The organism is Myxococcales bacterium (genome assembly GCA_016716835.1).
GTDB lineage: Bacteria > Myxococcota_A > Polyangia > Haliangiales > Haliangiaceae > JADJUW01.
Genome location: JADJUW010000001.1, coordinates 2,298,089 through 2,413,431, shown reverse-complemented (window position 1 = coordinate 2,413,431; position 115,343 = coordinate 2,298,089). Strand labels below are relative to the sequence as shown.

The following is a 115,343-nucleotide window of genomic DNA, read 5'->3' as shown; positions in this document are numbered from 1 at the left end:
ACGGCCGCAGCGCGCCACTGCCCGCCGAATTCGCCGGTGGTAATTGGCTCGGACCAACGATTATAGACGGCGTCACGCCGGCCTCGCGCGCGGCGACCGAAGAGTTGTTTGGCCCGGTGCTCAGCATCGTGCGCGTGCCCACGCTCGAGGCGGCGCTCGCGCTCGAAGGCCAAAACGCCTACGGCAACGCCACCAGCGTGTTTACCCAGTCCGGCGCGGTGGCGCAAAAAGTCGCCGAGGCCAGCACTAGCGGCATGATCGGCGTCAACATCGGCGTGCCGGTGCCGCGCGAGCCGTTTTCGTTTGGCGGTACCAAGCAAAGCCGCTTTGGCCACGGTGATATCACCGGCCAGGCCGGCATCGAGTTTTGGACAACGGTTAAAAAAATAACCACTAAATGGACCCTGCAACCTGATTCCTCGTGGATGTCATGACTAAAAAACCTCTCAAAAGCATCAAGCTCACCTCGCACCCCGGCGGCCACGGCCCCGTGCCGGTGCCCATCGTGTGGGGCGCCCCGACCGCCAAGGAGCGCGGCCCGGTCATAGCGTCGGTGACCGCGCCTGAGCATCGCAACGTGATTGGTACGCACTCGGGCTCATACGCCATCTATCGCGCGCTCGCGGTGGCGGCAGGATCGCTCGATCCGTTGTACAAGCCCGATCTCACCAATACGGCGCCTACCGATTCGATCGGCCCGTTTCCGCAATGGCAAAACCCCGACACCATTGTGTCGATCGATCCGTGGGGTGCGGTGGTCGCCAAAGAATTCACCGAATTCTATGATCAGGGCTACGACATTCGGCCGACCATTGCGGTGACCAAGGCGCACATCGACATGCCGGAGATTCGCGACGCCATGGCGAAGGGCCGCCTGAAGATCGACGGCAAGATCTTGCGCGCCGAGGGCGACGTTACGGTGACTAAGGCCGCGTTTGAGCCGGTGTGGCACTTGCCCGGCATTGCGAAGCGCTTTGGCTGTACCGAGGCTGAGCTGCGGCGCACGCTATTTGAACAAACCGGCGGCATGTTTCCCGAGCTGGTGACGCGCGGCGACCTAGATGTGTTCTTGCCGCCCATCGGCGGGCAAACGCTGTATGTCTTTGGCGATATCAGCAAGCTTTCGGATCCAAACGTGCCGCTCACCGCACGCGTGCACGATGAATGCAATGGCTCGGACGTCTTCGGCAGCGACATCTGCACCTGTCGTCCCTACTTGGTGCACGCAATTGAGGAGTGCATCACGGCGGCCCAAACTGGCGGCGTCGGACTCATTATCTATTTTCGCAAGGAAGGCCGCGCGCTAGGCGAGGTCACCAAGTTTTTGGTCTACAACGCGCGCAAGCGGCAAGAGGGCGGCGACCGCGCCGACCAATACTTTGCCCGCACCGAGTGCGTCGCCGGCGTGCAAGACATGCGCTTCCAAGAGCTCATGCCCGACGTGCTACATTGGCTTGGCGTCAAGAAGATCCACCGCCTGGTGTCGATGAGCAACATGAAGCACGATGCCTTGGTGCGCAATGGCATCGAGGTCGGCGAGCGCGTCGCGATTCCCGACGACATGATTCCAGCCGATGCGCGGGTCGAGATGGACGCCAAGATGGCCGCCGGCTATTTCACCGAGAGCAACCTGCCAACCAGCGAAGAACTCGCTAAGGCCAAGGGCCGCGGCCTCGATAAATAATATGAGCGATCTAGACATACTTTCATCGCCGGCGACGATTCGCGAGCGCTGCGGCAACGTGTTCGCCGCGATCGAACGCGGGCAGTCGGCGTGGTTTGCCTATGACGCCGGCGCGATGGCGGCGGCCGCCGATATGGTGGTAGCTGTCGCGCGCGAGCGCTTTGGCGACGGGCCGATTGCGCCGCATAGCCGATGGCAGCATTTTGAAGTTGGCGGCAAGCCGCGCCTTGCTTCGTTGTGGCCGCAAGGGCTGACGGCGGGCCGCGCCGACGACCTCGCGGCCTTGGCGCGCGCGCGCGGTTTGGTCGATCTGGTTATTACCAGCGTGCTGCTCGATGCCGGTGCAGGCCCAGCCTGGTGCTATGTCGAACCCGATGGGCTGCGCTCGGCGCGTTCCGAGGGCTTGGCGGTGGCGAGCCTGCACTGGTTTGCCGCGGGCGGCTTTTCGTCTGTCGCGAGCGAGCGGCTGCGCGCCGACGCCACCGGGCTGGACGCGCTCGACGTGCATGCGTTTCGCGCCGCGTTTCAGGTAAGCGATCAAAATCCCATCGTCGGCGAAGATCGCTTCGGGCTGCTCGTCCGCCTCGGGCAACAAATGATCCACGCGCCGAAATGGTTTGGCGGCGAAGCGGGCGCGGCTGGTGAATCCATTCGCATTGGCGGTCTCATCGATTGGGCGTTGGCGCATGCAGCGCGCGGTGACGACGGCAAGCCAACTCTTGCCGCGGCCGACGTGCTTGGCTGGGTACTCGGCGCGCTTGGACCCATTTGGCCGAGCCGCACGGTGTTGCAAGGCGAATCGCTCGGCGATGTGTGGCCGCATGCGCGCGCCGGCGGCCAAGGCGTCACCGCTGGGCTCGTGCCGTTTCACAAGCTGTCGCAGTGGCTCAGCTATTCGCTGCTGGCGCCGCTGGCCGTGGCCGGCATCACCGTTACCGGCATAGACCAACTTACGGGTCTGCCCGAATATCGAAACGGAGGCTTTCTCGTCGATATCGGCGTCTTGCGGCCCACCGCGCGCATCGCCGCCGAGCAGCCCTTTGCGCCGTCGCACGAATGCATCGTCGAATGGCGCGCCGCCACGGTGACGCTGCTCGATCGCTTGCTGCCGCTGGTGCGCGAGCGTCTCGGCAAGACCGCCGCGCAGTTCACGCTGCCAATGATGCTCGAGGCCGGCACCTGGGAATGTGGCCGTCGCCTCGCGGGCAAGCTGCGCGCCGGCCTGCCGCCGATCGAACTCATCAGCGACGGCACAGTCTTCTAGAAGACCCAACGCCAGAATGCGATGAGGGTCCACGTTACGGCCGCGGCGGCGGCGACAAACAACAGCGCGGCGCCCACCACCCATAGCCAGTCGGAGGGCGAGGCCTTGCCGCCGCGACCGACGCTGCGTTCGAGCAAGGCCAGGTTGCGCTTATGCGAACGAAACGCAAGGTCGGCCACGTCGCCAAAGAACGGCACCAGCCCGATGACGGTATCGAGCGCGAGATTGAGCAGCATGCGCGCGATGACGGCCGGCGACGTTTTCATCACCACCGCCGTGCGCACAAGGTAGAGTCCGACGACGCTACCAATAATGTCGCCCGCGCCCGGAATCACCAGCCCAATCACCGCGTCGAGATGTGCCGTGTCGAGCCATCCCACCAACCTCTTCGCGGTGGCGAGCTGCGGGTGCTGGACGTAACTAGGCGTATGTGGTTTGGCGCGAGGCATGGCGGCAAACCAGCCTACCTCGTCCCACCCATAAAAGGGGGGGCGTCGCGAGGTGAGCGCTAGCGCGCATCGCCAAGAAGCCGGCGCCGGCGTGCCCAGTAAGCGGCCAGCAGCACGACGGTCCATGCTGGCGCCGGCGACCCTTTGCTCGCCTGGCACCCACCGGTACTTGCATCACTATTTTCTGCGGCTGGTTCACACCAGGTACACGGCACCTCCGTTGGCTCGCCGTCGCCAGGCTCCTCGGCTTTGCAATCGGCATCGCTTGCGCCACAGGCCTCGTTACAGATCGAATTGGTAGCGCACGCGACCTCGTCACCAAGCGTTTCAATAAACTCTTGATAGTAGGCATTGGACGCGCGTTGCGCCAGCCCGTATTGAGGATTCGCGCCGCCGCCAATGGTCGTATAGGTATGCGTGCCAACGACGGTCAAGACGCCGTCCTTTTCGACGAAGACGGCGCTGCCGCTGTCGCCGCTGGCTGCGCCGGTGCGGTCGGCACGGTCGATGCAAAGAAACACCTCGTCAGACTGCGTGGTGCGCTCACATGAGATGCTGTGATCAAACAGCTGATGCAAAATACCCGAGTCGCCCAACGAATTGTACATGCCATAGCCTGCCAACACGTAGTCGCCGCCGATGGGGGCGTCGGCGGCTGCAAAGGAAATCGGCGAAGCCGTGCGATCAGGCACGGGCGTCGCCAGCGTAACGATGGCCAGATCGGCGTGTCCAATCTGGTTGCTAGCGGGCAAAGCAAATTCGTCGTGCATCGTTACATCGCCGGCGGCAACCTCGACGTCTGGGGCTTCGCGGTTGTTTTCCGTATCAAAGAAAACGCGGGTGCGCGCGATCACCTTGGCGTGGCTGTCGGCGTTGTTAACCGGCAAAAAGCAATGCGCATTGGTTAGGACATGGCGCTGCGAGATGAGCACGCCGGTGCAATAGGCCGCGGTCGCAAATTCGTCATCGGGGATGTCGCTTACCTTGATCGCAACGACCGTGGGCATCAGCGATGAGTCGATCGCGACCCCTCCAATTACCTTGCCGATGTCGGACCCGGCGTCGTCAGGATTGCGGTCTGCAAGACACGAAACGAGCGTGCTGCCGATGAGGGAGGCGCCGAGTGCGATGGCAAGCCGGCTAGTCAGGGGAGTGGTCATTCCCCTGTAGAGAGCAATAAACGTTCCAAGGCGCGAGGCGCGAACCAAGGCGTGCGGGCAGCGCGGTGACGGGCGGCGCTGCGCGAGGTCGCGCTTCATGAGGTTTGCTGACCCCAACGAATCCCATCCGCGACGCCCATGCGCCACGGTGAACAATGCGCTAAGAAGGCCCTCATGGACAATGTAACCCATGCGCTCATCGGTGCCGGCCTCGGCCAGGCAGGGCTCAAGCGCGTAAGCGGCCTCGGCATGGCGGCGCTAATCATTGGCGCCAATATTCCAGACCTCGACGCGGGCTGTTCAATGTATGGCCTTGAGAGCCTCGCCATGCGCCGGGGCTTGTCGCACGGCCCCATCGCGCTGCTGCTTTTGCCGGCGGTATTAACCGCCGGGCTGGTTGCCTTTGACCGCTGGCAGCAGCGGCGCGGCACGCGTCCGGCAGATCGCGCGACGGTGCGGCCCCGGTGGCTATTTTTGCTCGCGCTCATCGGCACGCTGAGCCACCCGCTGTTTGATTGGATGAATACGTACGGCATTCGGCTGCTCGAGCCTTTCTCGAGCAGGTGGTTTTATGGCGATAGCCTGTTTATTGTCGATCCGTGGATCTGGCTGATGCTGGGGCTGGGCATCTGGCGATCTCGCAAGCGCGAGCGCGCGGCGCACGCGAGGTGGCGAACGCCTGCGTTACTCGGTTGTGCGGCGGTGGCGCTCTACACCGTGGTGAACATGGGTATTACCGCGCGCGCCGAGCGAGCGGCCGCCGACTTGTTAGCGGTCGATGCGGTGCGCGATGCCGGGCCTTTGCTCGTGGTCGCAAGCCCAGTGCCATTTAAATTCTGGGAGCGACGCATTGCCTGGCGCGGCGCGGTGCGCTTTGGATTTGGCCACAGCTCGCTTTTTGGCGCAACGCAGCTCGATGCAGGCAGCGCGCCGCTTGGCCTTGATCACCCTGGGCTTGCCGAGCTTCGGCAACGCAGTGCGGACGCGCGCGCGTTTATGTTTTGGGCGCGTATGCCCGTGGTCACCGAGCGAGACGGCGCCGCGTACCTCGGTGATTAGCGCTTTCTCGACGGCTTTTCGCGCGAGCGCTTTTCGCTGCCGATTGGGCGGTAGCAGCGATTAGGTTGCGGCAGCGTCGACGTGACGACGAAGGGCCGCTGGGTTGACGTTGGTAGATGACCTGCGTCGGTTTGTAAAATATGCGACAATGTTTGCCCGCGCCTGACATTCGTGCCAGCGATCGCGCTGTCGGCGTCAGAAATCTGATGGTGCTCACGGTGTTGCGGCGTGAATTTGTTGCTGCGATGGCGATCTTGAAGGGGGCAGGCAATGGCCCAATACTTGCTTCATGACGCCGCATGAGAACCCTAACACTGCTTGTTGCTGCTCTATGCCTGACCTCAGCCTGCGAAGATAGTGAGGTTGAACCGCCGCCGTCCTGTGACGGCACCCGTTGCTGCGCCGCCCAGGACGACGGCCAGGACGATGCCCTGAACTGCTTGCCTGACCCGATGACCGGTATTGAGTATTTTGTGATCGGCGATTTTTACGGTGAATGCGTCGACGGGGCGAGCTGTATTGATAATTTCAAGATAAGCATCGACGGCGTTTGGGAGGATACGCTGGACAATTATCCCAACAGCACCGATACGCTGGTCGGCTCATTCGATGTCGAGGTGCCCGACTCCAGCGGCCACACCTACTTGGCGTATACACTCACGAGCCTTAGCCAAGAGTTTGAGTCAGGGTCTGTTATCGGCCAGCCCGACGCTGGCGATTGGGGCGGCTACTATCTCGAAATCAAATTTGACGATGGCCCGTCATGGCACGTGCTAGTCGACAAGAACCGCGACAACGTCCCCGCGGCGCTTTATGACCGGCTGGACAATCTTGATCTGGCGATTACGGAACTAGACCAAGCTGATTACTAGCGACTGAGGCGTCGCTTGGGGGAGCTTCGTAGAATTCAGTCGCATTGAGTTCGGCGTCGATATTGACGCCAGGCACGGCGACGCGCACCACGACTTCGCCGCGCTCGAGCGAGGCGATCGGCTCGCCGTTGCGATACAAGACGGCGTTGCCGAGTACGGCGGGCACCTTGGGGCCGGGCGACAAGATGCCGACGAGGTTGAGCGGATCGGTGGCGGCGACTTTTACAAATTCGGCGCGGCGTGGGGCCTCGCGCAGGCCGCGCAGTTCTTCTACGGCCTCGGGGAGCGCAAACTGTTCGCCGACAAAGCCGGAAACAAAGCGGCCGCCCATGATTTCGCCGCGCGCTTCGAGGCGGCGCAGCTCAACCACTAAGTCGCGCCATGGCGGCAGGCCACTCTCGCGAACGAGCAAGTCGCGAAACACCACGCCGTAGCGCGCGAGTAGCACGCGTGCCCACGTGGCAACGCTATCGTGCGCGAGCACCGCGGGTGGCAGCAGCGACCAACGGCCACCGGCGGCGGGCAGGGCGGTGCGCGCGGTGGTTGGCCTGGCGGCATCGCGGGTGCGGGCGCGTTTGACGGCGGTAAGCCATTTTGAGCTGGCAGCGACGGCGGCTGGACTTGGGACCGGCGCATCCAGATGCGAGCGAATTTCACCGCGGCGGCGATGTATTAGCATGCGCAGGCCAGCAAAGCCATCGGCGGTGGCGAGGCCCTGCGAGACCAATTCCCACAGGGCCTGGTCGGCTTGCTGCGGTGAAAGCAGCGTCGCGTCGCAGAGCTCGACCAAAAAGGCAGCGCCGCGTTGGGTGAGCGCGGCATGCATGGCAAGCGCCGCGTCGGACAGCCCGCGCTCGGCGAGTGGCGCCTCAGCAAACTGCGTCGCCATGGGCCCGCGCAAGAGCTCGGCGTCGCGCCGCAGCAGCAGCGCCAGCGGTGCCGAGCGCGTCGGCGCGAATTTACCACCCGCGCTGGCCATCTTGGCGGCGGGCGTATGCGCGGCGTAGCGGCGGAAAAACTCGGCGGTGTGAGGCGCGTCGAGCACCCGTGCGTCGGCCGCCAGCAAGTCTGTTATCGACTCAACCGGAGCCGGTTCGTCTAGCTCCTCTTCATCATCTGCCGCAAGACGCATCTTGGCATTGAGCCGGCACCACACCAGCTCGCCGCCAAAGCACATGCGATCAAGCCACGCCGGATCGTAGCCAAAGAGCCGCGCCGGCAGCACGTCGCGCTCCCACGCGCCGGCCGCGGTTTCAAAACCTTGTAGCTGCGAAATAATTTCGACTAGGCCCGTATGGCCATGCAGCTGGCGCCCTGGCGCCACGCGATGCCACTGGGTTAGAAAACGCATGAGCACGGCGGCGCTTACCGGTTCGATGCGTTGGCGCAGCGTCGCGATGGTTTGCTGATGCAGGCGCGCCAAAATGCGACGCTGACACCATTGCACACGCGCCAGCTCGTCGTCATCGCCGTGTTTGGCGAGCGCGTCACGCGCGGTGGTCGGCGTCGGCGCCTCGCCCGCAAAATGCCCACGCAAGATCGCGCCGTCTGACTCGAGCGCGAGCAGCGCACCCATGACATCGGCATACCCCAGCCCGCTAGCGGCGGCGAAGTCGGCGCAGGTAAGCGGCAACGAAATGTCCAGGCATGCGCCCACAATGTGCCGCACGGCCGTTTCGCGATCGATCGGCGTAAGCCAGCTAGGCAGCGTTATCGCCGCTTCGGGCCAAAGCGCCGCCGCCGCGTGCACGCGCTCGGTGGCAAACCAGCCGTCGCGGACCAGGCGTGCGCGGCCTTGCGACTCTAACTCGGCGAGCCACGGCTGCCACAAGGCCATGACGCCGGCGACTGGCAGCATCCACGCGCCCAAAAGCAAATCGTGAAGCTCGTCCGAATTTCGGACAGATGGCACCAGGCTCGCGCCAACCGCTTCCAACGCCTCGGGCGACAGCGCGCCGAGGTTGTTGGCAAGGTCCGCCGGCAAGCCGCGGCGCAAGCTGACCGCGCGGGTGCGGCGCTCTTCAAGCGGCGCATCGTCTAAGAACGCATAGGGATTGGCATTAAGCAGCTCGTGGCATAGCGGCGAGGGCTCGAGCGTATCGCGCCCCATTACCGCGATTTCGCCGCGCTCCATGCGCGCTAACATGTCGGTGAGCCCCGCGATATCCATGGCCTCGACCAAGCAATCGCGCACGGTTTCGAAGACCAACGGGTGATTTGGCAGCTCGCGATCACCGGAAATATTTTCTTGGCACGCCTGTGCCTGCGGAAACACCACGCTGAGCATGTCGGCCGCGCGCATGCGCACCAAATGCGGCGGCACTTTTTTACCGCCATTGCGACGCGCCACCATCAGCGAGCGCGTGCTGTTCCACCGCCAGCGAATCTCGAACATCGGCGCGTCGAGCAGCGCCTGCACCAGCACGCCCTCGGCTTGCTGCGAGGGCAGAAAGCCGAACACCGAGTCGAGCGGGAAGCTGTGCGGCTGCCCCAGCGAAATGACAATGCCGTCGTCGGTGGCGGCGGCCTGCAATTCAAAGTCAAAGCTGCGGCAGAAGCGTTTGCGCAAGGCCAGGCCCCACGCGCGGTTGATGCGGCCGCCGAGCGGCGAGTGGATCACCAGCTGCATGCCGCCCGCCTCGTCGAAAAATCGCTCGGCTATAATGAGGGTGTCGCTCGGCATGGCGCCCAGCGCCTCGCGGCCGGCGGCGAGGTAGGCAACGGTCTGCGCCGCGAACGTGCGAGACATGCTGGCCTGGTCCATCAACCACGCGGCGATTTGTTCGTGCGGGGTGCCGGCTTGCAGCGCCACATCGAGCTCGCGCCGCAACGCCGAGACCTCTTGCGACAGCTCGCGCGTGCGCGCCGGGGCCTCGCCAAACCAAAACGGAATGCTCGGCGGCGCGCCCTGAGCGTCTTCCACCAGCACGCGGCCATTTTCGATGCGTTGGATCCGCCAGGAGGTGCCTCCCAATTGAAAGACATCGCCCGCGCTGCTGTCGATGGCGAAATCTTCGTCGACTTCGCCGACGCGCGCCTCGGATGGCCACGTCACCACCGCGTAGTTGGCGTTGTCGGGAATCGCGCCACCATTTTGGATGGCGATCAGCCGCGCGCCCTTGCGCCCGCGCAAGCGGCCGTTGACGCGATCGCGAAAGATCGTTGCGCCGCCGCGGCCGCGGCGCTCGGAGACGCCCTCGGCCAACATGTGCAACACGGCGTCAAATTGCTCGCGCGGCAAGGCGGCAAACTGCGCCGCTTGGCACACCATCGTAAACAGCTCGTCCTCGCCAAGCTCTTCGTTGGCGCACATCGCGGTAATTTGCTGGCACAGCACATCGAGCGGCCAATGCCGCATGTGCAGCTCGTCGAGGTTGCCGCGCCGCACGCCGCGCACCAACGCCGCGCACTCGATGAGCTGATCGCGGGTAAGCGCGAACATGCGGCCTTTAGGCAAGCCGTGTCGCGTATGGCCCGAGCGGCCGACGCGCTGCAAGAAGGTGGCAATCGCACGCGGCGAGCCGAGCTGCACCACCAAGTCCACCGCGCCAACGTCGATGCCGAGCTCCAGCGAAGCCGTGGCCACCGCGCAGCGCACCGCACCGGTCTTGAGGCGTTGTTCTGCCGCCAAGCGCAATTCGCGCGACATCGAGCCGTGATGCGCAACGACTTGATCTTCGCCAAGCCGCTCCTCAAGCGCCCGCGCCACGCGCTCGACCATGCGGCGCGTGTTGACGAAAACCAGCGTCGTCGTGTGGGCCTGCACCAATTGCGCGATGCGGTCGTAGACGCGGCCGAGCTGCTCGCCCGAGGCCACCGCCGCGAGCTCGTCGTTGGTCTCGTCGATCGCGATGTCCATGGCGCGCGCATGACCGGAGTCGATGATGGCGGGCAGGGCGCGGCCGTGCCCGACTAAAAAACGGCCGACGCGTTCGAGCGGCCGCTGGGTAGCGGAGAGGCCGATGCGCTGTGGCCGCGCGCTGCCGTGCTGCGCCACCAGGCGATCGAGCCGCTCCAGCGACAGCGCCAGATGTGCGCCGCGCTTGTCGGCGAGCATCACATGAATTTCATCGACAATGACGGTCCGCACGTGCGCGAGCGCGGCGCGGCCCTTCTCGGACGTCAGCAAGATATAGAGCGACTCGGGCGTGGTCACCCAAATGTGCGGCGGCGTCTTGGCCATGCGCGCGCGCTCGGCGGCGGGCGTATCGCCGGTGCGCAGCCCGAGCTTTATGTCCGGAAACCGGACATTCTGCGCGATCGCCAAGCTCGCCAATTCGGCGAGGGGCCGCTGCAGATTTTTCTCGACGTCGTTCGACAGCGCCTTGAGCGGCGACACGTAGAGCACGTGGGTCGTGGTCGGCAGTAACGGCGCCGCGACCAGGGCATCGAGCGCGCACATGCACGCGGCCAAGGTCTTGCCGGAGCCGGTTGGCGCCGCGATGAGCGTGTCGCGGCCGTCTAAAATTTGTGGCCACGCCGCCGCCTGCGCCTCGGTTGGCGTGCCGAAGTGCTGCGCGAACCACGACTGCACCAAGGGCGAGAAGCCGGCGAGCATCCGTTCAGTGTACCAACGACTAGGGTAGTTGCCATGGCCTGCGTGCGCTGGTTGCCGCGCAAGCCAGTTAGCGCGCCAAAAGATCGTGTGATCTCAGGTAACTAGTTAGATTCCTGCGCGAGATCTCGACCGGCTGGCTTGGCCTCTTGCTTGCAACCATGGTCTCCATGCGCTCGCTCCGTCTTGCCACCGAACCAGGCTTTGCCCCTCCAACACCAGCCGCCATCGAGACGGTTCGCGTGCGCCAGCCGGCCATCGTGCCAGCCCGACCGTGGCCCAACCAGCAACAGCTGAAATATTTGCGGGCGCTTTCGCGACACCGCCCAACCGGCATCAAGAGTTGGTGGGCGCTGCTAGGCGGCAATGGCCAGTCGTTAGCGCTGTAGCGGCATCGCCAGCTACATTCGAAACAGCGACCAGCGGCTGCGACGTCGCGAAGGTCCATCCGCTTCGGCATGGGTTGAGCCTGCTTGATCCGCGCCCGCAACGCCGACGCACCAATGCGAGGTAAATGGGTTGTGCTGCGTCGCGACGACTTCGATCAGCCGCCACACGCTCGGGCGCACGGCGCCGCCGAGTTGGACGCCATAGGTGGCTTCCATGAGCGCAGCCGGCATGTAGATTGGCATGTTGATCGCGATGCTGGGCACGCGCGCGCGCGTTAGCACGCCGGTGGCCGCGACCATATCCGAGGTCATCACAGAAGAGAGAGGCGAGCCCATGCGCATGTCCATTTACCGCGACTTCACACCATAGGTACGACACGGAGCGCAAGCCAGCGGCCGAATCATTGCGTATAGTGATCGCGGCTCACATGACCTTAAATCATAAGTCCCCGGAATACTTGAATGACGCACTGCGCAGTGGAGGCCTTATTTTTGTGGCGGGCGCCACGGGTTTCGTGGGGCGCGCGCTCGTTGCGGAGCTCGCGGCACGAGGCCGTTACGTCATCGCGCACATTCGTCCGGATTCCGGACATTTGGATGTGTGGCAGACGCGCTTGGCTTCGCTTGGTGAGCGCGTCGCCATCGACACCACGCCGTGGGAGCTTGCGGCGATGGCGGCTGCGATGCGCCGTTATCGCCCGCGCGCGGTATGCTTCACCATCGGCACCACGCGCAAGGCGGCGGGGCGAGCCGGCATCGGCGGGAATATCTACCAGGCTGTGGATGTGGCGCTGTGTCGGCTCTTGGCCAAGGCGACGGCGACCGCGCAGGCAGCGTCGCGCTTTGTGTTGTTGTCGTCCGTCGGCGCGGGCGAGAGCCGCAACGCGTATCTCCAGGCGCGCGCCGACATGGAACGCGCGGTGCGCGAGGCGGGCCTGCCTTGCACGGTGTTTCGGCCATCCGTGATTACGGGCGATCGCGATGAATTTCGCTTTGGCGAGGCCGCCGCGGCGCGCGTTGGCGATGCGCTGCTTGGTGCCGTCGGCGTATTCGCGCCCGGCGTGCGCGCCCGTTATCGCTCAATCTCGCCGGCCGTGCTCGCGCGCCAACTCGCGGATGCCACCGATGACACCGCGCCGTGGCGCGTTGTCGAGGCGCAAGCACTCGCGCGCGGGTAGCGGCGTCAAGCGCTTTCGTGCCGAGGCCAAGAGCGGGGTCGATTGGCTCCATGGCGGAGCGCGCAAGCCTCATGCGGCGCGGGCGCGCAGCGTTAAAGCCTTTGAAATGTTTGTCTAAATTGGCGGTCGCTGCACGACCGGAGTGGCACATATCCTGCAATCACCTTCTCCATGCGCAGCGGTATCCTTGTCCTCGCCCTTAGCTCCTTGGCTCCGACCACCTTCTCCAACGCCGGCGGATGTGGTGGTGGAGGTGGCAACGATGATCCGCCGACGACCACACCGGAATACGCCGACCAAAACACGGCAGGCACGCGCTTTTCAGATATCGCCAACATCGCGAGCGGCACGCAGCCTTGCCCCACCAACTACGCGCAGGTCGAAGGTTGCTACAACCTCGTCAACCCGCCAACGCCGAGCGTGCGGCGCTCGTTTATTCCTGCCAGCGCGACCACGCCCGGCGCGGTGCCCTTTGGACGCTCGGATGCCGTCGCGATGCCGGGGCAAACCCAATTGCTGCCCAATCATCGCTCGACCGTCGATGGCCGCTTGGTGACGCTCGATTCGCGCACCATGGCCGCGTTTCGCCCCGAGGCGCTGGGCTACGGCATGCAGGGCACGACGACGAAATCCCTGCGCGGCGCGCAGGGTGGCTTTTACTATTCGACGATGATCGATCCGCGCCCTGGCAAGAGCCGCTTGCCAGCTACCTCGCTAAGCAAGCTCACCGGCCCGCCAAATGGCTGGGACATTTGCAATTCTGATGGCGCCGGGAGCACCGGTGCGCGCGCATGCACCGCTACCCTCGTCAACGCCGCGGGGCAAGACGTCGACGCGAGCGGCGAGTGCTACGATATCACGCCGGTGTGGGCGTGGGAGTCGGACAATTATTGGGACCTGCGCTCGGCCGCCCTCACCGCGTTCGTGCCCGCCGCCAAGGAGCTCGCGGCCAGCGAGACCGGCGAGGTATTATTTTTTCCTCGCACCGCGGCCAGCTACGTCGGCAAGCAGCGCGACTACTCGGCCTTTTTTTACAGCGCCTGCGACACCAAGTACGGCCCGCTGTATGGCAATTGCGACTGGGGCATTAATCGCTTTTTTGCCGAGGTCACCGCGGATTGCACCGCGGGCAATAACCAACCGTGGTGCCAGCTGCTGAACTCGCAAAAGTCGGCGGTGGGTAACTACACCTTCTTCACCGCGCCTGGGCAATCGCATAGCTGGGCCGGGCGCAACCAGTCGACCCCTGACTCGCATCACGCGTTCCTTGAGCCCGCGACGACGGCCGACGGCCGCCTGCTCATCATTCACGACTATCGCCAGGGCATTATGTATTCCTATGCAGATACGCCGTGCGACGCCAGCAAGTGGACGACGTTCAAGCCCATCTCGATGGCGTTTACCGACCCCGCGGTGAACACGCGCTACGGCTTTGCCAAGTTTCCGATGCGGCGCTTCGACGGCAGCATGGTCCCGGCAGGCGAAACGATTCCCGGCGGCTATCCGTGGATTGATCGCCGCGGCGACAATCTAATGTTTCCGATGTTCCCCACCCAGAAGCGGGCGTGGAACGGCACCGCCGAGGCCACCGGCGCGACGTGGAACCACGACACCTTTGGCGCCACCAACAGCCCTGGCGTGGTCGCGGTGGGCGCATGGACCAAGGGCAAGCTGATCTTGCTCGACAATGCGGTCAGCGCGACGGACTGGGGCACCCCGGCGTGGGAGCAGCGCAACGACATCTTCGGCCTGCGGCTCTACCGCGAGGGCACCGTCAGGTTTCGTCCGCAAGGCATTTCGCTGCTATCCTCGCTCGAAAACCAATTCAATCACATCGAGGCGCTCAACCCTAGTACGCCGCGCGATGTGGTGTGGCTCATGTCCTCGGCGGCGCAGCGCACGGCCGAGGTGGCGTTTGACGATTATCTGCAGAGCCGGGTGCTGATCGCGGCGCCGATGAATGTCGAGATGACGCATGAGTCTTATACCGAGCTGGTGGCGGGAAACTACACCAATACGCTTTATACCCCGCACAACGGCTTTACGCGCATCACCACCAATGGCACCTCAAAATGGAACTGGCCGTGGCAATTCACGGCGGCGCCGATCATGCTGCAAAACGCCTCCACCACGGTGAATCCGGCGAGCCTGCGGTTGCGTGGCGGCGCCTGGATCAATCCGATCGCCGAAGGTGGCGTGCAAGGGCGTGGCATTTATCTCGACGGCTATAACGATCACATTGCGGCGAGCGAGGTGCCGGTGGTGGACAACTTCTACCTTGGGCTTTGGGTCGACGTGCGCACCGCGGGGTGGACCGCCTCCAAGCCGTCGCGCAAGCTCTATGAATTCCCCGATGGCTCGGCGATCGAGCTTTCCACCGAACGCGTTACCTTCCGCACTGGCACCAGCGCCAAGACCGTCGACGTCAACGTGCCGCAGGGCAGCTACACCCACGTCGGCATTGCGCTTGCCGGCGACACGCAGCGCATAGCGACCGTGTTTATCAACGGCACCAAGGTCGGCGAGGTCGCGCTCGATGGCATCTCATCGCTGTTTCGCCTCGGCAGCGGCGCCGCCGGCTCGCTCGTGATCGGCTCGTCGGGCAGCGGCGCCTTGCCGCTGGGAGCGTGGATCGATGAGTTTCGCCTGCTCAGCCTCGAGGGCGCCGGCCCGACGCCGACCTTTTTTGAGGAGGCGTGCAACCAAGCGCTCGGCAGCCTGCGCCGCGCTGGCGCCTCCTTCACCTGCGAGCAAATCAACTTTCGCCAAAACGACGTGCTCGACGCCGCGGGTGCCGACAAGGGCCTCGAGTTTCCGCTCGCCGCCTACACGACGCGCAATTGCGGCAGCACCGTGCACGGCAACGCACCGGCGGCTTGCGCGCGCGGCGAGGCGCTCGGCCTAGATCAAAAGCAGCTCGTCGCCAACTCGCAGCGGCCGGATTTCTCGGGCGTGGCGTTTTGCGTGACGTGCCACAACAGCGCGGTGAGTCCGGTCAAGGGGCTCCTGCCCGCGGCCTTGCTGGCGGGCACGCAACCGGCCAAGCTCGACCTGCGGCGTCAACCAATGCAATGGCCGCGCGCGATGAGTGGCTATGCGCCGAGCAAACATGGCAGCGCCGTGGCGCCCTACACCGCGAGCGGCAACGGCGCGATGACGCGGATGCTCGATGAGTATTTCTTGGGCGCAAACGCCAGCACGCCGCCGACCAAGGTTGCGCCGCCGTCAGTTCAATGACGTCTTGGTCGCGCCGTCGACCCAGCTTTGCGGGTGCGCGGCCGCCGCGTGGGTGAGAAACGCCAGCGCGCCACGCCTCATAATGAGCACGCTGAGGACGCAACACGCCCAGGTCATCAGCACGCTGCTGGGCGACAGCATGGTGAAAAATGAAAATGCGGTGAGCACGTAGAACGTGCCCGCATGCAGCAAGGACCACGCGCCAAGCAGGGCCCACGCCCATCCTGCGCGCGATCGCGCGGCGGGGCGATCGCGATAGTGGCCGCGCACGAACAATGCACCGAGCATGAACAGCAGCAGGGCCGCCGTGCTCGCGAGGGCGTGCAGAAATGGCATCAGCAAGAGCGCGGCGCCGAGCCCAAGCGGCGTCGTTGCCGTCGCGTAGAGGGCGCCCGTGATGCCGCCGAGCGCGACCGCGAGCAACCAAAGTCGCGCCAAGGCCATTTCTGGCGCGCGCGGTTTTTGCGTTGGCTCGGTGGCGATTGTGCTAGCCATGCCGAGGTAAGTAGCACTAATCGCATGCGCTGCCCAGCCGCAGGATTTGCGCGATTTGTCGTTGCCATGCCGGCGACGCACGGGTGAGGCGCGAGCTAGATATTTGGCGGTGACGCCGCGTCAACGACTGTGGTACGAGGGCCCCCATGGTGGGCAAGCAAAACATTCCCTTGGTAGACCTAAGCGATTGGCTCGCCGGTGGCGAGGCGCGAGGGCGCTTTATCCGCACCGTTGGCGAATCGCTCGCCGATATCGGGTTTTTTGCGGTCAAGAACCACGGCATCTCCGAGGACCTCACGCGCGCGGCGTATGAGAATGCCAAGGCGTTTTTCTCGCTGCCGTTGCCGGCAAAACAAAAGTACGTGTGCGGCGCCGCCGGCCAGCGCGGCTATACGTCGTTTGGCACCGAGCACGCCAAAGACTCCAAGGCACCTGATCTGAAAGAGTTTTGGCAAATTGGCCGGCCCGACGTGCCCGATGACCATCCGGTGCACCGGGACTTTGGCGCCAATGTGTGGCCCGACGCGGACGTCCCGAAATTTCGTCAGGTGATGACGGCGCTTTACGAGGGCCTTGATGGCCTGGGCGCCATCATGCTGCAGGCCGCGGCGGCGCATCTTGGCGAGGCGCCTGGCTACTTTAGTGAGATGGCCACACAAAGCGATACCATCGTGCGCGTGCTCTACTATCCGCCGGTTGGCAACGCCGCCCCCGCGGGCGCCGTGCGTTCGGCGGCGCACGAGGACATTAATCTGATCACATTGCTATCGGGCGCCACCTCGGAAGGCCTTGAGTTGCTGCAGCGCGACGGCACCTGGATGCCAGTCCACACCGGCTTTGACACCATCGTCGTCGACTCCGGCGATATGCTGCAAAACCTCACCAATGGCTATTATCGCTCGACCACCCATCGCGTCGTCAACCCTAAGGATCCGAACGCCGAGCGCTTCTCCATGCCCTGCTTTATCCACCCGCGGCGGGAGCTCAGCCTGGCGCCGATTGCCAGTGCGATCGAGCGCACGGGCGGTGCGGCGAAGTATCCCACCATCACTTCTGGGGAGTATCTGGAGCAGCGGTTGCGCGAGATTGGCCTTACGAAGTAGGGTGGCGCTATGAAATCCGCAATGCGTGCGACTAGCTCAATTCTCGCTTGTGGTCTCGCATGCGGGCTGGTTGGCGGCGCGGTGCCCGAGTTGGCAGCCAATGGGAGGCCGCCGGCGTCGATTAGTCTTCACCGGGAGACTGCCCAGCCCGACACGCTCGCGTTTGGCGTCACCTTTGGCCTGCTGCTTTCATTCGACGGCGGCGACACGTGGCGTTGGGCGTGCGAACAGGCCATTGGCTTTGGTGGCATCTTCGATCCCGATTACGAGGTGGGGTCCGACGGCAGCTTGTTTGCGGCAACGCTGACCGGCCTGCGCCGCACCACCGACGGGTGCACCTGGAGCACCGTGCCACTCGGCGCGGCATTTGCGTCGACGATCGCCGTGACAGGCAGCACGATTTTAGCCGCTGCCGCCGAATTCACCGACAGCCGCATCTATCGCAGCACAAATAATGGCACCTCGTTTTCGTTATTGTCGACGGCGTGCTCAACCGCCGTGGCGCCCGAGAGTTGCGGCACCGGCGAATGGTGGAAGAGCATCGAGATTTCCAAGGCCGACGCCGACCGCGTCTATCTTTCGGGCTTTGTCTTTATTCCCAATCCCGCGTGCCAGAGTGGCTGCGACTGCGCCAATGGCGAGTGCCCGACCACGGTGAAGCGCAGCATCTTGTTTCGCAGCAATGATGGCGGCAGCTCATGGACCGAGCTGTCGACCGCAAGCTTTACGCTCTCGGCGCAGTCAGACGTCATCATTGCCGCGGCGTCGCCGACCAACGTCGGTGAACTGTACGTCCGCGTGACGCAGACGGTGATCAACGAACCGAGCGACATCATTTATAAGTCCACCAACGGTGGCGACAGCTTCACGGTGTTTCTCGACTTGTCAGGCCCCTCCTTGCGGCGCGAGGCCCCCGCGGTGCTCGTGCGCGCCGATGGCGACGTGTGGGTTGGCGGCGCCGATGGCCTATACATCGGGCAAAATGGCAATCCGCCCGGCGCGGCGACGTCGAGCTATCACGTGGTGTGCCTCGCCGAGAACGGCGATGGCAAGGTGCTGGGGTGCAGCGACAATTTTGGCGACGAGATGGCGGCGCTGGCGTCCACCACCGACGGCGTCACCTGGACCAAGGTCATGCGCTTCAACGAGATTTCGGGCCCGTTTGAGTGCGAACCCGGCAGCGAGCAGCGCGACATCTGCGCTGACTTGCAATGGTGCGGCCTTGCAGCGCAATTTGGCATCGCGACGCCAGGCTGCGCCGCCGACGCCGGCACCGATGGCCCGCTGGTCGAACCCGAGCCAAAAAAATGCGGTTGTGCCGCACAAGATGCGGCCTCGGCCACCATGCTTGGCGCGCTCGTCCTGCTCGTCGGCGGCGTGCTGGCGCGGCGGCGACGCGCGAGTTGACCGGCAGGTGGGCGCACGTATCTTCCTGCTCGCGGATAGCGCCCCGCCCGGGTGGTGCGAGACGCCTGTGGTATCCACATCCCTCGGTGCCACGACCACTGCCCTGCAATCTACGCTCGCGGAAGAAACGATGCGCCACCTGCCGGTACGGTGTTGCGCCGCGGACCGTTGGTTTTGCCCTATCGGCTAGGGGGGGCTAATTAGGGACATCTCGTGGTCGGCTCACGCCAGCGGATAATAAAGCCAAGACCTAACTCGCAAACAGCTTCGCTAGGCATAGCGGCGAGCTATTCATTGCTATGCTACGGTCGTTGAATGGACAGCGCGCAAGTTCAGTGTCCGTATTGCCTGGAAACCGTAGAGTTGCTGATCGATCCAGAGACCAAGGGCAGCTACGTCGAGGACTGCGAAGTCTGTTGCCGCCCGTGGCAGGTCACCGTATCTCGCCGCCCACAAGGCGTCCGAGTTCGCGTGGATCGCGCGCAGTAGCCTTGTCGTCCGCCCACGCCGTTCAGCGAATTTCCCAAGCATCGGGCAGGTGAGACGACAGCCATACGTCTACATACTTGAGCCGCGGCTCGGTTACCTCGCCGGCGCCCGTCACCGTGCTGTAGCTGTGCTGGACGAGACGTAGATTGACATCGGGGCGCAGGCTCCGCACGTGGCTATAGAGCGTTTGCACATCACCGAGGGTTGTCGATTTGGGGCAAATGCATACCAGCGTGCCCTGGTAACTCAGCGCGGCCAAGAAAAGGGTGGTGAACGCCGCAAAGCTGGGCTCGACATCGCCGTAGCGGTGCAAACGGTGGCCATCGCAATCGGTCGACAGGGGAGGCCCGAAAAATACCACATCAAAATCGAGGAAGCCACGCAGCACTTTCTCGTCGAGCACATTGCCTTGCACGCAATCGATGCCCTTGGCCCGGTTTTGCTGGACAATTTCGGCCGTTACGTCGAGTCCTCGAAAACGTTTCACCCCCAATGCGTCCGCATAGGCAGTTGCCTGCCCCGAGCAATCGCCACAACAAAATTCAGCGATCGACGTCGTCGCCGGCAGCAACTCGCGCAGGATGGCAACCCGCTGGGCGATCGTTTGCGAATTGGTGCGCGCGAACCCGCGTTTAGCCAAATCTGGCCTGTTGGCGCCCTTGCTCAAAAGCCACCCATGAACGCAATCGGAGTTAGCCGCGCCGAAATGTCAATATGCGGCGCGAGGTTCACCAGTACATCGGCGGACCGGCGGTAGTGAATCGGCGACTCCAGCCGCCAACTGTGGTCAGGCAGCGCGTCGGGAATCAAGATCCGACGTCGAAGCGAGCTTTGATCTACGTCGATTTCCTTCGCTTCTGCGCGCGAGCGGTTGCGACCGGTCCCATGTGACATAGATGCGCCAAGCGTCTGGGTCGACAAAGCTCCGCGGCCAACAATAATCTCATCGTCAAATGACGAGGCAATCAGCAGTGGATCTCCAGGACGACAAGCAGTTGCTCCCTTGCGAAGGAGCATATCGGCGCCGGCATGCTCGACTGTATCGTGGGGCAGGTGAAGCGGCACACCTACGCGGTGGAAGACATCGGCGACCACCGACCAGATTTCGCGATGGTTGGCCGCTGCGCGCGCAACGTAGCGTTCGTAGTCCCGTTCGAAGCTAAATGTTTCGCGTTCAGAGAATTCCATGCGGGATCCCACGTGCACTAAGATGTGAAATCGACCGGCTTGGTCCGCGCAGCAATCAATAAAATGGTTGCCAGATCCGAGCACCGTCTTGCCAAGCGAAAGCAACCGTAGGTACAGCAGGTTCCACAGCGCTGGCAATGACTCTAGATCCGCGGTGACTTCGGCAAGCGACATGGCGCAGCCGATGTCAGCGATTGCCTCCTTGAACGGAAACGCCCGCAGCCAGTCAGGCTTCACCACTGCCGCCGTACCGTTGGGCAGGACACCGGCCGGACAAACGTCGGGCAAAACGTTTGCCGAAACCACGAAATCGGCAAGAAACCGCCGATCGAACCACTGGACAACTTGCCAATCAGGCTCAAGCGAATGGTTCGTGATCTTCGCGCTAAGGTGCTGGAGATCGCGCATGGAAGCCGTGAATACAGCCGGTCTTGCCGCCGAGCGCAAGAGGCTCGCAAGCAGAGATTTTAATTTCTAGGCCGGAAGGGCAGTGGGCAAGACCTGTATTTCATCTCTTGCCAGCAACAATGCCATAGAGTTTATTTATAGAAGGTCTTGCCAGCCCTGCGTTTTGTTTTTCCCACTGGGGATTAACTCTATCAAAATATTTGTGGTCCATTTCTTCAATTTCAACATCTTTGAAGCTAATGGAAACTTTTGGCATTACACCAGATTGAAAGAAGGATAGGCGATAGTGCTTGCCATTTTTATCGATCGTCGATTGATCGATAATCCAATGATAATGTTTGTCGGGATCGTCTTCTAAGGAATTTTTTTCATGATGTGAAAACTCAAAGTGCACGTCGGTTATGCCGCTAAACTTCAGATTGATTATGGGAACAAAAAATCCATCTTTGGTGTAGTGGGATTTGTAGTGGTCTGATTTTACGATAAACGAAATATGTTTATCCCAGCTGGAAAAATCAATATCGATCAGTTCCGCGTCGCTAAATACCAATTCCAATATTTCAATTTTACGCTTTGTCAATTTACGGGCCCAGCTGGTGATTTTCGCGTAAGCTCATAGGCTTCGATGGCGTCTAATCTGTCGTCGTAACTTGCGATATCGCCGATGGTCGTGCGATGGCATTCGGGGCATGCCCAGGCCTCGGCGGGGGGGGCTGGTCCCGACCCAGCGGGTTTGGCTAGTGGCACCCGGCATTCAGAACAATGCAAGACGCCGAGCCGTCGCCCCGAGGCTCCACCGAGGAGGCCAAAAAATAACGCGCCGAACAAATAAACCTCCACGCGCTGCATCGCGAAGTAGACGCGATTCGTAGCGGGTGTGTCTATTGCGCCGATGAACCATAGCGCCAGGGCCATTGCTGTGATGAAGGCCAATGAGCCGAAAAAGGCATGCGAACCTGTTGAATATATGTTGACCCGGAAAATTGGATCGCTCTCACTACCGTTTGGATGGGCTTCATCTTCGAGATGGAGCTCCGATCTGATGTGGTCGCTTGTATCATCGTCGCGGCCGCTCTCTTCAAGCGACGAGGCGTTGACAAAAACGAAGTCAGCTGCGCCTGACGTGCCGCGCGCGATCTCCAGCGCCAATGCTGGCGGAATCTCGCGAGGGATTGCATGCTGATCTGTGGCAATCGCAAGCATCCCGCGCGCGGGTGTCTTCTTGAGTACCTTGCGTGCCGCGTCGAAATACGCCAGTTGGTTGGCGGCGAGATGCTTGCGAATGCTTTTGGTAACAGCTGGGTCTGCGATAGCTTCGGCTTGGGCCGCCAGCATAAAAGCCAACGCGTTTGGTGGCAGATAGCCAAGCTCATTCTTTGACATCTGCGCAACGATGTTGCTGCCATGGTATTCCGTCCACGTGTGAACAACGTGGGCGCTGTTGGCCGTAAGCACGCCAAATCCAAGAAACACGGTCGTTAGATCCGTAAGTTGCTCTTCCCGCTGCCTCAGCGAGTCTTGATCGTCGCCATCATCGCTCGCGGCAAGGGAGGTGTTCGTCAAGAGCTCCTTGCCCGAAGGCAGGTCGCTGGTGCTTGGCGGGGCCCCATGGTGAGATGTCAAAAGTTCCAAGCCATGGAAACGGCGATACGCATGCGCCACTTCATGCGCCATCGCGCCGACGACCTCGACAGGCGACGACAGCTTCGCTTCGCAGATGCCAAATAGGCAGACGTTGTCGAAGATGCCCCAGAAACACGCGGCGACAGCCAACCCGTGCTCGTCGGTTGCGCCTGCCTCGTCACTGTCAAATAAGTAGCATTGGGCTTTAAGCGTGGTTAGCCCCGCGAAGCACAACAACCTATCGGCTAGCAGATTGACGCTAGCTAGGTCTCGCTGCCAGGCGTCTGGGAAATGGGTCGCAGTTGGTAGTATTGGATGGGTTAGGATGGAGGTCGCGCCGCGGTCGGTGACAAGTTGTGCAAGCTCATCTAGCAGCCATTCTTGTTCCTCAAGGGTTGGCACCAGCACGATGCGCATATACCGCGGCAGTTACATGCAAGACAACCCAAAGTTCGACCCGCCGTTTGATTGCTCGTTTTTCTGTGGGCGCTATGTAGCGCCGTACCCAAGTCATCGTTCCAGCGAGCGCAGCTCAAAGTAGCGGCGCCCCGCATCCATCAGGGTGCGGAAGCCGTCGCGATCGCCGGTGCGCACGGTGTCGTGGACGCGCGTCACGGCGGCCTGCAGCGCGGCCAGCGCCTCGCCTCCGTAGTCGTTGAGGGTTTGGATGTCGAAATAGAGGTCGGGGTTTTCGACCGCGACGCGATGCGCGACGTGCATCTGATGATCGAAGGTGGTCGATGAAAGATTCGCGAGCTGCGGCGCGGTTTCGCCGCTTTCGCCCAGCGCGGTGAAAAACGCGATGTTGAGCGCATGCGAGAGCCCAAGGACAAATGCCATGTAACGGTCGTGGCGCTCGAGGTCGACCGTGACGATGGTAGCCATGGTCGCCGCGAATAATTCCTTGGCATGTTGCGAGGCGGCCGGATGGCCGACGTCGACGATCATCACGTGGCGCCCGGATAGGAGCTGCGTGTCGGGGCCAAACATCGGGTGCACCGAGGTGACGTGGCCGCCCGCCTGCGCGAGCGCGGCGAGGCCGGTGCGCAGCGGGCTCTTGAGCGAGCCAATGTCAAACACCAGGCCGCGCGGTGGGGCGGCGGCGAGTTGATGCAAGATGGTATTGGTTAGGCCCATCGGCGTCGCGATCACGATCACGTCGTGGTCAAGCGAGAGCGTGGCCCAATCACTTACGTGCTCGAACTCCACGCCCGCGGGCGGCGAGGCAGGATCGGCGGTGGTGACGCTGTAGTTAGACGCCGCGAGAAAACGCGCGAACCATTGCCCCATCTGGCCGGCACCGCCGATAATAAGCGCGCGCTTGCCGCCGCCGGCGCCTTGGCGGGCGACGCGGTGTTGCTCTTGCGTCGCCAGCGAGTGGCGGATGAGCAGCAGCGATAGCTCTTCGCCTAGCGCTGGTGGCAGCTCGGCGGCCGCCGCGGCCTGGCGCGCGCGCTGCACGACCTCGCGCTCTTGGCGAAAGTCGCGCGTGCCCATGCCGGCATTTTGCTTGGCGATGCCGATCGCCCGCGCCATCGCCTGCCGCTTGGCGATAAGCCCGAGGATCTCGCGGTCGACCTCGCCTAGCTCTTGGCGGAGGCGCGTTAGTTCTTCGGGCGCGATGGTCATGCCTGCCACCAGACCGCGGCTACCAACAGGATAAGGCCGACGGCGAGCGCGATGAGCCACGCGTGCCGACGGCGTGGGTTGGCCGTCGCCGTCGCGGCCGGCTCGGGCATGGGCGCCGACGAACGTACGTTGCTCAGCGATGGCACCGACGACAGCGCGAGCAAGGAGGGCATGGCGCCGGCGCGATTCGACGTGCGCTCCGGCGCTGCGGCGAGCCCAGCCGCGTGTGGCACGCGCGGGCGCAATAGCCCACTCGGCGCGCTGACGAATTGCAGCAGCGTGTCATCGTCGCTGGTGTCCACGGCCACTCGGCGCGCCGCGAGAAACGAAAAATAAGATTCTGGAATGTCGTCGAAATCCATCGTGGCGTCGCACGTGCGGCAACGACAGGCCGGCGCCGCGGCGGCCTCGAGGTTCGCCGCCAGATCGCGCAGCTCCACCGTCACGACTTGTTCTTCGTCGCAGGTGCCGCAAAAATAGGGCAGCTGCACGCTGCGCACGCGATTTGCCTGCGCGGTCGAGCCCGAGAAGTTGGCGACCAGGTTGAGCTGCGCTACGATCGGTGGGGCGCAGTCGACCAAGACGAGGCGCCCTCCGCTCGCGGTCAGCGCATCGACCCAGCGGATCCAATCGCGAACGCCGCACGAATTGATGCGTTCGATGTCGCCGCAGTCGATATAGATGGGGCCGGGCTTCGCAGGCACGGCAATGGCCGCGAGCGCGTTGTTTTCATCGATCACGCCGGCGAGCTTGACGTAGCACGCGCGTTCGTTGGTGCGAACCGAGGATTGCAGGCGAGCGCTCATTCGGCGCCTTTAATAATAGCCGCGCTGGTTACGCGGAGATAGCCGCCTTGGGCAATTAACCGGTGGACGTCGCGTGGTGCGCATGTAGGCAAACTGCGTCGCATACAAAAATTAAAGGCTTGCGAGGCGTTGCCAAATTCGTGCCAACGAGCGCGCGACGATCGCGTCGTTGCTGGCGTGGCCTTGCGCGGCGGTGGCGAGCGCGGAGGCGCCGGGCAAATTGTTGGCGTGAGCCGCGAGCCAGGCGAGCAAGAGGTCGCGCCGCGCCATCCACGCGGGCGGATGCGTCGCGAGGTCTGGTGTTGCGGTGAGCGATTCAACGATTTCGCTTGGCAGCGTCCATGGCGAGGGGGCGCGCTGCGCGACCTCGAGCAAGATCTCGAGCGCCGCACCGCAATGTAGGTCCGTCGCCAGCGCGCGCCCGGCCCAGTAGACCGCGCGATCAAGCTCCTCGTCGTGCAGCGCGAGGCGCGCACACTTGCAGGCGAAGTTTGCCTTCTCGGCGCGCGTCGCGTGGCGAACCATGGCGTGGTCGATGCGGTCGAGGACGCCGCGCGCCGCCTCCCACTGCGCGCGTTGCAGATGGATATCGAGCATGGCGAGGCTGGCCGCGATGCAATCGGCATCGATCTCCAGCGCGGTGGTAAACGCAGCCATGGCGCCTGGCTCATCGCCAACGTCATCGCGAAGCACCGCGCCGATTTGTGCATAGACGCTGGCACGATCGGCATCTTCTGACCACTGGTCCACTTCTTGGCGCAGCGAGGCAATGACCGCCGGCCAATCGCGCTTGGCGCGGAGCACCTCGCGCAGCGAATGCACCGCGGGCACGCACGCGGGCGACGCCGCTACGGCCTTGCGATAAAACGCCTCCGCCGCGCCTGCATCGCCAAAAATCGCCTCCGAGACCGAGCCGCAGCGAAACCACAGCTGCGCGCGATCGGCAGCGCTTCCCGCAAACGCCACCTGCTCGGTGGTCGTGTCGATCAGCGCACGCCACGCCCCCGTGGTCTCGTAGATGCGCGCCAACGCCTCAAGCGTGGCCGCGCGCACGGCGGGCTCGGTGGCGCGCCGCAGCACGCCGCGATAGCGCGCCGCCGCGCCGGCCGCATCGCCCAGCCGTTCCTCGCACACACGCGCCGCTTGCTGCAGCAAGGCGACGCCCGCGTGTTCATCGACCTTGCCGCCTTGATCATCGAGCAGCTCGACGAGGTCGGTCCACAGCGCGGCGTGCTCGAGGGCGCGCGCGAGGTTGCGCACGTAGCGCGGGTGGCCAGGATGCATCGCGAGCAGCTGGCGGTAGTGGGCCGCGGCCTGCAGCGGCTGGTGCGCCGCCATCGCCTGGTCGCCTTGTTGTTCGAGCTGACCCTCTTCATCGCCGGTGGCCGCGCGCGCGCCATGAAGTTGGCGCAACAGCTTTTCGCCAAACGCCGCGATGGGGCTTGGAGCGGCGTCTTGCGCCGCGGCCCAACAGAAGAGCGCCGACGAATCGTCGTGCCGTCGCATCGCGGCCACCGCCGCGCCCACCCACGCCGCGTGGGCCTCAGTCGCGTCGCTGGCAAGCTCGGCCCAGGTTAAATAGTGTTGATACATCGCGGCCCAGTTGCCCGCGCGATACGCAAGCCGAAGCTCCGCGATCAGGCCTGAAGACGCCGGCAAGCCTTGTTGGCGCGCCAGATGCCAAAGCGCCTGGGCCAGCTCGCGATCTTGATGCCCGAGCTCGGCGCAGAGGGCGAGCCGGCGCAGCGACGATGGCTCCACGAAGCGCGACGCCTCGCCGCGCAAGCGCGCATGATCGCCCGCGAGCTCGCGCTCAGCGATGATAACGGCGTGGTCGCGCCACGGCAGCAACGCGCCCTCAGCGAGCGTCGTCGGGCGAAGGCTCGCATCGGCGCCATACGAGATATCCGCGCGGCGCGCGCGTTGCAAGAATTGCAGCATCGCCTGCGCCGCGTCGGGGGCGACGCGTTCGAGTTGTTCGGCGACCTTGAGGCGAAACGTCCATAGGTCGGTAAACTCGAGCGCGCGCGTCGCGGCCGCCGCGTCGATCGCGATATCGAGCGTGCGGCACCACATGCCAAGCGTCCCCAGCAGGGCGGTCTGAAGCTGGCCACGCCACTGCTGCGCCATCGCGGTGACGCGCGTGACCACAAGGGTGGCGGCCGCCACCAAGCGGGCCGGCTCGGCATGATCAAAAATGCAGCTCGCCCATAGCGCGGCGCGAAATGGTTCGTTGGGCGTCAGGCGCCGGCCCATGGCCTCGGCGATGCGACCAAGGTCTTGCCGGCTCTGCGCGCACCACAGCGCCAGCGCCAGCATATTGTCGGTGAGGTGAGTCGCGCGGCAAATCGCGCGTAGCAGATCGACCGCGGCCACCGACTCGGGCACGCCAAGGATCCTCAGCTCGAGCAGTGTTTCGTCGGTCAGGCCAGGTGGCCTGATTTCACTCGCTGAAAGCTGTGAGATCGCACCGCGCGCCAAATACAAATCAATGAGCACGTGTTGGGTGAGCGCACAAGGATGGGCGGCGATTGCGTAGAGTTCGGCGTCGTGGGCGTTGCCGGCGCCATCGCGCAGCAAGATCGCCATGACCAAGGCACGCCGCAGCGACTCGTGGCCGGGCTGGCTTTGGTCCTCGACGGAATATGCGTAGTCGATGATCGGGTCGATGCGCACCGGCCTAACCTACGCGTGGAATAGTGACGACGCTACCTTTGTGGCCGTCTGGGAGCATGCTTATATGAGGCCTCTTCGCATGGGAAAAGGGTTGGTGTGCTTGTCTGATGATGCGGCGATCCACGTCGCCTTGCGTCAGGCACAGGCAACGTTAGCGCCGCGCGATCAACAGGCGCTGGCCTCGCACGAGGTTAGTGTCATCGACGCGCGGCTGGGCGAGGCGGCATTCGAGGACGCCGTGGCGGGCGGGTCAACCCTGGCCGTGATCGGCGGCGGCGATGACGCACAGGCGTTTTTGCAGCACCCGAAAGTCGCGCATGTCTTGCCCGCACGCGGCGCCTTGCTGCCGCGCGCGTTGGCGCTCTTGGCGCGGGTTGAGGCCGCGGAGGTCTTTGATGGCGACGCGCTTGCCGCCTGCCTAACCGCGGGCACGACGCTCGCCCGGATGTCGGTTTGGCCGCGCGACAAGCTTGCCTGTATCGACGCGTGCGTGCGCGACTTGCAGATCCTCGGCACCAAGCGCCGACCGCTGGGTGACGCTCAAAGCGCGCTCGATGAATTGCTCATGAACGCGCTCATCGATGCACCCGCCGTCGCCGGACCCTTGGCGCCGGGGCGCGCCGCGACGGCCGCATGGGGCTACGACGCCGAGTATATCGGCATCGCCGTGCGCGATGACTACGGTCTGCTTAGCAAGGCCCAATTCGTGGGCAGCATCGTCGCGGCGAGATCGCGCGGAGGGGCGCCAATTGAGCGCGCCAACGCGACGCAAGGTGCTGGCATTGGCCTTTATCTTGTCGCCAGCCGCGTCAGCCACTTCGTGGTGCTGATCGCGCCCGGCCATTTCACCGAGGTGGTGTGCTTGTTTCACCGTCACGCCCAAGAGGTGGACAGATCGCTTCACGTCGCGCCGCAAGTCGCGGCCGAAATGCGCTAGATTGGGTTTCATATGAGTAAATCGACATGGCGCGATCGGTTTGAATTTGCGCTGCAAACCGCCATTGAGCGCAGCTCCGGCGTTCGCGAGCTGGCGTCGCGTGGGATCGAGGAGGGCGCGAAACAGCTCGGTGCGTGGCAAGAGCGGCAACGGCAGGGCGAACTCATGCTGGAACTCGGGCGAGCTACGTGGCGGCTGGCGCAGGCGGGGCGTTTGCACCAAATCGACACCGACCCAACGGTGGCTGAGGTGTTGGCCCGGCTGGCGCAGGACAACAACGACGTCGCCCAGGATGACGGCGGCTACGCCGATGCCGTGAACGAACGATCTTCGTACGGATTTGCGGCCGATCGGCGCCCGGATTTTGACGACGACGGCACCGTCTCATCAATGGCGGGCCGCATCCCCCGCGCCGCGCCGCGCACGCCGTGGACGGCAACTGAGGACCTCGATGCCGCGGACCTCGCTGACTTTATGCACCCCGACGATTTGGAGTCGAGGTAGGGGGCAGGGCGCTTGACAGCGCCGGGGCGACAACGGTAAGAACCCGCCCTGACCTGGGGATATAGCTCAGTTGGTAGAGCGCATGAATGGCATTCATGAGGTCAGGGGTTCGAGACCCCTTATCTCCACCAGGTAATCAAGTTGTTCCGTGTGCTGTGGTTCATGCTAGGCCGTAGCCTATGAGCACCGGCACCTTCGATATTGAAATGTTTTACGACGGCGCGTGCCCTGTGTGCATGCGCGAAACGCGCGTGCTGCAGAAGCGCGACGTGCACGGCCGTATTCGCTTCACTGACATCGCGGCGGCCGATTTTGAGCCCGCGGCGTACGGGCGATCCATTGGCGATTTTATGGACCGCATCCAGGGTCGCCTCCCCAATGGCGAATGGATCGAGGGCGTCGAGGTATTTCGCCGCTTGTATGCGCTTGTCGGGTTTCCTCGCCTGGTGTGGGCATCGCGCTTGCCTGGGATTTCACAAGCGTTAGGCGTCGCCTACGATCTATTTGCAAAAAACCGGATGCGCCTAACCGGTCGCTGCGCGCCTGATGCGGCTGGCGTCTGCGACGTGCCCACCAAATAACGCGGCGCGCGGCGCTCGTCCTCGCCGCCACGACATGTGCCCCTTGTGACCCATGCGGTTTCGCGCGACGATTCGCCCATGCACCCGCGCGCCTTGTTGCCAACCCACGTGCGCATCGGGCTGGCTATGGCCGTCGTGTGGTTGGGTGCGTGCCGCGTCGCGCCGCAGCTAGAGACGTGCGACGACTTGCTGTGTCCCGAAGATCGCAGCTGCGAGCAGCTCAGCGAGGCCGCGATTTGTGTCGAACCCGCGCAGTTGACCGCATGCGCTGCCAACGTCGATGGCGATGAATGCCGCGTCGGCGGCATCGGGGGCACCTGTGATGCCGGCGTGTGCGTGCTCGCGTCGTGCGGCAATGGCGAGATCGAAACTGGCGAGACCTGCGATGGCACTAATTTTGGCGCCAATACCTGCCTCGCCGCGGGCTTCACCGGCGGTGAGCTGGCGTGCAACGATTTTTGCCAAACCGTGGTTACGGCCTGTACCGGGCGCTGCGGCGATGATCTGCGCGCCGGCGACGAGCTCTGCGATGGTGCGGATCTTGGGGGCTTTGATTGCGAGACGCTGGGGTTTTATGGTGGCGCGCTGGCGTGTAACACCGCGTGTGGCTTTGATACGGCGGCGTGCGGTGGGCGTTGCGGCGACGGCACCGTGCAAGCGGCGGCCGGCGAAGTCTGCGACGACAACAACATCGCGCCCGGCGATGGTTGTTCGTTCGATTGCAAGTCCAATGAGACGTGTGGCAATGGCCTGCCTGACTATTTGGCAGGTGAGCTGTGCGACGACGGCAATTTTCGTCTGCACGATGGCTGCACGCATGACTGCGGCCTAGAGATCGCCTCGTGGACCGCGGCGACACCGATGCCGCCACCGGCGCGCAAGGACCACGTGATGGTGTTTGACCCCCTGCGCGGCAAGGTGGTGCTCTTTGGCGGCGCGACGCTGCGCAATGATACCTGGGAGTTTAACGGCCTTAGCTGGGTGAAGCGCGAAGTCGCGGTTGCGCCGCCGGCTCGCAGTGGCCATGCGGCAGCGTACGACGCGGGGCGCGGTCGCGTCGTTGTCTTTGGCGGCGTCGGGACCAGCGTGCTGGGCGACACGTGGACGTGGGATGGCTCGACATGGACCAACGCCGGGTCGGGTTTGGCCACCGCTCCTTCGGCGCGCTCGGGACATGCCATGGCCTACGACGCCGCGCGCGGGCGCGTGGTGCTCTTTGGCGGCATTGACGCCTTTGGCGTCCGGCTCGACGATACGTGGGAGTGGAATGGCGTCGCATGGACGGTGGGTGCAGCGGTCGCTAAGCCGCCAGTGCGAAGTCGGCATGCCATGGCCTACGATGCCGCGCGCAGCCGCATCATTATTTTTGGCGGCACCGGCGCCGCCAGCACGTTGCTTAGCGACACGTGGACGTATAACGGCGCGACGTGGGCAAACAATACCAACGGCCCGCTGCCGAGCGCACGCAGTGGCCATGGCCTAGCCTACGATGCGAAGCGACGGCTCGTGGTCCTTTTCGGCGGGCTCGCGGGCACCAACCAAAATGACATGTGGGAGCACAACGGCACGGCGTGGGCCTTGCGCAGCAATATCGCGGCACCGCTGCCGAGCGCGCGCGTGAGCCATGCCATTGCCTACGACGCGCAGCGCGAGACGCTCGTCTTGTTTGGGGGCGATGTCGCGGGTGGGTTTGCAAATGACACGTGGCAATTTACGACGGGCACGGCCTGGGCTGAAGTCACGCCGCAATCGCCGCCCGTTGGGCGCTCGGGCGACGTGGCGGCCTACGATACCGCGCGGCAACAGGTGATCTTGTTTGGCGGCAGCGAGACCGGACGCGCCGACGCGACGTGGGTTTGGCATGCGGGCGCGTGGGCAAAGATCACGGGTACCATGCCGCTGGCTCGCAAGAATCACGCCATGGCCTACGATGCCGAGCATGGGGAGGTCGTGCTATTTGGCGGTACCAGCGTTGGCGGCGGCGCGGCGCTCAACGATACGTGGGTGTGGAATGGGCTTGGGTGGAGCGAAAAGAATATCCCGGCCGGCCAGCGACCTGGTGCACGCCGCTTGCATGCCATGGCCTACGATACCGCGCGAAAACGCATCGTCATGTTCGGCGGCAACAGCGTAGGCTCCACGCGGCTGAGCGACACCTGGGAATGGAATGGCTCGGCATGGGCGCAAATTGGCGTCTCGGGGCCAATCGGTCGCGAAGGCGCGACGTTGGCCTATGACGCGATCGCGGCGCGCATGGTGCTTTTTGCGGGCTTTGGTCCTTCAGGCACAGGCACCTACCGCAACGATACGTGGACGTATGATGCCGCGGGATGGTCCCCGGTGACCTTGCCGCTTGGCGTGGCGCAACCGGACGCGCGCTTTAAGCACGTCAGCGCCTACGATGCGGCGCGAGGGCGCGTGATCGTGTTTGGTGGCAAAGATGCCTCCGGCAGCCTCGACGATTTGTGGGAGTTCGATGGCGTGGCGTGGTCTGAGGTAAACGACCTTGCGCCGCCGACGCGTCGCGATGAGGCGGCCATGGCGTATGACGCGGCCACGCAACGCGTGGTGTTGTTTGGCGGCTTAAATTCAGGCGAAGATTTCAACGACACATGGTTATATGGGTGGGATTCGCCTGCGCTTGGCGACGAACTCTGCGATGGCGACTCCGACGTCGATGGCGATGGCCTAAGCGGCTGCGACGATCCGGATTGCTGGGGATTTTGTGCCCCCATCTGTCCGCCGGAATCGTCATGTCCAATCGACGCACCGCGGTGTGGCGATGCCAGCTGTGACTCGCTGCTTGAAAATGCAGCGCGCTGCGCGGTGGATTGTTCCGGGGCCACGACGTGTGGTGATGCCTACTGCGGGCCTAGCGAAAACCTCGCGGTGTGCGCGGCGGATTGCTCGGTTTGTGGCGATATCGTTTGCTCGGCCCCTCAAGAGACCACGGTCAACTGCGCGGTTGATTGCCTGTAGCTACCATGTAGGTCAAGGTCTCGCTCCACACCACATGGTGGTGGTCTGGCCTCGCTGTGCGGAAATTCACGGCTTGCGGCCCATTCGAGGCGTCGCGTAACATCAGTCGGTGATGCCAAAATTTGGGGCAGTGTGGGGCGTCGTCGTAGGTGGGCTGCTCGCACTTCTCGTCGGTGCTTGCGAGACGACGTCGGATGAACGTGCGCCAAATGAAGAGGCATCGGTCGCGGATAATGAGCCGCCCCAAGGTCCGGTATGGGTCATGTTTGTGGCACCGTTGGCGCCGTCGATCGATGTCCCAGGCAACAACGTCTACCTCAATAACTTGCGCCCGACGTTTACGGGTTACTGCGAATCCACCGCGCCGGCTCCAACTATCACGATTCGCACCGGCGCAACGATTCGTTGCACGACGACGTGCACCGGCGGAGATAGCTATACCTGCACGCCCGCGAGCGATCTGCCGCTGGGCACGAATAGCTACCACGCCATCGCAACCAACAACCTCGCCGAAAATAGTCCTTCGTCAAACGTGCGGACGATTACGATCGATGTAACGCCGCCAAGCCCGCCGAGTTCGCCGGTGCCATCGGCGGGGGCGTATGTAAACACGCTGACGCCGACGTTTTCAGGGACGTGCGAGAGCGGCGCAACGGTAACGGTGAAAGAAGGCGCGACGACGCGTTGTACGGCGCCGTGCACGAGCAGTGCGTATAGCTGCGTGTCGAACCAAATGACCGCGGGCAGCAAGACGATCACGCGGACGCAGACCGATCTGGCCGGGAACACCAGCGGAGGTTCGACGAGCGGCTTCACGATCGATGTGACGGCGCCGGGCGCGCCGACGGCGGTGCTGCCAGGGTCGACGTTCGTGGCCGATCTGACGCCGACGTTTACGGGTGCGTGCGAGAGCGGGGCGCAGGTGACGATCCAGTCTAACGGGTCGACGGTGTGCACGACAACGTGCGCAAGCAGCGCGTATAGCTGCACGCCGGGCGGGAGCTTGGGCGAGGGCAGCAAGACGATCGTACGCTATCAGACGGATCTGGCTGGTAATCAAAGCAGCTCGACCACCGGCGGGATTGTGATCGACGTGACGGAGCCGAGCGTGAGCGTGGGTAGCCCGGCGCAAGGCTCGACGGTGACGACGGCGACGCCGCCGGTGAGCGGCAGTTGCAGCGAGAACGGGCGGGCCGTGCAGGTGCGCGTGGATTCGATCAACCACTGCAGCGCGACGTGCACCAGCCTGGCATATTCATGCACCGGGCCGGCGCTCAGCGCTGGTGCCCACACGGTCGACGCGGTGCAGACCGACGCGGCGGGCAACACCGGCTATAGCTTGGCCAACGACTTCACGGTGAGCCTGCCGCTGCCGAGCGCGCCGGTGATCACGTCGCCGGCGGCCGGCGCGTATGTGGCAGACACGACGCCGCTGGTGAGCGGGACGTGCACGAGCAGCAATACGACGAACGTGTATATCGAAGAGAGCATGACGACGCGGTGTACGGCGGCGTGTACGAGCAATACGTTTAGCTGCACGAGCGGCGTGCTCGGCTCGGGCACGCGGATCTTGACGCCGCGCGCGGTGAACGCCAATGGCGACACGGTGGGCGCGACGCGGACGATTATCATCGACGTGACGGCGCCGAGCGCGCCGACGGCGGTGCTGCCAGGAACGACGTTTGTCACGGATTTGACGCCGACGTTTACGGGTGCGTGCGAGAGCGGGGCGCAGGTGACGATCCAGTCTAACGGGTCGACGGTGTGCACGACAACGTGCGCAAGCAGCGCGTATAGCTGCACGCCGGGCGGGAGCTTGGGCGAGGGCAGCAAGACGATCGTACGCTATCAGACGGATCTGGCTGGTAATCAAAGCAGCTCGACGACGGGCGGGATTATCATCGACGTGACAGCGCCTGGCGCACCCGGTTCGCCTGTGCCCGCGTCAGGAGCGTATGTAAACACGCTGACGCCGACGTTTTCAGGAACGTGCGAGACGGGCGCGACCGTGACCGTTCGCGAGGGCGGTACGACGAGGTGCACAGATGTTTGCAGCAGCAGCGCGTATAGCTGCGTTTCCAATACGATGACGGCAGGTAGCAAGACCATCACGCGGACCCAAACGGATCCGGCGGGGAACACTAGCGGCGGGTCGTCGAACAGCTTCACGATCGACGTGACGGCGCCGAGCGCGCCGACGGCGGTGCTGCCAAATACGACGTTGGTGGCCGACCTAACGCCGACGTTCACGGGGGCGTGCGAGAGCGGGGCGCAGGTGACGATTCAGTCCAATGGCTCGACGGTGTGCACGACGACGTGCGCGAGCAGCGCGTATAGCTGCACGCCGATGGGCACCTTGGGCGAGGGCAGCAAGACGATCGCGCGGTATCAGACCGACCTAGCTGGCAATCAGAGCAGCTCGACGACGGGCGGGATTGTCATCGACGTGACGGAACCGAACGTGAGCGTTGGCAGCCCGGCGCAAGGCTCGACGGTGACGACGGCGACGCCGCCGGTGAGCGGTAGCTGCAGCGAGAACGGCCGTACCGTCCAAGTGCGGGTGGATTCAATCAACCACTGCAGCGCGACGTGCAGCAGCTTGGCGTATTCCTGCACCGGGCCGGCGCTCAGCGATGATGTGCACACGGTCGACGCGGTGCAGACCGACGCGGCGGGCAACACCGGCTATAGCTTGGCCAACGACTTCACGGTGAGCCTGCCGCTGCCGAGCGCGCCGGTGATCACGTCGCCGGCGGCCGGCGCGTATGTGGCAGACACGACGCCGCTGGTGAGCGGGACGTGCACGAGCAGCAATACGACGAACGTGTATATCGAAGAGAGCATGACGACGCGGTGTACGGCGGCGTGCACGAGCAATACGTTTAGCTGCACCAGCGGCGTGCTTGGCTCGGGCACGCGGATCTTGACGCCGCGCGCGGTGAACGCCAATGGCGACACGGTGGGCGCGACGCGGACGATTATCATCGACGTGACGGCGCCGAGCGCGCCGACGATTACGACGCCCGTGGCGTTTAGTTATACCAATGACAATACGGTCTCGGTGACCGGCACGTGCGAGACCTCGACGCAAATGTACGTGCGCGACAACGCGGATACCTTGCTGTGCACCGCGGTGTGCAGCGGCGGGACGTATGGATGCGTAACCAGCGCGTTGGCGGACGGCGGCCGAACGATTCACGCGGAGTCGGTGGACCTCGCGAACAATATTTCCTCCAGCGCCGATCGGAACTTCTTTGTCGACACGGTGGCGCCGAGCCTAAGCGTGGGCAACCCGGCGCAAGGGTCGACGGTGACAACGGCGACGCCGCCGGTATCGGGTAGCTGCAGCGAGAACGGCCGTACCGTCCAAGTGCGGGTGGATTCAATTAACCACTGCAGCGCGACGTGCACGAGCTTGGCCTATTCCTGCACCGGGCCGGCGCTCAGCGGTGGCGCGCACACGGTCGACGCGGTGCAGACGGATCTGGCCGGCAACACCTCCTACACCCTGGCGAATGACTTCACGGTGAGCCTGCCGTTGCCGAGCTCGCCGGTGATCACGTCGCCGCTAGCCGGCGCGTATGTGGCGGACACGACGCCACTGGTGAGCGGGACGTGCACGAGCAGCAACACGACGAACGTGTATATCGAAGAGAGCATGACGACGCGGTGTACGGCGGCGTGCACGAGCAATACGTTTAGCTGCACGAGCGGCGTGCTTGGCTCGGGTACGCGGATCTTGACGCCGCGCGCGGTGAACGCCAATGGCGACACGGTGGGCGCGACGCGGACGATTATCATCGACGTGACGGCGCCGAGCGCACCTGGCGCGACGTTGCCGGCGGCGGGCGCCTTTGTGAATACGTTGACGCCGACGTTTACGGGAACGTGCGAGACGGGTGCGACGGTGACGATTGCCGAGGGCGCGACGACGCGATGTACGGCGCCGTGCACGAGCAGTGCGTATAGCTGCGTGTCAAACCAAATGACCGCGGGCAGCAAGACGATCACGCGGACGCAAACCGATCTGGCTGGCAACACCAGCGGCGGTACGACGAGCGGCTTCACGATCGACGTGACGGCGCCGAGCGCGCCGACGGCGGTGCTGCCAAATACGACGTTCGTAGCCGATCTGACGCCGACCTTCACGGGTGCATGCGAGAGCGGGGCGCAGGTGACGATCCAGTCCAATGGCTCGACGGTGTGCACGACCACGTGCGCAAGCAGCGCGTATAGCTGCACGCCGATGGGGACCTTAGGCGAGGGCAGCAAGACGATCGCGCGCTATCAGACCGACCTGGCTGGCAATCAAAGTAGCTCGACGATGGGCGGGATTGTGATCGACGTGACGGCGCCGACGCCGACGATCTCAGTACCGACGCAAGGGTCGACGGTGACGACGTCGACGCCTACGATTAGTGGGACGTGTGAAAATAGTATTGGCGGCGTGGCAATTTATGACACGGCGGACGGGATTATTTGCTCGGCAACGTGTACGGCGAGCGCCTATTCGTGCGTGAGCAGTCCGCTGGCGCTGCAAGGGGCGCATACGATCACGGCGACGCAGACCGATAGCGCCGGCAACGTTGGGACAACGGCGAATCGCAACTTTACGGTGAGCCTGCCGTTGCCGAGCTCGCCGGTGATCACGTCGCCGCTAGCCGGCGCGTATGTGGCGGACACGACGCCACTGGTGAGCGGGACGTGCACGAGCAGCAATACGACGAATGTGTATATCGAAGAGAGCATGACGACGCGGTGTACGGCGGCGTGCACGAGCAATACGTTTAGCTGCACGAGCGGCGTGCTTGGCTCGGGTACGCGGATCTTGACGCCGCGCGCGGTGAACGCCAATGGCGACACGGTGGGCGCGACGCGGACGATTATCATCGACGTGACGGCGCCGAGCGCACCTGGCGCGACGTTGCCGGCGGCGGGCGCCTTTGTGAATACGTTGACGCCGACGTTTACGGGAACGTGCGAGACGGGTGCGACGGTGACGATTGCCGAGGGCGCGACGACGCGATGTACGGCGCCGTGCACGAGCAGTGCGTATAGCTGCGTGTCAAACCAAATGACCGCGGGCAGCAAGACGATCACGCGGACGCAGACCGATCTGGCCGGCAACACCAGCGGAGGTACGACGAGCGGCTTCACGATCGACGTGACGGCGCCGAGCGCGCCGACGATTACGACGCCCGTGGCGTTTAGTTATACTAATGACAATACGGTCTCGGTGACCGGCACGTGCGAGACCTCGACGCAAATGTACGTGCGCGACAACGCGGATACCTTGCTGTGCACCGCGGTGTGCAGCGGCGGGACGTATGGATGCGTAACCAGCGCGTTGGCGGACGGCGGCCGAACGATTCACGCGGAGTCGGTGGACCTCGCGAACAATATTTCCTCCAGCGCCGATCGGAACTTCTTTGTCGACACGGTGGCGCCGAGCGCGCCTGGGGCGACGTTGCCGGCGTCGGGGGCGCTTGTAAACACGTTGACGCCGACGTTTACGGGGACCTGCGAAAGCAGCGCGATCGTGACAATGAAAGAAGGCGCGACGACGCGGTGTACGTCGACGTGCACGAGCGGGACCTATAGCTGCGTGTCCAATACGATGACGTCGGGCAGCAAGACGATCACGCGGACCCAGACCGACTTGGCCGGAAATATCAGCGGTGGCACGACGAGCGGCTTTACGATCGACGTAACCGCGCCGGCGCCAACGGTGAGCGTGCCGGCCAATGGGGCGACGGTGACAACCGCGACGCCGACGGTGAGTGGGACGTGCGAGACCGGCCTGACGGTGCGAGTGTATGACAGCAGCGACTCACAGACCTGTACGTCAGCTTGTACGGCAAGCGCGTATTCTTGTGTGACGGCTGCACTGGCGAATGGGCCGCAGACGGTGCGCGCGGAGCAAACTGACGCCGCGAATAACATCGGCAGCAGCGCCGATCGCAGCTTCACGATCAGCTTGCCGCCGCCTGCGGCGCCAAGCCTTACGGTGCCCGCGGCAGGAGCCTACGTCGCGGACACGACGCCGACGGTTAGCGGCACGTGTGAGAACGGCTCGACCATCTCGGTGCGAGAAGGCGCGTCGACGCTATGTAGCATCGCGTGCAGCGGCGGCGCGTTTAGCTGTACGAGTAGCGCGCTGAGCCAAGGCAGCCATACGATCTATGGTCGCGCCAGCAATGCCAATGGCATCACCGACGGCGCAAATCGGGTCTTTACCATCGATACGGTCGCGCCTGCGACCCCGGCAATTGCGTCGCCAACGCAGAATAGCTTCACCAATGACACTACGCCGACGCTTAGTGGCTCGTGCGAAACGGGTACGCAGGTCTCAATCGAAGACAACGATGGCACCTGGTGCAGCGCGTCGTGTGTCGCGGGCGCCTTTAGCTGCGTCGCCTCGGTGCAGGCCGTCGGTGCAAAAGTTGTTTGGGCCTTGTCGACCGATCTCGCCGGCAACAGCGTCGCGAGCCTTGACCGAAATTTCGTGATCGACAACGCCGCGCCGGCATCCCCAAGCATCACCTACCCAACGTCCGGCCTAGCCACGAATGACAATACGGTCACGGTCACGGGTGCCTGTGAGACAAATGCGGCCGTAAGCGTCCGCGTCGATGGCAGCGCGTATTGCAGCGCGACCTGTGCCGCCAGCGCCTTTGCCTGCACTGGCGCCACCCTGAGCAATGCGGTCCATGCGGTCGCCGCGCTGCAAACCGATCAAGCCGGCAATGCCAGCGCGCTCTCCACGTCGATAAACTTTACGGTTGATACCGTCGCCCCAGGCGCGCCAAGTCTAAGCTCGCCAACCGGGACGATCGCCGACGCTACGCCGACCTTGGTCGGCTCGTGCGAAACGGCGGCCTCGGTGCAGGTCCAGGTCGACGGCACCAACTACTGCGCGACGACCTGCGTCGCCGGCGCGTTTACCTGCACCAGCGGCACGTCGCTGAGCAATGGTGCTCGCCTCGCCACCGCGCGTCAAACCGATGCCGCGGGCAACCTCAGCGCGGTCTCGGCGACGCTAGCCTTTACCATCGATACCGTCCCACCGACGACGCCATTTATCACCGCGCCCGCGACGGGCAGCCACACCGCCGATACGACGCCGCTGGTGAGCGGCACCTGCGAAACCGCAGCGACGGTAACAATTACCCAAGGCGCGACGGTGCGCTGCTCGGCGGTGTGTGCCGCTTCGCAGTTCTCGTGCACATCGACGACGCTGGCGCAGGGCAGCGTCACATTGACCGCGACGCAAGAAGATGCCGCCGGCAATGCGAGCCCGAGCAGCTCGGTGACGTTCACGGTCGATACGACCGCCCCGGCAGCACCGATTATCGTGGCCCCGGAGGCGGCGAGCTTCACCAATGACCTGACGCCAACGATCAGCGGCATCTGCGAGACGGGCGCCCAAGTTGAAACGTTGGTCGATGGCGCGGCCTACTGCGCGACGACGTGTGCGAGCGGTACGTTTGCGTGCGCGAGCGCGACGCCGCTCGCCAATGGGCAACGCAGCGCCACCGCCCGCCAAACCGACTTGGCAGGCAATACAGGCGCGTTGACCAGCCCCCGCCTCTTTACCATAGACAACACCGCGCCGGCGGCACCAGGCATCAGCACGCCTGCCAGCAACGCCACGGTAAATACCACGACGCCGAACATAGGCGGCACCTGTGAAACGGCCGCATCGGTCCAAGTTTACGTCGGCGGTTCGCCTTATTGCGCCGCCACCTGCGCCGCGGCGGCTTATAGCTGTAGCGGCGCGGCGCTGAGCAATGCGGTGCACACGGCCACGGCTCGGCAAACCGATGCCGCCGGCAATGTCGGCGCGCTTTCGGCAGGGCGAACCTTCACCGTGGACACCATCGCACCTCCGACGCCGGTCGTGACGTCGCCCGCGAACCCAACCACGACCAATAACACCAACGTGTCGTTTGTCGGCACCTGTGAAGTGGCCGCGACGGTCGAGGTGCGCACGTCAGGCAGCCTGCTGTGTTCAACTACCTGTACCGCGGGCGGGGCATTTAGTTGCGCGGCCGTGCTCACCCCGGGTGCCTACGCGTACTTTGCGCGCCAGCGCGATGGTGGCAACAATGTCTCTGGCGATTCGGCCGCGCGCACCCTCACCGTTGATACGACCGCGCCCAATGCGCCGGTGATCACCGCGCCGTCCTCAAACACCGGCACCACCGACACGACGCCCACGTTTATCGGCACCTGCGAAACGGCGGCGACGGTCGCGGTGCTCGAAGGTGGATCAACCCTGTGCACCGCGGTGTGCGCGGCTGGTTCGTTTATCTGTTCGCCAGCGGTCGCGCTGACGCCGGGCGCCCATAGCGTAAGCGCGCGGCAGACCGACGTCGCCGGCAATCTCAGCGCCAGCTCGACGACGATCCCATTTGAAGTTTGGGTCTGTAGCGATGGTTCGATTGATGGCGCCGAGGTCTGTGACGACGGCGACGCCCAAGGCGGAGACGGTTGTTCTGCGAGCTGCACGATCGAGCCCGGTTGGATCTGCGGCGGTGAGCCGACGGTGTGCGTGCCCGACGTCGATCTCGATGGCATCCAAGATGCGCTCGACAACTGCCCAACGGTGGCCAACCCCGATCAGCTAAATAGCGATGGCGACGGCCTAGGCAACATCTGCGACCCCGACGACGACAACGACGGCGCCGCCGATGCGCTCGACAATTGCCCGCTGGCCGCCAACAGCAACCAGCTTGATACCGACGGCGACGGCGCAGGCAACGTCTGTGACGCCGACGATGACGGCGACGGCCTGCTCGATGCCGCCGACAACTGCGCCATCAACTTCAACCCCGCGCAAAGTGACGCCGATGCCGACGGCCAAGGCGATGCCTGCGATCTTGGCGATGCGGATGGCGATGGCCTGTCCGACGCGGCCGAAACCCTTATCGGCACTAAGCCCAACGACGCCGATAGCGACGATGATGGCGTCGTCGACGGCAGCGAGCCCGGCTACAACCAAGACACCGACGGCGACGGCGCGATCAACGCCCTTGACCCTGATAGCGACAACGATCGCCTCTTTGACGGCACGGAGCTCGGCCGCACCGCGCCACATGCCGGTACCGACATGAGCCGAGGCACGTTTATTGCCGATGCGGATCCAAGCACCACGACCAACCCTCGCAACGCCGACAGCGACAATGGCGGCACTCCGGACGGCGCCGAGGACAGCAACTACAACGGCTCCTATGACGCCGGCGAGACCGATCCCAATAATGGCGCCGACGACACCGGCATCGTCGATGCCGACAGCGATGGCCTCTCGGACACGGAAGAGATCTTTATCGGCACGGATCCGTTTGATGGCGATAGCGACGATGATGGCATCATCGATGGCCTCGAGCCTAACGCCAACGTAGATAGCGACGGCGATGGCTTGATCAACGCGCTCGATCCAGACAGCGATGACGACGGGCTGTTTGATGGTCTCGAGTTTGGCCTGATCGCGGCGAGCACCGATACGGATGTGGCGGCAGGCTACTATGTGGCCGACGCCGATCCGAGCACGCGCTCAGGCGTGCTGACGGCCGACAGCGATAACGGCGGCATTGGCGATGGGCAGGAAGACGCCAATCACAATGGTCGCGTGGATGTCGGCGAGACCAACCCTGTTGCGGGCCTCGACGACTTTGAAATTCCCGACCGCGATGACGATGGCCTACCCGACGTGCAAGAACTTGCCTGCGCCACGGCGACCGACGATGCCGACAGCGACGACGATGGCGTCCTCGATGGTGATGAAGCATCGCCTTGCGACGACTTCGACGGCGATGACCTCGTGAACGCGCTCGATGCCGACAGCGACAACGACGGCCTGGCTGATGGGACCGAGGTTGGAATCACCACGGCCCATGCCGATACCAATGCTACGGCAGGAAATTTTGTCGCTGATGCGGATCCGTCGACCCAGACGTCGCCGATTGAGGCGGATAGCGATGGCGGCGGCGTCGACGACGGCGATGAAGACGCCAATCAGAACGGCCGCGTCGACGACGGCGAGACGGATCCGAACAACGGCGACGATGATCTTGGCGTCGACGAACCAGAGCCGCCGGGTCCAGGGCCGGAGCCAAAGGGCGGCGGCGGCTGCGCGGCCTCAGCTAGCGGCGGCGGCGCGCTCTTCCCAATCGTGGCGTTGATGGCCATGTGGTTGGCCTCAGGCAAGGCGTGGCGACGACGGCGGTCAGGCGTCGAGTCGCGCGCCGCCGGCAATTAGGCTAGGGCTGGCGCTGCGACAGCGCGCCGAGGTAGTCTTTTTTGCCAAGCGGCACGCCGTTGTGGCGCAAGATGGCATACGTGTGCGAGGCGTGGAAGAAAAAATTCGGCAGCACGTACTCAACCATGTAGTCGGCACCCGTCATCACTTTGCCTTCCCAGCGCGGCTGGGTGATCACGGCGGTGGCGGCATTGGCGAAATCAGCGGGCTTGAAGTCGTTGAGATAGCCGATGACGGATTTGACGCGCGCCCCCAGCTCGGCGATGGTCGTCTCGGTGTCGGGGTGTTCCGGCGCCGGCTTGCCAGTTAGGCGCGAAACGCCGAGCTTAGCGGTGTCGCACGCGATTTGGACTTGCTTGGCAAACGGCAGCTGATCAGGCGCCAAGCGCATGGTCACAAACACGTTTGGATCGAACTTCTTGCCCTCGGCGTATTCGGTCGCGCGCGCGAGCCAGATATCCATTTGGCCTAGGGTCTTTTTGAATTGATTATTGAGGTGGGCGTACATGCGGCGACTATTGCCGATTACGCGCGACGATCGCCAGGATTTCGCGGCCAAACCGGGCAATTTTTGCGGGCCCCAGGCCTGCAATGCGCGCCAGCGCCTCTAGCGACGTTGGCTTCGCTTCATCAATCGCCGCGATAACGCCCTGCTGCAAAACCATGTACGGCTTCCACCGCAGCTGGCGCGCGGTTCGTTTGCGAAACGTGTCGAGGTCGAATTTGACGCCGGAAATGCGCTGGGTGCCGCGCGCCAGCCGTGTGCGGGCGGCTGGCTTAGTCTTGGTCGCTGCGCGCGCGCGGGGTGCCTTGGCCGGTGCGCGCCGTGGGGCGCCTGGCGTGTCCTGCGCGTCGGTGGCTACGTCAATGGTGCCCGTGCAGACATCGCAAAGGCCGCATGCGGGCCCAATCGCTTCCGCGGTAAAATGCTCGCAAATGGCATGTTGGCGACATCCCTCGCCATTGGCGTAGCCTCAATGGCCGCCAGCGCCAGCTGCTGCCGATGCGCGGTGCCGGCGCTGCCGCCGCTGTGCTGCTGCATGCGCCGATGCGTGACCAGATCGCCTGGGCCAAATAGCATGAGGCATGCCGCCGGCTCGCCATCACGACCGGCTCGACCAGCTTCTTGATAATACGCCTCGAGACTTGCGGGGGCCTGAAAATGCGCGACCAGCCGCACGTCAGGATAGTCGACGCCCATGCCAAAGGCGTTGGTGGCCACGAGGACGCGCGTCTTGCGCACGGCAAAGCCGCGCTCCGCGCGCTCGCGGGCCAAGGCAGTTCGCCCGGCGTGATAATACCCGACCGCAAAGCCATTTTGCTTCAGCACCTCGGCCACCGTCTCGACCTTGGCACGCGTGCTGCAATAAATGATGGCGCGGCCAGCGCCGAGCTTTTCGCGCAACCCAAGGGTGGTCAGGGCCTGCATGACAATTTGTTGCCGCGTCGCGTCCGCTGAGGCGTGCACCACCGAAAACGCCAGGTTGGGTCGCCTGAAATCGCCAGCAACGATGAGTGGATCGGTCAAGTCGAGGCCCTTAACGATTTCGCGCATGACCTGCGGCGTGGCCGTGGCCGTGACGGCTAGCACGGGGGCCTTGACCACTCGGCGCAGCGCATGCAGTTGCATATACTCAGGGCGAAAGTCGTGGCCCCATTGCGACACGCAGTGGGCCTCATCGATCGCGATGGTTGCGATGGCAAGGCTGCCGACCAGCGCTTGGAAACTCGCCAGGGCCGCGCGCTCAGGCGACACATATATAAGCGCGAGTGCGCCGCGCCGCAGATCGGCGATCACCTCGCGTTGCGCCGCGTCATCTAGGTGGCTGTGTAGCGCGGCTGCCGCCACGCCTCGCCCGCGCAGCGCCGCGACCTGATCGTTCATCAGCGCAATCAGCGGCGAAATAACGATCGTGGTGCCAAGCCCCGCGCGGAACCGAAGCAAGGCCGGCACCTGATAGCACAGCGATTTCCCGCCACCGGTGGGCAGCAAGACCACGGCATCGCGCCCCGCGAGATTGGCCTCAATCGCTTCGGCTTGGCCGGCGCGAAAGGCCTCATAGCCAAAGGTTTCGCGCAGCACATCCTCAGCGGACAAAACGGCGCTACGCGGCACTCCGAGCACCAGCCTGTTTACCATTCATCCCTGACAGGGTGGAAACAGGCGTGCCTTATATAAACCCCGGGCTTACGAGGGTGAATTTGGCCATCGCCTCACATTGTGATGAAATCTTTTTATGAAGACCTCGGCGTTTCGTTTGTGGCTGGCTGCCACCCTCGCGTTTGCATCATTTATAGCGTTGCCCACCGACGCGCACGCGGTGTCACAAATCTATTACGGCAGCACGCCCCCGGCGACGACGAATCTACGCCTCATCGGCTACACCGATGGCACCACCTACACGGTCACCGAGCTGCCATCGCAGACGCTGATCACGAGCGGCACGATTAATCGCCTGCAGCGCGTGACCGTCGCCATGGGCGCCACGGCGCGGCGCTTTCGCGTCGACGTCTCCGAGCCCATGCTGATTCAAATGGAGCGCGACTGCTGTACCGCGTCGGGCACCTACTTCTTTCCGGCACTCGACGGTAAAAAATTCTATTCGAATTCTTTTATCATCTCGCCGATCGCGGTCGGTGGGCATCCGTCGATCGTCGTCTATGCGCGCGACGCCGCCACCGTCGAGGTACGCGATTCAAGCGGCACCTTGGTGACGTCACAAGTTATGACCGCGGAGACCAGCTGGACCGTGCCGAGTCTCGCGGCAGGCGCCGTGTACACCGTTACCGCCACCGGCGTCATTTCGATTCAGAGCACCACGGTCAATGGCAATACGCAGGTGCCACCGGTGCCGGACGCAGGCGGCGCGCAGGGCGAAGACTGCGATAACGACGACGGCAAGACCTTCTTCTTTGCAACCAATGGGTGGCAGCGCGGCGCGTTCGCGGTGTTTAACCCCGACACCACTGCGGCCGTGTTTACGCTGTACGACCTAAGCACGGGGCTCGCCGTGCCGGCGCTAACCGATATCAGCGTCGCGGCGGGCACCGTCTATTACAACGGCAACCGCGGCACGGGCCGGTGGAAGTTGGTGGTCTCAACCGGCAGCGTCTCGGTGTGGGCGGGCGATACGCAGGGTGGCGATGCGGTGCAACACATGGGCGACGACCTCACCAGCGCGATCGGGCGCGCGGCGCGTGCCTTTCTCATTCACTCACAAACCCAAGGCGCCATCATCTTTGCGGTGGAAGACGCGACGGAAGTGACCTACAGCAACGGTGGCGCGCCGACCGTCACGACGATCGACGAAGATGGCTTCATCGTGCTGGCCTCGGGCGGCCTGTGGAACATCACGGCCGACAAGCCAATTAATATCCAGGTCACCGGCGGCAATACGCTCGACGACTGGGCGATGGTGCTGCGGCCGATGCCGCGCTTTGACCGCGATGGCGATGGCCTGCCCGATATTCAAGAAGGCGCGTGTGACCTCACCGCGCCCGATACCGACGGCGATGGCTTGGCGGATTACCTCGATGCCGACGACAACGACGGGCCGCTCGGCGATCTCGACGACGACGGCGTCAACAACGTGACCGACATCAATGACGCCAACCCCAACGTGTGCCGCGACGTCGACACCGATGGCTGCGATGACTGCACCAACACCGGCGTGGGTGGCTCGGGCGGCGCGGTGGGCAACGACGGCGACGATTTCGATGGCGATGGCCAGTGCGACGCCGGCGACGGCGACGATGATGATGACGGCGCGCTCGACGGCGACGACAGCGACGACGCCAACCCGCTCGTGTGCTCCGATAGCGACAGCGATGGCTGCGAGGACTGCAGCAATGGGACCTTTAGCCTGGCACTCGACGGCACCGACTTTGACGGCGATGGGCAGTGCGATGACGGCGATGGCGACGATGACGATGACGGCGCGCCCGACGGCGACGACAGCGACGACGGCAACCCGCTCGTGTGCTCCGACAGCGACGGCGATGGCTGCGAAGATTGCAGCAGCGGCACGTTTAACCTCGGCGACGACGGCAGCGACTTTGACGGCGATGGCGCCTGCGATGCCGGCGACGCCGACGACGATGATGACGGCGCGCTCGACGGCGACGACAGCGACGACGCCAATCCGTTCGTGTGCTCGGACAATGACACCGATAGCTGTGAAGACTGCAGCGGTGGGTCGTTCAACCTCGCGCTCGACGGCGCCGACTTCGACACCGACGGTCAGTGCGACGACGGCGATGACGACGACGACGCCGATGGTGCGCTTGATGTCGACGACAGCGACGACGCCGATCCGTTCGTGTGTTCAGACAGCGACAGCGATAGCTGCGAAGACTGCAGCGGTGGCACGTTCAACACCAGCGCCGACGGCGCCGATCTGGACGTCGACGGGGCGTGCGACGCCGGCGATGCCGACGACGACGGCGATGGCGTCGATGACGTCGACGACAACTGCCCGCTGGTCGCCAATCCCGGCCAAGATGACGTCGACAACAACGGCGAGGGCGATGCCTGCGCCAATGATGCCGATGGCGACGGCGTGCTTAACGACGACGACAACTGCCCGTTGCTCGCCAATGCCGGCCAAGAAGATGCCGACGAGGATGGCGTGGGCGATGCCTGCAGCGACGACGATGATGGCGATGGCGTGGATGACGTCGACGACAACTGCCCGCTGGATGCCAACACTGACCAGGCCGACGTTGATGACGACGGCATCGGCAACGCCTGCGACGATGACTTCATCGACGGCGACGACGACGGCATCGAAGACGCGCTGGATAATTGCCCAAGCGACGCCAATGTCGACCAGGCCGATGAAGACGGCGATGGCCTCGGCGACGCGTGCGATACGGCGCCGCCAGGCGAGATCACCGTGGGTGGTGGCGGTGGCTGCGCGTGCCGCACGACTGGTGGCCCTAGCGCCAGCGCGCCGGTGCTGCTCGTCGCCATGGCGCTGCTATGGCGTCGACGTAGTTCACGTTCGCTACCACGCGCGCGCTAGCGCCACGGATACCACGGGGTCGAGCTTGGAAAACAGCGAAACCATCCCGATGCGGGTGGTGAGCTGCAAGCCGTCGCTTACGGCATAAGCGAGCCCGGCGCTGCCTATTTGCAGGCTTGAGCTAACATTTACGACGCCGCTGACGTCAACCGCCACGCGAGGCGACACCGTGTGCGTCGCGCCAAAGGTAAACGACTCGCCGCGATGGCGCATCGGCCGCACGACGTTGAGAATATGAAAATCCGAGCTGTGATCGCCACTGACAAATGAGTGGTGGTACATCGCGCCAAGGTCGAAGCGCCAGGCGCGCAACGCGACGTGGCCAACCACGGCTGGCATGACCATCCAATGATCATCGGCGAGCAGTTGGTCGCGGCCGCCCGGCGCCATGCCGGCCACGTCTATGGTGACGCCAACTCGTTGTCCGGATTTCGGACTTTGTGTCCACCACGTGCCCGCCGCGCCGAAGGTCCAATTGCCATGCGCCGAGGCCACGTCGCCGCGAAACGAGCGGGTGCTCAGCGTCACATCGCCGTAGATAGACAACGGGCCGCGCGCCACCGTCACGCCCGGAATTAGGGTGAGCACCTGTCCGGCGCCAACGGTGCGGTGAAAGCTTGCAAAGCGCGTGGTGACGCTGGTGGCAACATACAGCTTGGGTGGGCCGCCGTTGGCCGCGCCTCCGTTCCCTGGCGCCGTTGGTTGGGCGTGGCAGGCTTGCGCGCTTGCGGAGTTCGCGCCACCAGCCCACGCCAACCCAACTAGCGCCGTCACCACGAGACAACGATTTTTCCGTTCAAGGTGCATCGGCCGAAGGTAGCAGACACCTGGCGCGCAGTGCTCGCGACGCGAGCGACTGGTCGACTAGCTGGCTAGTTAGGTTGCTAGCGCTGGCCAGTTTAGTTGCGGATGACTTGTGGTTTGTCCGTTGTGGTGATTTGGGACAATTAATTCGCGAGCTTAATCAGGCGGGGTCAGGAGACCTCGCTGGCATGCAACGTGCATTGGCGCGTTGCAGCATAACAGCGAGAAAGATCCATGAAGCAACTATCAATGAGGAAGGTATCGGCGATGATCGCCGCGGCGGGTGCCACGTTGGCATTCTCGGCATGTTTGGGGGCCAGCGAGGCGCCCGATGAACAGCTCGAACCAGAAGATCTAATAGAGGATCAAGACAAAGAGCCGTGGGACTCGGCCAACGATCCGACCCGCGTTGATTCGACGTTCTTGATCTTGGTGCACCAATTGCCTGTCGCGGGCGAGGTGGCCACGGCGCCATGGCCTGGTGACTATTGGGCCACCGCGCGCGACTCACTCAACCATAAGTGGGATTCGTCGGGCTCCCCCGCCGAGAAATGGGCGGCGGCGTTTGGTCGTCCCCAAACGGTCGAGCAAGTGTCGCGCACCACGGGCGTCAAGTCCGCGAGCTGGCGCAAAACGTGCGAGACCAACTCAGATTGCACCGACCTCGAAGACGGCTCGAGCTGCGTCGCATCTTATGATGGCGCGATGAAGCGCTGCATTCCCGGCTGGTGGGGCATCTGTCATGGTTGGGCGCCTGCGGCCACCAAAGAGCTCGCGCCGACCAAGGCGGTCAAGGTCCCTAAGGCCGATGGCTCGGGTGACGTCACCTTTTATCCTGGTGACCTCGAAGGCCTGATGTCCCTGATGTACACCGAAGTGCCGACGAAGTTCTTGTCGTCGCGCTGCAACAAAAAAGATCCGACCACCGACGCCAGCGGCCGCGTCATCGATGGCGAGTGCCGCGACATGAATCCCGGTGCATGGCACGTGCTCACCACCAACATGATTGGCCTCCGCAAGCAGGCGTTCGTGCTCGACCGCACGTATGACGACGAGGTGTGGAATCAACCGATGAGCAGCTTCGAGGTCACCAATGCGGTGGACGGCAAGCTGCCAGAGCTGACCAAGGCGCAGGCCGCCGCGAGGCTGGGCCTGACGGTCGCCAGCACGGCGCTCATTGCCACCAGCGACGTCGCCAAGAGCGCGTGGTCGCGCAAGTCGTTTTCTCCAGCGGCTGGCCCCTACACCGTGCGGATGACCGGCGATGGCGATGCTGACCTATATGTTCGCAAAGGCAGCGCGCCTACCGAAGAGACCTATGATTGTCGCCCGTATGCCGGCAACTCCAACGAGGAGTGCGAAATTACGGTTGCCGCAGGCGAGACCATCCATGTTGGCGTGCTTGGCTACGCCGACACCTCTAAGATCAGCGTCTCCTACACCAAGCCTGACGCCAGCGGTTCGTACACCTACAACACCGCCGCGACGCGCTTCTTCGAGGTCGAGCAAGAGTACTGCTATATCGTCGAGTCGAGCCCGGCGCGCACCAGCCACAGCCCAAGCAGCTACACCACCTGCGACGACGTGGCCTACATCCTGGAAACCGATAACAATGGCAAGATTCTCGGCGGCGAATGGCTCGGCGGCAGCCGCACCAATCACCCGGATTTCGCCTGGTACGCCACCGGCGCTCCATCGCCTTCGCAGGCAAAATGGCCTCATCAAATACAGCGAGGTCAAGGCATTGTTTGCCAAGGCCATCGACGTCGTCGATAACGTCACCAACTTGGTGCTGCTCACCAACCACAACATGAACGCCACGTCGGCCTGGAAGTCCAAGTACGCCGCGGTCACCGTGGAGGCCGGCACCAAGTCGCTGGTCGTCCAGACCACCGGCACGGGCGATGCGCAGCTCTTCGTGCGCCGCAGCCAAAACCCGACCGTGTACACCTACGACTGCAAGTCGGACGCGGTCGGCAGCTCGAACGAGACGTGCACGCTGACCAATCCGGCTGCGGGGACCTACTACGTGCGCATTCGGACGCGCACCGCTAACACGGTCGTGTCGGTAAACGCCGTCGTCACCCGTTAGTCGCGCTAAACGCGGTTCGCGATAGACACCGTGCATGGGGCCGCTATAGTGGCCCCATGTCTGTTTCCAGCCACGGCGTCATCGCGCAGCTTGCAACCCTTGGCGCGCTCGAGCAGGCTCAGCTCCTGCAGCGACGTCAGCTTTCCAGCGTCGAATTGACCAAGCATTACCTCGCGGTGGTCGCGGCGAAAAATCCGTCCCATCATGCGTTTACCTATATCGCCGACAAGCGGGCGTTGCTCGCGGCGACGATGTGGGATCGGGCGTTTGCCCGCAACAAGGCGACGCCACTTACCACGGGGCTGCTTTCGGGCGTCCCCACGGCGATCAAAGATCTCGGATGGGTGCGGATGATGCCGGCGCAGATGGGGTCGGAGTCGTTTCGCTATTTTATCGCGCCCAAGGATGACGACAGCACCGCGCGCCTGCGCGCCGCGGGCCTGATCATTTTGGGCAAGCTGGCGACCTCGGAGTTTGGCGCGATGCCGGTCACCGAGCCCTCGCTACACGCACCGACCGAAAACGCGCATGCGCCAGGCTATACCGCGGGTGGCTCCAGCGGCGGCACGGGAAGCGCGGTTGGCGCCGGCATGATTCCAATTGGCCATGGCTCCGACGGCGGCGGCAGCATTCGCATTCCCGCCTCGGTGAACCACGTCGTTGGTTTTAAGCACTCGCGTGGCGTTGGCGTCCACAATGCGCCGCCGGATCGTAAGCTGCGGCTGTCGGTCACGGGGCCGTTGGCACGCACGGTTAGCGATGCCGCGGCCTTTACCGACTTGCTGACCGCCTGGCCGATGGGCTTGCTCGAGGGCCTTACCGCGCCGATGAGGCCGTTGCGCATCGCGCTGAGCACTGGCACGCCGCTGGCCGAGACCGATCCGCTCCATGCCGCCGCGGCGGAGCGGGTCGCCAAGATCTTTGAAGACGCGGGCTGTGTGGTCGAGCCCCAGCCGTGGGTGGCATTAACCGAGGCCGAGTTTATTTTGATCTGGAAACGCCTGCTCGCCAACATTCCGGCGCTCAGCGAAAGCAAGATGCAGCCGCTCACGCAGTGGCTACGGCTCGGTGGGCGCGACATCGATTTGGCCGACGCGGTGCGCATGCGGCTCTCGGTCGAGCAGCAGGTGTTGCACTGGTTTGGTAATTACGATCTGTGGATTTCCCCGACGATCGCCTCGACAACGCCGCGGCACGGCACTGTTTACAGCAGCACGCCTGAGCAAACATTTCGCAACATCTTGGGCATGGGCGCCTATACCGCGCCGTTTAATGTCAGCGGGCAACCGGCGATTTCGCTGCCGGTTGGCTTTGAGCCCAGCCGAGCCGGCATTGGCGTACAGATCGCAGGGCGCGTTGGGGCCGATGCTTTGGTCTTGCGCGCGGGCAAGCTGGTGGAAGATGCGCTTGGCGGTTTCTGGCCGCCCAAGGTCGCTTAGGCCTCGCGGAGGCGTTTAGCCAAACGGCGAGGGTTGGCGCCGCCGCGGGCTTGCGTCGGCAGAGGTTTATGCCACCTTTGAGCCATGACAATTGCGACCAAAACCGTGGCCCAGGCGCCAATCGTGCGGGTCTTTCCGATTTCCGAAATGCATTGGGAAACGGCTGACCCGTTTTTGTTCTGTGCCCACCACCTCGACCGCTATCCTCGCAGCAACGGGCAGATGGGCCCCGATGCCTCGCTGGCGGGGCGCGAGCTTGGCAGCGACTTTGCGGGCAAGGACGGGTGGCGCATGTATCACGGGACGCGCATTCCGGGCTTCCCGGCCCATCCACATCGCGGGTTTGAGACCATCACGCTCATGCGCAAGGGCATGGTCGATCACTCGGACTCACTCGGCGCGACCGCGCGTTTTGGCGAGGGCGACGTGCAGTGGATGACCGCGGGGCGCGGCATCGTGCATTGCGAGATGTTTCCGCTCTTGCGCCAAGACGCGGAAAATCACGCCGAGTTGTTTCAGATCTGGCTCAACCTGCCTAGCCATCACAAGATGGTCGAGCCGCAGTTCACCATGTTGTGGCACGAAGGCATTGCGCGTGTTGAAGTTGCAGATGCGGCGGGCCTAGTGAGTCGCGTGCGCGTCATCGCCGGCGCGTTTGGCGACACGCCCGCACCCGCGCCGCCAAAGAACTCGTGGGCGGCCGATCCTCACAATCACGTCGCCTTGTGGGCGATCGAGATGGCCCCGCATGCCGCGCTTGAGCTACCAACCCCGGACGCGACGGGCCTTAATCGCACGCTGTATTTTTTCGCAGGTGCGAAAGGCGGAGGTGGCGTGGAGGTCAACGGCCGCGCTGCGGCGGAGCACGCGGGCATCAGCGTAGGCAATGGCGCCCTGCGCATCAAGAATGGCGCGACCGCGGCCGAGCTGCTGTATATGCAGGGCCGCCCGATCGGCGAGCCGCTTGCCAAATACGGCCCATTCGTTATGAATACCGCCGAGGAGATCCATCAGGCGATAGCCGATTATCGGCGCACGCAATTTGGCGGCTGGCCGTGGCAGGGCGACGATCCGGTGCATCCGGTGGGGCAGGGGCGCTTTGCCAAGCACGCCGACGGCACGGTCGAGACCAAGTAACGGGCGCTACGGCTAAGGCGTGGCCGCAGGGCGCACGAAGCCGCGCCAGCCTTGCAAGCCACCCGTGTGGATGCCGACAACCGTAGTGCCTCGCGCGAGGTCACCGCGTTGCAGCGCGGCGTCAATCACGTCCATCATTTTCACCGTGTAGATCGGATCGAGTGCAATGCCGTGGTCGCGTTCAAACTGCGCCGCAAGGGCAAGCAATGCCGGATCCGCATCGGCAAAGCGGGCAAAGCGCGAACGCTTGATGGCATGCGTGATGAAGCCTGGTGGCTGAGGTATCTTGGCTGCGATATCGGCGAGGCTCGCGTGCATCGGTCCCGCGCCGGCGGGTACCACCCACACGGTGGCGGTGCGCTTCGCTTGCGCCAACCCTGCAATAACGCCGGCCGCGGTCGTGCCGTAGCCCGCGGGAACTACGACTAACAAGTGCTGCGTCTCGGGATAGGCCGCCGCAACCTGCGTCGCGATTTCGTGCCCAAGTTGCGCGCAACTTGTCACGCCCAGCGGATGAGCGGCGCCTGGCGCAACGTTGTACCAAGGCCTGGCACCGTCGACGGGGTTGGCATGGTCATGTGCGGCCACCGTCGCTACAACGCGGTCGAAATCTCGCTTAGCCATGGGCGTAAGCGTCATGCCCCAGGCGCGGCAATCAGCCAGCGTGGGGGTGTCTCGCAGCTGCTCGCCGCGCACGATGCCATGCGTGGCAAACCCCATGGCGTGGCCAAGCGCGGCCACGGCATGCAGATGGTTTGAGAACGGGCCGCCATAGGTTTGCAGGCCGCAGGCGCCGTGCCGCCGCATTTCCGCGATGAGGGGCGCAAGCTTGCGCAGCTTGCTGCCAAGCGGTTGCGGCGCAAGCAGGTCGTCGCGCTTGAGCAGCACGCGAATGTCTCGCGCCGCGGCCGCCGGCACGGCCAAGGCCGAAAGCGGCGTTGGCTGTGACAGGTCGGAAATTGGCATACGCGCATGGTACCCGCGCCGTCGCCAAGCGGCACACCCTTGCGTTACATTGTTGCCAAATGGGAACAATCGACCTGAACCTCCTGCCAATGTTCGTCGCCGTCGCCGAGACCCATAGCTTCTCGCGCGCGGGGCAGCGCCTCGGCGTGCCCAAGTCGACGATCAGCCGCGGCATCGTCGCCATCGAGGCTAGCCTTGGCACCCGCCTGTTTCATCGCAGCACACGGCACGTCTCGCTCAGCACGGCAGGCACCGCGCTGTACGAACGCGTCGCCGATGCTTTGGCAGCGTTGCAACTCTCCGTCGCCGATGCCCCAGATGGCGACGCCCAGCCTTCAGGCATCTTGCGAGTCACGGCGCCCAGCGATCTTGCCACCACCGTGCTCGCCGAGATGTTCGCGCGCTTTGCCCAACGCTACCCCAAAGTCGAGATTGACTTGCGGCTGTCGAATTCGATGGTCGATCTCGTCGCCGAAGGCATCGATCTCGCGGTGCGAATTTCCAGCAAGCCACTCAAGGACTCGCAGCTCGCGGCGCTCAACCTTGGCAGTGCGCTGCTTGGCCTGTATGCGGCGCCGAATTACCTGGCCCGCCGCGGCGCGGTGAAATCCATCGACGAGCTTGCGGCCCATGAATGGGTGGTATTTCGACAGACGCCGATGGTGCGCCTCGAAGGCCCGAGCGGGCCGGTCTCGCTGCGGCCCAAGGGCGCCGTCATGTGCGACGACATGATGTTCGCACGCGAAATGGCGGCCTCGGGCGCGGGTCTCGCCGTCTTGCCGGAATATCTCGCGCACGAGCACGTCCTGGCGGGCCGCTTGACGCGTGTGCTGCCCAAGCACAACGTGCAGAGCGGCAACGTGTGGTTGGTGTTTCCGGGCGTCAAGCATTTGCCGCGCAAGGTTGAGGTGCTTCGCGACTTTCTCGCCGCACAGATGAAGACCATCACCACCGTTGCGCTATAACGCCGCGGGCGGCCTTAGAACGTCGGTTCGGAACGCAGGCAGATTGCCGCACCGGTGTGCGGGTGGGAAAATTGCAACTCGACGGCATGGAGCAAAAGACGCCCTCCTGCACGGCCATACAGGCGATCGCCGACGATGGGCGCGCCGAGGCCGCGTGCGTGCGCGGCGTGAACGCGCAGCTGGTGGGTGCGCCCGGTATGAGGAGAAAATTCGACGCGTGTTTGGCCGTCGCCACGACTCAACGTCGTCCACGTGGTCACCGCGTGCTTGCCGTGGGCGGGATCCCATTGCTGGCGCGGCCGCGCATCGAGGTCGGGGCCTAGCGGGAAATCGATTCGTCCGTCCTCTGCTTCGAGCTCGCCGTCGAGCACGGCAATATATTTCTTGGCAACGCCACGCGCCGCGAAGAGGCGATGCATCGCGGCAAACGTCGGCGCATCCTTGGCGGCTAGCAAGATGCCCGAGGTGTCCATATCGAGGCGGTGCACGACGCGTGGAAACGTCGCAGCAACCCTGGCGTGCGCTTGTGCCTGCAACCAATCCTGGGCACTTGGCGCCATCGACGCTTCGTCGCGACCGGGCACTGAAAGCATGCCGGCGGGCTTTTCGACGGCAATCAGCCATTCGTCCTCAAACAGCACGCGCAACGCCGCCGCGGGTGTTGTGGCCGCGGTCGTCGCATTGACGCTTGGCAGCACGTTTAGGCCGCGCAGCAAAAAGGGCAAAATGAGCCCGCATTTCGCGCGGCACGGCTCGTAGTACATCCCCGCAAGCTTGCCGCTATCGGCGGGCTCGCCGCCCCACAAAAATTCGGCGAGGGCCAGCGGTGTGGCCCCCAGCGCATGCGCGCGCATCAGCAATTTGGGCGCCGCGCAATCTCCTGTGCCCGCGGGTGGCGAGGCGCCGGCAAGCTCGCGCAAGGCCCGCGTCTCGCCGAGCGCATTGCTAAAACGGTAGGTGTGGTGAATGTGCGCGGTGAGCTCCACCGATAGCGCGGAGCGCGCGGCGGCAAGGCGCGCTAACTCTGCGGTGTGGGCGGCCATGGCGGTCGCAAACGTCGCAGCCTCGGCGGCGTGCGCCCCCTCGAAGGCGCGGCGCGCGGCGCGATCGGCGCGGCTTTGCCGCTCAAGTTGTGCTAGCTCCTGTCTCACCTCGGGTGCGCTGGCATCGCCTGCTTGCAGCAACCTCTCGCGGCGCGCGTGGCGGGCTGCCTTGTTTTGTCGCAGGCCCTCGCGCAAGCCATCGCCTCGCACGCGCTGTGCCTCACGCCACCCCAGCTCGGCCTGCCGCAAGGCGACAAAGGCTGGGTCTGCTTGCACGGCGGCATGGGCCTGGGTAAGCGCCGCCAGCTGCGCCTCGCCGCTGGTCCATACCGCGGCGCGCGCGGCATCGTCAAACACCGGGGGCGCAAAGCCCTCGACGTGCCAGCGCCTGACCAACATGCCAGAAAACGCTTGCAGATACCCAACGTCGCCTGCGGCGTCGCGCACGACCAGCACGCCAAACATCTTGCCACCGCCCGGCGCGCCGAGCGTGGTTGCGAGCGCATCATCGCCAAGGCGCGCGGTTGCCAACCAGGCGCGCAGTTGCGCCGCGGCACGGATGGCCAAGGGGTGCGGCTGTTGGCCGTCAGCGGGGTCGACCAGCCCGCGCGGCAATTCGTCGACGATCGGTTGAGGCGCGAGGCGATGCAACAAGACAGCTCGCACATAGCGCGGCCAGCGCGAGCGCGCAAGCGCTGCTTATCGGGCCGCCCCGCGGCGAGGCGCGGCTGGCGCGCTGGCTTGGGCCTGGCCGAGACGCGCGGCGCCACGCGCATCGCGGCTCACGCCGATGCCTGCCTGCCGCAATAGCTCGACGCTGTCGTTGCGGTGAACGCGAAGCTTCATCTGCGAGCCGAGCTCCGAAACGAGGTCTGCGAGGGTCATGCCGCGATCGTTAGATCCGATGCCTGACACGGATCAACGCGTTCTGCGCGATCGGATCCGATCCCGATCGGTAGATCGTTGATCTTGTTTACTGATCGCCGCAAAAAATAGATCGAGCTGAATTTCCCGAAGCGAGATCTGTTCGAGATCTGCTCGGGATCTTCACGCGCGATCGCAAACCGACCAATTTGCTTGCTTCTATTTGTCGGTTGCGGGTGCCGCGGCAGCGCCTTCGCTCGCCTCGCGCGCCGCAATCTCGGCATGCACCTTGACCATGTCGAGTTCGCGCGCGCCTTTGATAAGTTCCTCAAGCCCCGCCGCCGGCAGCGCCCCAGCTTGCGCGAAGATCAAGACGCCTTCTTTATAAACCATGATGGTCGGAATCGAGCGAATCTCAAACTCGCGCGCGAGCGCCGGCACCTCTTCGGTGTTGACCTTGCCAAACACGATGTCGGCGTGTTGCGCCGAGGCCGCCTCGTAGACCGGCGCAAACGCGCGACACGGGCCGCACCATGGGGCCCACCAGTCGATGAGCACGATGCCCTTGTCGACGGCTTCGTCGAAATTCGCTTCGGTTAATTCGCGGGTGCTCATGGCTAGGTCCTACCACGAAACGCGCCGCCTGGCGCTCGGCACCGTCCCATCGAGTTGGAAGCGCGGTACGGTGAACAGCCTCTCGACGGCGCCAAAACGAAGATGCGACACCCGCTGCTTCGCGTGGCTACACGCCTGATCCGAATATGTGTCGCACGCCGCTTCGAGCGACCAACGCGCTAACAGCTACCTCCACTTGTGCTGTGTCAGGCAGCTGCGTTTGCGAGTATCGAAATCGCCCTGCGCGCGCGTCCACGAGATGCTTTACTCGAGCTTCTCAAAGACGTAGGCCTCGTTTTGCGCGTGTTTGGACGCCTCGCCATACAGCGTGACCGCGGCGTGGTTCCCCAGCGCCAAGATCATGTCGATTGGGGTCAGTTGCCTCCAGCACGACTAGCTCGGATGCCGGCACTAGGCTGAGACGGCTTGCTGATCGCGTTTGCGGCGGAGGAAGGTTTTGAAGAAGAGAAAGACGGCAACGCCAAAGCCCGCGAAGGCGCTGAGGACGGAGGCGACGATGCCCAGCCCAAGGCCGGTGCCAATCGCGATTTGGAACGTGTCGTCACTTTCGCATTGAAAGCGGGTCTTGCCCGAGGTTGCTATCGACGCGGCAAAAATGCTGACGCCGTGGTGGCCACCCCGGCTATACTCGGTCCTTCCCGTCGGGGTCGCCAACGCTACCTTGGTTTCTGTGGCGTCGAGCGCGCCTCAGGTTGCGGAGATGTTGGTGAGGATCGATCCTGGCAGCGGCTCGGCATACAAAATGTATTCGCCGGCCGCCAATTCGACGTCTGTCTGGCCCGGCACGGAAAACCGCGGAAAGGCGTCAATCTTGCCGTAGAGTCGCCACATTTGTAGACCCATTACGGCGAGCCCCAGGACCACCGCACCAAACGCGAGCACATAGCCCAGGCGCGACGAAAATATAGATGTGGAATCGCTCACCGCGACCCCTACGACGGCCCGGCGCTGCCGCACGCCGCGAGCACGCTAATCGCGCCTTCGGCATCGGCTTCGGCGATGGCGCAGGCGCTGCCGCAGAGCTGGATGGTGTTGGCGGCGCTGAGAAACCAACCGTTGTCGACGCAGGCGGCCTCGTCAATCACGCGGGTCAGCGAAATGGGGTCGCCACCATTGCCTGGCGTGTAGTTGACGATGATTCGATCTGGATCGATGGTGCCGGTGGCCGGCTCGGGGATGGCAAATGAACATGGCAGCGAGACGCTGTCGATTACGTCTTGCGCCACGGCGTTAAAGACCACGTCGTAACTATTGGTTTGGCAAAGTGGAAAACGCAGGCCGCCGGTGAGTCGGCTGAGCTCCTGATAAACCGAGCCGGCATTTACGGCCGTCGAGCACGCAGAGGTGGCAACCGCCTCAGTTGGCGCATAGGCCGCGGTGACTGGGTCCTTTTCGACGACCCCGATGATGGAGTGAAAGACGTAGCGGCGATTTTCGGCGGTGCCAAATTGCTCGGGATCAAGCGCAAGCAAGGCTGCATCAAACAAGGTGTACGAATTGTACGTGCCCGTGCTTTGGTCGTCGGTGATCTCGACGAACACCTTGAGCGCCTCCGGGCGAAGCCATTGCCCCCAACCCGCGGCATGGCGGCCGTCGGTATCGGCAGAGGCGTACTTGGTGATGAGCAAGGTCAGCGAGTTATTGCTGCCGACTTCTTGGCTGTAATGGAAGTAGTTGGTTGTGTCGATTGGCACCGCCGGAATTGGCGAGCAGCTATGCCCCGACAGCGGCGTCGAGATGCAGATGTTTTGGCCCGACGCATAGTTGCCGTGGTGGCCAAACATGATGATGCGATAGTCGATGCCGCTGGCACCGATAATCGCCGCGAAGTCGGTGTTGATGTTTTCTTGGATGGCGAGAATTTCCTCGGTCATGCTGCCCGAGTTGTCGATGACGAAAATAATGTCGACCGGCGCGATCACGCTTTCGGCTTGCGCCTCGGCGGACGTACACGCCTCGTCGGGCTGTAGCGGGTCCATGCCGAGAAACACCTCATCGCCATCCGAGACGCCATCGCCATCGGTATCAGGATTATTTGGATCGGTGCCCACAACCTGTTCGAGGCCGTCTTCGAGGCCGTCGCCGTCGCTGTCGGGGTTATTGGGGTCGGTGCCGTTCTCAACCTCGTCGTCGTCGCAAAGTCCGTCGCCGTCGCTATCGGTGGCGTTGCACACCGGTGGCTGCAAGGGGTCCGGATCAGCGCCCGTCTTATCGCTTCCGCACGAGGCGGCAAGCAGCGCGATCAAGAGAGCCATCCACTGGCGCGTGGCGCCGTAGGTTTGTGGTTGCGTCATTGGCCCACGATGATAAGCCACCGCCGGTGGCCTGTCACGGTGGACCTATGCCTACATAGACACCTGTCATGCCATGGGCGCGGAACTCTCAACACGCCGCGTCGTGTGATTTTGGCTAGTTGGGAGGCTCGGGCAGCCTTTTTGCCCTTGAGTCGTCCCCTGGCCATGGGCTACACCTCGTCGATGGGCGCGACTAGCAGCGAAAAGACCTCCGATCACCCCGTGGACACCGCCGCCCTTAAGGCCTCGCTCGCTGCCTCCGTCGAAGCCCTAAGCGACGGCATGGAGGACATAGCAACCAAGGCCCGGGCCCAGGTTCAGGCGATCTCGCCGTTCACACGCGCGGACGCCACGCCAGCGTCTGGCCCGCGCGCCGGATGGTTTCTGCGCTCATGCGGCAAACTGTGGCTTCGCGTCGCCGGGTGGAAGACCGTTGGCGACATGCCTAATTCGCCGTACGCCGTGTTTATTGCGTCACCGCACACGAGCAATTGGGATCTGCCGTTTGCCTTGGCGGTGGCGTGGGCGATGGACATTCGCATTTCATGGGCGGGCAAGTCGTCGCTGTTTCGCTTTCCCTTCGCCGGGTTTATGCGCTGGCTGGGCGGCATTTCGATCGATCGCAGCAAGCCTGGCAACCAAGTCGAGAAGATCGCGCAGGCCGTGCGCGCCGCCGACAAGATGTATCTCGTCGTCGCGCCGTCGGGCACGCGCAGCAAGCGCGACCATTGGAAGAGCGGGTTTTATCACATCGCCAAGGCCGCGAATGTTCCCATCTTGCTGGCGTTTCTCGACTACGAGCGCAAAGAGGGCGGCCTTGGTCCTCTCGTCTACGCCAGCGACGACGTCGCGCACGACATGGCGCAAATCCGCGCCTTCTACGCCGAAAAGCGCGGCAAATATCCGGCCCAAGAAACCGTGCCGCGCCTCAAAGAAGAAGACGCGTCGGCCAGTTGAGATGGGCTTGCAGCATCGCCTGATCAATTTCAACGATTGCGCCGGCGACCAGCGAGGACGGCAATACCAAAGATCCAATTGCCTCGCGATGCAGGCGCAAGACCGGTAGCTTCACCGCGGCCAACATGTGCTTGACTTGGTGATTGCGCCCCTCGGTGATCGTGATGCGGACCTGCCGGGCGGCGAGCGCCTCCACGCGCGCGGGACGACAGGGGCCGTCGTGCAGCGTAATGCCGTTGCGCAGCGGCTCGAGTTTGGCCTGCGTGGCGTCGCCCCCAACATCTGCAATATACGTCTTGGGAAGGTGGGTCTCGGGCTGCGTCGCGTGCGCAACAAAGGCCGGCTCGTCGGTAAACAACAAGAGCCCCGTGGTCTGCTTGTCGAGCCGCCCGACGCAATGCCATGTGCGGCGACGCTGCGCCGGCGTGAGCTGCGGCCGCAAGAATTCAAACACGGTGCCGCCGCCGTGTTGATCGACGCGCGAGCAAACCACCCCGGCGGGCTTGTTCATGGCGAGGACGGTCATGCCGGCGCTGCCTAGGTAGCAGGCGGCCTAATTCGCCTTGGCCGTGGCGTCTTTAATTTTGTATTTTTCGCCGTCCTTGAGCTCGGCATTGGGAAACGCGACGTCGCCGCCGTCGAGCTTGCAGCTGGTATGCGTCGAGTGAAACGTATAGGTTGCCGTCGTCGACGCCCGCACCTCAAACGACGACTTGCTGCCGCTGCAATTGAGCTTGATAGTGTACGCCTTTGAGTCGCCGTTCTCGATGCGGATCGAGCCGGCTAAGGCATTGGTCGCGGTAACAAGAGTGGCCATGAGTAGTAGCAGTGCTTTCATAAATGATCCTCCGGCAGGCATGGTAGACCCAAATGCCGATGCGCCGCCACCCTATCGAGGAACGTTCGGGCCGGCCTCGACCTTGTAGACGATGTAGTCCGTGTTGCCTTGCCACATGAAGGCGTCGACGAGTTGCCGATAGTGCAGCTTGACTTGCCCGCCCTCGTATTTTTGTAGCTCCTCGTAGACGGCCTTGTCCTTGATCGAGAAATTCCACACGCTCTGCGGCGTCATCATGGCGCTGCCGCCGAGATGCAGCTGCCCCTCGTACGTCTTAAATACATAGCCGGTGCGTGAGATCTTAAAGAGCAGGCCACTGCGCGTGCCCTCGCTCTTGGTGAAGGTGCGCACGAACGAATAACCGGCCAGCAACACCAGCAAAGCGGCCAGCGCGATCGCAACGACCTTCTTGGTCGGAAACCGCTGGCTGCGAAACATCGGCGTATCGTTGGCGGCGCTCACCCGGTGATTTTACCCGGTTTGAGCGCTAGCGGCGTCGCGCCTCCAGGATTTATTTCGTGATGAAGCGAATCGCGATGCGGCGGTTTTGCGCCAGGCATTCTTCCGACGCGTCTTTTTCGCACGCTGGGTGCGCCGAGCCGTAGCCTTCGGCGCTGAGGCGCTTCTCGTCGATGCCCGCGGCCGCAATTGCCTTGAGCACGGCGTTGGCGCGCTCGCTCGACAGCGCGAGGTTGGCCTTGGCGTCGCCGACGTTGTCGGTGTAGCCGCCAATCTTGATGGTGGCCGTTGGGTAGGCCTTCAAGATCTCTACCAGGTTGGTCAGTTGGGCCTGTGACGTTTCAAGCTCAATTTCGGCGCTGCCCTCCTTGAACGACAAGGCCTCAAAGGCAAACCAAGTAGCTTCGTCAATAGGCTTGCTGGCGTCGGCAAGAAACGCGAGGACGCGGCTTTCGAGGCCCATGCTGGAGGCCTTAATCTCAAAGCCGGTCGACAGCGTGGCCGACATCCCGCCGATTGAGTTGCCAGATTTTTCGAGTTCTTCGAGCTTGCCGGCAAGCGTTGTGAGATCGGTAGTGATCGTATTGATGCTGGCGCCAACGTCGGTGTTCAGCTCGGTGACGATCTTGGCAATTTGCTCTTTGCTTCCGGCCTTCACGCCATCGGTGACCTTGGAGGCGGCGTTGTCGAGCAGGCTCTTGATTTGGCCGAGCTTGCCTTGGTGGTCGGCGATCAATTTGTTGAGGTCGGCGACGCCTGGCAGGCTCTCGGGCAGCGTCTTGGCGCGCGTCGCGAGGCCTTCGAGTTGCGTGGTCATCGCCTGCACCTTGGGCAGGTACTTGGCGACGAGCTGTTCGGCTTGCGCCTTCATGGGGCTGAGGTCGGGTGTCTTGTTGCAGGCGGGACAAGAGGCAAGCGCGAGCAGGGAAAATGCGATCGGTGATAGAAAACGTTTCATAAATTGATAATTCCTTGAGGATTAGCTCGCGCGCAATGTCTCGCCAATGCGCCCACCAAGCAACCTCAACTTAGGTAATGTCCTGCGTTGACGATTCGTTACAATTGCTAGTCAGGGCGATTGCGCAGAAAATCTGCGACCTCGGCAAAGCGCGTGTCGAGAAAAGCGCGGACCTCGCCCGCGATGCCCTGCGCGTCCATGGCGGCCTGCATGCAACGCAGCCAGGCGTCGCGCATGGCGAGATCGATCGGCACCTGGCCGTGGCGCATGCGCAGCCGCGGATGGCCGTGTTGTTCGATATAGGTTTGCGGCCCGCCGAGCCAGCCAACCAAGAACAGGCCAAAGCGCGCCCGCGTCCCGGCGGCAATTTTGCCAGGCGCATCGCAGGCGTGGACCGCGGTCAACGCCGGTTCGCGGGCTTCCATGACGTCGTAGAATCGCGCGGCGAGGGCCTGCACTGCCTCTGGGCCACCGACTAGATCGCACGGCGTGGACATGTCGTGAGCATAGGCTGGCGCCGCCGGAGCGACAACCGCCGCGAGCGTTTTGCGTTTCGCGGGGCCGCCTAGTATATCCGGGCCAACGCCATGCCCAATTTTGAATTTCAAGACATTCTGCCGCTCGGCGACGATGCCACGCCCTATCGCCTGATCACCACCGACGGTGTTTCGACCTTCGAGGCTGGTGGCGAAACGTTCGTGAAAGTGGCACCGGAAGCCTTGTCGCGGCTTACCGCCGCCGCTATGCACGACATCGCGCACTACTTGCGGCCGGGGCATTTGCGGCAGCTCGCCAATATCTTGGCAGACAAGATGGCGTCGCCCAACGATCACTTCGTCGCGCTCGACTTGCTTAAAAACGCCAGCGTTGCCGCGGGCGGGGTGCTCCCGATGTGCCAGGACACCGGCACGGCGATTGTCATGGGCAAAAAAGGGCAGCGTGTGTTTACCGGCTATAACGACGAGGCGGCGATCGCGCGCGGCGTGTTTGACACCTACCAAACCTCAAACCTGCGCTACTCGCAGCTCGCGCCGACCGACATGTATACCGAGGTCAACACCGGCAACAATCTGCCGGCGCAAATTGAACTCTACGCCACGCAGGGCGACGAATATAAATTTCTCTTCATGGCCAAGGGCGGCGGCTCGGCGAATAAGAGCTATCTCTACCAAGAGACCAAGGCGCTGCTGAACCCTACGAGCCTGCTGGCCTTTGTCGAGGCCAAGCTGCGCACGCTCGGCACGGCGGCGTGCCCGCCGTATCATCTGGCGGTGGTCATTGGCGGCACGTCGGCGGAGTACGCGCTCAAGACCGCCAAGCTGGCGTCGGCGCGCTATCTCGACGCGCTGCCAACCAGCGGCAATGCCCTCGGCCGCGGCTTTCGCGATGTTGATCTTGAAGGAAAAATTCTCGAGCTAGCGCAGCGCACCGGCATAGGCGCGCAATTTGGCGGCAAGTATTTTTGCCACGACGTGCGCGTGGTGCGCTTGCCGCGGCATGGCGCGAGCTGTCCGGTTGCGATCGCCGTCTCGTGCAGCGCCGATCGCCAGGCGCTGGGCAAGATCACCAAGGACGGCATCTTTCTCGAACAGCTCGAGATGGATCCGGCGCAGTATCTGCCTGAGGTGACGCCCGACGACCTGAAAACCGAGGTGGTCAGCATCGACCTCAATCGTCCGATGAGCGAGATCCGCGCCACGCTCTCGCAGTACCCCATCAAGACTCGGCTATCGCTTTCGGGCCCGATGGTCGTGGCGCGCGATATCGCCCACGCCAAGCTCAAGGAACGCCTCGATCGCGGCGAAGGTTTGCCCGACTTTATGAAAGAACGTTGCGTGTATTACGCGGGGCCCGCGAAAACACCAGCAGGCTATGCTTCGGGCAGCTTTGGCCCCACCACCGCCGGGCGCATGGACAGCTACGTCGATCTCTTGCAAAAAAATGGCGGCAGCATGGTCATGCTCGCCAAGGGCAATCGCAGCAAACAAGTTACCGCCGCGTGCAAGGCCAACGGTGGCTTCTACCTCGGCTCCATCGGCGGCCCCGCCGCACGCCTGGCGCAAGACTGCATCAAGCACGTTGAGGTGCTCGAATATCCCGAACTCGGCATGGAAGCCATCTGGAAGATCGACGTCGTCGACTTCCCGGCGTTCATCGTGGTCGACGACAAGGGCAACGATTTCTTCGCCGATATCGAAACGCCGTTTGCGCCAACCAAGTTGCCAATAGCCCCATAGCGGTCGCGCTCGGCGAGGGCGTGGTCGTGCTGCACCCGCCGGTGAACATGGCATCGGGGTCGCAGCGACCGCCGCTGCACGCTGGGCGAGCCTCACGTTCGGCGGCGTCGCCCGTAAAGGCGCCAGGTAGGCTGCCCCCCGTCACGGTGTCGATAAAAAATGCATACCAGTCGACGCGGGTTGAGACGCCAAATTCGGTGCAGTCCTTATCGCCATACGAGGTAACGCCCGCGATCCGCGGTGGGCCCTTGCCGTACACAATCGCAGGCCCGCCGCTGTCGCCGCTGCAGGTGCCGGTGCCGTCGGTTTGCGGAATGCAGAATTGGCGATAGTCTCTTAGGTTTCGCCCGCTATTGGCTTCCCATGTCGCGCATGACGCGATCGGTTCGCTATATCGATACAGCGTGCCGGGTTGTCCGGCGAAATTCCCCTCGGCATCGGCGGGGGTCGTGTAGCCGTACCCGGCAAACATCGCCTCCGTGCCTACCTCGACCGGCGTGCGCCGCAGCAGCAGTGGCGCTATCTCCGTCGCCGGGGAGAATTCGATAACGGCGATGTCATGGATAATCGTATCGCCTTGCCCATAACCAGGGTGGACATGAAGGGCCGTGGCGTTGTGGATGACCCCGTCGATGGCGATCGCGACCTTCTCGAGCTCTGGCGCGTCGTAGACGCAGTGAGCCGCGGTGAGCGCATATGTGGGGCCGATAATCGACGCCGTACACAGCCCGCCCGCAAAGAGAATGAACATGGGGACCACCGCGCGCAGTTCGCCGGCGGGCACCTCCGTGCCCCCAATGATCTCGTGCGATGAGGATTCGGTCGTCGCGAACTCGCCTGAATCCACGCAGCCAACCACCCAGGCGGTCAGCGCCGCGATGGCCAGGCTGCTTGCGGCGGGGCGCTGCTTCGCACGCGTGAACTTGGCTGCTTGAGGGCATGATGAAGGTTGCATAGGCGCCGACGCCTCTCAGTGATAACACGCGAGGAGCTAGGGGGCGCGACTCGCCTCACGGCGCATTTCGCGCCTGGCGGTCGAGTGGGAGTGCGCCCGACATCGTGCGCTGCCGCCACTTATGCTAGCAATATCGGTGTGACGCGGCACATCGGTTTATGGGGCGGGCTGCTCGCGGCGACGGCGTGGTTGGTGGCAGGGACGACGCCGCTGCATTGCGCTGGCGCTCTGCTGTGCCTGGCGGTGGTGTGGTGGCTGTCGGAGGCCCTGCCGCCTGCGGTCACGGCGCTGGTCGTGGCGTGCGGCGCGGTGCTCATGGGGCTTGTCACCACGAAAGAAGCCTTCGCCACCTTTTCCTCACCGCCTTTGTTTCTCTTTGTCGGCTCATTTTTTATCGCCGAGGCGCTGCGCATTCATGGGATAGGCGAGCGCATGGCGAGCGCCATGATAACCCGGGCCAATAGCGCATATGCGTTGTTGTTTCTCACCGGCGCGGTGTCGTTCTTGATGTCGGGCATCATGTCAAACGCCGCCGCCACGGCGATCGTGCTGCCGATCGCGCTCGCTGCCGCGACGCACGTGCCATCCAAGCAATTTGCCGCCGCGCTCGTGCTCGCCGTGGCCTGGGGCGCCTCGGTCGGTGGCCTGCTGACGCCGGTCGGCACGCCGCCCAATCTCATCGGCATGAAGTTTCTCGAGACCCAAGGGCTTGGGATTTCATTTCTGCAATGGATGACGGCGATCATCCCGCTCGCCATCGTCATGTTTGTGGCGCTCATGTTGCTGCTGCGTTGGCGCATGGTGGGCGCCGAAGTGGGCCGGACTGTTATTGGCAATCCGCTCGAGCATCAGCGTCGCCCGCACGGCAAGCTCTCGCCAGGTGAATGGTCGGTGATTGTTGCGGTGTGCGTGGCGATGGTCGGATGGCTCTTGCCGAGCGTCGTCGAGGCGTTCGCGCCCGGCACGCCCCTTGCCAAATGGCTCAAGGCACGCCTGCACGAAGACGTGGTGGCGGTGCTCGCTGGTTGCCTCCTCTTTGTCTTGCCGGGCGGCCGCGACGCCGAATCTGGGCAGCGCCGTCCCGCGCTGCTGTGGCACGAAGCGGTGCAGATCGAGTGGGGCATTATTCTGCTCTTTGGCGGCGGCATGCTGCTCGGCTCGCTTTCCGACAAGACCGGGCTATCGGCTGCCATCGGCAACAACATGGTGGCGTGGACCGGCGTCAGCACCACTTGGAGCATTGCTGCCTTGGTTACTGCGGTGGCGATTGTCTCTTCTGAACTCACCAGCAACACCGCAACGGCGACCCTGATGGCTCCGCTATCGGCGCAGCTCGCGCTTGCCGCCGGTGGCGATCCGTTGCCGGCAATCATGGGGGCCACGCTCGGCTCAAGCTTTGGCTTTATGATGCCGGTCTCGACCGCGCCCAACGCGCTGGCTTATGCCACCGGCAAGGTGAGCATTCGTCAGATGGTGGTCAACGGCATCATCTTTGACGTCATTGGCTTCGTCATCATTTTGCTTGGCCTGGCCGCCGTCATGCCGCTGCTGCGCTAGGGGCTCGGAGGCTCGGAGGCACGGTGGCGCGGCGGCACCGGGCGGTCCCTGGCCGGGGCTACATTAACGCAAACTTGGTCTAGCCAACGGCGCGTGGGCGTGGCAGTACGGGCGCCATGGATTTTTCATCCCTTGGGCTTATAGCGCCCATTTTGGACGCCGTCGCCGAGCAAGGCTACGACCAACCCACCCCTATCCAATTGCGCGCCATTCCGCACGTCCTCACCGGCGGCGATTTGCTCGGTCTGGCGCAAACCGGCACCGGCAAGACGGCGGCGTTTGCGCTGCCTATGCTGCAGCGCCTGGTCACCGACGGCTCGAGCCCTAAGGGGGCCCGCCCGGTCCGCGCGCTCATCCTCACGCCCACCCGCGAGCTCGCCTCGCAGGTCGGCGAGAGCTTTATGACCTACGGCAAGAACCTCCAGCTGCGAACCACGGTGATTTTTGGCGGCGTTGGCATTGAGCCGCAAAAACGCGCGCTGCGCGCCGGCGTCGACATTGTCGTCGCCACGCCGGGTCGCCTGCTCGACCTGGTCGGGCAAAACGCGATCCGCCTCGATCAGCTGACCATCTTCGTGCTCGACGAAGCCGACCGCATGCTCGATATGGGCTTTATCCACGACGTCAAAAATCATCAAGCTCATCCCGCCCAAGGGCAAGCGGCAGACCTTGTTCTTCTCCGCCACCATGCCGCCCGAGGCGCAGGAGCTTGCCGACCAGCTGCTCGTCTCGCCACAGACCGTCGCGGTGACCCCGGTTTCGTCCACGGTCGAGCGCATCGAGCAATCGGTGTATTTCGTCGATCGCGGCAACAAGCGCCACCTCTTGGTCGATCTGCTTGATGACCCGAGCATGAAGCGGGTGCTGGTGTTTGCGCGCATGAAGCACGCCTGCAACCGCATCGCCGAGCACCTCGAAAAGGCCGGCGTGGTCGCGGCTGCCATCCACGGCAACAAGTCGCAGGGCGCCCGCGAGCGCGCGCTCGAGGGCTTTCGCGTCGGCAAGGTGCGCGTCCTGGTCGCCACCGATATCGCGGCGCGCGGCATCGACATCGACGAGATTTCGCACGTCATCAACTACGACCTGCCTGAGGTGCCCGAGACCTATGTCCACCGCATAGGCCGCACCGCGCGCGCCGGCAGCGACGGCATCGCGATTGCCTTCTGCGACACTGAAGAGCACGACATGCTGCGCGACATCGAGCGCCTGATTAAGAAAGAGGTGCCCGCGGTCGACGATCACGCCTATCGCTCAGCGACGCCATACAACCGCAGCCGCGGTCGCTCGCCCCAGGCCGCGCCATCGCAGGCCTACGGCGGCGGCCGGCCAGGTGGTGGTGGCGGACGCCCAGGCAATGGCGGACGCTCCGGCGCGCCACGCCCTCGACGTTAGTCGCTTGCGGTATACGACCGGCCGGGATCAATTGGGCCGCTGCGTTTAAAACTCCCCCCCCAACCCCCCCCCCCCCCCCCGGCCCCCCCCCCCCCAAACCCCCCCCCCCCCTCCCCCCCCCCCCCCCCCCCCCCCCCCCCCCCCCCCCCCCCCCCCCCCCCCCCCCCCCCCCCCCCCCCCCCCCCCCCCCCCCCCCCTTCCCCCCCCCCCCCCCCCCCCCCCCCCCCCCAAAAAAACCCCCCCCCCCCCCCCCCCCCCCCCCCCCCCCCCCCCCCCCCCCCCCCCCCCCCCCCCCCCCCCCCCCCCCCCCCCCCCCCCCCCCCCCCCCCCCCCCCCCCCCCCCCCCCCCCCGGCCCCCCCCCCCCCCCCCCCCCCCCCCCCCCCCCCCCCCCCCCCCCCCCCCCCCCCCCACCCCCCCCCCCCCCCCCCCCCCCCCCCCCCCCCCCCCCCCCCCCCCCCCCCCCCCCCCCCCCCCCCCCCCCCCCCCCCCCCCCCCCCCCCCCCCCCCCCCCCCCCCCCCCCCCCCCCCCCCCCCCCCCCCCCCCGCCCCCCCCCCCCCCCCACCCCCCCCCCCCCCCCCCCAAAAAAAAACCCCCCCCCCCCCCCGCCACGGCCGCCGCCACCGCCGCCACGACCGCCACGGCCGCCGCCGCCGCCGGCGTCGCCGAAGCTACGCCCGCCGCCGCCGCCGCCAAAGCCGCCGCCGCCTTCGCGAGGCTTGCGCTCTTCGGCTTCGTTAACACGGAGGTTGCGGCCGTCGAGGGCAGCGCCGTCCATGCTTTCGATGGCTTTTTTGGCGCCTTCAGGCGTTGCCATCGTCACGAATGCGAAACCGCGCGAGCGGCCCGTTTCACGATCAAGGATGAGCTTGGCTTCGACAACGTCGCCGTATTGGGCGAACGCTTGAAGAAGAAGATCTTCGGTGGTGTGAAAAGAAAGATTACCTACATACAATCGATTGTTCATCTCTACATGTCTCTTCTCGGCTTCATCTATTCAGAAAACCCCGCCCCTAAGAAGCCGCTACCTAAGCGCAAGGTTGCAGCGAATCGCTGCTTACATACCGCGCCGGGGGCCGGTGCTGCGCCTTGAGTCAAGGGCGCAGGGGGGGCTGAAACCGAGAACGTTCTGCAATTTGGGAATTACCACGCAGCCAGACCGGGCCGCAAGTAAGATTTGTAGTTAGCACCTGCGTCATAAAGGACGCTCATGGTGGCAGGCAAGGCTGCCAGAAAATACATCATTTAAGTAATTACAGATAGTTACATGTTCTAATCCGGATTGGTGAGTGGCCGAGAGCGAGCGGGAACGAGGTGTTTTAGCTACTTAGGATGCTAGTCAGCCGGTGTCACCGGGGAACCACATCCGTGCAGCGTCGGGACGTAGCGCGACGAATGTTCAGCGGTGGCGTCCCAAAGTAGGACCTCGCCAAAGGCCTCCCACGCATATTCGCTGTCGCGCGGGCGCAGCAAAATGTAGTCGCCACGCCGCAAGGGGGGGTGGTCGCTGCGCGTGGTGAGGTACAGCGCCTGATTGCGCGAGTGGCCTAGAAATGGATCGAGCGCAAGGCCTGGCGGATAGCAAGGATCGGCGAGGTAATCGCCGCCTTCGACAAACACGCTTTGCTTGCGACCCAGCGGCCAATGCGCCAGCGCGCGGCCGAGCAAAGCGGGACCGGGGGGCGTGAAGTTCGCGTCGGCTTTGAGCACGGGAATCGCGAGGTAGATCGCGGGCTCAAAGCTGGTTAGGTGCGGGTGATCAAAGCCGGTTGGCTTGATTAGTGCCGAGCCGACGGTCAGATCGTTGGCCGGGCTGCCTTCGCGATATAGTTGGTAGCTGAGGCTGCCGGCGGCGTTGCGCACGAGCTCGGTGGTTGGGTGCGCGTGCTGCAACACCGCGAGCAGTTCGTGATAGCGGGCGCGGGCCTGCTGCGCGCTCTCGGCGGCGGCTTGCACGATGCCTGGCAGGCGACCGACGTGGCCGTCATAGCCCATGGTGCCCGCTAGCTGAACGTGGGGATAACGCGCCAGCAAGGCGAGGAAGCGCTGCAATTCATCAGCGGTGGCAATGCCGCCGCGCCGCAAACCGATATCGAGCTCAAGGCTAATCTGCACGGTGACGTCGAGCGCGGAGGCGGCCGTCGCGACGTCGGTGAGCGCCTCGTCGCCGTCGACGAGAAATTGCACGCGTCCCAGATTTGTCCGGTTATCGGACACAAGGTCGGCGAGGCATTGGCGCAGCGCTGTCGCCAGCATAGGCTTGCCGGCCATGATATGCGCCCCGGGAAACGCGCGCAGCACCGGCAACATGTGGTGCGGCGAAAAGGTCATGAAGCGCGGGCCATCGCCCAGCGCGGCGAGGTCGCGATGCAAGAGGCGCAGCACCTCAAGGCAGCCCAGCGATTTGACGGCAAAGCGCAGGTGGTGGCCCGCCGGCCACGAGGCGCGCAAGGCGTTGGCGTTGTGATGCAGCGCTCCGGTATCGACGACCGCGGTGGGCAGGCCGCGGCCGTGGCTTCGTAAAAAGGTTTGCAGCGCGAGATGTTGCGTCATAGGTCACCAAACCAGGCGGCGAGCCGCGGCGAGAGCATGCGGCCTTGCGGGTCAATCTGGCGGCGCAGCGCCGCAAAATCGTCAAAGCGCGGGAAACGCGCGCGGAGCTGGGGCGCGGTTAGGGCGTGCTGTTTGCCGAGATGTGGCCGGCCATCGTATTTGTCAAAGATGGCGGCGACGGCGACAAAGAGTTCCGGTACGCGGCCGTGCGGCCGTTCGTGGATAGAGATGGTCATGCGCGGCTCGCCGTAAAATGGGCTGAGCCACAGGTCGTCGGCGGCAACCGTGCGGACCTCGATCGGAAACGCGATTTCAGGGAACTGCGTGCGCAGGCAGTGCAAGATTTCGTCGGTGCATTCGAGGCCGCGCGCCAGCGGCACCGCAAACTCGGTCTCCTCGAAGCGTAGCCGTCTCTCGCTGGGGAAAATGAGATGTGCAGCGCCATGGCGGGTGTCGCCGTCGACGGTGCGCAGCAGCAGGCGTTGCAGGCGTGCGCTGGCGCCGCGCCACAGATGGCCAAGCGCGCATACGGCCCACAGCATGACGTCGTCGAGCAGGCCATTGTCGTGCGTGGTGAGGCCGCCGGTCTTGTCGGTGCGGTTGACGGTTTTTTCGATGGCGCGATCGGCCTGCGGAAAGATGAACAACTCAAAATGGCGATTGGCCTGCGCCTGCGCCATAAAATTGGCGAGCGCGGCGCTGGTGGTTGCGAGCGCGGTCGAGGCTTGTAGTTGGTACGCCGGTTCGCAGGCGAGGGTGATTTCGCTGGCGATGCCGAGCAGGCCCAGCGACACCGCGGCGGCGGCGAATTCGTTGTCGACGCCGTGGCGCCAGGTTGCGAATTCACCGCTCGGGGTGCAGATGGTGACGGCCCGCACCGAGGTGGCGACCGAGCCGAGCGCGAGGCCGGTGCCGTGCGAGCCGGTGGCGGTGACGCCGGCAACGGTTTGATGATCGATGTCGCCTTGGTTGGGCAAGGCGAGGCCGAGCGCGGCGAGCGCGTGCGTCGCGACGCGCAATGGAGTGCCGGCGCGCAAGGTGACAAGGCCACCCTCGTGCGAGATGACGCCTGCGAGGTGGCGCAAGTCGACCAAGGTGTCGTCGGTATGGCACAGCGGCGAAAACGAGTGGCCGGCGCCGACCGGTCGCAGGTTGCCGGTGGTGGTGCGCATCAGCGTTTGCAGCTCACTTGCGCTGCGGGGCAAGTCGATGTGCTTGGGCGCGCTGGCAACGCCGCCCGACCAATTTTTCCAGGAATTTGCCACGCCGCAAGCCTGCCGCGAAAGTGCCGCGGTGCCAAGGACAGCGGCACGATATGTCCGACGTGAGCCAGGCCAATTCGTTGGCGCGAGCTGTGCTATAGACGCGCGCGTGGAGGCCTCATCGCGGACGGCGCGAGACATGTGCGCGCGATGTCGTCGCCCGACGTCGGTGTGTTACTGCGCGACCTTGCCGCAATTACCAACGCAGACGCGGGTGGTGGTGTTGCAGCATCCGCGCGAGCGCGACAAAGCGATTGGCACCGCGCATATGGCAAGTTTGTGCCTGCCAAATTCGGAGTTGCATGTTGGGCGCACGTGGGCCGACGATCCCAAGGTGCAGGCGGCGCTGAGCAACGCGGCGGCGCCGGCGGTCTTGCTCTATCCCGGGCCCGAGGCCAAGGACATCTTGGCGGAGCCACCGACCGGGCCGGTGACGCTGGTGGTGGTCGATGGCACGTGGTCGCAGGCGAAAAACGTGGTGCGCGACAATGAAATGCTGCGCACGCTGCCGCGCTATGCCTTTCGCGCGCCGCAGCCGAGCGAATACCGCATTCGCCGCGAGCCGAGCGACGAAGTGGTGTCTACGATCGAATCGCTGATGTACGCGCTCGGTGCCCTTGAGGGCGATGCCGAGCGCTTTGCATCCATGCTGGTGCCGTTTCGCGCCATGGTCGACGCGCAATTGGCATTTAAAGAGGGCCGCCGTCAACGCCTGCGCAAACGCGTGGCGCGCGAGCTGCCGCCGTCGCCCGAGCTAACGCTATTGCGCACGCGGTGGCAGGACTTGGTTTGCGTCGTTGGCGAGGCCAATGCGTGGCCGTATCGCGAGGGCAGGCATCGCGAGCGCGACGAGCTGGTTCACTGGGTGGCGCAGCGGCCGAGCACCGGCGAGACGTTTGCGGGCTTGGCCGCGCCAACGCACGGGCTGGCGCCGAGCACCGCAAAAAATTTGAAAGTTGCGCCTGAGTACATTGTGGCCGCGCCGCCGCGCGCCGCGCTGTATGGGGCGTTTACGAATTTTGTCCGGCCAACGGACATTCTCTGCACTTGGGGCGGCCATTCGCTGCGGCTGTATCGCGGAGGTGGCGGCGAGCTGGCCCTGCCGGAGCTCGATCTTCGCCTGCTGCTCGCGGAGGTGCTGCGGCGCCGAGTGCCGACGCTCGAGGTCTACGCCGCGGAGGTCGGCTTGCCGCTGGTGTCGCCAAACGGGCGCGCCGGTTATCGGCTGGCGTCGCTGGTCGCCGCGACGCGCTTCGCGGCGAGCGATCGCGGGGGGGCATCGTGAGCCGAACAGCCTCCGGTCCCGTCGCTACGGCCAACGTCTCTTAGCGCAAGGACGTGCCACCTTAGATTTGACGAGCGGCCCTATGAAACCCCGCTGCTAGCTTTGAATCCGCTGTTTTCTGCATGACTCTCGGCCCAAGGAAGAGGGAAACGATATGTGGAAAAAATTATTGATCGTAGCGGTTGGCGCAGTATGTGTGGCGGGGTGTAGCGGCGATGAGCAAGCGCCAGACAACGAGCCGCCCTTGACGCCAACGCCATCCCCCGAACCTGAGCCCGAACCCACAGGATTCACGTTTGGCAACGAGTGCACGAGCAGCGGCGATTGCGGCCCAGATGGGTCGTGCGTCGTATTTTCGGCGGACGATGACGTTGGAATTTGCACCGGTACCTGTGCTGACCGCGACGACGAAGATCCCAATGACACAGAAGGGCAGGAATTTTGCGCGGCGCAGCAGACCGCCAATTTTGGCGCAACGCCGGCGTGCGTATTTAGATTGGCCGCGGATGGCCCAGTCAAATGTGGCGCGATGTGCGGTTCGATTACCGAGGCGTCTGGCACGGTTGTAGAAGTTGGCACGTGCGACGAGGGCGTCGCGTGCAATCTCGGTATTTTCAGCGGTGCGGCGAATGCGAATTTGGGGCTCTGCGCCTAACACTGCGCTCGATGTCTTCCGATCGCAGGTTGACAACTGCCTACGCCAAGTCGCTCCAATACGCGGCGCGCATGCGCTGACGAAACGCGATGAGATTTTGCTGCGCGAGCACAAAGGTCTTGAGCTCGCTGTCGATCGGTGGGCCGAGCAGCGACTCGAGAAACGCAAACACCGTGATGTCGCAGAGCGCGAGCTTGTCGCCGAGCATAAAGGGTTTGTCACCTAGCAAGGTGGCGATGGCGGTCATGTCGGCGATGCCGAATTGATTGACCTCGGCCTCGCTGTGGCGGCCAATCCCTTGGGCGTGGGCGGCGCTACGTACCTTTTTGCGAATCATCGGGATGACGGCCCACGCCGCAGCCTTGGGAATAAATTTGCGAAACTCTGGTGCGACGACGACAAAGCCGGCGTCTTTCACCCAGCGCAGGTACAGGCCAACAAAATAGTAGCCCTCTTCCATGGTGCGACGCACCAAGTGGTCTTGCGCACGTTGCAAGGGCGAGAGCCAGGACGTGAGCTCGTTGCCCGATTCGGCCTCGAGCCGGGCAATGATTAGCCCCGAATCGCCCATAACCTCGTCGCCAATTTGCACGTACGGCACTTTGCCCTTGGGGGCCTTGGTCATGCTGGCGCCGCGCAGCTTGTACGGCCATTGCTTGACCCTCAGGTACGTCTCGAGCTTGATACAAAATGGGCTGAGGTCGCCGGTGCCCCACGGGCGCAGGTTGCTCTTGTGCAGTGAGATGGCTTGCATGCCGCGTTGGTAGCGCAGGTGGGCGATGCTGGCTAGGCGGCGCGCGGTGGCATCGTGCCACACCGACGATCGCGGCGCGGCTACCCGGCGTGGCGCGCCTGGCGGCTCGGCAGCGGCCGCGCGGCTTTGCGGCGAACGCGCAGCGCCTCGCGATCGATATACGCGTCCAGAAAGGGCAGCGGATCGGTGCGGCCGGTGCGCTCCATGTCGGCCATCATGACCTCGGCCACCTTGGTCGGGGCGAGTTGCCGCACCTCGGTAAGGTAGGTCCAGACCAGCTCAAATTGTCGATTCAGCGCAATCGACGCCGTGCGGCCGACCTCGGCGTAAACCCACTGCGAAAAGTCAAAGAAGCTCGCGAAGGCCGAGTCGCCGGCGAGCAGCAGCGGGCGCAATTGCACAAAGCTGCCTCTGTTGCCAAAGACGTCCCAAAAGCGCGCAAAGCGTCGCAGCGTCTGCATGGTCGCAAAATCGATCAGCGTGGTGCTGAGGATCTCATAGGGCGGATGGCTGCTGTAGACCATGGCCCACGCGTCATCGTGGCGCATGATCGGTGTGCCGCGCAGGCGCTTGAGGACGCCAACCTGGATTTCTTGCACCCCGAATGCGACCAGCTGGTCAAACCCTGCGGCAAACGACGCGACGTCTTCGCCGGGCAGGCCAATGATGAGATCGACGTGCAAGTGCGTGCCCGTCTCGCGCTGCAGCCATTCGATGTTGTCGCGCATCTTGGCGTGGTTTTGCCGCCGCGAAATCAGCGCCTCGACCTCGGGATTGAGCGTCTGCACGCCGATCTCAAATTGCAACGAACCGGCAGGAAATTGCGCAATGAGCGCGCGCAGGTCATCGGGCAGCCTGTCTGGCACCATTTCGAAATGCACGAATAGGCCGGGCTGCATGCGATCTAAGAAGAACTGCAAGATCGCCTTGCCGGTCGCGATGTGGAGGTTAAACGTGCGGTCGACGAACTTGAACTGGCGCACGCCGCGGGCGAGCAGGTCATCCATCGCCGCCAAAAACGGCGCGAGCGGGAATTGCCTAACCTTCGTATCGAGCGACGACAGGCAAAACTCGCAGCTAAACGGACAGCCGCGCGACGCCTCGACGTAGACGACGCGGTGAGCACAATCGTCGTCGGTGTATTCGCCGTAGGGCAGGGTGAGCGCCGTGAGGTCGGGCAGGCCGCCTTGCACCACCTTCGTCAGCGGGCGGCGCCCCGTTTGCAAGATGCCTTCACATAGGCTGCGAAATGCATCTTCACCTTCGCCGATGACAACATAGTCCGACAATCGGACAATTTCTTGCTGCTCGGTTTCGTGGCTGACCTCGGGGCCGCCGACGATAACCGTCACCTCCGGTGCGATGCGCTTTAAGAGGGATACGAGCTCCGTGCTCGGCACCGTGTTCCAGATGTAAACGCCAAGCCCGATGATGGTCGGTTTTTGCGCCAAGATCGCCTCCGCGATGTCGATCGGGCGTTGGTTGATGTCAAACTCGAGGATGACGCTGCGCGTGCGCAGGTCGCCCAAATTGGCGCGCAAATTCCGCAACCCGAAAGCCGCATGGATATACTTGGCGTTGAGCGTGGCGAGGACGATGTCCGCCATAGCGCTGGCCTATAGCACGGGTACGGCGTTGGTAGCTAGCAACAAGCGGCGGCAGGGTGGTGGGCGCACGTCTCTTCCGCGAGCATAGATTGCAGGGCGGAGTTGGTGGCACTGGCGGTGGTGGATACCACAGGCGTCTCAACATGCTCCGGAGGGGCGCTATCTGCGAGCAGGAAGATATGTGCGCCCACCGCCTTGCCGCTACATCGTGCTCCAGCGGGGCGCTATCTGCGAGCAGGAAGATATGTGCGCCCACCGCCTTGCCGCTACATCGTGCTTCAGCGGGCCGCTATCTGCGCGCAGGAAGTTATGTGCGCCCACCGCCTTGCCCCTTGGTCATGCGTTACGTCAGCGCTTTGTCGTGCTCGCGAAATGCGGCCAGATTGGCAAAGCGCGGCGGCGGCGCCTCGCCGCGCATGAAATAGAGGGTCTGGTCATCGATGATAAACCCCGGCTTTTGGCTGAGAATGACCCGGGCGATAAATGCCAACTTGGTGTCGAAGCTACCCTCGGGCACCTGGACGTCGCGAAATTGCAGATCGGTCGCAATGGTTAGGCGAATCGTCGCGCCGAGGGCGCCGATAAATTCGGCGAAAACGCGGCCGCCTTCTACGGTTTCAGGCAACGCCCATACCCGCAGCTCCTGGAGTTCACCCCACGCGATGGCGACGATGGCGTCATTAGGGTTTACCTTGGCCTGAATGCCCTTGGGCGAGATGCGGGCGATGGTGGCTTCGGCGCGTAGTGCGAAGGCCAGCGCGTGGGTGCCAGACGCGGCGCCTGGCAAATCTAGATCGAGCATAGGCGGCGGCAGACTCGTCGAGGTGGCACCACGGGCGGCGGCAAAGCTGCTGCTCGCGGCTGCTCCCGGTGGCATGGTGGTACGCGGTGCCTGCGGCGACGTCGCGCTTGGCTGGGCCGGCGTCATCGCGGGTCGCGGTGGGATCACCTGAGGCACGTATGGCATGCCGCCCATGGCCGAGGTCGCATCGGCCCCGCGTCGAAAGACGATGACGCCGACGATGCCCAAGATCGCGCCCGCCGCAGTCGCCAGGGGCCCGTTGCCGCGCTGCACTCCAAACAGTTGCAGGATCTCGGGCTCGCTGCTGGCGGTATACCAAGTCATCAGCAGCAATAAGACGGAGCCTCCCATGATGCCGACCAGAAATGGCGGCGAATAATCGCCTTGCAAGCCCGCCCATGTGATCCAAATCAGTCCGAAGAATACAAAGATTCCTAAAAACCACGTCAGCCCAAAGCGCGACATCTTGTCGATTTCGACCGACTGGCACGCGCCCATCGCGCAAACTGTGCCCTTGTTTAGCTTGATCACGAAGCTCATCTTGCCCATAGAGGCAAACTGCTCCTGCGCCGCAGCGACCATGTCGGCCTGCCCATCCGCGACTTGGCCAGGCATCATGGCCATCTGCGAGCTGGCCGCTGACAACATTTTTTGCGGGTCAATTTCCCACCACGAAAAATAAAAAATGCCCAGGCCGAGCAGGATAGCGGCGATACCGGTCGCGATCGGACGAAGCACGTTAAAATGGTAAGCGGCGCGCTACGGCGGCGCAAGTTGCGCATCCGCCGAGTTCGTTATCATAGGTTTCCCTACAGCGCGCTCGAGCGCAAGCCACGCCAGCGCGAGTGCCCATTGCGCTTCGATGCGCTGGCCTGCCGCGACGATCGCGCCGCTTTGTGCTTCCGAGAGTTCGATGCGGCTGCCGACGCCTTGTTGATAACGCGCCTCGGCAAGTCGCAATTGTTCCTTGGCGAAGACGACGGCTTCGTCGGCGGCGTCGATCGTCGCGCGGCCCGAGCGAATCGCCACCCACGCCGATTCAACTTCCGCGCTGATGCGCAGGCGCAGCAAGTCGCGGCCGGCGCTCACGCTGGCGACGCCGGCGGCACTCTCGCGGGTATTGGCGCGACGGCGACCGCCATCAAAAATCGACCATGCAAGGCTAGCGCCGACCTGCCAGGTGGGCGTGTCGCGATCTTGGCTAAACAGCGGTTGCTGCGCGTTGCCCGCGAGCGAGAGCACGGGCGCCTGGCCGAGCTTAGCGGCTTTGTGCGATAGCTCGGCGGCGCGTAGCTGTTCCGCATACTCCGCCATTTCGGGACGGTTGTTCCACGCCGCTTCCAGGAACGTGCTCAGGCTCTCGGGTGTTTGTGCGAGGCCGGCAGGCCAGCCCTCGACGACGTCAATTTGCAGCGACGGATCTTCGATGCCGATCGCCTCGCGCAGCCTGGCGCGCGCGAGGTCGAGCTCGCCCTCGGCGCGAATTAGCGCGGTGCGCGCGGTGGCGACGCGACTTTGCGCCTGCGCTTTTTCAATAGGGTCTTTTGAGCCGGCGCGGACAAAGGCCAGCGCCTGCTCCAAATAAAATTGTTCGCGTGCCAAGGCGTCGGTTTGCACGGTCAAGAGTTGCTTGCGCGCCACCGCGTTCATATACGCGCTGGCTATGGCCGTGCGCACGTCGAGCTCGGCGGTGGCTTCAGCGGCCTGCGCAGCGGCGGCGGAGGCCTCGCTGCTTTGGCGACCGGCCGCGGTTTGGCCAAAGTCATAGATGCGCCAGCTCGCCGACGCCGAGGCCGCATACGCGGCAATCGGTTCATACCAGCTCCGCTCGTCGCCGGGCACTGATGACGCCGAGCCGCCGATGCCGGCGGTGGCGCCCAGCGAAAGCGACGGACGCCGGGTCGCGGTGATCGCTAGGATGCGCGCCTGCGCCGCGAGGGTGGCGGCGCGCCGAGCGGCGAGCGTCGGGTGGACGCTGACGCCCTCGCTCAGCGCGCGCTCAAGCGAATACGCCACGGGCTCGGCGTTAGCGACGATTGGTGTCATCGCTAGGGCAATCCCTCCGGCGATGACGATGGCTGGTGCGACGCGGGCAATGAGCGACATGCAGAGGTCCTTTGCTTGGCTATGATTCATAGCGCAGGGCGGTAATGGGGTTGAGCTTGGACGCCTTGAGCGCGGGGTAGAGGCCGAAGGCGACGCCGACGATGGCCGAGACGGCAAACGCCAGGACGGCGGCGTCGGTGGGAAATGGCGACGACCAGCCGAAGTTTTTGGCCATCTGAAGCGACGCGAACCAGCCGACAAAGAGCCCGACGACGCCGCCAATCACCGAAAGCACGATGGCCTCGGTGAGAAATTGCGCCAGCACGTTGCTCGGCGTGGCGCCCACCGCCATGCGGATGCCAATCTCGCGGGTGCGCTCGATGACGCTGACTAACATGATGTTCATGACGCCGATGCCGCCGACGAGCAGCGACACCGCGGCGACCGCGGAGAGCAGGGTGGTAATGGTGTTGGTCGATTCCTTCTGCGCCTTGGCAAATTCCGCCATGTTGCGAATCGAAAAGTCGTCCTCGTCCTGCGCCGATATTTTGTGGCGATCGCGCAAGATCGTGGTGATCTGCGTCTCGGCGCGCGTGGTGTCAGCCTCGCTCGCGGCGGAGACAATGATATTTCCTTTGAGGTAGCGCCCGAGGCTGCTTTGTAGCTTGGCGGTAAACGTCTTCGCCGGAATGATCACCGTATCGTCGTAGTCGCTGCCCCACGGCGTATTGCCCTTGCTCGCCAAGACGCCGACGATCTCAAAAACCTGCCCGCTAATGCGCAGTGGCTGTCCAATGGGATTGCTCGTGCCATAGAGTTCTTTGGCCACCGTAGTGCCAATGAGTGCCACCTTGGCCCCGGCCGCATTGGCGTCTTCGTCAAAGAAGGCGCCGCTCTTGATCTTCCAATTGCGAATCTTGAAATAGCTCGGCGTGGTGCCGGTAATCTGCGTATTCCAGTTCTGTTCTTCGGAGGCGACCTGCGTCCGCGTCTCCATCACCGGCGCCAGCGCCACGACGGCCGAGGCTTCATCGTCGATGGCCTGCAGGTCGTCCCAGGTCAGGGTTGTGCCGCTGCCCGCGGCGCCGGCAATGCCCGCGGTGCGCGTGGCGTTGGAGCGCACGGTCAACATGTTGGTGCCCATGGCCTCGAAGATCTTGCCGACGCTCTCCTTGGCCCCGGTGCCGATCGACACCGTCGCGACCACGGCGGCGATGCCGATGACGATGCCGAGCACGGTGAGCGCCGAGCGCATCTTGTTGCGCATCAGCGCGACGGCTGCGATCGAAAAGGTGGCGCGCACATTCATGCCGCAACGCCTCCCGCGTGGCTGACCGCGCGCACCGGGGTTTGCCGGCGGTCCTCGATGATCTTGCCATCGCGCAGCACGATGACGCGCCCGGCATAGGCCGCGATGTCGGCCTCGTGGGTCACCAAGATCAGCGTAAAGCCGCCGTCGACCAGCGATTGCAGCAGCGCCATGACATCGGCGCTGGTCTTGCTATCGAGCGCGCCGGTGGGCTCATCGGCCATGATGATTTCCGGTTTCGTCACTAGCGCGCGGGCAATCGCGACGCGTTGTTGTTGGCCGCCCGAGAGCTCGCTGGGCACATGGTGGGTGCGCTCAGCGAGGCCCACCGTGGCGAGCGCCGCCGCGGCGCGTTCGCGTCGCTCGCGAGCCGACGCGCCTTGATAGATCAGTGGCAGCGCGACGTTATCGAGCGCGGTGGTGCGAGACAGCAGGTTAAAGCTCTGGAAGACAAAGCCAAGCCGCGCGCCGCGTACCTGCGCAAGTTCGGTGCGCGTCATCTTGGCGACGTCTTGCCCAAGCAAGCTGTACGTGCCGCTCGTCGGCGTATCGAGGCAACCCATGATGTTCATCAGGGTCGACTTGCCCGACCCCGAGGTGCCCATGATTGCCACGCTCTCGCCGCGCTCAATGGTGACGTCGACGCCGTCGAGCGCGCGCAGCTCGGTATCGCCCATGCGATACACGCGCGAGATGCCGCGCATCTCGATCAGCGCGCTCACTAAAAAGCCCCCATCTTGCGCCGGGCCTTGGGTACACCGGTGACCTCGGTGATGAGCAAGTCGCCTTCTTTGATGTCGCCTTCGACGAGCTGCGTCGTCGAGCCATCGGTGAGGCCGGTCTTGACCCGCGCGGGTTGCGGCTTGCCATCGACGAGTTTCCACAGCATCACGCGGTCTGCCGCGCCGCCACCGCCTTGGCCACGCCCGCCGCCGCCACCGCTCGGACCTCCGCCACTTGGGCCACCGCCTGGTGGTCCGCCTGCGCCGGGCGGGCCCTTGCCTTCGGGGCGCTTCATACCCGAGGCGGCAAACAAGGCCTTCATATCGTCGGGCGTCGGCTTAAAGCGCAGCGCCGAATTGGGCAGCTTGATCGCATCTTTGACCTCATTGAGGACAAAGGTGATGTTCGCGGTCATGCCGGGCTTGAGCGAAAGGTCGGTGTTATCGACCGCGATCACGGCGTTGTAGGTCACGACGCCTTGCACCGTGGTTGGCGAATAACGCACCTGCAGCACGCGGCCGTCGAAGTTGCGGCCGGGAAAGGCATCGACGGTAAACACCGCCTTCATCTCGGCGGCGATGTTGCCGATGTCGCTTTCGGCGACCGAGGTGTCGATTTTCATGCGCGCGAGGTCTTCGGCAATCGTGAACAGCGTCGGCGCTTGCAGCGAGGCCGCCACGGTTTGCCCGACGTCGACCGAGCGTGAGATCACCACGCCGTCGACCGGCGAGTAGATCGTCGAATAGCTGAGATTGAGCCGCGCCTGCGACACGGCGGCCTGGGCTTGGCGTTTGCTCGCCTGCGCCACGGCGACACCCGCGGTCGCGGAGTCGAGCGCGACCTGTGCTGCCTCAAAGGCGGTGGCGGCGGTTAGATCTTGTTCGCGCAGGCCTTTTTGTCGCTCGAATTGGCGTTTGGCGTCTTCAAGGACCACTTGTGCGCGCTGCAAATTAGCGTCGGCCGAGGCCAGGCTTGCCGATTGCTGTTGTAGCTGCGCCTCGAGCACGCTCGGATCGAGCCGGGCGATGACTTGGCCCTTTTTGACCTTGTCGTTGAAGTCGACGAAAATTTCGACAACGCGGCCCGAGACCTGAGCGCCGACAAGCACCGTGTTGTTGGCCGCGAGCGTGCCGGTGGCGGTTACCTGCGCGGAAATCGTGCCCTTCTTAACCTCGACCGTGGTGTATTTCAGCGCGCCGTCGCTGCTGCCCGCCCACGGCTTCCACATCAAGAGCGCCACGACGCCCGCCACCACAGCGAGCGCCATGCCGATTCGAACCAAGGATTTTTTTTGCATAGATACCCAGGAGATAGGCCGCATCGCGCGCCAGTGCCACCATAGCGCGGAAGTGGGCCCAGGGCGAGCGGCGGGCGGGCGACTACCGCAGGGCGTCGGCGATAAGCCGGCGCGGTACCTGGGGCGCCGGCACCGCGATGTCAAACCACGTACGCAGGTCGACGTCAAACCCCGTGCCCTGCATATAATTATAGAGCGCGCGTTTCAGGCCGATGCCGAGCGCGTCGTGGTCGCAGGCGACCGCATCGGCGAAGTCGAGGTCGTTGCGAGCAAAGGGCGGCGCCTTAGCACGGGCGGCGGCCTGCTCAGCTGGTGACTTTCGCACGGTAATGCCAAATAGCTCCGGGGCCTTGCCAATCGGGCTATGGGTGGTTGCCGCAAAGCGGTGCCAAAACGCCGATTGCAGGCAACCCGCGTCGAAGAGCTGGCGCACGCGTTCGAGCGCGTCGATGGTCTCTTGCATGGTCTGGCTGGGAAAGCCGTACATGAGATACGCATGCACCATGATGCCGGCGTCGGTGAAGGCGCGCGTGACGCGGGCGACTTGCTCGACGGTGACGCCTTTTTTCATCAGCGTAAGCAGCCGGTCCGAAGCGGCTTCCAGCCCGCCGCTGATCGCGACGCAGCCAGATTCCGCGAGCAGCTGCGCGAGCGCGGGCGTGAACGTCTTCTCAAAACGGACATTGCCCCACCACGTGATCACGACCTTGCGCGCAATGAGCCGCTCGGCCAGCGCTTTGAGCGCCGCGGGTGGCGCCGCCTCGTCGACGAGGTGAAAGCCGCTTTGACCGGTTTCGGCCATCATCGCTTCGATGCGATCGACGAGGACATCGGCCGAGGCCTGGTCGTAACGCCCAATATAGTCGAGCGTAATGTCGCAAAACGTGCACTTCTTCCAATAACAGCCATGCGCGACGGTGAGCTTGTTCCACCGGCCGTCCGACCACAGGCGATGCATCGGATTGAGCATTTCAAACAGCGAGACGTAGCTGACCAGCGGCAGGCCGTCGTAGGTGGGCGTGCCGACATCGCGGTGCGGAATGTCGTGCAGCGAAGGGTCGGTGAGCATGACGACGCGGTTATCGCGCCGCACCATGGTGCGCAGCAAAGGCTTGGTCTGATCGCGCAGGTGGTCGATCAGCGCGAGCAATGGCCGCTCGCCGTCGTCAAACGCAATGAAGTCGACTGTGTCGAAAACGCGCGGTTCGGCGAGTTCGCGCAACTCCGTGTTGACGTAGCCGCCGCCTAGCACGACCGTGGTGTGGGGTGAGACCTCCTTGCACACGCGCGCCATGCGAAAGGCGCCATAGACATTGCCGGGGAACGGCGCGGTCAGCCCAAGGATGTCGGGCCTGTGCTCCGCGAGTAGTTTTCGGGTAATGTCGTCGAGATAGGCATCTACCAAGGTTGGCGCGGCGATCAACGCATCGGCGATGGGCTGAAACGACGGCGCGCTTGCCGCGAGCCGCTCGCCATAGCGCGACAACGCAAAGCGCGCGTCGATACCGTCGCGCAGCACGTCGGCGAGGTCGTCGACGTAGAGGCTCGCCAGGTATTTTGCCTTGTCTTGCAGGCCGAGCGCGCCAAATGCCCATGGCAAGGTGTCGTCCGCGCCATGGCCCCCGCTACCCTCGGCATCATCGCCACCAATGGTTAGAAAGCGCGGGCCCTCCGGCAAAAATTCGCGCGTCACGATGCGCAAGGCCAGCCCAGGATCGCGGCCCTGCAAAAAGCGAATCACGGCGTCGACAGTATCTATATATGAAACTGCGGCCTCATGAAAAAACTGCACCGAGGGCGAGGCGTCGCGACGCGAGGCGGCGGCAGGTGAGGCGAGCTGCGCCGCCACGTCGGTCAGCCCCGCGCGCGAGTACAAGCGCAAAAACAACGTCAGCGCTGGATCGGCCTGGCGCACGTCGAGCGCTAACGCGTCGGCATGCAGCCGCAAAAAGCCCGTCAAGTAGGCCGTCGCGGGGTACGGCGTATTGAGCTGCGTCATTGGCGGCGTGGCGAGCAGGATCCGCATGGGTTTCATGTTGATCGCTCTCACCGTCGCTGCGCTTGTCGATGCCGGGGCGGTTACTTCACCGCGTCGCGTAGGCCTGGGATGCCTTCGGGCCCCACCGGCATGGTCGCCGACGAATTATTCCATTCGGCGGGCATCATGGGCTGAAACGTGCCGCCGAGATGCGCCGCCAGAAATGCCTCGGCGATGGCAAAGAACGCCTGGTTGTTCTCGGGTCGGCGAAAGCCATGGCCTTCGTCGGGAAACAATACATATGACACCGGGATGGCATTGGCCTGCATCGCCGCGACGATGCTGTCGGATTCGGCTTGCTTGACGCGTGGGTCGTTGGCGCCTTGCGCGATAAGCAACGGGCGCTTAATCGCCTTGACGTGCGTAATCGGTGAAACATCGAGCATGGCCTGCTTGCCCTCGGGCGTCGTCCAGTCGTTGATGCGCGTCTTAAACACGGCAATCATTGGCGCCCAGTACGCAGGAATCGACTGCACGAGCGTTACTAGATTCGACGGCCCGACGATGTCGACGCCACAGGCAAAGGCATCAGGTGTCAGCGTCAGCCCCGCCAGCGTGGCATAGCCACCGTAGCTGCCGCCCATGATGCAGACCTTCTTCGGATCGGCGATGCCGCCTTTTTGCGCCCACGCCACGGCATCGAGTAAATCGGTGTGCATGGCCTTGCCCCACTGCTTGTCGGCGGCATTGATGAAGCCCTTGCCAAAGCCGGTCGAGCCGCGAAAGTTGACCTGCAAGACTGCGTAGCCGCGATTGGTCAGCAGCTGGGTGAGATTGTCAAAGCCCCAGGAGTCGCGCGCCCACGGCCCGCCGTGCACCAGGAGCACGAGTGGCTGCGGCGATTTTGGCTTGCCAACTTGTTTTGGATCGGCGGCGCGGGGCACCGAGAGATACGAAACGAGCGGCAGACCATCTCGCGCCTTGATGATCACGGGATGCATGCGCGAAAGCGGCGCCGCCGCCAACTTGGGCATGATGTCGCCGAGCTTGAGGCCGCGTTTGTGCTCGCGGCTCCACAGCCAATAGGAGCCGGGATCGATATCGCTGGACGCATGAATCACCCATAGCTTGTCATCTTGCGAGCGGCTCGCGACGTCGATTGAGGCGCCGGCCGCCGCGAGGCTCTTGCGAATCGCCTTGAGCTCGGCGTCGACGCCCTTGTCGAGCACCTTCCATTCTGGTTTCTCGTATTCGGTCGCATAGGCCTCGATGACGCCGGTCTTGGGGTGCGTCATCGCATCCGAGATATCGGCCTTTGGATTGCTGCCAATTAGCTTGGACGACTTGTCCGCAAGCGACAGCAAATACAAGCCGGCCGTGTCGCGCCCGCGAGAATCGACGAAGTAGGCAAATTGACCATCTGGCGTAATGCCTTCGATCCCAGTGGTATTGGCATCTGCTTGTGGAATCGTCAGCAGCGGCTGCCAGTTAATGGCGTCAACCGGCGCAGGCTTGGTCGCGACCGTGGGCTTTGCCGCCGTTGCCGCCGGGGCGGCAGGCGTCGCGATGACGTCGGGGCCGCGCGAAAACATGTCCAGGCCGCCATCGGGACGCGGCGCCATGGCGACGCGGAGCACGTAGTCATCATCGGGCGTAAGGCCGGCAAACTTGTCGTTTTGATAGAGCAGGGTCTTCTTGCCGGTCGCGAGCTCGACGCGATAGACGTCGTGATACTGCGGATTGCGATCGTTGAGGCCCACCAGGATCGATTCAGGATGCTTGTCGGATACGTGGATCAACTGGGCGGCCACGTCGGGCGCCTTGACCAGCACCTTTGACTCGCCGGTCGCAACGTCCGCGCGATAAATGCCAAAATTTTCATCGCCGTCGTCATCTTGAAAATACAAAATGTATTTGCTGTCGGCGCTCCAAACGTGGCGCGTGATGGGGCGATCGGTGCCATTGGTGATGGCGCGCGCGGCCGTGCCAGTGCCGGCAGGCTTGGCCGCAAACTCATCGTCGGCGACGCCGCGCACCCAAATGTTCATGACGCCGCGCACCGGCGCGCTCCACGAAATGTACTTCCCGTTAGGGCTCACCTTGGCGGCCGCGAATTCGGGGGTTGCCAAACAAATCAGCGCGCGGGATGAGCGCCTCGCCTGGGGTCGCTTTTGTCCACGCCGCTTCGGTCGGTAGCTCGGCAGGCAGGCGCACCAGCTCGGCGGCGACCTTGCCCTCCACCTTGGAGCCCTCCGTCGCCGAGGTCGTTGGCGCCTTGGCGCCAGAAGCTGTGCCTTTTGAGGCGCACCCGGTGAGCGCGATGGCCGCCAGGGCGACGCCTGTAACAAATGAAGCTAGCGTTCGTTTCATGCCCGCGGCGTACCATAGCCGCTGCGCTTATGCACGCCGGTGGGGCCTCGTCACATGTGAAAGCCACCGCCGACGCTGATGCCAAAGACCCAACCGATATGTCCTGGGTACTTACCCACTTCGAGGCGTGTCGAGATGCCCGCGGGCTTGAAGAAGATGCCCTCGGCCCATAGGCGGCCGCCCCAACGCGCACCCGGCTCGGGCGCGTCCGTGGTTTGCAGGGCGCGCGCCATTGCGTCGAGGCCGACCGACATCCAGCGATACGCACTGCGCTTGCCATAGCCTTGCACGGCGGCGCGATAGCCGGTTGCGCTCGTCGTATGCATGCCGGCGACCGCGATGAGGTTGTGTTCGGTAAAGCTAGTAGAGGTACCGCCGATATCGGCCTTGGCATCACGCATATTATAGATGAGGCCGAGCCCCAGGCCTTGTTTGTTGCGCGTTACGATCGGCACGTTGACCGACTCGGTTTCGATCATGTCGCCTCGGCGCTGCGAGGACAAATGCAAATACTCTTGCTCCTTGTCGTGGGTGTCCTTGACCCAAAATTGCATCATGGCCTCGCCGCGCCAAGGCGCATGCTCACCGCCGGCGACAATCAGCAAGGGCGTCGTCGCGTGCACGCGCCACGCGACGCGGCGGTGCAGGTCGTAGACCACCGTAGCCGAAGACGTCAGGCCGCCCGATGGTTTCGAAAACTGATAGCCGAGCAGGGCCAAGTTGACGTGGAGCCTGCCAAAGTCGGTGGTGCGATCTTCGAATCGCACGGCGACGGTGGGGCCATCGGCGACCGCCTCGCCTGGCCGGAGCACCACCGCCAAGCCCACCACCACCACCACCGCCCACGCCCGTTGCATCAAAGTTTTCATAGGCTGGCATCGTAAGCGCCGCCCATCACATGGGCCAATCCTTGGCGTCTTTCTTCGCCCGGCCGCCCGCCACCCCATGCTATGTACCCGCCGTGCGGTTAAATAAGTTCCTCAGCGAAACCGGGCGCTGGTCGCGCCGCGAGGCCGACAAGGTCATCGAGGCCGGCCGCGTGACAATCAATGGGAAGCGCGTGGAGCTTGGCACGCAGGTCGCCGAGGGCGACGTGGTGGCGGTCGACGGCCAGGCGGTCGGCCCATCGCGCAAGGCGGTGGCACCGGTCTATCTCATGGTCAACAAGCCGCTCGGCATCACCTGCACCACCGAGCGCCACGTGCACGGCAACATCATCGACTTCATCAACCACCGCGAGCGCATCTTCCCGATCGGGCGGCTCGACAAAGATTCTGAAGGCATCATCTTGCTCACCAACGACGGCGATATCGTCAACCAGGTGCTGCGCGTCGAAAACGGTCACGAAAAAGAATATGTGGTCGAGGTGAACAATCCGATAAGCGATCGCTTTCTCGAGCGCCTGGCGCGCGGCGTGCCGGTGCTCGACACCATCACCAAGCCGTGCGTCGCGACACGGATCGACAAGCACACGTTTCGTCTGATCCTCACGCAGGGTCTCAATCGGCAAATCCGCCGCATGTGCGAATTCCTCGGCTACGAGGTGGTGCGGCTCGAGCGCGTGCGCTTTATGCATCTCACCCTCGGCAGCCTTCGCCGCGGCGCGTGGCGCGATCTGACGGCCGCAGAAGTCGCAGGACTTAAGGTCACCCCGCCCGAGTAATGTGCGCGCGCTGGCAGGGCGCTTGCATTGATCTCGCGAGCATGAAGCCTGCCCACGCTGTAGTAAGCAAGACCTGTCTCATGGTGGCCCTGGCCTGGAATTTGGCCCTGGCGCCGAGCCTGCTTGGGGACCCAAGGCCCCAGCGCGCCGCCGCCGGACCGCGTACACGTGCGCCAGCCGATGTTCTGAGCTTAAAAACCAAACCGAAAGGCTTAGCCGAATCGCTGACTCGGCTGCGTTCGAGGGGTCTCGATTTTCGTCAATCTCTTGCTCAGTTTCACGGAATACCGCGTTGGGCCGTGTCGCCGCCGCCAGCGACGCGGCTATCGCCTGCGCAACAAGCTCATGTTTATGGCATCTACGATCGGGTGCGAGGCACGATGTTGGCTAATGGCGCGTATCCAGATGAAGCCCACAAGTTCGTGTTAGCCGGGGGGGCGTTCTATATCCGGTACGCGGTCGCGATCGATGGCGGCGTGTATCTCAACGAAAATGAAGTCTTTGCTTTTCGTGAATTTGTGACCAGCCGACATACCTTGCCAGACCAAGAAGTCGACGCCTTGGTCGATGGCATGATCGCTGCGGTGATAGGCCACGAGATGACGCACAACTGGCGGCACGACACCAAGCGCTTTCAAGATGGCAAGGCTGGGCAACGGCGTGGTGCTGAGCACGTCGCCGACAAGCTCGGGGAAGCGCTCGCGGCCGCTTCGGGATTTCGCCCGGAGGGCGCGGTGCTGGCGGCGCAATACTACGCGGAGATGGCCGCTAAGATGGGCGTCAATGGCAAGCAACGCAACCATCCTGATCCGCAGGTGCGCTTGAAGAAAACCATCGCCGAAGCGACCAAACGCCTCGCCGAGCAGGGGCTAACGCCGATCATCTCATTTTGAATTCGTCGTGCCCCTACGTCTGGCCCGGTCATCGCGATGACGTTGCAACCCTACTAGCCACTTGCTGGCAGTTCTAGGAGCTGCCTAGCGACCGGGCCGGGTCCACCATCCTCACTTGCGCCTGGCTTCGGCGTGCAACCTGCCTGCTGACAGTGTGTTAAGGCTCATTGGCCAGACACTTAAGGCGCACGGAACTTGGTACGGCCATTGCAACAACTTCGAAACATGAAGAAGTACACTCAAATAAGTCAGACAAACAACTCATCGCGCCTGTTGGCTACCTGCTTGCTCAGCGGCGCCACCCTGTTGGCGGCTAGCGCGAGTTGCATCGCGAGCGATGCAACCGATCCATCGCGCGACGACGATGACAAATCGAGCTACTTCCACTACTCGCTGATTGCGACCCCTCGTAGCGCGGAAGAGCTCGCTGCTGACCCGGCAGAGCACCCATCGCGCTACACGTGGGGCGTGGGCCAGGCCTACGGCATCTCGGCACCCCACAATTGCTTGTGGGCCAGCGCCACACCCGATCGCTGCTTGGTGTGGAACTATGAACCATCTGCGGCGGCGGAAACCGCGGTGAGCAAGGGTATTGATGCGCTGCAAGCGGCGGGCGTCGCCGCGCCAGCCGTTAGCATTGTCGTGCGCGGCAAGCTCACCTGGGAAACCATCGAGGGCATGGCGTACGGTACGGACTACGTCGATGGCGTGAAGAAAGTGAAAGCGCTCTTTGTGTCTCCGATCGCGCGCCAAGAGCGCGGCCTTGAGCTCGCCGAGCTGCACCGCACCGACGACGGCGGCCTTGACTATTGGGTGCTCGATGGCGCCGAGCCGATCCGCACGCAGCCGGATATCTTGTTTGACGCGACGCTCTCGCCCGGCGAGGTCGCGAAGCTAGAACAAGCGATGGCCGGCCAAGCCAAGGTGTTCGTGTCGGGCACGTTTGACTACGGCCACTGGGCGTTCGCGATTGACAATGTATTTGTCGCGCAATAGTCACTAAGCAGCGCCGCCCGCCGTTTGACAGCACCGCGGCTTAGGCGGTATCGCAGTCGCCATGATGCGGCAGATTTGTAGATGGCTCGGCGTCGCGCTGGTGTTTTCGGCATGTGCCGGGCGTCAGCCAGATGCCACGAAAGGCGCTAGCGTGCCTGCCAAGCAACCAGGGCTTGCGCCCAAGCTTATCGTGCTCGTCGTGCTCGATCAATTGCCCCAGTGGGTGCTCGAGACCCGAGCGCACGAGCTTGAGCCGCATGGTTTTTTGCGTGGGCGCGCGGCGCAAAGCGTGGCGCTGCGTGGCGAATTTTCATACGCCGCCACGATGACCGCGGTGGGCCACGCCACCATTGCTACCGGCGTCTTGCCAAAGGCGCATGGCGTGTTCGCCAACGGCGTTTACAGCGTTGCTGCGCATAAAGAGATAAGCGTCTTTACGGGCGCAGACAGGCTCGTCACCACAAAAGGCGTTTCGACCGAGCTGGCTGGGGGGCCGCAGCCTATGCGCGTGCCGACGGTTTTTGATGAGCTCAAGCGCGCCGGCAGACTTGGACAAGTCATCGCGATTTCGCAGAAAAATCGCGGCGCGATCGCGCTTGGTGGGCGCTTGGCCACGGCGGCGGTCTGGCAACATGCTCGCGGCCCCATGTGGGCTAGCTCGACCTATTACGGCGCTTCATTGCCGTCGTGGGCTGAGGCACCGGTGGACGGTGACGAGCCAACTCAGGTGCAAGCAGTAGACGCGCTGTTTGATCTGGCGGAGAAGGCGCTGGCCGCGCATGCCTTGGGGCGGAACGCATTGCCTGACGTCTTGGCAATTTCGGTGTCGTCGCTCGATTGGGCTGGCCATGCGCATGGCGCCGAATCGGCGGAGTATCTTGATGTCCTGCGTGCAGCAGATCGCCGGCTGGAAGCCTTGGCCGCGGCCTTTACTACAACCTACAAGTTCGCCCCCGGCGACGTGGTGTTGGTCGTCACCTCGGATCACGGCGCGGCCCCGCTGCCGGAAACACCTCTGGCGACAGCGCGTCCCGCCGCATGGTCAACGGGTGAGTTGCCATCGCGCCACGATCCGGATGCCCCCACGGCCACTGCGGGGCGTTTTCTCGAAGACGACGTCGTGAAGACACTCGATGCCGGGCTCGACGCACAGCGCGGCGCGGGTGATTGGCTGATGGCCGCGGCGCCGCCATACTTGTACTTGGGCCGCGAGGCCGAGGCGCTGGCCCCTGCGGCGCGCGAAGCGCTCTTGCAGCAGCTGCTAACTAGCCTGCGTCAAATGCCCGGCGTCTGGCGCGCCTACGCCGTGGGCAATGAGGGCGCCGTGTTGCCCTCCACGCCCGCCGACGCGCTCGACGTCCTGGTGCAAAACTCCGTCGCGCCTGCGCTCTCAAGCGACATATATCTGTTGCTCTCGCCGTACTGGATTTTTGGATCGGGTTACGAACAAGGCACCAACCACGGCACGCCGTGGGACTACGATCGCCAGGTGCCCGTCATCGTATGGCCCGCCCGCGCGATTTCGCCGCGCGCCGCCGGCAAGTTGCTGCCCATGACCGACCTGGCGGCCATGATGCGAAAAATGATTGCCGCAAAACCCTAGCTCACCCCGCGCCGTCGGCCTTGGCTTCGTATTCTTTGTAAGCAAACGTCGCCTTGAGATAGTCCTTGTTCATCTGCGCGATCACGTCGCGCGAAATGTCTTTTGGACAGGCGGCTTCGCATTCGTAGTGATTCGAGCACGAGCCAAAGCCGGCCTCGTCCATGGCCGCGACCATGGCCTTGGTGCGGCGCATGCGCTCGCCTTGGCCTTGTGGCAGATGGTGCAGGTGCGACAGCTTGGCGGCGACGAACAGGCTCGCCGAGCCATTAGGGCAGGCGGCAACGCAGGCACCGCAGCCAATGCATGCCGCGGCTTCCATCGCCTTGTCGGCGCTTTCCTTGGGAATCGGCACGTCGTTGGCATCGGGCGCCGATCCGCAGTTGGTCGACACATAGCCGCCCGCGGAGATGATCTTATCAAACGGCGCGCGATCGACCGTGAGATCTTTGATGACAGGAAACGGCGAGGCGCGCCACGGTTCGATCGTAATCTCGTCGCCGTCCTTGAATTTGCGCATGTGCAACTGGCACGTCGTGGTGCCGGCTTGCCCGCCGTGCGGCCGGCCGTTGATCACCAGCGAACACATGCCGCAAATGCCCTCGCGGCAATCGCTGTCAAAGGCAATCGGCTCTTCACCCTTGGCAATGAGCTGCTCGTTGAGAATATCGAGCATCTCGAGGAAAGACGCGTGCGTGCTGACGTTCTTGACGTCGTAGCCCACCATCTTGCCCTCGGAGTTGCGATCTTTTTGCCGCCAGATTTGCAGTTTTAAGTTGAGGTTTGACATGAGGTCTCCTTGTGCAACGAGTCGGCTGGCTACTTGTAGGAGCGTACCGCGAGTTTGATATTTTCAAAGGCCAGCGGTTCAACGTGGCGCGCCGGGGCCTGGCCGTCGCCCTTATGCTCCCACACTGCGGCGTGGCAGAACTTGTCGTCGTCGCGCTTGGCCTCGCCGTCGGGGGTTTGATACTCGGTGCGAAAGTGGCCGCCGCAGCTTTCTTCGCGCGTGAGCGCATCGCGGCACATCAGCTCACCAAATTCGAGAAAGTCCGCCACGCGGCCGGCCTTCTCGAGCATTTGATTGAACGACTCGCGGCCGCCGAGCACGCTGACCTCGCGCCAAAACTTCTCGCGCAGCTCGGGGATGAGCCCGAGCGCCTTTTGTAGGCCTTCCTTGTTGCGGGCCATGCCGCAGTACTCCCACATGATGTTGCCGAGCTCGCGGTGAAACGAGTCGGGCGAGCGCTTGCCACCGACGCTCATCAGCTTGTCGAGGCGGCCCTTGACGTCGCCTTCGACGGCCTTAAACGCGGCATCGCTGGTGTCGACCAGCTCATGAGCTTGCACGCCGGCGAGGTAGTTGCCGAGGGTAAAGGGAATGACAAAATAGCCATCCGCGAGGCCCTGCATCAGCGCCGAGGCGCCGAGGCGATTGGCGCCGTGATCGGAGAAGTTCGCTTCGCCGAGGCACAAATAGGCCTTGGATGGTGCTCTGCAAGTTGTAGTCGACCCATAGGCCGCCCATGGTGTAGTGCACCGCGGGGTAGATGCGCATCGGGCGCTGATACGGGTTTTCGCCGGTGATGCGCTCGTACATGTCGAACAAGTTGCCGTAGCGCTCGCGGATCTTGGCCTCGCTATCGCGCTTGATGGCGTCGCGAAAATCGAGATACACGCCGCGGCCACCAGGGCCAACGCCGCGGCCGTCGTCACAGGCCTCCTTGGCCGAGCGACTCGCAATGTCGCGCGGCGCGAGGTTGCCAAAGCTTGGATACTTGCGCTCGAGGTAATAGTCGCGGTCGCCCTCGGCGATGCTGTCGGGCGCCTTGCCAACGTCTTCCTTTTTCTTAGGCACCCACACGCGGCCATCGTTGCGCAGCGATTCGGACATCAGCGTGAGCTTGCTCTGATAGTCGCCGGCCACCGGAATGCAGGTCGGGTGAATTTGCGTGTAGCACGGGTTGGCAAAGCCGGCGCCGCGCTTAAACGCGCGATACGTCGCGGTGACGTTGCAGCCCACGGCATTGGTCGATAGGTAGAACGTGGTGCCATAGCCGCCCGACGCCAAGATCACCGCGTGCGCCGCATGCGATTCGATCTTGCCGGTGACGAGGTCGCGCACCACGATGCCGCGCGCCTTGCCGTCCTTGACCACCACGTCGAGCATCTCGGTGCGGGTGAACATCTTGACCTTGCCGGCCTGGATCTGCCGCGACAGCCCCGAATAGGCGCCGATCAGCAGTTGTTGCCCGGTTTGGCCTTTGGCGTAAAACGTGCGCGACACCTGCGCGCCGCCGAACGAGCGGTTGGCCAGCGTGCCGCCGTATTCGCGCGCAAACGGCACGCCCATGGCGGTGCATTGGTCGATGATGTCGACGCTCACCTCGGCGAGGCGATGTACGTTGCCTTCGCGGGCGCGAAAGTCGCCGCCCTTGATGGTGTCGTAGAAGAGGCGCTGCACGCTGTCGCCGTCGTTTTGGTAGTTCTTGGCGGCGTTGATGCCGCCCTGCGCGGCAATGGAGTGGGCGCGGCGCGGCGTGTCCTGAAAGCAAAAGCAGGCGACGTTGTAGCCGAGCTCGGCGAGCGTGGCGGCGGCGGAGGCGCCGGCCAGCCCCGAGCCGACGACGATGACCTTGTATTTGCGCTTGTTGGCGGGGTTGACCAGCTTGAAGTCAAACTTGGCTTTTTTCCACTTATCGGCGAGGGGGCCGCTAGGAATGCGTGCGTCGAGATTCATAGGTATTCTCCTGCTGCCTGGCAAATTACTTGAGCTGGCCGATGAGCACGGCCAGCGGCGGCGCCATGTAGCCTATAAACAAAATCACGCCCATGGCCGGCCCCAGCTTGGCGATGGCGCCGTCGTATTTGGGGTGGCGCACGCCGAGGGTTTGCAGCCAGCTGCTGGCGCCATGGCCGAGATGCGCCGCGAGCAGGCCGATGGCGACGAGGTAGACCGCAAACAGGCCGACGTTCTGGAAGCCCGCGACGAACATGCGGTAGGCATCATGGCGTTGCGCCTGGTCTAAGTGGCCATAGGCCTCGGGCTGCACGGCGCCAAACGTAAAATGCGCGAGGTGAAAGGCGATGAAGATGAAGAGCACCGTGCCGGTGAGGCGCGCGGTGCGCGACGCGATGGTCGAGTTGCGTGGCTCGTAGCGGACATACGCGGTCGGCCGGGCGGCGCGCGAGACCGCGCTGGTCCTCACCGCCGCAGCGATGTGCAGGGTCAGGATGAAGAGCAGCCCACCGCGAGCGATCCACTTCAGCGCGCCGAGGCCTTGCAGCTTGGCGGCATAGGCGTTGTAGGCGTCGCTGCCCTGGAACATGAGGAGGTGCCCCACCATGTGCAAGAGCGTGAACAGCATCAGGCCAAGCCCGGTGAGCGCCATGATTTGTTTGGCGCCGATGGTGGAGCGGAAGTATGTCGAGACCCAGCTCATATAAAGACCCTTACCTCGGTTGTCAGTGTTGGCAAACCCGGGCTCACGATGCCCTTGCCCCGGACTGAATTGACGTGCAGTTGATTAATCACAATTCGCTGGCGCTCGCAATTTCCAGGGCGGGCTAACGTCGCGAACACGCATGGCAACACGCCCGAATCTGACATATTTTGAGGCCGCGGCAAGATCTCGCCGCGTGGGCACAGCTGCGCTCACGCCTGGCCGCAATGCACCCCGCGACTTGTTGTGCTCACCGCGGGCTTGTAATAGTCTCGTTCGACTTATGCGGGGGGCTGCATTGAATCCACACGTGCGTAATTTTCGATCGTCTACCGCTGTGCTCATTTCTGCGTGCGCCGCGCTCGCGGCGTGCGAGTCGGGTTCGAGCGCCTACTATGTTCAGGCCGCCGACGGCTACCTCGCGGTGAGCGAGATCGTCGCCGCAGAGGGTTGCAGCACCGAGGCCGTGGTGGGACTGGCCTGGCAAATCGCGCGCGAGGCGCAGTGCCTCACGCCAGGCGAGCTGGTCGAATTTGAACAAGTCGGCGGCATGGCGTTCGGGCCGGCCGTGCTGCCGCTCGCCGCGCCATACGCCGTGGTGCAGCTCGAAGAGGCCGCGCTTACCGAGCCGGATCAAGCCATGAGCATTACCAGTGCCTATCGCGCCGTGCCGCAGCAATACATCCTGCACGCGTGGGCGCAGCAAGGCCTGTGCGGCATTGCCGCCGCCGCCGAACCAGGTCGCAGCAACCACGAGTCGGGCCGCGCGGTTGACTTGTCAAATTACAGCGCCTGGCTGCCACTGCTTGAGGAAAACGGCTGGGACCAAAATGTGCCAGGCGACGCGGTGCACTTCGAACACCTTTCGTCTAACGATTTGCGCGGCGTCGACGTGCTGGCGTTTCAACGCCTGTGGAATCGCGCGAATCCGGCCGACGCAATCGCCGAAGATGGCGAATATGGGCCGCAAACCGGCGCGCGCATCGCGATGTCGCCCATCGATGGCTTTGAGTTACCGGTCGGCTGCGAAGGCATGGAGCAGTATTCACTCGAAATCGTCGGCCGCAATGCGCCGGCGCGGCTGCAGCCCGGTGATCGCGCGATTGTCGAGTTGACGCTCAAAAACATCGGCAGCGTGACGTGGCAAGCGGGCGCGCGCCTGACCTCGCCAGATGCGAGCCGCCTCGTCGACCTGCCGACGTGGCTTGATGACCAGTCGCCGTTGGCACTGGATTCGGCCGTGGAGCCGGGTGGCGAAATTACGGTGGCGTTTGCGATCGTAGCGCCTGCGCTGGCAGTGCCAGGCGTGGTGACTGAGGTGTTTTCGTTGCGCGACGGCCCGCATGCCTTTGGCATGGTGACGTTGTCGATGTGGGTGAGCGATCAGGAACCCGGCGAACCTGCCAACGAGGGTGGCTCGTTGCCTGAAGGCGAAGTCGAGCCAGCCGCCGGCGGATGCCAGGCAGGCGCGGGGACCGGAAATGTAAGCCTCGTAACCATGATCACGCTTGGATTGTTGCGGCGCCGACGATCTCTTGCCGTGCGGTAACGCTCGCAGTGGCAGCTCGCCAGCTTGTCATTGACACGCTGGAACGCTGCATGTGATAGCGCGTGCATGGCAGCCAACGCGCGGCACGACCTAGCCAAGCTAGTCCAGCGAGCCAACTACGATTGGTGGCTTCTTGTCATGGCTGTGACGCTTATGCTGGTTGCTTGCGACGGCGCGGAAGATGCGCCGCCGGTTAGCACGGCGCGGTTTGGGCTAAACGATGTATCCATTTTGTTGCCCATGCCGTCGACGGCCGCCGATGGCAATTTGCTGAGGTTTGGCGACCACGGGGTCGGCGGGCCCTTGTTGCCCCAAGCCTGGTTCGACGACATCGCCGTCTTTGCGACCGAGCCGCATGTGGCACCAGCATACGCAAGCTGGGCCATCGTCGGCATTCGGCTCGACCCTTGCTTTCCCACGCTCGCGCTGTTGGCGAGCGACCCGTCGCAATGTCGGAGGCAGGTCCGCCTGATCGCGCAACCAATCGTCGAAGAGTTTGGCGCGGCGGGCACCATCGATCCAGCGGTGGCGATCGATAGCGCCGTTCATCTCTTGTTCGATCTCGGCGCAAGCGAGTTTGAACAATTTCTCACCGCATGGATGGCGCAGGTCGCAGCGGCACCTAGCGACGTGGCCGCGCCCTTGCAGGTTCATCCCGTCATCGCGAGCGAGGGGCTCGGCGGCCCGTTTGCCGTAGACTTGCGCCGGCTAATCTTGGCAACGGTGGGGGAGGCCAGGCTGAGCCAGGTTACCTTCATGGAAGGCCGCACCTTTGACTGGGAGTTTGGTGGCCTGCGCATAATCGATGGCGTGCCCACCCCGCTCGTCATCGCCGATTTAGCGGAGCCTGGCGCGGCGACCCAGCGTTTTATCCAAGAGGCCGCAGCCGGGTTTGCGATTGCGCCCACGTCGAGCGCAAGCGAAGGCCTGATGGCGCTCGCCGGCGACGTGGTTGGCGATAGCGTCGTGCTGACGGCATCGCGAAGCGAGGTCGACGCCGCCTTGCAGCTGGCGCTAAACGTCGACAATCCGTCGACCGGGTTTCATGCGGATTCGCTGGATTGCGTCACCTGCCACGTCGCGGGCCGCGCGGTTCGGCGGGCCGAGCAGCTCGGGTATTCGGCGGCGGCGCTGACACGCTTTACCCATGCCACCTTTGACTTAACGCAAACGACCAACACCGACCTCGCGCGCGATCCAACCATGCTCCGCGCCTTCGGCTACAACGCCCGCAGCCCCGTCGTAAATGATCGCGTCATCAATGAGTCTGCGGCGGTGGCAGATGCGCTCTACAATCGATAGTGGCCGCGTGCGACAAGGCGCGGGCGGGGTGCTGGCTAGAGCGTATCTCATAACCTCTCCCGTCGCGAGCGCGGCCAGCTTGGCACCTGGCGGCGTTGCTCAATCGGCCCATACAACCAGTATGAGCCTCTTTCGCGCCTTGCCAGCTAACCAGCCTGCCTCTCGCTCGCTCGGCCCGAGGTTATGAGATACGCTCTAGTTAACGCGATCGTTTTCACTCGGCTTGGTGGGGCCAATCACGCTGCGCAGGGTGGCGCGGGCAACTTCGGCGCCGCTGCCGTCGCGCAGCGTCACCGGCACCAAGTATTCGGCGCGCTGCGCGGTGGGCGGAATCGGGCAATCGCTGATGGCGACGATGGTGCCGCGCGCCTTCTTAAGATATTCGATGTTGATCGCCGCGACGATGAAGCGTGCGCCGTCCGGCATGGAGTAAACCAGCGCCAGGTTGCCGGCGAGTTCGGCGAGGTTGGCGAGCGCGAGCGCATGCACCGAGCCGAGGTGGTTGCGCAACGGCGGCTTATCGGCCATCTCGACCTCGCTGTGGCCCAGGCGCAACGCCCGCACATGAGCGCCAATGCTGCCGGTGTAAGGCACCATCTTGCCGAGCATGCGCGAGTACAGCACCTTGCCGCCCGGCAGCGGTGCCAAAAAGTTCCACGCATCGCGCAGCGTGTTGCGGTCATCGCTAGGCGTCAGCGGCAAGGCGAGAAACTTTGACAGCGTCGAGGCCAGGCTCATGCCGGCGTTATAGCTTGGATTTGCTTTCCACGGGCGGAATGGTTAACGGCGCGGCGGCGCGTGCGTAGGCCTTGGGCAGGGGCAAGGCGGGCAAATCGGGGAAGGCGTCGACGTCAGGTGTTACCTGTGGCCTCGGCGTTGGCGGCGTCGTAATCACGGCTTGGGGTGTGAGCGCGCCCTGCTTGGGCACCGCCACGCCGGTCGCCGCGCCAACCACCATTGGTTGAGGGGTACCGACGGCGACGCTCGGCCGCGCGTAGGGCAGTGGTGGGCGGTTCGCGGCGGCCTGCTCGGCCTCGGCCGCCTCACGCTTTCATCTTGCCGTTGCGCGACCATGCGCCACGCGAGAAAGACGGCGACGGCGAAAAAGCCCAGCCATGCCACCAAACGCAGGTTGCTGGCGATTTGCATTTCCTTGTGCAGCACGCCCCACTTGGTGAGCAGGTAGGTCCAGTCGTGCTGGCCGCCGCCCACCAGTGGCAGCTCTTGCACCTGCGCATCGGCGACATAGCGCGCGATGTTGAAAAAATTTTGGAAGTACCACAACGCGCACATCGCCAAGCTCGCGGCGTGCTTGCGGTACAAAAACACCAACATGCCAATAAAGGGAAACGTTAGTTGCCCAATGGTGCCGCCGAGCCAGCCCATGGTGTCGCCAAACGCCGCGTAAAATGGATGCCCCGCCTCGTGAAACGCGAGGTTGGCCGAGTCGAGAATCGGCACCCACGGATCGGCGTCGGTGGCGTAGCTGGCGATGAACAAGGCAAACAGCGCCAGGCCCACTAGATGCGGCACCCCTAGCTTGCTCCACGGCTTGTCCCACGAGATGGAATATCCAAACACCGTCGTAAATTATGCGCCGGTTTTGCCAGCGCGTCACTGTGCGCGCGCGCCTGCCATGTCGTTCGATGTAGGACGCGCTAGAGCCGAAGCAAGCGCGCGGCGTTATCGTGCAGCACCTTGCGGCGCAGGCCGGGCTTGCCTTCGGTGACCACCAGCACCTTCGCCAGCTGCAAGGCGTGATGATAAAACGGCCAGTCGGTGCCAAAGACAATTCGATCCGGATCGGCTTCTTCGACCACCATGCGCATTTGCGACAGGCTGATCGACGACACCTCGAGGTAGACGTTTTTGTAGCGGCGTTGCAGCGCGATGGCCTGGTCGCACTGCAGCGCGCCGGCATGACCGAGCAGAAATGTGGTGTCGGGGTGTTCCTTGATCGGGCGCTCGTAGTTTGGTACCTGGACGTAGGGCAAGGCGCTCTTGAGCTCGATGCCGACCGGGCCGCAGTGCCAAATCACCGGCGTCTGCTCGCGCCCGCACAGCTCATACACCTTCATGGCCTCGGGCGCGTCGGGGTGAAATTGCTGCAGCTGCGGGTGCAGCTTGAGGCCGCGCACGCCGGCATGGAGTTGCTCTTCAAAGCGTTCCTTGGGGCGGCGGCGGCGCGGGTGCACGCTGCCAAACGCGGTGGTGTCGTTGCGCTTATTTGCGACGGCGATCGTATCGCGCACGGTGTGCGACGGCCATCCCATGTCGATGGCGAGCACCGCGCTGTGGATGACGCCCACGGCCGCGGCGTCGCGCGCGAGATTGGGGGCGGTGTGCGTCTTGCGCGAACCGCCGCCGGTAAAGCCACCCAGCACTAGCTTGCGCTTGAGCAGCTTGAGGCCGAGCTTGTCAAAATTTTGATTGGCGTAGACGTCGAGATCATGGCGCGCGCAGCAAGGCAGCAATAGCTCGGTAATCGTCGGCTCGTGGTCGTGGTTGGTGCGATGCGGCCAAATCATGGGCGCGGCGTAGTGCGCGTGCATGTCGATGATGGGGCCAATTGACTTGTCCGCCACGACCAAGCTGCCGTTGTCGATCTCAAACCACGCCAGGCGCGCGATGTCCTCGACGCGGTCAAAGCAGAACGTTTCGTCGGCCATGGCCACAAGCCTAGCTCACGCGGGACGCTGTTAACTGTGGTTTCGTCAGGATATGGCCCCGCCGGGGCAAAACTAAGGCAGGCGATGTCGCTTGCTGCGCCGCGTTGCGCTGGCTGGGCGGCGCGCTGTGTTCGTGCGGACCGGCAGGTGGGCGCACGTGTCTTCCTGCTCGCAGATAGATGGTTGACCGGCAGGTGAGCGCACATGTCTTCCTGCTCGCAGATAGCACCCCTCCGGGGCGCAGCGAGACCTCTGTGGTATCCACCCCCCTCCGCGGCACGAACACCGCCCTGCAATCTATGCTCGCGGAAGAAACGTGCGCCACCTACCGGTAGGCTAGTGCGCCGCTGGACAACCCCTAGTGTCCCGACGACGATTGCTTGCCGGGCCGCACATTCCATAGCCGAAGGGCGAGGACGAAGCCGAGCAGGGCGACGACGATCATGGCATAGGGCCAGACGTGCCAGTTGTTGATGTCTTTGGCGGCAGGATCGGTAATGTTGTTGCCGTTGGGGCAGGGGATTTTGCCGGGTAGAAAATGCCCGTAAAAAAACGATTGCAGCGTCGAACCAAAATAAACGAAGCCGTCGATGACGCCGACGACAATACCGGTGTTGCGCTTGCCGCCAAAATCTTGGCTCATGGTAGCAGTGAGCATGCCGTGGACGCCGATGATCGCCATGGCCATCACCGCGATGACCCACGGAATGGCGGGGCGGTAGTTAAAGAGCGGGACAATCGCGATCGCGCCAATCAGCACGAGGCCGTAGAGAAAGGCCGATACAGGGCCGCGGCGCGACTTAAACAAATGGTCGGACACGGCACCGGCGAACATGCCGCCGACGATGCCGGCGATGCACAGCACGACGCCGATGTTCGTAATGACAAAGCTGTTTTCAAGCCCGACGCCTCTGCTGAATTCCTTGCTCCATTGCATGATGGCCTGGCGCAGAAAGCCGCTAAACAGCTCGATGACGGCGACCGTCATGATGACGGGGTGGGTCAGCACGCGCGTTAGCACGGCGCCGACATTGACCGGCTTGCCATCGTCGGCGTCGGCATCGCCATCGCCAGTATCAATATCGGCGTAGCCTGCTTCGGATGGGCGGTCAAAGACGAGGAAGTAGTTGATCATGAAAAAGATGCCGAGCAGCAGCGCCGGCATGAAGAACAGCCACGGGATTGGTAGGTACTCGGTGATCATGCGACCGCCGTCGTAGGCTAAGAATACGCCGAGAGAGATTAAGATGCCGAAGATGCCGCCAAAGGTGCCGCGCTCGCGCACGTGGAACCAGGACGCGTTGACCTTGACGATCGACACGGCTCCGAAGCTCTGGAAATACATGTTGACGGCATAGAGCACGGTGAGGTTGGTAACGCGGTCGCCAAGCGAATTGCCGGTGAGCTCCATGATCCCCCAGATGAGGTTGGTCGCGGCGACGCCGCCAGCCGAGATGAGGATGGTCGCGCGGCCGCCCCAGCGGTCTGTCAGCGGGCCGTTGAGAAAAAATGACAGGCCATAGACCAGCGAGCCAACGCCGAACATAGTGCCAAACTGCGCCGGCGTGATGCGCTCGATGTCCATGTAGACATTGATGTTGTAGCGAGCCATGTAGAGAAAGCCGTAGGTGAGGCCGAGCGGCAGCCAGTTGAGCAAACGGCGGCGCTTGAAGGCCGCGCTGTGGTTCACCGCCGACTTAGGAAGGCGCTTAACGACGATTACGATGACGACGAGCAACAGGCCAATCGCGAGCAATTGCGGCCCCAGCGGTTTGGGGGGGCGCTTGCTCTTGGGCTTATTGCACTGTGCGAGCAGCTCGGGCGAAAGGGTGGTGGCTGCTGCGGAGGTCGCGCCTGTGGCGGTTGCTGCCGCGACGGCCGGTGCTGCGGCGGGGGCAGCCGTAGCCGGCGGGGGAGCGGCTGCCGTCGGCTCGGCGGCGAGTGGCGGCGTCGCCGCGGGTTGGGCGCTTGCCGTCACCTGGCTGGTGGCGGCGCGACTAAAAAACATCGCGTCCATGGCCATGGTGGCGAGGAAAACGACGATGAGCGTATTTCTTGTCGACATGGGCGCGCCGGAGTTAGCACATTCCTGTGACGCGTCACCTCATGGGGGCAGGTCAATCGGAGGGCGGTCTGCGTGACCCTTGACTGACAGTGAGCTACGATGACCGCCATGCGCAAAATGAATGGCAATCGCACCGCGGTATTGCTTGCTCGAGCCGCCTTTGCGATGGGGGTGATGGCGATGCTCGGGTGCAGCGCGGGCTCGAGCGATGCACCCGCGACCGGCGGCAGCGGCGTGGCGCAGGCGGCCGTCCCGCCGATCCCAGGACCTCCGGCCTCGGCGCCGCCGTCGCCACCAGGGGGCAACGACGATGGCTCTGGCGGGGGCGGCGGGGGTGGCGACGGCATCGCGCGGGAAAAAAAGAAGGCGCCGCCTTTCACGATTGTGCAAGGTAAAAAACTAGTCGAAGTGACCGAGGCATCGCTGGCGAGCGTGCCAACCACCACGGCGCCCGTTGGCGACAAGGAAACCCAAGGCTGGGAAATTTCGGCGATTCTCACCGCCAACGGCTTCGCCGCCAAAGGGCGCGCGACGCTGTTTGATCTCGACGGCGTGCGGGTCGAAGTCGCCGCCGCCGACTGGAACCTCGCGACGACGCGGCTCTTTCTCAAGCGCAACGCCAAGGGGCAATGGCGCTTTCGCATGTACAAAAAAGTTCGCGACGGCTGGAACCCCACCAGCGAAATGCGCGGCATGACCCGCATCGTGTTGCGGTAGACCTACATCCAGCCTTTATGCCGCATTTTCCTACATTGATGGGTCGCGGCGATTGCCCTTATCCTGATTGGAATGGGCGCAATCGGGGCGATGTGGAGGACGTGCGGCGTGGCCGTGCTGTGCCTCGTCGCGGGTGCCCTCGCGCGCGCACCCCTGGCTGCGGCTGATGTTTACGGCATCGCGGCGGCGGTGCCGGCAGCGCCAGCCCTCGGGTCACAGGCGCTCGCAAGCCCAACGCGAACACCGCGTAGCCTGCCCGCCATCGGCGCGCTGTTGCCTGCCGCGCCGACGTCGTCAGCCATAGCGGCGCGCACACCAGTGGGCTCAACCACGCCGCCTGTCGTGGCAGTGCCGCATCCGTGGCTGGTTCACCACCGCGCGACACCTGATGTCTTTGAGCAATTCACCAATGCCGTGACATCTAACCGGCAACGCTTCGTCTTTGGGATTTCGTTATCTGAATACACCGTTACCGGCCTGCGCGTCGCAATGCGTTTTTAGCGCGACTCGCGACGAACCCAAAAACGAACATGTGCCGCACCACCGCCTCGGGTGGCGATTCTCCGGACGTTTGGTGAACCCCACGCGCCGTCGAGACACTACCGTTTGCGATACACGTAGTGCGCATACGTCGTGCGCGCATCGAGTGGGGAAATTGTTGCTGCCACGCCGCGCGCGCATGCGGGGAGCTTTTGTGTCCAGGCCGGCACGCCGCTGGACTGGCGCAACACCTCTTCGTCCATCTTGTAGAATAGATCGGCACCCGCACGGCGTACCATGATGCGTTCTAAACCAACTGATTCAAGGCAGCTCATCATTTGGGTCGGGGTAAGGCGGTTGTGGTACAGCAGCTCATGGCCAAACAGCATTTGGTAGGCGCGGTCAGGTAGCGAGCGGTGCAGCAAAAACGGCCAGGTGCGATCGACGTGATGCAAATGATCTCGATGGTCAACGACATGAGATGCGATGCCGCCAGGGCGCAGCGCGGTAACACACGCTTCAAGAAATCTGCGCAAGGCGGTTGGCGGATAGTGTTCCAAGGCATTGCCGCTATGGCACAAATCAAATGAGCCGGGCGCGAGCGCGATCTCCGAGCCACTGAGTTTCTTGTTTGCCAAACTGCCGCCAAGTGCTTGCACCGCCTCGAGAGCACCTACGCGATGCACCGCTGCTTGCAGCGCGGTGCGGCGCGCGGCGAGCGTGCTTGCATCGATGCCCGTTTGTTCGAGGGGCATGGCAAGCGCGCACCGCAACGCTTGCTGGCCGTAGCGAGCCAGGACCCGCGCGTGAGAATTCGTGAGCGTCGCGGCGCGCCCCGTTATCATGAAACTGGCGAACGCTGAGATGGGGGTCCACCCCGCATCGTGCACCCAGACGCGCGCGTTGCCGCGGGGAAGTCCGTACGTTTGCGCCCACAGCTTAGAATATTCCGTCCACGCGGCGGCTAGCTTCGGCGCATGGAATGTTTGGGAGCCCGCATACTCGCAGGTTAAGCGATGATACAGGCTTGCCGCGCCTGGCATGTTGCCGACCGGCCAGGCGGCAGCTGCCTTGAGTACGCCGCGCCACATCCCTGCCTAACCACCCGTGGCCGCAAATATTCCCGGGAGGGCGACATGCTTCGCCTCATGTGTCAGCGGCGCGCGAGCACATGCTTCGTCTCATCGGGGCGGAGGTCAGCGGCGCGCGAGCACATGCTTCGTCTCATCGGGGCGGCGGTCAGCGGCGCGCGAGCACATGCTTCGTCTCAGAGCTACGGCTGTTCGCTCTGCTCACGACGCCTTGCGCTCAGGAGGGCACCACCTGCCAAATCGCTGGAGCCAACGTGCCTTCGCGAAACGCTCTGATCCGAACATGTGCCGCACGCCGCTTCTGCGCGCTGGCGTTCCGGCAGGTGGCGCACGTTTCTTCCGCGAGCATAGATTGCAGGGCGGTGTGGCTAGCACCGAGGGATGTGGATACCACAGCGGTCTCGCCATGCCCCGGAGGGTCGCTATCTGCGAGCAGGAAGACACGTGCGCCAACTTGCCGGTCCACACGCTATCTGCGAGCAGAAAGACACGTGCGCCCACCTGCCGGTCCACCCGCTAGCGGAGCGCGGTGACTACTTTTTCCATGGCGTCTTTGGCGTCGCCAAAGAGCATGCGCGTGACGGGCTCGTAGAACAGCGGGTTGTCGATGCCGGCATAGCCCGAGCCACGGCTGCGCTTGTTGACGATGACGAGCTTGGACTTCCACACCTGCAAAACCGGCATGCCGTAAATAGGGCTGGAGGCGTCGGTTTCGGCCGCGGGATTCACAATGTCGTTGGCGCCAATAATGATGCAGACGTCGGTGGTTGGCATATCGCAGTTGATCTCGTCCATTTCAAGGACGATGTCGTAGGGCACGTTGGCCTCGGCGAGCAGCACGTTCATGTGGCCGGGCAGGCGGCCGGCGACGGGATGAATCGCAAAGCGCACCTGGATGCCGCGCGCGCGCAGCACGTCGGTGAGCTCGCGCACGACGTGCTGGGCGCGCGAGACGGCCATGCCATAGCCTGGGACAATGACCACGCTCTTGGCGCCGGCCAGCGCGATGGCGACGTCGGCGCCGAGGATGTCGTGGATTTCGCCTAGTGGGGCGGCAGGTGCGGTGGCGCCGCTGGACTTTGGTGCGTCGGCACCAAAGCCGCCGAACACGACGTTCCAGATCGAGCGGTTCATCGCGCGGCACATGATGTAGCTAAGAATCGCGCCGGATGAGCCTACGAGCGCGCCGGTAACGATTAACAGGTCGTTCTCAAGCATAAAACCCGCGGCGGCCGCGGTCCAACCCGAGTAGCTGTTGAGCAGCGACACCACCACCGGCATGTCGGCACCGCCGATGGCCGCGACCAAGTGAATGCCGAGCAAGCAGGCAATGGCAATGGCCGCGAGCAGCGCCCACATATGGCCACCGCTGGCGAAGATGACGGCGAGCACCACCGAGGTAATGAGCGCGGCAAGGTTGAGCATATGGCGCGCTGGCAACAAGAGCGGCTTGCCGCTGAGCTTGCCGTTGAGCTTGAGGAAGGCGACGATCGAGCCGGTAAAGGTGATGGCGCCGATGAAGACGTCGATGAACACTTCGACGCGCAGGCCGCCGCTGGCTCGCGGCGCCGCGACGATGAGCGCCAGGCCAACTAATACCGCGGCAATCCCGACAAAGCTGTGTAGCAGCGCCACGAGCTCGGGCATTTGCGTCATGCCGACGCGCGCGGCCATGACGCCGCCGATGCCGGCGCCCGCGGCGAGCGCAAAATACATCAGCCAATGAAACTTGGCACCAGGAACGAGCAACGTGGCGACAATGGCAATCGCCATGCCGACGATGCCGAGCCAGTTGCCGCGCTTGGCGGATTCTTGATTCGCCAGCCCGCCGAGGCTGAAGATAAACAGCACCGCGGCGACGATGTAGGCGAGCAGGGTAAGCAAAAATGATAAAGGCACGGTGGGCTCCTACTTGCGAAACATCGCCAACATGCGGCGGGTGACGAGGAAGCCACCGGCGATATTAATGGTGGCGAAAAAGGTGGCGAGGATGGCGAGCACAATCGCCGTTGATAGGCCCTCATGCGAGGCGGCGCCGACCATCATGCCGCCAACAATAATGATGCCTGAGATGGCGTTGGTGACGCTCATTAGCGGCGTGTGTAGCGCGGGCGCCACGTTCCACACCACTTGCCAGCCGACGAATACGGCGAGCACGAACACGGTGAGGTGCTGCACAAAGGCCGCACCGCCAACGATTGCATCGGGCTTGGCGAATCGCAATATGAGCCAGGCGAGCGCGGCAAGCGCCCCGATGATGTTGATCGCCTGCTTGGTCCCCGCCGACATGGGCGTGGCGTTATGACCATGGCCGGAAGACTTCGGCGCCGATGAGGTAGAAGCTGGGCGAGGCGCTGCAAGGGAGGACGCTGGCGCGGCGGTTGTTGCGGCCGCTGCTGGCGCGGACACCTTTGCTGGCAACGGCCGCAACTCGCGCTTTTCGCCGCGCTCGAGCACCAGCGCGCCGCGCGTGATTTCGTTGTCAACATCGATGTGCCACTTGCTCGCGCCGCCAAGTTCATCGAGAAAGTTCGCGACGTTGGTGCCAAAAAGCTCCGATGCCACGGCGGCCATGCGGCTCGCATAGTCATAGTAGCCGACAACCTTCACGCCGTTGTGCACCACCACCTCGCCGGCGCGGGTGAGATCGCAATTGCCGCCTTGCTCGGCCGCAAGATCAATGACGACCGAGCCAGGTTTCATGAGTTCGACCATATCGGCGAGCCACAGCTTGGGTGCGGGCTTGCCGGGAATGAGCGCCGTCGTGATAACGATGTCTACCTCTTTGGCCTGGGCGCGAAATAGCGCGTACTCGGCCTCAATAAATTCTTTCGACATCTCTTTGGCGTAGCCACCACCGCCGTCACCGGCTTCCTGCACGGTGACGGTGAGAAACTCGCCGCCTAGGCTTTGTACTTGTTCGCGCGCGGCTTCGCGGGTGTCAAACGCGCGGACGATGGCGCCAAGGCTCTTGGCGGCGCCCAGCGCGGCAAGACCCGCGACGCCTGCGCCAACGATGAGGACTTTGGCGGGGGCGAGCTTGCCGGCCGCGGTGATTTGACCGGTAAAGAATCGGCCGAACTGCGTCGACGCCTCGATGACGGCGCGATAGCCTGTGATGTTCGCCATCGACGACAGCGTGTCCATCTTTTGCGCGCGAGTGATGCGCGGCACGCGGTCGAGCGACAGCGCGGTCACTTGCTGCTCGGCGAGGCGCTGAACGAGCGCGGCATTTTGCGCCGGAAAGAGCTGGCCGATGACAGTCTGGCCGGGGCGCAGTTTCCCCAGCGCTGGCGCGTCGGCCTTGGGCGCGCGAATCATGACCAGTACGTCGGCCTTGGCCAAGACCTCGTCGGCCGTTGCAATGCTCGCGCCTGCGGCCGTATACGCCGCATCGGCAAACCCAGCGGCCTCACCGGCGCCGGTTTGGACCAGGACCTCCCAGCCTTGCTTGGTCAGCCGCTCAAGGTTGGCGGGGGCCACCGCGACGCGTTTTTCGCCGGGTGATTGTTCGCGAAGTACGCCCAGTTTCATCGCGCCTACCTTGCCTTTTTGGGGGCGCAATCGCAAGGGTTGGGCCTGGCGTTTGAGGTTCTCGGCCCCTCAATGTTCGTGGTCGCAACGTGCTAGCGTGGCGACGTGAAGGCACAATCAATTTTAGCGCGTGGCGAGCCATCGTCGGTGGCGTTGCGCGATGTGACGAGTCCAGTTCCAAGCGCAGGGGAGGTGTTAGTGCGCGTTCATGCCGCGGCGCTCAATCCGGCCGACCTCAAGGTATTGCGCGGCAAAGATGGAGGCGGCTTTTTGCACGCGGGGGCCTTTCCGTTGGTGCTCGGCTTTGACTTTAGCGGCGTCGTGGAAGCGCTCGGTGCCGGCGCGGTGGGGTTTGAGGTCGGTCAGCCGGTGTTCGGTTTTTTGCCCTATGCGATGAACAATCGCCAAGGCTCACTGGGTGAGCTTGTGGTTGTGCCCACAAGCGCCATTGCGATCAAGCCCGCCTCGCTTTCGCACGCCCAGGCCGCGGCGCTCGCGACGGCCGGTTGTACGGCGCTGCAGGCCTTGCGCGATGACGGCCGTCTGCGCGCGGGAGGCAGCGTGCTGGTCAATGGCGCGTCGGGCGGCGTCGGTAGCCTGGCAGTGCAGATCGCGAGGCAACTCGGCGCGGCCGAGGTGTGGGCGACGTGCAGCGCCGGCAAGCTGGCCGCGGTTGCCGCGCTCGGTGCCGACAAGGTGGTGGACTACAAGGTCACGGCGCTCGGCGCGTTGGGGCGGCGCTTTGACGTCGTCCTCGACGCCGCGTCGACGTCCTCGGCGACGGCGTGCGCCGACATCATGGTGCGGGGTGGCACTTACGTCACGTTGTTGCCGAGTGCCGGCCTGCTGTGGGGCAAGCTCAGCGGCTGGTTTTCGCAGCGGCGCGCGACGTTCGCGATGACCAAATCGAGAGCCGCGGATTTGGCGCAGCTGGCGGCGTGGCAGGCAGCAGGAGCGGTAATCGTACCCATTGCGCAGACCTTTGCGTTTGAGCAAACGATCGAAGCGCTGACGGTGCTCGATGCCGGCACGCACGTCGGCAAATTGGTGGTGCGTGTCGCCAGCTAGCGCCGCGAGCGGAGAAGAGACGGCCTGCGCCGTAACGCTCACGCGTGGCACGACGAGCCTTGTCTTTGAGCGCGCATATTTTGGCTTTAACGGTGTGCCACCGACGTCGCTGCACATTGAGCTGCATCGCGGTGGCGACGAAGGCTGCCCGCACGCGGCCTCGGCCACGCCGCTGCAGACGCTCGTGCTTGGCAACGTGCCGCTAGGGTCCTGAAGGTGACGCGGCGTCCGGGGCCGAGGGCATGACCGCCGGCCTCATTGATTTCGCGCAGGCCTTCACCACCAGCGTGGTGCCGCTGTCGGCGTATGACATCGCGCTTACGTCCCTTGCGGCCTCGCTGGCGCCGCCGCGCTTCGTCGCGTTTGGCGTTCAACTAGCGTTTGATGGCGGCCTTGTCGCGAGCGGGCAGGTCTACGCCATCCATTGCGCATCGCTCGATTCATAGGCGTCGCACGCCGAGTGTGTCACCCGCGCTCACTGTGCGGCCTTGCCGCGAGGGATCACGGCCAGCGCGCGACTCGCCGAGACCAAGGCCTTGATTGTGCGTCGCGCCGTGTTGGATGTGTTCTTGCATTGGCGATACGCATGCACCGAATATCTATTTCCGTCCTCTTTGTCCTCTCAACCCTCGGCCTGATTGGCTGCGATGGCGCTGCGGATCAAGCCTTCGACTGCAGCCAAATCTGCAATCGCTACTCCGATTGCTACGACGCGGACTACGACGTCGATGGCTGCATCGACGACTGTCGCGCCAATGCGGATGCTTCGTATGCCGAGGGCGCCGATGCCTGCGAGACCTGTCTCGACGACCGGTCGTGCAGCGGCAGCTTCGAGTGTGTTGATCAGTGCATCGGCGTGGTGCCGTAACTAGATCGACGTATCGAGAGCCTGCTGCGAGCGGTCTACATCCTGTGATGTGCTGTAAGGCGCCCCGTCTGGTGTCGCGCCGAGAGCCCCACTAGGATGGGTTACATGAAACGAGCAATTTGGACGTTGCGACGGGTGGCAGCGGCGATGGTGGTGGGCGTTGCCGTACAAAGCAGCGAAAGCGCCGCGAGCCCAGGTTCCTCGGCCGGCGTGACGTTTAGCGTGCATGGCATGGTCGAGGGACAGCCAGCGAAAGCCGAGCCTGCGACCAGCCCGGCCGAGGGCAGTGTGGTCACGTGCAGCCGCGTGGAGATATCGCTGTCGATCGGTCGTTTGAGCGTAAAGAACGACAGCCATGACGCCCGCGTCAGTTTCTCGGATTTGCCGCCTGGCACGTACGGCTACACCGCAACCTGCCATGCCGCAGCGCACCATCATGGCATCGTACGCGGCACGGTGGCGGTCGAAAGTGACGGACCAGCGATGGTAGAGCTCGACGTCAAGGTGCCCTTGACGCCGTACGATACAAGCGGGGGCACAAGCCACGGAGGCGACCTAATTGTCGAGCAGGGGGCTTCATCATTTAGAACGTCATTGGGTACCCCGGATCAAATAGGTGGCGACCTCGATGGCAAGGTTCGCGACCTCACCGTGCTAACCAGCGTCGGCTACGTGACGTCCCGCGCCGCTCATCAAGGCATCGACGCGCTCGCCATCACAGACCTAGGCATCTGGAACCTCGCGGCGTCGTTTACGCCGGAACGTAGGTTGTCGTTCTCGGGCAGCCTCACAGGTTTGGCTAAGACGCCGTACGGGTTGGATACGCGAACGCTTCAGGGTGCCACCGGTGCCATCGCGTATGCGTTTCACAAGCACCTAGCCCTCGGCGGATGGGCCGGCTGGAGCCCTGGGTTGACCGGCACGAAAGATGTCCGCTCGGCGGGGCTAGGCGTGACGTGGCGCAAGCGACAATCGGAATTCGTCAAGACCGAATTTCGCTTGGGCGCGACAGGCTTGCAGATCCGACCGGACGGCGACGGGAGTTCGCCGAGAGGCGTCGCCCAACTCGATGCAAGCGCCGAGCTGCAACTGTGTTGGAATACGTGCGAGCAGCGCTATGGCGCGACGTCGATTGGCTTCGACGCCGGAATTCCCATCTACCACTCAGACGCGGATTCGGGCGCCGTTGGTTCAAATCTCGACGCGTCGCTGGGATTTCACATCGGCAACTTTATGCGCATCTCCAAGACGTTCGACGTCTACCTCGATGTCGCATGGCGCGACCGCGGCGACCGGCGCGACGCAAGCACCGAGCTGCCGGTCTTGGTCGGTGGCTTCGATCAGCTGCAGATGTCGCTCGGCGCCATCTTCTATTTTGGCTTCGGCGCCTCAACCGTGGGCGCGGGCGAGCGCGATGTTTACGGCATTGGGCCAGAGTGAGGCAACTTCTTCTTACTTTGGTGGCTTGCTGAAATCTATTGCTGTAGAAGAACCCACACACAAGATGTCTAAACTCAAACACAATGCATGGGTCGCTTGTCTGATGCTCTTGCTGGCGCCGCGCGCCTGGGCAGAACCGACCACGCCGAGGACGTCGATTTCGCTTGGCTTTGGCAATGGGGCCGTTGGCGAGACCGACGGCGAGCCGAGCAGCAGAGGCGCGTCGACGACGCTGCAATTAGGTAAATCGCTTACTGACAAGCTGGAGCTCGTGTTCGAGGGGGAGTACGTGGGCTTTGCCCGCTATGCCCGCGACGCAACATATTCTCAGCAGCTCGGCACGGTGACGTTGGGACTTAGATGGGCGCCCTTTGCCGCGCCGGCGTCAAGCATCGGCGCCGTGCAATACAATCTAGCTGCCGTTCATCTAAAGGCCGGAGTAGGCGTTGCGCACTTGGTTCGCACGCCGTACGACGAGTGGGTGGGAGGCGTGCAGCAAGGCAAGTGGGGCGTTGCCGCCAACGCTAGCGTCGGCTGGATGCCGATGCAGTTCGGCAACAGCTCGCTCGGCATCGAGGTCACCGGCATGGCGATGCTTCGCGACGCCACGCGCTACGGCATTGCCTCAAACTTGTTGCTGCGCACAGAGCTTTTTTAAGGCCCTCCTTCTCACGGAGGCGACACGACAGGCGAGCGCAACCCAGTACGTCAGGGACCCAAATCAAGGGGTCAATAGACACCAGACGCGCGGGGCGAGTGGCGCGTGACTGGCCCAATCCGTAGTTACTAGTGGCAACGTGCCCTTTGGCATGACGCTTGCTTGTAGTGCATTGGCATGCGTCAAGTATGGTTAAGTCTCTTATTTTGCACCCTTCCGCTTTCCGTTTCCGGTGCGTATGCGGGCGGCCAATCTGGAAAGTTGTCACCGCCAAAAAAAGCTAGCGGACCTCGCGTGGTCAAGAGTGACCCCCTGCGCGCTTGGTATCGCGACAGTAACGGCGCGAGCAACACGGACGTCGGCAAGCTGGAGACTGTCAAACGCGGCAAGAGAACAAAAATGATCGCGGTCTATCATGGGCCGGGCTATCGGAGCGAATCAGCCTCGGGCTCTCGCGGCGAAGTCTTGACGTTCACGCCGCGCGTGGTGCCGTTCGCAAGTGCGCAAGAAGCGCGCGCAAATGGGCCTGTTGAGACCGTGGTGCTTCCCGCGAACGGCTTTTTTCGACCGCAAGATGGCTATCGCCTCGAGCCAGAAGATTCCTGGTCGAGCCTAAGCGGACGAACTGAATTTACGTTTGGCGAATTCGAAGATATCGGACGTGGGGTTGAAGCTGGGAGCGTGTATAGGTTGGAGCGACAGGTCGGAGGACGTACTTTTGACGTGACCATGGTAAAAGATGGTTCGCAATCCTTGCCGTCTGCGTACGCCACGATTCGCATCGTTGTCCGTGACGCACAATCCGTGGATGATTGGAAACCGTAACGGCTGTCTCTGGATTTCGTCGGCATAGAGAAGCGCCACTGGAGCGTGTCTCGGTTGGTGCCCCACCTCAGACGTCGGTGGCGGCGACATCAAACGTCCACTTGCCGCGGCGCGTGGGCTCGTCAAGTAGCTTGGGAAGCAGCGCCATGTATGTCGCGCGCGGAATATCGACGGCGCCAAAGCGGGCGAGGTGGTCGGTGTGAACCTGGCAGTCGATGAGCGCGGTGCCCCAGGCGCGCAGTTGGCGGCAGGCGGCGACAAAGGCAATCTTGCTGGCATCGGGCGCGAGCGC

Annotated in this window: 97 protein-coding genes, 1 tRNA gene and 2 pseudogenes (2 of these 100 running past the window's edge); 45 read left to right on the top strand and 55 right to left on the bottom strand. The window is 63.8% G+C overall.

The window, feature by feature from the left end; all coding sequences use genetic code 11:
- The 3 genes in view from mmsA to IPL79_10625 are tightly spaced (at most 1 nt apart) and all read left to right on the top strand, a layout consistent with a single transcriptional unit that may run on beyond the window.
- Positions 1-434, top strand: the 3' end of a protein-coding gene (gene mmsA, locus IPL79_10635; protein ID MBK9071443.1) for a CoA-acylating methylmalonate-semialdehyde dehydrogenase. The gene continues 1,045 nt to the left of window position 1, outside the view; the window shows 434 of its 1,479 coding nt (coding positions 1,046-1,479); its start codon lies off the left edge, out of view; its stop codon occupies positions 432-434.
- Positions 431-1,684, top strand: coding sequence for a GTP cyclohydrolase II (locus IPL79_10630; protein MBK9071442.1), 1,254 nt, complete (start codon positions 431-433; stop codon positions 1,682-1,684). The genes mmsA and IPL79_10630 overlap by 4 nt, the downstream gene beginning before the upstream one ends.
- Before the next feature lies 1 nt (position 1,685).
- Positions 1,686-2,948 carry a DUF1688 family protein gene (locus tag IPL79_10625; protein MBK9071441.1) on the top strand — a complete coding sequence of 421 codons (1,263 nt, stop codon included), beginning with the start codon at positions 1,686-1,688 and terminating at the stop codon, positions 2,946-2,948.
- Here the strand turns inward: IPL79_10625 and IPL79_10620 are convergent.
- Together IPL79_10620 and IPL79_10615 are read right to left on the bottom strand one after the other, a co-directional pair.
- Complete coding sequence (locus tag IPL79_10620) at positions 2,945-3,397, bottom strand: DUF4112 domain-containing protein (protein ID MBK9071440.1); 453 nt, start codon at positions 3,395-3,397, stop codon at positions 2,945-2,947. The genes IPL79_10625 and IPL79_10620 overlap by 4 nt on opposite strands.
- 59 nt (positions 3,398-3,456) lie before the next feature.
- Positions 3,457-4,557 carry a trypsin-like serine protease gene (locus tag IPL79_10615; GenBank protein MBK9071439.1) on the bottom strand — a complete coding sequence of 367 codons (1,101 nt, stop codon included), beginning with the start codon at positions 4,555-4,557 and terminating at the stop codon, positions 3,457-3,459.
- Between the two features lie 174 nt (positions 4,558-4,731).
- Between IPL79_10615 and IPL79_10610 the strand changes: the two genes are divergently transcribed.
- Positions 4,732-5,616, top strand: coding sequence for a metal-dependent hydrolase (locus IPL79_10610; protein MBK9071438.1), 885 nt, complete (start codon positions 4,732-4,734; stop codon positions 5,614-5,616).
- Between the two features lie 299 nt (positions 5,617-5,915).
- Positions 5,916-6,488, top strand: coding sequence for a hypothetical protein (locus tag IPL79_10605; protein MBK9071437.1), 573 nt, complete (start codon positions 5,916-5,918; stop codon positions 6,486-6,488).
- On the opposite strand, the gene IPL79_10600 is transcribed toward IPL79_10605, so the two are convergent.
- Positions 6,460-11,046: a DEAD/DEAH box helicase gene (locus IPL79_10600; protein MBK9071436.1), complete on the bottom strand. Its 4,587-nt coding sequence runs from the start codon at positions 11,044-11,046 to the stop codon at positions 6,460-6,462. The genes IPL79_10605 and IPL79_10600 overlap by 29 nt on opposite strands.
- Positions 11,047-11,213: 167 nt before the next feature.
- Here IPL79_10600 and IPL79_10595 point away from each other — a divergent pair, with 167 nt between their 5' ends.
- The gene (locus IPL79_10595) at positions 11,214-11,432 is read left to right on the top strand and encodes a hypothetical protein (protein ID MBK9071435.1); all 219 of its coding nucleotides are present in this window, start codon (positions 11,214-11,216) and stop codon (positions 11,430-11,432) included.
- A 12-nt stretch (positions 11,433-11,444) separates the two neighbouring features.
- Here IPL79_10595 and IPL79_10590 read toward each other — a convergent pair whose 3' ends face one another.
- Positions 11,445-11,768, bottom strand: a complete 324-nt coding sequence (locus IPL79_10590; GenBank protein ID MBK9071434.1) for a hypothetical protein — start codon at positions 11,766-11,768, stop codon at positions 11,445-11,447.
- Positions 11,769-11,860: 92 nt separating this feature from the next.
- Here IPL79_10590 and IPL79_10585 point away from each other — a divergent pair, with 92 nt between their 5' ends.
- Entirely contained in the window at positions 11,861-12,610 is a 750-nt protein-coding gene (locus tag IPL79_10585; GenBank protein MBK9071433.1) for an NAD(P)H-binding protein, read from the top strand.
- A gap of 171 nt (positions 12,611-12,781) precedes the next feature.
- Complete coding sequence (locus IPL79_10580) at positions 12,782-15,847, top strand: hypothetical protein (protein MBK9071432.1); 3,066 nt, start codon at positions 12,782-12,784, stop codon at positions 15,845-15,847.
- Here IPL79_10580 and IPL79_10575 read toward each other — a convergent pair.
- A complete protein-coding gene (locus IPL79_10575) occupies positions 15,836-16,342 on the bottom strand; it encodes a hypothetical protein (GenBank protein MBK9071431.1) in 507 nt (168 codons plus the stop codon). The two genes, IPL79_10580 and IPL79_10575, sit on opposite strands and share 12 nt — an antisense overlap.
- 146 nt (positions 16,343-16,488) lie before the next feature.
- Between IPL79_10575 and IPL79_10570 the strand changes: the two genes are divergently transcribed.
- The 3 genes from IPL79_10570 (at position 16,489) to IPL79_10560 (ending at position 19,341) form a co-directional block, all read left to right on the top strand.
- Complete coding sequence (locus IPL79_10570) at positions 16,489-17,445, top strand: isopenicillin N synthase family oxygenase (protein ID MBK9071430.1); 957 nt, start codon at positions 16,489-16,491, stop codon at positions 17,443-17,445.
- Between the two features lie 9 nt (positions 17,446-17,454).
- Positions 17,455-18,852 (top strand): hypothetical protein, encoded by a 1,398-nt coding sequence (locus IPL79_10565; protein ID MBK9071429.1) that lies wholly within the window; start codon positions 17,455-17,457, stop codon positions 18,850-18,852.
- A gap of 315 nt (positions 18,853-19,167) precedes the next feature.
- The gene (locus IPL79_10560) at positions 19,168-19,341 is read left to right on the top strand and encodes a CPXCG motif-containing cysteine-rich protein (protein ID MBK9071428.1); all 174 of its coding nucleotides are present in this window, start codon (positions 19,168-19,170) and stop codon (positions 19,339-19,341) included.
- Between the two features lie 22 nt (positions 19,342-19,363).
- Here IPL79_10560 and IPL79_10555 read toward each other — a convergent pair whose 3' ends face one another.
- The 7 genes from IPL79_10555 to IPL79_10525 all read right to left on the bottom strand — a co-directional run bounded on the left by IPL79_10555 (position 19,364) and on the right by IPL79_10525 (position 27,671).
- Entirely contained in the window at positions 19,364-19,981 is a 618-nt protein-coding gene (locus IPL79_10555; GenBank protein MBK9071427.1) for a hypothetical protein, read from the bottom strand.
- A 23-nt stretch (positions 19,982-20,004) separates the two neighbouring features.
- Positions 20,005-20,976, bottom strand: coding sequence for an RtcB family protein (locus IPL79_10550; protein ID MBK9071426.1), 972 nt, complete (start codon positions 20,974-20,976; stop codon positions 20,005-20,007).
- Positions 20,977-21,037: 61 nt separating this feature from the next.
- Positions 21,038-21,493 (bottom strand): hypothetical protein, encoded by a 456-nt coding sequence (locus IPL79_10545; protein ID MBK9071425.1) that lies wholly within the window; start codon positions 21,491-21,493, stop codon positions 21,038-21,040.
- A gap of 20 nt (positions 21,494-21,513) precedes the next feature.
- Positions 21,514-22,977 (bottom strand): hypothetical protein, encoded by a 1,464-nt coding sequence (locus IPL79_10540; protein MBK9071424.1) that lies wholly within the window; start codon positions 22,975-22,977, stop codon positions 21,514-21,516.
- A gap of 93 nt (positions 22,978-23,070) precedes the next feature.
- Positions 23,071-24,189, bottom strand: coding sequence for a prephenate dehydrogenase/arogenate dehydrogenase family protein (locus IPL79_10535; GenBank protein MBK9071423.1), 1,119 nt, complete (start codon positions 24,187-24,189; stop codon positions 23,071-23,073).
- Positions 24,186-24,995: a hypothetical protein gene (locus IPL79_10530; GenBank protein ID MBK9071422.1), complete on the bottom strand. Its 810-nt coding sequence runs from the start codon at positions 24,993-24,995 to the stop codon at positions 24,186-24,188. The genes IPL79_10535 and IPL79_10530 overlap by 4 nt, the downstream gene beginning before the upstream one ends.
- A gap of 111 nt (positions 24,996-25,106) precedes the next feature.
- On the bottom strand, positions 25,107-27,671 hold the full coding sequence (locus tag IPL79_10525; protein MBK9071421.1) for a hypothetical protein: 2,565 nt from the start codon (positions 27,669-27,671) through the stop codon (positions 25,107-25,109).
- 79 nt (positions 27,672-27,750) lie between these two features.
- Here IPL79_10525 and IPL79_10520 point away from each other — a divergent pair, with 79 nt between their 5' ends.
- The 6 genes from IPL79_10520 to IPL79_10495 all read left to right on the top strand — a co-directional run bounded on the left by IPL79_10520 (position 27,751) and on the right by IPL79_10495 (position 42,933).
- Entirely contained in the window at positions 27,751-28,608 is an 858-nt protein-coding gene (locus IPL79_10520; GenBank protein ID MBK9071420.1) for a hypothetical protein, read from the top strand.
- 12 nt (positions 28,609-28,620) lie between these two features.
- Positions 28,621-29,112, top strand: a complete 492-nt coding sequence (locus IPL79_10515; protein MBK9071419.1) for a hypothetical protein — start codon at positions 28,621-28,623, stop codon at positions 29,110-29,112.
- Between the two features lie 55 nt (positions 29,113-29,167).
- A tRNA-Ala gene (locus IPL79_10510) sits at positions 29,168-29,243 on the top strand.
- A gap of 48 nt (positions 29,244-29,291) precedes the next feature.
- Complete coding sequence (locus IPL79_10505) at positions 29,292-29,693, top strand: DUF393 domain-containing protein (protein ID MBK9071418.1); 402 nt, start codon at positions 29,292-29,294, stop codon at positions 29,691-29,693.
- Between the two features lie 78 nt (positions 29,694-29,771).
- Positions 29,772-32,672 carry a hypothetical protein gene (locus tag IPL79_10500; GenBank protein ID MBK9071417.1) on the top strand — a complete coding sequence of 967 codons (2,901 nt, stop codon included), beginning with the start codon at positions 29,772-29,774 and terminating at the stop codon, positions 32,670-32,672.
- 109 nt (positions 32,673-32,781) lie between these two features.
- Complete coding sequence (locus IPL79_10495; GenBank protein ID MBK9071416.1) at positions 32,782-42,933, top strand: thrombospondin type 3 repeat-containing protein; 10,152 nt, start codon at positions 32,782-32,784, stop codon at positions 42,931-42,933.
- A gap of 1 nt (position 42,934) precedes the next feature.
- Here the strand turns inward: IPL79_10495 and IPL79_10490 are convergent, their stop codons facing one another.
- Genes IPL79_10490 through IPL79_10480 form a run of 3 tightly spaced genes read right to left on the bottom strand, consistent with a single transcriptional unit; the run spans position 42,935 to position 45,073 of the window.
- Positions 42,935-43,441 carry a DUF1993 domain-containing protein gene (locus IPL79_10490; protein MBK9071415.1) on the bottom strand — a complete coding sequence of 169 codons (507 nt, stop codon included), beginning with the start codon at positions 43,439-43,441 and terminating at the stop codon, positions 42,935-42,937.
- A 7-nt stretch (positions 43,442-43,448) separates the two neighbouring features.
- Complete coding sequence (locus IPL79_10485) at positions 43,449-43,871, bottom strand: HRDC domain-containing protein (protein MBK9071414.1); 423 nt, start codon at positions 43,869-43,871, stop codon at positions 43,449-43,451.
- A complete protein-coding gene (locus tag IPL79_10480) occupies positions 43,793-45,073 on the bottom strand; it encodes an ATP-dependent DNA helicase RecQ (protein ID MBK9071413.1) in 1,281 nt (426 codons plus the stop codon). Before IPL79_10480 ends, IPL79_10485 begins: the two co-directional genes overlap by 79 nt.
- Positions 45,074-45,170: 97 nt before the next feature.
- Between IPL79_10480 and IPL79_10475 the strand changes: the two genes are divergently transcribed.
- Entirely contained in the window at positions 45,171-47,957 is a 2,787-nt protein-coding gene (locus IPL79_10475; GenBank protein MBK9071412.1) for a thrombospondin type 3 repeat-containing protein, read from the top strand.
- On the opposite strand, the gene IPL79_10470 is transcribed toward IPL79_10475, so the two are convergent.
- Positions 47,940-48,764: a hypothetical protein gene (locus IPL79_10470; protein ID MBK9071411.1), complete on the bottom strand. Its 825-nt coding sequence runs from the start codon at positions 48,762-48,764 to the stop codon at positions 47,940-47,942. The genes IPL79_10475 and IPL79_10470 overlap by 18 nt on opposite strands.
- Before the next feature lie 231 nt (positions 48,765-48,995).
- On the opposite strand from IPL79_10470, the gene IPL79_10465 reads away from it, so the two are divergent.
- The 4 genes from IPL79_10465 (at position 48,996) to IPL79_10450 (ending at position 53,429) form a co-directional block, all read left to right on the top strand.
- Entirely contained in the window at positions 48,996-50,537 is a 1,542-nt protein-coding gene (locus IPL79_10465; protein ID MBK9071410.1) for a pre-peptidase C-terminal domain-containing protein, read from the top strand.
- Entirely contained in the window at positions 50,506-50,853 is a 348-nt protein-coding gene (locus tag IPL79_10460; GenBank protein ID MBK9071409.1) for a PPC domain-containing protein, read from the top strand. Before IPL79_10465 ends, IPL79_10460 begins: the two co-directional genes overlap by 32 nt.
- 56 nt (positions 50,854-50,909) lie before the next feature.
- Positions 50,910-52,292 carry an amidase gene (locus tag IPL79_10455; GenBank protein MBK9071408.1) on the top strand — a complete coding sequence of 461 codons (1,383 nt, stop codon included), beginning with the start codon at positions 50,910-50,912 and terminating at the stop codon, positions 52,290-52,292.
- A gap of 147 nt (positions 52,293-52,439) precedes the next feature.
- Complete coding sequence (locus IPL79_10450) at positions 52,440-53,429, top strand: pirin family protein (GenBank protein MBK9071407.1); 990 nt, start codon at positions 52,440-52,442, stop codon at positions 53,427-53,429.
- 12 nt (positions 53,430-53,441) lie between these two features.
- Here the strand turns inward: IPL79_10450 and IPL79_10445 are convergent, their stop codons facing one another.
- A complete protein-coding gene (locus IPL79_10445; GenBank protein ID MBK9071406.1) occupies positions 53,442-54,395 on the bottom strand; it encodes a pyridoxal-phosphate dependent enzyme in 954 nt (317 codons plus the stop codon).
- Between the two features lie 68 nt (positions 54,396-54,463).
- Between IPL79_10445 and IPL79_10440 the strand changes: the two genes are divergently transcribed.
- Entirely contained in the window at positions 54,464-55,360 is an 897-nt protein-coding gene (locus IPL79_10440) for a LysR family transcriptional regulator (protein ID MBK9071405.1), read from the top strand.
- A gap of 14 nt (positions 55,361-55,374) precedes the next feature.
- Here the strand turns inward: IPL79_10440 and IPL79_10435 are convergent, their stop codons facing one another.
- From IPL79_10435 to IPL79_10410, 6 genes are all read right to left on the bottom strand, one after another.
- On the bottom strand, positions 55,375-57,057 hold the full coding sequence (locus IPL79_10435; protein MBK9071404.1) for an RluA family pseudouridine synthase: 1,683 nt from the start codon (positions 57,055-57,057) through the stop codon (positions 55,375-55,377).
- A gap of 45 nt (positions 57,058-57,102) precedes the next feature.
- Positions 57,103-57,288, bottom strand: coding sequence for a hypothetical protein (locus tag IPL79_10430; protein MBK9071403.1), 186 nt, complete (start codon positions 57,286-57,288; stop codon positions 57,103-57,105).
- 198 nt (positions 57,289-57,486) lie between these two features.
- Positions 57,487-57,882, bottom strand: a complete 396-nt coding sequence (gene trxA, locus IPL79_10425; protein ID MBK9071402.1) for a thioredoxin — start codon at positions 57,880-57,882, stop codon at positions 57,487-57,489.
- 411 nt (positions 57,883-58,293) lie between these two features.
- A complete protein-coding gene (locus IPL79_10420) occupies positions 58,294-58,557 on the bottom strand; it encodes a hypothetical protein (protein ID MBK9071401.1) in 264 nt (87 codons plus the stop codon).
- A 33-nt stretch (positions 58,558-58,590) separates the two neighbouring features.
- Positions 58,591-58,827 carry a hypothetical protein gene (locus IPL79_10415; protein MBK9071400.1) on the bottom strand — a complete coding sequence of 79 codons (237 nt, stop codon included), beginning with the start codon at positions 58,825-58,827 and terminating at the stop codon, positions 58,591-58,593.
- 8 nt (positions 58,828-58,835) lie between these two features.
- Complete coding sequence (locus IPL79_10410) at positions 58,836-60,197, bottom strand: hypothetical protein (protein ID MBK9071399.1); 1,362 nt, start codon at positions 60,195-60,197, stop codon at positions 58,836-58,838.
- A gap of 282 nt (positions 60,198-60,479) precedes the next feature.
- Here IPL79_10410 and IPL79_10405 point away from each other — a divergent pair, with 282 nt between their 5' ends.
- Positions 60,480-61,154, top strand: coding sequence for a lysophospholipid acyltransferase family protein (locus IPL79_10405; protein ID MBK9071398.1), 675 nt, complete (start codon positions 60,480-60,482; stop codon positions 61,152-61,154).
- Here the strand turns inward: IPL79_10405 and IPL79_10400 are convergent.
- The 5 genes from IPL79_10400 to IPL79_10380 all read right to left on the bottom strand — a co-directional run bounded on the left by IPL79_10400 (position 61,126) and on the right by IPL79_10380 (position 63,906).
- A complete protein-coding gene (locus tag IPL79_10400) occupies positions 61,126-61,680 on the bottom strand; it encodes an rRNA pseudouridine synthase (protein MBK9071397.1) in 555 nt (184 codons plus the stop codon). The genes IPL79_10405 and IPL79_10400 overlap by 29 nt on opposite strands.
- Before the next feature lie 27 nt (positions 61,681-61,707).
- Complete coding sequence (locus tag IPL79_10395) at positions 61,708-61,992, bottom strand: hypothetical protein (GenBank protein ID MBK9071396.1); 285 nt, start codon at positions 61,990-61,992, stop codon at positions 61,708-61,710.
- 51 nt (positions 61,993-62,043) lie between these two features.
- Positions 62,044-62,454 carry a 6-phosphogluconate dehydrogenase gene (locus tag IPL79_10390; GenBank protein MBK9071395.1) on the bottom strand — a complete coding sequence of 137 codons (411 nt, stop codon included), beginning with the start codon at positions 62,452-62,454 and terminating at the stop codon, positions 62,044-62,046.
- A gap of 49 nt (positions 62,455-62,503) precedes the next feature.
- Positions 62,504-63,409 (bottom strand): OmpA family protein, encoded by a 906-nt coding sequence (locus IPL79_10385; GenBank protein MBK9071394.1) that lies wholly within the window; start codon positions 63,407-63,409, stop codon positions 62,504-62,506.
- 107 nt (positions 63,410-63,516) lie between these two features.
- Positions 63,517-63,906: a group II truncated hemoglobin gene (locus tag IPL79_10380; GenBank protein MBK9071393.1), complete on the bottom strand. Its 390-nt coding sequence runs from the start codon at positions 63,904-63,906 to the stop codon at positions 63,517-63,519.
- A 90-nt stretch (positions 63,907-63,996) separates the two neighbouring features.
- On the opposite strand from IPL79_10380, the gene IPL79_10375 reads away from it, so the two are divergent.
- Positions 63,997-65,646, top strand: a complete 1,650-nt coding sequence (locus IPL79_10375) for a fumarate hydratase (GenBank protein MBK9071392.1) — start codon at positions 63,997-63,999, stop codon at positions 65,644-65,646.
- Here the strand turns inward: IPL79_10375 and IPL79_10370 are convergent.
- Positions 65,561-66,601, bottom strand: coding sequence for a trypsin-like serine protease (locus IPL79_10370; protein MBK9071391.1), 1,041 nt, complete (start codon positions 66,599-66,601; stop codon positions 65,561-65,563). The two genes, IPL79_10375 and IPL79_10370, sit on opposite strands and share 86 nt — an antisense overlap.
- A 138-nt stretch (positions 66,602-66,739) precedes the next feature.
- Here IPL79_10370 and IPL79_10365 point away from each other — a divergent pair, with 138 nt between their 5' ends.
- Complete coding sequence (locus IPL79_10365) at positions 66,740-68,158, top strand: DASS family sodium-coupled anion symporter (protein MBK9071390.1); 1,419 nt, start codon at positions 66,740-66,742, stop codon at positions 68,156-68,158.
- A gap of 116 nt (positions 68,159-68,274) precedes the next feature.
- A pseudogene (locus tag IPL79_10360) lies at positions 68,275-69,550 on the top strand (DEAD/DEAH box helicase).
- A 45-nt stretch (positions 69,551-69,595) separates the two neighbouring features.
- On the opposite strand, the gene IPL79_10355 reads toward IPL79_10360, so the two are convergent.
- Positions 69,596-70,516: an RNA-binding protein gene (locus IPL79_10355; protein ID MBK9071389.1), complete on the bottom strand. Its 921-nt coding sequence runs from the start codon at positions 70,514-70,516 to the stop codon at positions 69,596-69,598.
- Here IPL79_10355 and IPL79_10350 point away from each other — a divergent pair.
- Entirely contained in the window at positions 70,454-70,642 is a 189-nt protein-coding gene (locus tag IPL79_10350) for a hypothetical protein (protein MBK9071388.1), read from the top strand. The genes IPL79_10355 and IPL79_10350 overlap by 63 nt on opposite strands.
- A 242-nt stretch (positions 70,643-70,884) precedes the next feature.
- Here the strand turns inward: IPL79_10350 and IPL79_10345 are convergent, their stop codons facing one another.
- Both IPL79_10345 and IPL79_10340 read right to left on the bottom strand, forming a co-directional pair.
- Entirely contained in the window at positions 70,885-72,102 is a 1,218-nt protein-coding gene (locus IPL79_10345) for an alanine racemase (protein MBK9071387.1), read from the bottom strand.
- Positions 72,099-73,367 carry an FAD-binding protein gene (locus IPL79_10340; GenBank protein ID MBK9071386.1) on the bottom strand — a complete coding sequence of 423 codons (1,269 nt, stop codon included), beginning with the start codon at positions 73,365-73,367 and terminating at the stop codon, positions 72,099-72,101. Before IPL79_10340 ends, IPL79_10345 begins: the two co-directional genes overlap by 4 nt.
- 106 nt (positions 73,368-73,473) lie before the next feature.
- Between IPL79_10340 and IPL79_10335 the strand changes: the two genes are divergently transcribed.
- Both IPL79_10335 and IPL79_10330 read left to right on the top strand, forming a co-directional pair.
- On the top strand, positions 73,474-74,649 hold the full coding sequence (locus IPL79_10335; GenBank protein MBK9071385.1) for a DTW domain-containing protein: 1,176 nt from the start codon (positions 73,474-73,476) through the stop codon (positions 74,647-74,649).
- Between the two features lie 154 nt (positions 74,650-74,803).
- On the top strand, positions 74,804-75,304 hold the full coding sequence (locus IPL79_10330) for a hypothetical protein (GenBank protein MBK9071384.1): 501 nt from the start codon (positions 74,804-74,806) through the stop codon (positions 75,302-75,304).
- 40 nt (positions 75,305-75,344) lie between these two features.
- Here IPL79_10330 and IPL79_10325 read toward each other — a convergent pair whose 3' ends face one another.
- The 11 genes from IPL79_10325 to IPL79_10275 form a co-directional block, all read right to left on the bottom strand.
- Positions 75,345-76,058 (bottom strand): glutathione S-transferase family protein, encoded by a 714-nt coding sequence (locus IPL79_10325; protein MBK9071383.1) that lies wholly within the window; start codon positions 76,056-76,058, stop codon positions 75,345-75,347.
- 80 nt (positions 76,059-76,138) lie between these two features.
- Positions 76,139-77,665 (bottom strand): DUF4080 domain-containing protein, encoded by a 1,527-nt coding sequence (locus tag IPL79_10320; GenBank protein ID MBK9071382.1) that lies wholly within the window; start codon positions 77,663-77,665, stop codon positions 76,139-76,141.
- A gap of 343 nt (positions 77,666-78,008) precedes the next feature.
- The gene (locus IPL79_10315) at positions 78,009-79,205 is read right to left on the bottom strand and encodes a hypothetical protein (GenBank protein MBK9071381.1); all 1,197 of its coding nucleotides are present in this window, start codon (positions 79,203-79,205) and stop codon (positions 78,009-78,011) included.
- 21 nt (positions 79,206-79,226) lie between these two features.
- Positions 79,227-80,573, bottom strand: coding sequence for a TolC family protein (locus IPL79_10310; GenBank protein MBK9071380.1), 1,347 nt, complete (start codon positions 80,571-80,573; stop codon positions 79,227-79,229).
- 19 nt (positions 80,574-80,592) lie between these two features.
- Positions 80,593-81,822, bottom strand: coding sequence for an ABC transporter permease (locus tag IPL79_10305; protein ID MBK9071379.1), 1,230 nt, complete (start codon positions 81,820-81,822; stop codon positions 80,593-80,595).
- On the bottom strand, positions 81,819-82,526 hold the full coding sequence (locus tag IPL79_10300; GenBank protein MBK9071378.1) for an ABC transporter ATP-binding protein: 708 nt from the start codon (positions 82,524-82,526) through the stop codon (positions 81,819-81,821). The genes IPL79_10305 and IPL79_10300 overlap by 4 nt, the downstream gene beginning before the upstream one ends.
- A 17-nt stretch (positions 82,527-82,543) precedes the next feature.
- On the bottom strand, positions 82,544-83,842 hold the full coding sequence (locus IPL79_10295) for an efflux RND transporter periplasmic adaptor subunit (protein MBK9071377.1): 1,299 nt from the start codon (positions 83,840-83,842) through the stop codon (positions 82,544-82,546).
- Between the two features lie 82 nt (positions 83,843-83,924).
- The gene (locus IPL79_10290; GenBank protein MBK9071376.1) at positions 83,925-85,877 is read right to left on the bottom strand and encodes a radical SAM protein; all 1,953 of its coding nucleotides are present in this window, start codon (positions 85,875-85,877) and stop codon (positions 83,925-83,927) included.
- Between the two features lie 44 nt (positions 85,878-85,921).
- A complete protein-coding gene (locus tag IPL79_10285; protein ID MBK9071375.1) occupies positions 85,922-87,919 on the bottom strand; it encodes a S9 family peptidase in 1,998 nt (665 codons plus the stop codon).
- The gene (locus tag IPL79_10280; protein ID MBK9071374.1) at positions 87,909-88,190 is read right to left on the bottom strand and encodes a hypothetical protein; all 282 of its coding nucleotides are present in this window, start codon (positions 88,188-88,190) and stop codon (positions 87,909-87,911) included. Before IPL79_10280 ends, IPL79_10285 begins: the two co-directional genes overlap by 11 nt.
- 50 nt (positions 88,191-88,240) lie before the next feature.
- Positions 88,241-89,059 (bottom strand): hypothetical protein, encoded by an 819-nt coding sequence (locus tag IPL79_10275; GenBank protein MBK9071373.1) that lies wholly within the window; start codon positions 89,057-89,059, stop codon positions 88,241-88,243.
- 29 nt (positions 89,060-89,088) lie between these two features.
- Between IPL79_10275 and IPL79_10270 the strand changes: the two genes are divergently transcribed.
- The 4 genes from IPL79_10270 to IPL79_10255 all read left to right on the top strand — a co-directional run bounded on the left by IPL79_10270 (position 89,089) and on the right by IPL79_10255 (position 93,345).
- Positions 89,089-89,853, top strand: a complete 765-nt coding sequence (locus IPL79_10270; protein ID MBK9071372.1) for a pseudouridine synthase — start codon at positions 89,089-89,091, stop codon at positions 89,851-89,853.
- 299 nt (positions 89,854-90,152) lie between these two features.
- Positions 90,153-90,746 carry a hypothetical protein gene (locus IPL79_10265; GenBank protein MBK9071371.1) on the top strand — a complete coding sequence of 198 codons (594 nt, stop codon included), beginning with the start codon at positions 90,153-90,155 and terminating at the stop codon, positions 90,744-90,746.
- 225 nt (positions 90,747-90,971) lie between these two features.
- Positions 90,972-91,742, top strand: a complete 771-nt coding sequence (locus IPL79_10260) for a hypothetical protein (GenBank protein MBK9071370.1) — start codon at positions 90,972-90,974, stop codon at positions 91,740-91,742.
- 61 nt (positions 91,743-91,803) lie between these two features.
- Complete coding sequence (locus IPL79_10255; GenBank protein MBK9071369.1) at positions 91,804-93,345, top strand: alkaline phosphatase family protein; 1,542 nt, start codon at positions 91,804-91,806, stop codon at positions 93,343-93,345.
- Between the two features lies 1 nt (position 93,346).
- Here IPL79_10255 and IPL79_10250 read toward each other — a convergent pair whose 3' ends face one another.
- The 3 genes and pseudogenes from IPL79_10250 to IPL79_10240 all read right to left on the bottom strand — a co-directional run bounded on the left by IPL79_10250 (position 93,347) and on the right by IPL79_10240 (position 96,785).
- Positions 93,347-94,132, bottom strand: coding sequence for a succinate dehydrogenase/fumarate reductase iron-sulfur subunit (locus IPL79_10250; protein MBK9071368.1), 786 nt, complete (start codon positions 94,130-94,132; stop codon positions 93,347-93,349).
- A 29-nt stretch (positions 94,133-94,161) separates the two neighbouring features.
- Positions 94,162-96,082, bottom strand: a pseudogene (locus tag IPL79_10245) (fumarate reductase/succinate dehydrogenase flavoprotein subunit).
- Between the two features lie 25 nt (positions 96,083-96,107).
- Positions 96,108-96,785 carry a succinate dehydrogenase cytochrome b subunit gene (locus tag IPL79_10240; GenBank protein ID MBK9071367.1) on the bottom strand — a complete coding sequence of 226 codons (678 nt, stop codon included), beginning with the start codon at positions 96,783-96,785 and terminating at the stop codon, positions 96,108-96,110.
- Between the two features lie 337 nt (positions 96,786-97,122).
- On the opposite strand from IPL79_10240, the gene IPL79_10235 reads away from it, so the two are divergent.
- Positions 97,123-98,334 (top strand): D-alanyl-D-alanine carboxypeptidase family protein, encoded by a 1,212-nt coding sequence (locus IPL79_10235; GenBank protein ID MBK9071366.1) that lies wholly within the window; start codon positions 97,123-97,125, stop codon positions 98,332-98,334.
- Between the two features lie 138 nt (positions 98,335-98,472).
- The gene (locus tag IPL79_10230; protein ID MBK9071365.1) at positions 98,473-99,636 is read left to right on the top strand and encodes a hypothetical protein; all 1,164 of its coding nucleotides are present in this window, start codon (positions 98,473-98,475) and stop codon (positions 99,634-99,636) included.
- A 195-nt stretch (positions 99,637-99,831) separates the two neighbouring features.
- On the opposite strand, the gene IPL79_10225 is transcribed toward IPL79_10230, so the two are convergent.
- The 5 genes from IPL79_10225 to IPL79_10205 form a co-directional block, all read right to left on the bottom strand.
- Positions 99,832-100,374: a DUF4442 domain-containing protein gene (locus IPL79_10225; protein MBK9071364.1), complete on the bottom strand. Its 543-nt coding sequence runs from the start codon at positions 100,372-100,374 to the stop codon at positions 99,832-99,834.
- Positions 100,375-100,381: 7 nt separating this feature from the next.
- The gene (locus IPL79_10220) at positions 100,382-100,531 is read right to left on the bottom strand and encodes a hypothetical protein (protein ID MBK9071363.1); all 150 of its coding nucleotides are present in this window, start codon (positions 100,529-100,531) and stop codon (positions 100,382-100,384) included.
- Positions 100,528-101,217 (bottom strand): hypothetical protein, encoded by a 690-nt coding sequence (locus IPL79_10215; GenBank protein MBK9071362.1) that lies wholly within the window; start codon positions 101,215-101,217, stop codon positions 100,528-100,530. The genes IPL79_10220 and IPL79_10215 overlap by 4 nt, the downstream gene beginning before the upstream one ends.
- Before the next feature lie 77 nt (positions 101,218-101,294).
- Complete coding sequence (locus tag IPL79_10210; protein ID MBK9071361.1) at positions 101,295-102,305, bottom strand: amidohydrolase family protein; 1,011 nt, start codon at positions 102,303-102,305, stop codon at positions 101,295-101,297.
- 358 nt (positions 102,306-102,663) lie between these two features.
- Positions 102,664-104,313 (bottom strand): MFS transporter, encoded by a 1,650-nt coding sequence (locus tag IPL79_10205; protein MBK9071360.1) that lies wholly within the window; start codon positions 104,311-104,313, stop codon positions 102,664-102,666.
- A gap of 165 nt (positions 104,314-104,478) precedes the next feature.
- On the opposite strand from IPL79_10205, the gene IPL79_10200 reads away from it, so the two are divergent.
- Both IPL79_10200 and IPL79_10195 read left to right on the top strand, forming a co-directional pair.
- A complete protein-coding gene (locus tag IPL79_10200; protein MBK9071359.1) occupies positions 104,479-105,087 on the top strand; it encodes a hypothetical protein in 609 nt (202 codons plus the stop codon).
- Positions 105,088-105,159: 72 nt separating this feature from the next.
- A complete protein-coding gene (locus IPL79_10195; GenBank protein ID MBK9071358.1) occupies positions 105,160-105,588 on the top strand; it encodes a hypothetical protein in 429 nt (142 codons plus the stop codon).
- Positions 105,589-105,686: 98 nt separating this feature from the next.
- Here IPL79_10195 and IPL79_10190 read toward each other — a convergent pair whose 3' ends face one another.
- From IPL79_10190 to IPL79_10180, 3 genes are all read right to left on the bottom strand, one after another.
- A complete protein-coding gene (locus IPL79_10190) occupies positions 105,687-106,322 on the bottom strand; it encodes a class I SAM-dependent methyltransferase (GenBank protein ID MBK9071357.1) in 636 nt (211 codons plus the stop codon).
- 852 nt (positions 106,323-107,174) lie between these two features.
- Positions 107,175-108,542: an NAD(P)(+) transhydrogenase (Re/Si-specific) subunit beta gene (locus tag IPL79_10185; GenBank protein MBK9071356.1), complete on the bottom strand. Its 1,368-nt coding sequence runs from the start codon at positions 108,540-108,542 to the stop codon at positions 107,175-107,177.
- A 24-nt stretch (positions 108,543-108,566) separates the two neighbouring features.
- Positions 108,567-110,192, bottom strand: a complete 1,626-nt coding sequence (locus IPL79_10180) for a Re/Si-specific NAD(P)(+) transhydrogenase subunit alpha (GenBank protein ID MBK9071355.1) — start codon at positions 110,190-110,192, stop codon at positions 108,567-108,569.
- A gap of 105 nt (positions 110,193-110,297) precedes the next feature.
- On the opposite strand from IPL79_10180, the gene IPL79_10175 reads away from it, so the two are divergent.
- The 7 genes from IPL79_10175 (at position 110,298) to IPL79_10145 (ending at position 115,051) form a co-directional block, all read left to right on the top strand.
- Positions 110,298-111,260: an NAD(P)-dependent alcohol dehydrogenase gene (locus IPL79_10175; GenBank protein ID MBK9071354.1), complete on the top strand. Its 963-nt coding sequence runs from the start codon at positions 110,298-110,300 to the stop codon at positions 111,258-111,260.
- The gene (locus IPL79_10170) at positions 111,247-111,474 is read left to right on the top strand and encodes a hypothetical protein (protein ID MBK9071353.1); all 228 of its coding nucleotides are present in this window, start codon (positions 111,247-111,249) and stop codon (positions 111,472-111,474) included. The genes IPL79_10175 and IPL79_10170 overlap by 14 nt, the downstream gene beginning before the upstream one ends.
- Before the next feature lie 28 nt (positions 111,475-111,502).
- On the top strand, positions 111,503-111,706 hold the full coding sequence (locus IPL79_10165) for a hypothetical protein (GenBank protein MBK9071352.1): 204 nt from the start codon (positions 111,503-111,505) through the stop codon (positions 111,704-111,706).
- A 140-nt stretch (positions 111,707-111,846) separates the two neighbouring features.
- A complete protein-coding gene (locus IPL79_10160) occupies positions 111,847-112,128 on the top strand; it encodes a hypothetical protein (protein MBK9071351.1) in 282 nt (93 codons plus the stop codon).
- 105 nt (positions 112,129-112,233) lie between these two features.
- Positions 112,234-113,568 carry a hypothetical protein gene (locus IPL79_10155; GenBank protein MBK9071350.1) on the top strand — a complete coding sequence of 445 codons (1,335 nt, stop codon included), beginning with the start codon at positions 112,234-112,236 and terminating at the stop codon, positions 113,566-113,568.
- Positions 113,569-113,632: 64 nt separating this feature from the next.
- A complete protein-coding gene (locus IPL79_10150) occupies positions 113,633-114,226 on the top strand; it encodes a hypothetical protein (GenBank protein ID MBK9071349.1) in 594 nt (197 codons plus the stop codon).
- 294 nt (positions 114,227-114,520) lie between these two features.
- Positions 114,521-115,051, top strand: coding sequence for a hypothetical protein (locus tag IPL79_10145; protein MBK9071348.1), 531 nt, complete (start codon positions 114,521-114,523; stop codon positions 115,049-115,051).
- A 67-nt stretch (positions 115,052-115,118) separates the two neighbouring features.
- Here IPL79_10145 and IPL79_10140 read toward each other — a convergent pair whose 3' ends face one another.
- Positions 115,119-115,343: the final stretch of a leucyl/phenylalanyl-tRNA--protein transferase gene (locus tag IPL79_10140; protein ID MBK9071347.1), read on the bottom strand. 495 nt of this gene lie beyond the right edge of the window; only the last 225 of its 720 coding nucleotides appear in the window; the start codon falls outside the window, past its right edge; the stop codon is at positions 115,119-115,121.

What these genes read in the sequence shown, in the direction of transcription:
- IPL79_10630 (MBK9071442.1), top strand. Translation starts at nt 431, where the DNA reads ATGACTAAAAAACCTCTCAAAAGCATCAAGCTCACCTCGCACCCCGGC.
- IPL79_10625 (MBK9071441.1), top strand. Translation starts at nt 1,686, where the DNA reads ATGAGCGATCTAGACATACTTTCATCGCCGGCGACGATTCGCGAGCGC.
- IPL79_10620 (MBK9071440.1), bottom strand. Translation starts at nt 3,397, where the DNA reads ATGCCTCGCGCCAAACCACATACGCCTAGTTACGTCCAGCACCCGCAG.
- IPL79_10615 (MBK9071439.1), bottom strand. Translation starts at nt 4,557, where the DNA reads ATGACCACTCCCCTGACTAGCCGGCTTGCCATCGCACTCGGCGCCTCC.
- IPL79_10610 (MBK9071438.1), top strand. Translation starts at nt 4,732, where the DNA reads ATGGACAATGTAACCCATGCGCTCATCGGTGCCGGCCTCGGCCAGGCA.
- IPL79_10605 (MBK9071437.1), top strand. Translation starts at nt 5,916, where the DNA reads ATGAGAACCCTAACACTGCTTGTTGCTGCTCTATGCCTGACCTCAGCC.
- IPL79_10600 (MBK9071436.1), bottom strand. Translation starts at nt 11,046, where the DNA reads ATGCTCGCCGGCTTCTCGCCCTTGGTGCAGTCGTGGTTCGCGCAGCAC.
- IPL79_10595 (MBK9071435.1), top strand. Translation starts at nt 11,214, where the DNA reads ATGCGCTCGCTCCGTCTTGCCACCGAACCAGGCTTTGCCCCTCCAACA.
- IPL79_10590 (MBK9071434.1), bottom strand. Translation starts at nt 11,768, where the DNA reads ATGGGCTCGCCTCTCTCTTCTGTGATGACCTCGGATATGGTCGCGGCC.
- IPL79_10585 (MBK9071433.1), top strand. Translation starts at nt 11,861, where the DNA reads ATGACCTTAAATCATAAGTCCCCGGAATACTTGAATGACGCACTGCGC.
- IPL79_10580 (MBK9071432.1), top strand. Translation starts at nt 12,782, where the DNA reads ATGCGCAGCGGTATCCTTGTCCTCGCCCTTAGCTCCTTGGCTCCGACC.
- IPL79_10575 (MBK9071431.1), bottom strand. Translation starts at nt 16,342, where the DNA reads ATGGCTAGCACAATCGCCACCGAGCCAACGCAAAAACCGCGCGCGCCA.
- IPL79_10570 (MBK9071430.1), top strand. Translation starts at nt 16,489, where the DNA reads ATGGTGGGCAAGCAAAACATTCCCTTGGTAGACCTAAGCGATTGGCTC.
- IPL79_10565 (MBK9071429.1), top strand. Translation starts at nt 17,455, where the DNA reads ATGAAATCCGCAATGCGTGCGACTAGCTCAATTCTCGCTTGTGGTCTC.
- IPL79_10560 (MBK9071428.1), top strand. Translation starts at nt 19,168, where the DNA reads ATGGACAGCGCGCAAGTTCAGTGTCCGTATTGCCTGGAAACCGTAGAG.
- IPL79_10540 (MBK9071424.1), bottom strand. Translation starts at nt 22,977, where the DNA reads ATGCGCATCGTGCTGGTGCCAACCCTTGAGGAACAAGAATGGCTGCTA.
- IPL79_10535 (MBK9071423.1), bottom strand. Translation starts at nt 24,189, where the DNA reads ATGACCATCGCGCCCGAAGAACTAACGCGCCTCCGCCAAGAGCTAGGC.
- IPL79_10530 (MBK9071422.1), bottom strand. Translation starts at nt 24,995, where the DNA reads ATGAGCGCTCGCCTGCAATCCTCGGTTCGCACCAACGAACGCGCGTGC.
- IPL79_10520 (MBK9071420.1), top strand. Translation starts at nt 27,751, where the DNA reads ATGGGAAAAGGGTTGGTGTGCTTGTCTGATGATGCGGCGATCCACGTC.
- IPL79_10515 (MBK9071419.1), top strand. Translation starts at nt 28,621, where the DNA reads ATGAGTAAATCGACATGGCGCGATCGGTTTGAATTTGCGCTGCAAACC.
- IPL79_10505 (MBK9071418.1), top strand. Translation starts at nt 29,292, where the DNA reads ATGAGCACCGGCACCTTCGATATTGAAATGTTTTACGACGGCGCGTGC.
- IPL79_10500 (MBK9071417.1), top strand. Translation starts at nt 29,772, where the DNA reads ATGCACCCGCGCGCCTTGTTGCCAACCCACGTGCGCATCGGGCTGGCT.
- IPL79_10490 (MBK9071415.1), bottom strand. Translation starts at nt 43,441, where the DNA reads ATGTACGCCCACCTCAATAATCAATTCAAAAAGACCCTAGGCCAAATG.
- IPL79_10480 (MBK9071413.1), bottom strand. Translation starts at nt 45,073, where the DNA reads ATGGTAAACAGGCTGGTGCTCGGAGTGCCGCGTAGCGCCGTTTTGTCC.
- IPL79_10475 (MBK9071412.1), top strand. Translation starts at nt 45,171, where the DNA reads ATGAAGACCTCGGCGTTTCGTTTGTGGCTGGCTGCCACCCTCGCGTTT.
- IPL79_10470 (MBK9071411.1), bottom strand. Translation starts at nt 48,764, where the DNA reads ATGCACCTTGAACGGAAAAATCGTTGTCTCGTGGTGACGGCGCTAGTT.
- IPL79_10465 (MBK9071410.1), top strand. Translation starts at nt 48,996, where the DNA reads ATGAAGCAACTATCAATGAGGAAGGTATCGGCGATGATCGCCGCGGCG.
- IPL79_10455 (MBK9071408.1), top strand. Translation starts at nt 50,910, where the DNA reads ATGTCTGTTTCCAGCCACGGCGTCATCGCGCAGCTTGCAACCCTTGGC.
- IPL79_10450 (MBK9071407.1), top strand. Translation starts at nt 52,440, where the DNA reads ATGCATTGGGAAACGGCTGACCCGTTTTTGTTCTGTGCCCACCACCTC.
- IPL79_10445 (MBK9071406.1), bottom strand. Translation starts at nt 54,395, where the DNA reads ATGCCAATTTCCGACCTGTCACAGCCAACGCCGCTTTCGGCCTTGGCC.
- IPL79_10430 (MBK9071403.1), bottom strand. Translation starts at nt 57,288, where the DNA reads ATGACCCTCGCAGACCTCGTTTCGGAGCTCGGCTCGCAGATGAAGCTT.
- trxA (MBK9071402.1), bottom strand. Translation starts at nt 57,882, where the DNA reads ATGAGCACCCGCGAATTAACCGAAGCGAATTTCGACGAAGCCGTCGAC.
- IPL79_10410 (MBK9071399.1), bottom strand. Translation starts at nt 60,197, where the DNA reads ATGACGCAACCACAAACCTACGGCGCCACGCGCCAGTGGATGGCTCTC.
- IPL79_10405 (MBK9071398.1), top strand. Translation starts at nt 60,480, where the DNA reads ATGGAGGACATAGCAACCAAGGCCCGGGCCCAGGTTCAGGCGATCTCG.
- IPL79_10400 (MBK9071397.1), bottom strand. Translation starts at nt 61,680, where the DNA reads ATGACCGTCCTCGCCATGAACAAGCCCGCCGGGGTGGTTTGCTCGCGC.
- IPL79_10395 (MBK9071396.1), bottom strand. Translation starts at nt 61,992, where the DNA reads ATGAAAGCACTGCTACTACTCATGGCCACTCTTGTTACCGCGACCAAT.
- IPL79_10385 (MBK9071394.1), bottom strand. Translation starts at nt 63,409, where the DNA reads ATGAAACGTTTTCTATCACCGATCGCATTTTCCCTGCTCGCGCTTGCC.
- IPL79_10380 (MBK9071393.1), bottom strand. Translation starts at nt 63,906, where the DNA reads ATGTCCACGCCGTGCGATCTAGTCGGTGGCCCAGAGGCAGTGCAGGCC.
- IPL79_10375 (MBK9071392.1), top strand. Translation starts at nt 63,997, where the DNA reads ATGCCCAATTTTGAATTTCAAGACATTCTGCCGCTCGGCGACGATGCC.
- IPL79_10370 (MBK9071391.1), bottom strand. Translation starts at nt 66,601, where the DNA reads ATGCAACCTTCATCATGCCCTCAAGCAGCCAAGTTCACGCGTGCGAAG.
- IPL79_10355 (MBK9071389.1), bottom strand. Translation starts at nt 70,516, where the DNA reads ATGAACAATCGATTGTATGTAGGTAATCTTTCTTTTCACACCACCGAA.
- IPL79_10345 (MBK9071387.1), bottom strand. Translation starts at nt 72,102, where the DNA reads ATGACGCAACATCTCGCGCTGCAAACCTTTTTACGAAGCCACGGCCGC.
- IPL79_10330 (MBK9071384.1), top strand. Translation starts at nt 74,804, where the DNA reads ATGTGGAAAAAATTATTGATCGTAGCGGTTGGCGCAGTATGTGTGGCG.
- IPL79_10325 (MBK9071383.1), bottom strand. Translation starts at nt 76,058, where the DNA reads ATGCAAGCCATCTCACTGCACAAGAGCAACCTGCGCCCGTGGGGCACC.
- IPL79_10320 (MBK9071382.1), bottom strand. Translation starts at nt 77,665, where the DNA reads ATGGCGGACATCGTCCTCGCCACGCTCAACGCCAAGTATATCCATGCG.
- IPL79_10310 (MBK9071380.1), bottom strand. Translation starts at nt 80,573, where the DNA reads ATGTCGCTCATTGCCCGCGTCGCACCAGCCATCGTCATCGCCGGAGGG.
- IPL79_10305 (MBK9071379.1), bottom strand. Translation starts at nt 81,822, where the DNA reads ATGAATGTGCGCGCCACCTTTTCGATCGCAGCCGTCGCGCTGATGCGC.
- IPL79_10300 (MBK9071378.1), bottom strand. Translation starts at nt 82,526, where the DNA reads ATGCGCGGCATCTCGCGCGTGTATCGCATGGGCGATACCGAGCTGCGC.
- IPL79_10295 (MBK9071377.1), bottom strand. Translation starts at nt 83,842, where the DNA reads ATGCAAAAAAAATCCTTGGTTCGAATCGGCATGGCGCTCGCTGTGGTG.
- IPL79_10290 (MBK9071376.1), bottom strand. Translation starts at nt 85,877, where the DNA reads ATGAAACCCATGCGGATCCTGCTCGCCACGCCGCCAATGACGCAGCTC.
- IPL79_10280 (MBK9071374.1), bottom strand. Translation starts at nt 88,190, where the DNA reads ATGAAACGAACGCTAGCTTCATTTGTTACAGGCGTCGCCCTGGCGGCC.
- IPL79_10275 (MBK9071373.1), bottom strand. Translation starts at nt 89,059, where the DNA reads ATGAAAACTTTGATGCAACGGGCGTGGGCGGTGGTGGTGGTGGTGGGC.
- IPL79_10270 (MBK9071372.1), top strand. Translation starts at nt 89,089, where the DNA reads ATGGGCCAATCCTTGGCGTCTTTCTTCGCCCGGCCGCCCGCCACCCCA.
- IPL79_10260 (MBK9071370.1), top strand. Translation starts at nt 90,972, where the DNA reads ATGAAGAAGTACACTCAAATAAGTCAGACAAACAACTCATCGCGCCTG.
- IPL79_10255 (MBK9071369.1), top strand. Translation starts at nt 91,804, where the DNA reads ATGATGCGGCAGATTTGTAGATGGCTCGGCGTCGCGCTGGTGTTTTCG.
- IPL79_10250 (MBK9071368.1), bottom strand. Translation starts at nt 94,132, where the DNA reads ATGTCAAACCTCAACTTAAAACTGCAAATCTGGCGGCAAAAAGATCGC.
- IPL79_10240 (MBK9071367.1), bottom strand. Translation starts at nt 96,785, where the DNA reads ATGAGCTGGGTCTCGACATACTTCCGCTCCACCATCGGCGCCAAACAA.
- IPL79_10230 (MBK9071365.1), top strand. Translation starts at nt 98,473, where the DNA reads ATGGCTGTGACGCTTATGCTGGTTGCTTGCGACGGCGCGGAAGATGCG.
- IPL79_10225 (MBK9071364.1), bottom strand. Translation starts at nt 100,374, where the DNA reads ATGAGCCTGGCCTCGACGCTGTCAAAGTTTCTCGCCTTGCCGCTGACG.
- IPL79_10210 (MBK9071361.1), bottom strand. Translation starts at nt 102,305, where the DNA reads ATGGCCGACGAAACGTTCTGCTTTGACCGCGTCGAGGACATCGCGCGC.
- IPL79_10205 (MBK9071360.1), bottom strand. Translation starts at nt 104,313, where the DNA reads ATGTTTTTTAGTCGCGCCGCCACCAGCCAGGTGACGGCAAGCGCCCAA.
- IPL79_10200 (MBK9071359.1), top strand. Translation starts at nt 104,479, where the DNA reads ATGCGCAAAATGAATGGCAATCGCACCGCGGTATTGCTTGCTCGAGCC.
- IPL79_10195 (MBK9071358.1), top strand. Translation starts at nt 105,160, where the DNA reads ATGGGCGCAATCGGGGCGATGTGGAGGACGTGCGGCGTGGCCGTGCTG.
- IPL79_10190 (MBK9071357.1), bottom strand. Translation starts at nt 106,322, where the DNA reads ATGCCCCTCGAACAAACGGGCATCGATGCAAGCACGCTCGCCGCGCGC.
- IPL79_10180 (MBK9071355.1), bottom strand. Translation starts at nt 110,192, where the DNA reads ATGAAACTGGGCGTACTTCGCGAACAATCACCCGGCGAAAAACGCGTC.
- IPL79_10165 (MBK9071352.1), top strand. Translation starts at nt 111,503, where the DNA reads ATGACCGCCGGCCTCATTGATTTCGCGCAGGCCTTCACCACCAGCGTG.
- IPL79_10160 (MBK9071351.1), top strand. Translation starts at nt 111,847, where the DNA reads ATGCACCGAATATCTATTTCCGTCCTCTTTGTCCTCTCAACCCTCGGC.
- IPL79_10155 (MBK9071350.1), top strand. Translation starts at nt 112,234, where the DNA reads ATGAAACGAGCAATTTGGACGTTGCGACGGGTGGCAGCGGCGATGGTG.
- IPL79_10150 (MBK9071349.1), top strand. Translation starts at nt 113,633, where the DNA reads ATGTCTAAACTCAAACACAATGCATGGGTCGCTTGTCTGATGCTCTTG.